At 61.7% G+C, this 111,856-nt stretch carries 105 protein-coding genes (1 of these 105 only partly in view); 54 read left to right on the top strand and 51 right to left on the bottom strand.

Annotation, left to right across the window (positions count from 1 at the left end):
- From lon to J3P86_RS17040, 5 genes are all read left to right on the top strand, one after another.
- Positions 1–1,807: the 3' portion of an endopeptidase La gene (gene lon / locus J3P86_RS17060; protein ID WP_305500081.1), read on the top strand. 590 nt of this gene lie to the left of the window's left edge; 1,807 of the gene's 2,397 nt are visible here — the last part of the coding sequence; its start codon lies off the left edge, out of view; the stop codon is at positions 1,805–1,807.
- Positions 1,808–1,955: 148 nt separating this feature from the next.
- Positions 1,956–2,228: an HU family DNA-binding protein gene (locus tag J3P86_RS17055; protein ID WP_008077714.1), complete on the top strand. Its 273-nt coding sequence runs from the start codon at positions 1,956–1,958 to the stop codon at positions 2,226–2,228.
- Between the two features lie 223 nt (positions 2,229–2,451).
- Positions 2,452–4,323, top strand: a complete 1,872-nt coding sequence (locus tag J3P86_RS17050) for a SurA N-terminal domain-containing protein (protein WP_434629948.1) — start codon at positions 2,452–2,454, stop codon at positions 4,321–4,323.
- 218 nt (positions 4,324–4,541) lie between these two features.
- Positions 4,542–5,417, top strand: coding sequence for a DUF2242 domain-containing protein (locus J3P86_RS17045; protein ID WP_434629950.1), 876 nt, complete (start codon positions 4,542–4,544; stop codon positions 5,415–5,417).
- A gap of 113 nt (positions 5,418–5,530) precedes the next feature.
- Positions 5,531–5,674 carry a hypothetical protein gene (locus J3P86_RS17040; RefSeq protein ID WP_434573193.1) on the top strand — a complete coding sequence of 48 codons (144 nt, stop codon included), beginning with the start codon at positions 5,531–5,533 and terminating at the stop codon, positions 5,672–5,674.
- Positions 5,675–5,711: 37 nt separating this feature from the next.
- Here the strand turns inward: J3P86_RS17040 and J3P86_RS17035 are convergent, their stop codons facing one another.
- Together J3P86_RS17035 and J3P86_RS17030 are read right to left on the bottom strand one after the other, a co-directional pair.
- Positions 5,712–6,746 carry an AraC family transcriptional regulator gene (locus tag J3P86_RS17035; RefSeq protein ID WP_434698488.1) on the bottom strand — a complete coding sequence of 345 codons (1,035 nt, stop codon included), beginning with the start codon at positions 6,744–6,746 and terminating at the stop codon, positions 5,712–5,714.
- A gap of 2 nt (positions 6,747–6,748) precedes the next feature.
- On the bottom strand, positions 6,749–7,879 hold the full coding sequence (locus J3P86_RS17030; RefSeq protein ID WP_434698485.1) for a carbon-nitrogen hydrolase family protein: 1,131 nt from the start codon (positions 7,877–7,879) through the stop codon (positions 6,749–6,751).
- A gap of 259 nt (positions 7,880–8,138) precedes the next feature.
- Between J3P86_RS17030 and J3P86_RS17025 the strand changes: the two genes are divergently transcribed.
- From J3P86_RS17025 to J3P86_RS17015, 3 genes are all read left to right on the top strand, one after another.
- Positions 8,139–10,178, top strand: coding sequence for an FAD-dependent oxidoreductase (locus J3P86_RS17025; RefSeq protein ID WP_434573198.1), 2,040 nt, complete (start codon positions 8,139–8,141; stop codon positions 10,176–10,178).
- Between the two features lie 136 nt (positions 10,179–10,314).
- Positions 10,315–11,223: a 1-aminocyclopropane-1-carboxylate deaminase/D-cysteine desulfhydrase gene (locus J3P86_RS17020; RefSeq protein WP_434698484.1), complete on the top strand. Its 909-nt coding sequence runs from the start codon at positions 10,315–10,317 to the stop codon at positions 11,221–11,223.
- Between the two features lie 199 nt (positions 11,224–11,422).
- Entirely contained in the window at positions 11,423–12,133 is a 711-nt protein-coding gene (locus J3P86_RS17015; protein ID WP_434698483.1) for a hypothetical protein, read from the top strand.
- Positions 12,134–12,225: 92 nt separating this feature from the next.
- On the opposite strand, the gene J3P86_RS17010 is transcribed toward J3P86_RS17015, so the two are convergent.
- Positions 12,226–13,614 carry a type VI secretion system Vgr family protein gene (locus tag J3P86_RS17010; RefSeq protein WP_434698482.1) on the bottom strand — a complete coding sequence of 463 codons (1,389 nt, stop codon included), beginning with the start codon at positions 13,612–13,614 and terminating at the stop codon, positions 12,226–12,228.
- A gap of 219 nt (positions 13,615–13,833) precedes the next feature.
- On the opposite strand from J3P86_RS17010, the gene J3P86_RS17005 reads away from it, so the two are divergent.
- Positions 13,834–14,538, top strand: a complete 705-nt coding sequence (locus J3P86_RS17005; protein WP_305500095.1) for a YebC/PmpR family DNA-binding transcriptional regulator — start codon at positions 13,834–13,836, stop codon at positions 14,536–14,538.
- Positions 14,539–14,543: 5 nt separating this feature from the next.
- Here the strand turns inward: J3P86_RS17005 and J3P86_RS17000 are convergent, their stop codons facing one another.
- From J3P86_RS17000 to J3P86_RS16965, 8 genes are all read right to left on the bottom strand, one after another.
- Positions 14,544–15,887: a leucine-rich repeat-containing protein kinase family protein gene (locus J3P86_RS17000; protein ID WP_434698481.1), complete on the bottom strand. Its 1,344-nt coding sequence runs from the start codon at positions 15,885–15,887 to the stop codon at positions 14,544–14,546.
- Positions 15,888–16,115: 228 nt separating this feature from the next.
- Positions 16,116–17,177, bottom strand: a complete 1,062-nt coding sequence (locus tag J3P86_RS16995) for an ABC transporter substrate-binding protein (RefSeq protein ID WP_434601258.1) — start codon at positions 17,175–17,177, stop codon at positions 16,116–16,118.
- Between the two features lie 18 nt (positions 17,178–17,195).
- Positions 17,196–18,311 carry an NAD(P)/FAD-dependent oxidoreductase gene (locus tag J3P86_RS16990; RefSeq protein WP_434698480.1) on the bottom strand — a complete coding sequence of 372 codons (1,116 nt, stop codon included), beginning with the start codon at positions 18,309–18,311 and terminating at the stop codon, positions 17,196–17,198.
- Positions 18,308–19,663 (bottom strand): FAD-dependent oxidoreductase, encoded by a 1,356-nt coding sequence (locus J3P86_RS16985; protein ID WP_434698479.1) that lies wholly within the window; start codon positions 19,661–19,663, stop codon positions 18,308–18,310. Before J3P86_RS16985 ends, J3P86_RS16990 begins: the two co-directional genes overlap by 4 nt.
- Before the next feature lie 148 nt (positions 19,664–19,811).
- Complete coding sequence (locus tag J3P86_RS16980; RefSeq protein ID WP_434573212.1) at positions 19,812–20,102, bottom strand: (2Fe-2S)-binding protein; 291 nt, start codon at positions 20,100–20,102, stop codon at positions 19,812–19,814.
- A 7-nt stretch (positions 20,103–20,109) separates the two neighbouring features.
- Positions 20,110–20,904 carry an ABC transporter permease gene (locus tag J3P86_RS16975; protein ID WP_434573214.1) on the bottom strand — a complete coding sequence of 265 codons (795 nt, stop codon included), beginning with the start codon at positions 20,902–20,904 and terminating at the stop codon, positions 20,110–20,112.
- Between the two features lie 6 nt (positions 20,905–20,910).
- Entirely contained in the window at positions 20,911–21,780 is an 870-nt protein-coding gene (locus J3P86_RS16970) for an ABC transporter permease (protein WP_434672380.1), read from the bottom strand.
- On the bottom strand, positions 21,777–22,802 hold the full coding sequence (locus J3P86_RS16965; protein ID WP_434698478.1) for an ABC transporter ATP-binding protein: 1,026 nt from the start codon (positions 22,800–22,802) through the stop codon (positions 21,777–21,779). Before J3P86_RS16965 ends, J3P86_RS16970 begins: the two co-directional genes overlap by 4 nt.
- 245 nt (positions 22,803–23,047) lie before the next feature.
- Here J3P86_RS16965 and J3P86_RS16960 point away from each other — a divergent pair, with 245 nt between their 5' ends.
- Positions 23,048–23,884 carry an IclR family transcriptional regulator gene (locus J3P86_RS16960; protein ID WP_434629977.1) on the top strand — a complete coding sequence of 279 codons (837 nt, stop codon included), beginning with the start codon at positions 23,048–23,050 and terminating at the stop codon, positions 23,882–23,884.
- A 152-nt stretch (positions 23,885–24,036) separates the two neighbouring features.
- On the opposite strand, the gene J3P86_RS16955 is transcribed toward J3P86_RS16960, so the two are convergent.
- Both J3P86_RS16955 and J3P86_RS16950 read right to left on the bottom strand, forming a co-directional pair.
- Positions 24,037–24,789: an anti-sigma factor family protein gene (locus J3P86_RS16955; protein WP_434629979.1), complete on the bottom strand. Its 753-nt coding sequence runs from the start codon at positions 24,787–24,789 to the stop codon at positions 24,037–24,039.
- Entirely contained in the window at positions 24,786–25,292 is a 507-nt protein-coding gene (locus J3P86_RS16950; protein WP_434629981.1) for a sigma-70 family RNA polymerase sigma factor, read from the bottom strand. Before J3P86_RS16950 ends, J3P86_RS16955 begins: the two co-directional genes overlap by 4 nt.
- A 167-nt stretch (positions 25,293–25,459) precedes the next feature.
- On the opposite strand from J3P86_RS16950, the gene J3P86_RS16945 reads away from it, so the two are divergent.
- Positions 25,460–26,542, top strand: a complete 1,083-nt coding sequence (locus tag J3P86_RS16945) for a catalase family peroxidase (RefSeq protein WP_434629983.1) — start codon at positions 25,460–25,462, stop codon at positions 26,540–26,542.
- Positions 26,539–27,075, top strand: a complete 537-nt coding sequence (locus J3P86_RS16940; protein ID WP_434573226.1) for a cytochrome b — start codon at positions 26,539–26,541, stop codon at positions 27,073–27,075. Before J3P86_RS16945 ends, J3P86_RS16940 begins: the two co-directional genes overlap by 4 nt.
- A gap of 163 nt (positions 27,076–27,238) precedes the next feature.
- Here the strand turns inward: J3P86_RS16940 and J3P86_RS16935 are convergent, their stop codons facing one another.
- Together J3P86_RS16935 and J3P86_RS16930 are read right to left on the bottom strand one after the other, a co-directional pair.
- Positions 27,239–28,390: a M14 family metallopeptidase gene (locus tag J3P86_RS16935; RefSeq protein ID WP_434629986.1), complete on the bottom strand. Its 1,152-nt coding sequence runs from the start codon at positions 28,388–28,390 to the stop codon at positions 27,239–27,241.
- A 487-nt stretch (positions 28,391–28,877) separates the two neighbouring features.
- Entirely contained in the window at positions 28,878–29,219 is a 342-nt protein-coding gene (locus tag J3P86_RS16930) for a DUF6124 family protein (protein WP_434629988.1), read from the bottom strand.
- A 129-nt stretch (positions 29,220–29,348) separates the two neighbouring features.
- Between J3P86_RS16930 and J3P86_RS16925 the strand changes: the two genes are divergently transcribed.
- The gene (locus J3P86_RS16925) at positions 29,349–29,996 is read left to right on the top strand and encodes a LexA family protein (RefSeq protein ID WP_434573230.1); all 648 of its coding nucleotides are present in this window, start codon (positions 29,349–29,351) and stop codon (positions 29,994–29,996) included.
- A 30-nt stretch (positions 29,997–30,026) separates the two neighbouring features.
- Here the strand turns inward: J3P86_RS16925 and J3P86_RS16920 are convergent, their stop codons facing one another.
- From J3P86_RS16920 to J3P86_RS16905, 4 genes are read right to left on the bottom strand one after another with little or no spacing between them, the layout of a single operon-like run.
- A complete protein-coding gene (locus J3P86_RS16920; protein ID WP_434629990.1) occupies positions 30,027–31,976 on the bottom strand; it encodes an acetyl/propionyl/methylcrotonyl-CoA carboxylase subunit alpha in 1,950 nt (649 codons plus the stop codon).
- A complete protein-coding gene (locus J3P86_RS16915; protein WP_434629992.1) occupies positions 31,973–32,791 on the bottom strand; it encodes a gamma-carboxygeranoyl-CoA hydratase in 819 nt (272 codons plus the stop codon). Before J3P86_RS16915 ends, J3P86_RS16920 begins: the two co-directional genes overlap by 4 nt.
- Positions 32,792–32,804: 13 nt before the next feature.
- Complete coding sequence (locus tag J3P86_RS16910; RefSeq protein ID WP_434698477.1) at positions 32,805–34,412, bottom strand: carboxyl transferase domain-containing protein; 1,608 nt, start codon at positions 34,410–34,412, stop codon at positions 32,805–32,807.
- Positions 34,413–34,423: 11 nt separating this feature from the next.
- Positions 34,424–35,587, bottom strand: coding sequence for an isovaleryl-CoA dehydrogenase (locus tag J3P86_RS16905; protein ID WP_434573237.1), 1,164 nt, complete (start codon positions 35,585–35,587; stop codon positions 34,424–34,426).
- Between the two features lie 201 nt (positions 35,588–35,788).
- Here J3P86_RS16905 and J3P86_RS16900 point away from each other — a divergent pair, with 201 nt between their 5' ends.
- Positions 35,789–37,498, top strand: coding sequence for an AMP-binding protein (locus J3P86_RS16900; RefSeq protein WP_434698476.1), 1,710 nt, complete (start codon positions 35,789–35,791; stop codon positions 37,496–37,498).
- A 631-nt stretch (positions 37,499–38,129) separates the two neighbouring features.
- Here the strand turns inward: J3P86_RS16900 and J3P86_RS16895 are convergent.
- From J3P86_RS16895 to J3P86_RS16885, 3 genes are all read right to left on the bottom strand, one after another.
- A complete protein-coding gene (locus J3P86_RS16895; RefSeq protein WP_434698475.1) occupies positions 38,130–39,029 on the bottom strand; it encodes a hydroxymethylglutaryl-CoA lyase in 900 nt (299 codons plus the stop codon).
- A 157-nt stretch (positions 39,030–39,186) separates the two neighbouring features.
- Positions 39,187–39,588, bottom strand: a complete 402-nt coding sequence (locus J3P86_RS16890) for a MerR family transcriptional regulator (protein WP_305500139.1) — start codon at positions 39,586–39,588, stop codon at positions 39,187–39,189.
- A 120-nt stretch (positions 39,589–39,708) separates the two neighbouring features.
- Complete coding sequence (locus J3P86_RS16885; RefSeq protein ID WP_434573242.1) at positions 39,709–40,638, bottom strand: LysR family transcriptional regulator; 930 nt, start codon at positions 40,636–40,638, stop codon at positions 39,709–39,711.
- Between the two features lie 178 nt (positions 40,639–40,816).
- Here J3P86_RS16885 and J3P86_RS16880 point away from each other — a divergent pair, with 178 nt between their 5' ends.
- Positions 40,817–42,046 carry an acyl-CoA dehydrogenase gene (locus tag J3P86_RS16880; protein WP_434698474.1) on the top strand — a complete coding sequence of 410 codons (1,230 nt, stop codon included), beginning with the start codon at positions 40,817–40,819 and terminating at the stop codon, positions 42,044–42,046.
- A 141-nt stretch (positions 42,047–42,187) separates the two neighbouring features.
- Here the strand turns inward: J3P86_RS16880 and J3P86_RS16875 are convergent, their stop codons facing one another.
- The 4 genes from J3P86_RS16875 to J3P86_RS16860 form a co-directional block, all read right to left on the bottom strand.
- Complete coding sequence (locus J3P86_RS16875; RefSeq protein WP_434601241.1) at positions 42,188–43,057, bottom strand: isocitrate lyase/PEP mutase family protein; 870 nt, start codon at positions 43,055–43,057, stop codon at positions 42,188–42,190.
- A gap of 152 nt (positions 43,058–43,209) precedes the next feature.
- On the bottom strand, positions 43,210–44,244 hold the full coding sequence (gene astA, locus J3P86_RS16870) for an arginine N-succinyltransferase (protein ID WP_434698473.1): 1,035 nt from the start codon (positions 44,242–44,244) through the stop codon (positions 43,210–43,212).
- Positions 44,245–44,305: 61 nt separating this feature from the next.
- Positions 44,306–45,322, bottom strand: coding sequence for an arginine N-succinyltransferase (locus J3P86_RS16865; RefSeq protein WP_434698472.1), 1,017 nt, complete (start codon positions 45,320–45,322; stop codon positions 44,306–44,308).
- A gap of 105 nt (positions 45,323–45,427) precedes the next feature.
- Positions 45,428–46,180 carry an N-formylglutamate amidohydrolase gene (locus J3P86_RS16860; protein ID WP_434698471.1) on the bottom strand — a complete coding sequence of 251 codons (753 nt, stop codon included), beginning with the start codon at positions 46,178–46,180 and terminating at the stop codon, positions 45,428–45,430.
- Positions 46,181–46,616: 436 nt separating this feature from the next.
- Between J3P86_RS16860 and J3P86_RS16855 the strand changes: the two genes are divergently transcribed.
- Both J3P86_RS16855 and cobF read left to right on the top strand, forming a co-directional pair.
- Positions 46,617–47,195, top strand: a complete 579-nt coding sequence (locus J3P86_RS16855; RefSeq protein ID WP_434698470.1) for a histidine phosphatase family protein — start codon at positions 46,617–46,619, stop codon at positions 47,193–47,195.
- Positions 47,192–47,947: a precorrin-6A synthase (deacetylating) gene (cobF, locus tag J3P86_RS16850; protein WP_434698469.1), complete on the top strand. Its 756-nt coding sequence runs from the start codon at positions 47,192–47,194 to the stop codon at positions 47,945–47,947. The genes J3P86_RS16855 and cobF overlap by 4 nt, the downstream gene beginning before the upstream one ends.
- Before the next feature lie 144 nt (positions 47,948–48,091).
- Here the strand turns inward: cobF and ftrA are convergent, their stop codons facing one another.
- Positions 48,092–49,051, bottom strand: a complete 960-nt coding sequence (ftrA, locus tag J3P86_RS16845) for a transcriptional regulator FtrA (protein ID WP_434630012.1) — start codon at positions 49,049–49,051, stop codon at positions 48,092–48,094.
- 103 nt (positions 49,052–49,154) lie between these two features.
- On the opposite strand from ftrA, the gene J3P86_RS16840 reads away from it, so the two are divergent.
- The 4 genes from J3P86_RS16840 (at position 49,155) to J3P86_RS16825 (ending at position 52,591) form a co-directional block, all read left to right on the top strand.
- Positions 49,155–49,589, top strand: a complete 435-nt coding sequence (locus tag J3P86_RS16840; protein ID WP_434698468.1) for a rhodanese-like domain-containing protein — start codon at positions 49,155–49,157, stop codon at positions 49,587–49,589.
- 225 nt (positions 49,590–49,814) lie between these two features.
- Complete coding sequence (locus J3P86_RS16835) at positions 49,815–50,594, top strand: ABC transporter substrate-binding protein (RefSeq protein ID WP_434698467.1); 780 nt, start codon at positions 49,815–49,817, stop codon at positions 50,592–50,594.
- Between the two features lie 103 nt (positions 50,595–50,697).
- Complete coding sequence (locus J3P86_RS16830; RefSeq protein WP_434698466.1) at positions 50,698–51,810, top strand: succinylglutamate desuccinylase/aspartoacylase family protein; 1,113 nt, start codon at positions 50,698–50,700, stop codon at positions 51,808–51,810.
- Positions 51,811–51,874: 64 nt separating this feature from the next.
- A complete protein-coding gene (locus tag J3P86_RS16825; protein WP_434698465.1) occupies positions 51,875–52,591 on the top strand; it encodes an alpha/beta hydrolase in 717 nt (238 codons plus the stop codon).
- Between the two features lie 146 nt (positions 52,592–52,737).
- On the opposite strand, the gene J3P86_RS16820 is transcribed toward J3P86_RS16825, so the two are convergent.
- Positions 52,738–53,328 carry a hypothetical protein gene (locus J3P86_RS16820; RefSeq protein ID WP_434698464.1) on the bottom strand — a complete coding sequence of 197 codons (591 nt, stop codon included), beginning with the start codon at positions 53,326–53,328 and terminating at the stop codon, positions 52,738–52,740.
- 56 nt (positions 53,329–53,384) lie between these two features.
- Entirely contained in the window at positions 53,385–54,329 is a 945-nt protein-coding gene (locus tag J3P86_RS16815) for a LysR substrate-binding domain-containing protein (protein ID WP_434698463.1), read from the bottom strand.
- Between the two features lie 133 nt (positions 54,330–54,462).
- On the opposite strand from J3P86_RS16815, the gene J3P86_RS16810 reads away from it, so the two are divergent.
- Positions 54,463–55,065 carry an NADPH-dependent F420 reductase gene (locus tag J3P86_RS16810; protein WP_434698462.1) on the top strand — a complete coding sequence of 201 codons (603 nt, stop codon included), beginning with the start codon at positions 54,463–54,465 and terminating at the stop codon, positions 55,063–55,065.
- A 14-nt stretch (positions 55,066–55,079) separates the two neighbouring features.
- Here the strand turns inward: J3P86_RS16810 and J3P86_RS16805 are convergent, their stop codons facing one another.
- Positions 55,080–56,015, bottom strand: coding sequence for a LysR family transcriptional regulator (locus tag J3P86_RS16805; protein WP_434630027.1), 936 nt, complete (start codon positions 56,013–56,015; stop codon positions 55,080–55,082).
- Between the two features lie 109 nt (positions 56,016–56,124).
- Between J3P86_RS16805 and J3P86_RS16800 the strand changes: the two genes are divergently transcribed.
- Positions 56,125–56,622 carry a DMT family transporter gene (locus J3P86_RS16800; RefSeq protein ID WP_434698461.1) on the top strand — a complete coding sequence of 166 codons (498 nt, stop codon included), beginning with the start codon at positions 56,125–56,127 and terminating at the stop codon, positions 56,620–56,622.
- A gap of 1 nt (position 56,623) precedes the next feature.
- Complete coding sequence (locus J3P86_RS16795; protein WP_305500170.1) at positions 56,624–57,076, top strand: DMT family transporter; 453 nt, start codon at positions 56,624–56,626, stop codon at positions 57,074–57,076.
- 5 nt (positions 57,077–57,081) lie between these two features.
- Here J3P86_RS16795 and J3P86_RS16790 read toward each other — a convergent pair whose 3' ends face one another.
- On the bottom strand, positions 57,082–57,360 hold the full coding sequence (locus tag J3P86_RS16790; protein WP_434698460.1) for a hypothetical protein: 279 nt from the start codon (positions 57,358–57,360) through the stop codon (positions 57,082–57,084).
- A 154-nt stretch (positions 57,361–57,514) separates the two neighbouring features.
- Between J3P86_RS16790 and selD the strand changes: the two genes are divergently transcribed.
- Together selD and mnmH are read left to right on the top strand one after the other, a co-directional pair.
- A complete protein-coding gene (selD, locus tag J3P86_RS16785; RefSeq protein WP_434656901.1) occupies positions 57,515–58,549 on the top strand; it encodes a selenide, water dikinase SelD in 1,035 nt (344 codons plus the stop codon).
- On the top strand, positions 58,549–59,652 hold the full coding sequence (mnmH, locus tag J3P86_RS16780; protein ID WP_434698459.1) for a tRNA 2-selenouridine(34) synthase MnmH: 1,104 nt from the start codon (positions 58,549–58,551) through the stop codon (positions 59,650–59,652). The genes selD and mnmH overlap by 1 nt, the downstream gene beginning before the upstream one ends.
- Positions 59,653–59,911: 259 nt before the next feature.
- Here mnmH and J3P86_RS16775 read toward each other — a convergent pair whose 3' ends face one another.
- Entirely contained in the window at positions 59,912–60,583 is a 672-nt protein-coding gene (locus J3P86_RS16775; protein ID WP_434656907.1) for a histidine phosphatase family protein, read from the bottom strand.
- Positions 60,584–60,923: 340 nt separating this feature from the next.
- Here J3P86_RS16775 and J3P86_RS16770 point away from each other — a divergent pair, with 340 nt between their 5' ends.
- The 3 genes from J3P86_RS16770 to J3P86_RS16760 all read left to right on the top strand — a co-directional run bounded on the left by J3P86_RS16770 (position 60,924) and on the right by J3P86_RS16760 (position 64,037).
- Entirely contained in the window at positions 60,924–61,622 is a 699-nt protein-coding gene (locus J3P86_RS16770) for a glutathione binding-like protein (RefSeq protein ID WP_434630036.1), read from the top strand.
- A gap of 157 nt (positions 61,623–61,779) precedes the next feature.
- Positions 61,780–62,754, top strand: a complete 975-nt coding sequence (hemB, locus tag J3P86_RS16765; protein ID WP_434656909.1) for a porphobilinogen synthase — start codon at positions 61,780–61,782, stop codon at positions 62,752–62,754.
- A 188-nt stretch (positions 62,755–62,942) separates the two neighbouring features.
- A complete protein-coding gene (locus tag J3P86_RS16760; protein ID WP_434630040.1) occupies positions 62,943–64,037 on the top strand; it encodes a DUF1615 domain-containing protein in 1,095 nt (364 codons plus the stop codon).
- Between the two features lie 85 nt (positions 64,038–64,122).
- On the opposite strand, the gene J3P86_RS16755 is transcribed toward J3P86_RS16760, so the two are convergent.
- Positions 64,123–64,557, bottom strand: coding sequence for a phage infection protein (locus J3P86_RS16755; protein WP_434630042.1), 435 nt, complete (start codon positions 64,555–64,557; stop codon positions 64,123–64,125).
- 195 nt (positions 64,558–64,752) lie between these two features.
- Here J3P86_RS16755 and J3P86_RS16750 point away from each other — a divergent pair, with 195 nt between their 5' ends.
- Complete coding sequence (locus tag J3P86_RS16750) at positions 64,753–65,382, top strand: glutathione S-transferase family protein (protein WP_434698458.1); 630 nt, start codon at positions 64,753–64,755, stop codon at positions 65,380–65,382.
- Position 65,383: 1 nt separating this feature from the next.
- Here J3P86_RS16750 and J3P86_RS16745 read toward each other — a convergent pair whose 3' ends face one another.
- The 5 genes from J3P86_RS16745 to J3P86_RS16725 all read right to left on the bottom strand — a co-directional run bounded on the left by J3P86_RS16745 (position 65,384) and on the right by J3P86_RS16725 (position 69,336).
- Positions 65,384–65,920, bottom strand: coding sequence for a PqiC family protein (locus J3P86_RS16745; RefSeq protein ID WP_434698457.1), 537 nt, complete (start codon positions 65,918–65,920; stop codon positions 65,384–65,386).
- Between the two features lie 17 nt (positions 65,921–65,937).
- A complete protein-coding gene (locus J3P86_RS16740) occupies positions 65,938–67,593 on the bottom strand; it encodes an intermembrane transport protein PqiB (protein ID WP_305500189.1) in 1,656 nt (551 codons plus the stop codon).
- The gene (locus J3P86_RS16735) at positions 67,574–68,233 is read right to left on the bottom strand and encodes a paraquat-inducible protein A (protein ID WP_434698456.1); all 660 of its coding nucleotides are present in this window, start codon (positions 68,231–68,233) and stop codon (positions 67,574–67,576) included. Before J3P86_RS16735 ends, J3P86_RS16740 begins: the two co-directional genes overlap by 20 nt.
- Entirely contained in the window at positions 68,230–68,826 is a 597-nt protein-coding gene (locus tag J3P86_RS16730; protein WP_434573292.1) for a paraquat-inducible protein A, read from the bottom strand. The genes J3P86_RS16735 and J3P86_RS16730 overlap by 4 nt, the downstream gene beginning before the upstream one ends.
- 69 nt (positions 68,827–68,895) lie before the next feature.
- A complete protein-coding gene (locus J3P86_RS16725) occupies positions 68,896–69,336 on the bottom strand; it encodes a CBS domain-containing protein (protein WP_305500192.1) in 441 nt (146 codons plus the stop codon).
- 338 nt (positions 69,337–69,674) lie between these two features.
- On the opposite strand from J3P86_RS16725, the gene J3P86_RS16720 reads away from it, so the two are divergent.
- A complete protein-coding gene (locus J3P86_RS16720; RefSeq protein WP_434698455.1) occupies positions 69,675–72,038 on the top strand; it encodes a DNA polymerase II in 2,364 nt (787 codons plus the stop codon).
- Between the two features lie 175 nt (positions 72,039–72,213).
- Here the strand turns inward: J3P86_RS16720 and J3P86_RS16715 are convergent, their stop codons facing one another.
- Positions 72,214–73,035, bottom strand: a complete 822-nt coding sequence (locus tag J3P86_RS16715) for an aldo/keto reductase (protein ID WP_434698454.1) — start codon at positions 73,033–73,035, stop codon at positions 72,214–72,216.
- Positions 73,036–73,146: 111 nt separating this feature from the next.
- Positions 73,147–74,295 carry an aldose epimerase family protein gene (locus tag J3P86_RS16710; protein ID WP_434698453.1) on the bottom strand — a complete coding sequence of 383 codons (1,149 nt, stop codon included), beginning with the start codon at positions 74,293–74,295 and terminating at the stop codon, positions 73,147–73,149.
- A 298-nt stretch (positions 74,296–74,593) separates the two neighbouring features.
- Between J3P86_RS16710 and J3P86_RS16705 the strand changes: the two genes are divergently transcribed.
- From J3P86_RS16705 to J3P86_RS16690, 4 genes are all read left to right on the top strand, one after another.
- Positions 74,594–75,343, top strand: a complete 750-nt coding sequence (locus J3P86_RS16705; protein ID WP_434573300.1) for a hypothetical protein — start codon at positions 74,594–74,596, stop codon at positions 75,341–75,343.
- Positions 75,344–75,453: 110 nt separating this feature from the next.
- Complete coding sequence (locus tag J3P86_RS16700) at positions 75,454–76,239, top strand: sulfite exporter TauE/SafE family protein (protein WP_045156451.1); 786 nt, start codon at positions 75,454–75,456, stop codon at positions 76,237–76,239.
- A 69-nt stretch (positions 76,240–76,308) separates the two neighbouring features.
- Complete coding sequence (locus tag J3P86_RS16695) at positions 76,309–77,667, top strand: erythromycin esterase family protein (protein WP_434630059.1); 1,359 nt, start codon at positions 76,309–76,311, stop codon at positions 77,665–77,667.
- Between the two features lie 135 nt (positions 77,668–77,802).
- A complete protein-coding gene (locus tag J3P86_RS16690; RefSeq protein ID WP_434630061.1) occupies positions 77,803–78,351 on the top strand; it encodes a DUF4174 domain-containing protein in 549 nt (182 codons plus the stop codon).
- A 164-nt stretch (positions 78,352–78,515) separates the two neighbouring features.
- Here the strand turns inward: J3P86_RS16690 and ampC are convergent, their stop codons facing one another.
- A complete protein-coding gene (gene ampC / locus J3P86_RS16685) occupies positions 78,516–79,664 on the bottom strand; it encodes a class C beta-lactamase (RefSeq protein WP_434630063.1) in 1,149 nt (382 codons plus the stop codon).
- A 225-nt stretch (positions 79,665–79,889) separates the two neighbouring features.
- Here ampC and J3P86_RS16680 point away from each other — a divergent pair, with 225 nt between their 5' ends.
- Together J3P86_RS16680 and J3P86_RS16675 are read left to right on the top strand one after the other, a co-directional pair.
- Positions 79,890–80,768 carry a Dyp-type peroxidase gene (locus J3P86_RS16680; RefSeq protein WP_434573307.1) on the top strand — a complete coding sequence of 293 codons (879 nt, stop codon included), beginning with the start codon at positions 79,890–79,892 and terminating at the stop codon, positions 80,766–80,768.
- Between the two features lie 98 nt (positions 80,769–80,866).
- Entirely contained in the window at positions 80,867–81,613 is a 747-nt protein-coding gene (locus J3P86_RS16675) for an SDR family oxidoreductase (protein ID WP_305500206.1), read from the top strand.
- A 113-nt stretch (positions 81,614–81,726) separates the two neighbouring features.
- Here the strand turns inward: J3P86_RS16675 and mapR are convergent, their stop codons facing one another.
- The 3 genes from mapR to J3P86_RS16660 all read right to left on the bottom strand — a co-directional run bounded on the left by mapR (position 81,727) and on the right by J3P86_RS16660 (position 85,134).
- Complete coding sequence (mapR, locus tag J3P86_RS16670; RefSeq protein ID WP_305500207.1) at positions 81,727–83,136, bottom strand: GntR family transcriptional regulator MpaR; 1,410 nt, start codon at positions 83,134–83,136, stop codon at positions 81,727–81,729.
- 153 nt (positions 83,137–83,289) lie between these two features.
- Positions 83,290–84,702 (bottom strand): cytochrome c oxidase accessory protein CcoG, encoded by a 1,413-nt coding sequence (gene ccoG, locus J3P86_RS16665; protein WP_434698452.1) that lies wholly within the window; start codon positions 84,700–84,702, stop codon positions 83,290–83,292.
- A gap of 195 nt (positions 84,703–84,897) precedes the next feature.
- A complete protein-coding gene (locus J3P86_RS16660) occupies positions 84,898–85,134 on the bottom strand; it encodes a DUF3203 family protein (protein WP_434698451.1) in 237 nt (78 codons plus the stop codon).
- 136 nt (positions 85,135–85,270) lie between these two features.
- Between J3P86_RS16660 and J3P86_RS16655 the strand changes: the two genes are divergently transcribed.
- The gene (locus tag J3P86_RS16655) at positions 85,271–85,771 is read left to right on the top strand and encodes an MgtC/SapB family protein (RefSeq protein ID WP_434573314.1); all 501 of its coding nucleotides are present in this window, start codon (positions 85,271–85,273) and stop codon (positions 85,769–85,771) included.
- A 139-nt stretch (positions 85,772–85,910) separates the two neighbouring features.
- On the opposite strand, the gene J3P86_RS16650 is transcribed toward J3P86_RS16655, so the two are convergent.
- Positions 85,911–86,075, bottom strand: coding sequence for a hypothetical protein (locus J3P86_RS16650; RefSeq protein ID WP_434630070.1), 165 nt, complete (start codon positions 86,073–86,075; stop codon positions 85,911–85,913).
- Positions 86,076–86,284: 209 nt separating this feature from the next.
- Here J3P86_RS16650 and J3P86_RS16645 point away from each other — a divergent pair, with 209 nt between their 5' ends.
- The 3 genes from J3P86_RS16645 to glgB all read left to right on the top strand — a co-directional run bounded on the left by J3P86_RS16645 (position 86,285) and on the right by glgB (position 94,081).
- Positions 86,285–88,282, top strand: coding sequence for an alpha-1,4-glucan--maltose-1-phosphate maltosyltransferase (locus J3P86_RS16645; protein ID WP_434698450.1), 1,998 nt, complete (start codon positions 86,285–86,287; stop codon positions 88,280–88,282).
- Positions 88,283–88,490: 208 nt separating this feature from the next.
- Entirely contained in the window at positions 88,491–91,835 is a 3,345-nt protein-coding gene (treS, locus tag J3P86_RS16640; RefSeq protein ID WP_434630074.1) for a maltose alpha-D-glucosyltransferase, read from the top strand.
- Positions 91,836–91,846: 11 nt separating this feature from the next.
- Complete coding sequence (gene glgB, locus J3P86_RS16635; protein ID WP_434630076.1) at positions 91,847–94,081, top strand: 1,4-alpha-glucan branching protein GlgB; 2,235 nt, start codon at positions 91,847–91,849, stop codon at positions 94,079–94,081.
- 146 nt (positions 94,082–94,227) lie between these two features.
- Here glgB and gudD read toward each other — a convergent pair whose 3' ends face one another.
- Both gudD and J3P86_RS16625 read right to left on the bottom strand, forming a co-directional pair.
- Positions 94,228–95,571 carry a glucarate dehydratase gene (gene gudD / locus J3P86_RS16630; RefSeq protein WP_434630078.1) on the bottom strand — a complete coding sequence of 448 codons (1,344 nt, stop codon included), beginning with the start codon at positions 95,569–95,571 and terminating at the stop codon, positions 94,228–94,230.
- A 30-nt stretch (positions 95,572–95,601) separates the two neighbouring features.
- Positions 95,602–96,948 (bottom strand): MFS transporter, encoded by a 1,347-nt coding sequence (locus J3P86_RS16625; protein ID WP_434630080.1) that lies wholly within the window; start codon positions 96,946–96,948, stop codon positions 95,602–95,604.
- 327 nt (positions 96,949–97,275) lie between these two features.
- On the opposite strand from J3P86_RS16625, the gene J3P86_RS16620 reads away from it, so the two are divergent.
- Positions 97,276–97,989 (top strand): FadR/GntR family transcriptional regulator, encoded by a 714-nt coding sequence (locus tag J3P86_RS16620; RefSeq protein WP_434698449.1) that lies wholly within the window; start codon positions 97,276–97,278, stop codon positions 97,987–97,989.
- A gap of 329 nt (positions 97,990–98,318) precedes the next feature.
- Here the strand turns inward: J3P86_RS16620 and J3P86_RS16615 are convergent, their stop codons facing one another.
- Genes J3P86_RS16615 through J3P86_RS16605 form a run of 3 tightly spaced genes read right to left on the bottom strand, consistent with a single transcriptional unit; the run spans position 98,319 to position 100,911 of the window.
- Positions 98,319–99,500 (bottom strand): acetyl-CoA C-acetyltransferase, encoded by a 1,182-nt coding sequence (locus tag J3P86_RS16615; RefSeq protein ID WP_434698448.1) that lies wholly within the window; start codon positions 99,498–99,500, stop codon positions 98,319–98,321.
- Between the two features lie 11 nt (positions 99,501–99,511).
- Complete coding sequence (locus tag J3P86_RS16610; RefSeq protein WP_003180355.1) at positions 99,512–100,177, bottom strand: CoA transferase subunit B; 666 nt, start codon at positions 100,175–100,177, stop codon at positions 99,512–99,514.
- Between the two features lie 35 nt (positions 100,178–100,212).
- Positions 100,213–100,911, bottom strand: a complete 699-nt coding sequence (locus J3P86_RS16605; protein WP_434573329.1) for a CoA transferase subunit A — start codon at positions 100,909–100,911, stop codon at positions 100,213–100,215.
- A gap of 167 nt (positions 100,912–101,078) precedes the next feature.
- Here J3P86_RS16605 and J3P86_RS16600 point away from each other — a divergent pair, with 167 nt between their 5' ends.
- Positions 101,079–101,981: a LysR substrate-binding domain-containing protein gene (locus J3P86_RS16600; RefSeq protein WP_434630086.1), complete on the top strand. Its 903-nt coding sequence runs from the start codon at positions 101,079–101,081 to the stop codon at positions 101,979–101,981.
- A 111-nt stretch (positions 101,982–102,092) separates the two neighbouring features.
- Here the strand turns inward: J3P86_RS16600 and J3P86_RS16595 are convergent, their stop codons facing one another.
- Complete coding sequence (locus tag J3P86_RS16595; protein ID WP_434630088.1) at positions 102,093–102,920, bottom strand: NAD-dependent protein deacetylase; 828 nt, start codon at positions 102,918–102,920, stop codon at positions 102,093–102,095.
- A 180-nt stretch (positions 102,921–103,100) separates the two neighbouring features.
- Between J3P86_RS16595 and J3P86_RS16590 the strand changes: the two genes are divergently transcribed.
- The 11 genes from J3P86_RS16590 to J3P86_RS16540 all read left to right on the top strand — a co-directional run bounded on the left by J3P86_RS16590 (position 103,101) and on the right by J3P86_RS16540 (position 111,685).
- Positions 103,101–103,610, top strand: a complete 510-nt coding sequence (locus J3P86_RS16590) for a ferritin-like domain-containing protein (RefSeq protein ID WP_305500226.1) — start codon at positions 103,101–103,103, stop codon at positions 103,608–103,610.
- 72 nt (positions 103,611–103,682) lie between these two features.
- The gene (locus tag J3P86_RS16585; RefSeq protein ID WP_434573334.1) at positions 103,683–103,952 is read left to right on the top strand and encodes a hypothetical protein; all 270 of its coding nucleotides are present in this window, start codon (positions 103,683–103,685) and stop codon (positions 103,950–103,952) included.
- Positions 103,953–103,978: 26 nt separating this feature from the next.
- Complete coding sequence (locus J3P86_RS16580; RefSeq protein ID WP_305500228.1) at positions 103,979–104,227, top strand: metallothionein; 249 nt, start codon at positions 103,979–103,981, stop codon at positions 104,225–104,227.
- Positions 104,228–104,737: 510 nt separating this feature from the next.
- Positions 104,738–105,115, top strand: a complete 378-nt coding sequence (locus tag J3P86_RS16575) for a general stress protein (RefSeq protein WP_039589227.1) — start codon at positions 104,738–104,740, stop codon at positions 105,113–105,115.
- Between the two features lie 260 nt (positions 105,116–105,375).
- The gene (locus J3P86_RS16570; RefSeq protein ID WP_434557679.1) at positions 105,376–106,257 is read left to right on the top strand and encodes a manganese catalase family protein; all 882 of its coding nucleotides are present in this window, start codon (positions 105,376–105,378) and stop codon (positions 106,255–106,257) included.
- A gap of 108 nt (positions 106,258–106,365) precedes the next feature.
- The gene (locus J3P86_RS16565) at positions 106,366–107,295 is read left to right on the top strand and encodes a ZIP family metal transporter (RefSeq protein WP_434573336.1); all 930 of its coding nucleotides are present in this window, start codon (positions 106,366–106,368) and stop codon (positions 107,293–107,295) included.
- Between the two features lie 126 nt (positions 107,296–107,421).
- Complete coding sequence (locus J3P86_RS16560) at positions 107,422–107,922, top strand: ferritin-like domain-containing protein (protein WP_434601204.1); 501 nt, start codon at positions 107,422–107,424, stop codon at positions 107,920–107,922.
- 352 nt (positions 107,923–108,274) lie between these two features.
- On the top strand, positions 108,275–108,940 hold the full coding sequence (locus tag J3P86_RS16555; protein ID WP_434630093.1) for a hypothetical protein: 666 nt from the start codon (positions 108,275–108,277) through the stop codon (positions 108,938–108,940).
- A complete protein-coding gene (locus tag J3P86_RS16550; RefSeq protein WP_434573341.1) occupies positions 108,940–109,371 on the top strand; it encodes a phage holin family protein in 432 nt (143 codons plus the stop codon). The genes J3P86_RS16555 and J3P86_RS16550 overlap by 1 nt, the downstream gene beginning before the upstream one ends.
- Complete coding sequence (locus J3P86_RS16545) at positions 109,368–110,177, top strand: DUF3618 domain-containing protein (RefSeq protein WP_434630095.1); 810 nt, start codon at positions 109,368–109,370, stop codon at positions 110,175–110,177. Before J3P86_RS16550 ends, J3P86_RS16545 begins: the two co-directional genes overlap by 4 nt.
- Before the next feature lie 101 nt (positions 110,178–110,278).
- Positions 110,279–111,685, top strand: coding sequence for a saccharopine dehydrogenase C-terminal domain-containing protein (locus J3P86_RS16540; protein WP_434630097.1), 1,407 nt, complete (start codon positions 110,279–110,281; stop codon positions 111,683–111,685).
- The last annotated feature ends 171 nt before the right edge of the window (positions 111,686–111,856 follow it).

Here is a 111,856-nt window from a genome sequence, read left to right as displayed (position 1 = left end):
CGGCGAAATCGACCTGCTGCAGGTTGAAAAACGCATTCGTGGTCGCGTCAAGAAACAGATGGAGCGCAGTCAGCGTGAGTACTATCTGAATGAGCAGATGAAGGCCATTCAGAAAGAGCTCGGCGATGGCGACGAAGGTCACAACGAAATCGAAGAGCTGAAGAAGCGCATCGATGCCGCTGGCCTGCCAAAGGATGCGCTCGCCAAGGCCCAGGCCGAGCTGAACAAGCTCAAGCAGATGTCGCCGATGTCTGCCGAAGCCACCGTGGTGCGTTCCTACATCGACTGGCTGGTCCAGGTGCCGTGGAAAGCCCAGAGCAAAGTCCGCCTGGACCTGGCGCGTGCCGAGGACATCCTCGATGCGGACCATTACGGCCTGGAAGAGGTCAAGGAACGCATCCTTGAATACCTCGCCGTGCAGAAACGCGTGAAGAAGATTCGTGGCCCGGTCCTGTGCCTGGTCGGTCCTCCGGGTGTCGGTAAGACTTCCCTGGCGGAATCGATCGCCCACGCCACCAACCGCAAATTTGTGCGAATGGCGCTTGGCGGGGTGCGTGACGAGGCGGAAATTCGTGGTCATCGCCGCACGTACATCGGTTCCATGCCAGGAAGATTGATTCAAAAGATGACGAAGGTGGGTGTACGCAATCCGCTGTTCCTTTTGGATGAAATCGACAAGATGGGCAGCGATATGCGCGGTGATCCTGCGTCTGCGTTGCTTGAGGTGCTCGATCCCGAGCAGAATCACAATTTCAACGATCACTATCTGGAAGTCGACTACGACCTCTCCGACGTGATGTTCCTGTGCACCTCCAACTCAATGAATATCCCGCCAGCGTTGCTGGACCGGATGGAGGTGATTCGTCTGCCGGGCTACACCGAAGACGAGAAAATCAACATCGCCGTCAAGTACCTTTCGCCCAAGCAGATCCAGGCCAACGGCTTGAAAAAGGGTGAGCTGGAATTTGACGAGGAGGCGATTCGCGACATCATTCGTTACTACACCCGTGAAGCCGGTGTGCGTGGTCTCGAGCGGCAGATTGCCAAGGTCTGCCGCAAGGCGGTCAAGGAGCACGCGCTGGAAAAACGCTTCGCGGTCAAGGTGACATCCGACCTGCTGGAGCACTTCCTCGGTGTGCGCAAGTTCCGCTACGGGCTCGCCGAGCAACAGGACCAGATCGGTCAGGTGACCGGCCTCGCGTGGACGCAGGTCGGCGGCGAGTTGCTGACTATTGAAGCCGCCGTGGTTCCGGGCAAGGGCCAATTGATCAAGACCGGTTCCCTCGGCGATGTCATGGTGGAGTCGATCACCGCGGCGCTGACAGTTGTGCGCAGCCGTGCGCGCAGCCTGGGCATTCCCCTGGATTTCCATGAGAAGCGGGACACGCATATCCACATGCCGGAGGGGGCTACACCCAAGGATGGACCGAGCGCCGGCGTGGGCATGTGCACCGCCCTGGTTTCTGCATTGACCGGCATTCCGGTGCGTGCGGATGTCGCCATGACCGGTGAAATCACCCTGCGTGGCCAGGTCCTGGCGATTGGCGGCCTGAAAGAAAAACTTCTGGCAGCTCACCGTGGCGGGATCAAGATCGTGATCATTCCGGAAGAGAATGTCCGTGATCTCAAGGAAATTCCCGACAACATCAAGCAGGATCTTCAGATCAAACCGGTTAAATGGATTGACGAAGTCCTGCAAATTGCGCTGCAATACGCGCCGGAGCCCTTGCCGGATGTGGCTCCGGAGATTGTCGCAAAGGAAGAAAAGCGAGAGTCTGACTCTAAGGAAAGAATTAGCACGCATTAATACGCATTTGCCTGGGGGGCTTCCTTGACAGTTTTTTAGAGCCCTTGTTATAAAGCGGCTCTTAAGTGTCTGCAGGCCATTCAGCACTCGTTTTTGCTTTCACCAAAAAAACTTAGAATCATCTCAAATAGATATAAGGGGACTTAGAGTGAACAAGTCGGAACTGATTGATGCTATCGCTGCATCCGCTGATATCCCGAAAGCTGCTGCTGGCCGTGCGCTGGACGCTGTAATCGAATCCGTCACTGGCGCTCTCAAGGCTGGCGACTCTGTTGTTCTGGTGGGTTTCGGTACTTTCTCCGTTACCGATCGTCCAGCTCGTGTTGGTCGCAACCCGCAGACTGGCAAGACGCTGCAAATCGCCGCTGCCAAAAAGCCAGGCTTCAAAGCTGGTAAAGCGCTGAAAGAAGCCGTCAACTAAGGTTTCATTGAGTTTATCCGGGTCGGGGTCATGCCTGGCTTGGCAGCGGAGCGGTAATGCAGCCGGCACAAACGGGCTGTCACGCCAGGGCTCGCGGGTTCGAGCCCGGTCCGCTCCGCCAGTTACGAGAAGGCGCATCCTCGGATGCGCCTTTCTTCTATCCGGATTCTACCCACGCTCCACGGTTGCCTAATTTTGAAGTTCAACCGTTTCTGGGGGACGCATGCTGCAGAATATCAGGGACAATTCACAAGGCTGGATTGCCAAGACCATCATCGGAATCATCGTCGCATTGATGGCGTTGACCGGTTTCGAAGCTATTTTTCAAGCCACCACCAACAGCAATGACGCGGCCAAGGTCAACGGCGAAAAAATCAGCCAGAACGAGCTGAGCCAGGCGGTCGATATGCAACGCCGTCAGCTCATGCAACAGCTGGGCAAGGATTTCGACGCCTCCCTGCTGGACGAGAAGATGCTGCGTGACTCGGCGCTCAAAGGGCTGATCGATCGCAAGCTGTTGCTGCAAGGCGCACACGATGCGAAATTCGCTTTCTCCGAAGCCGCGCTGGACCAGGTGATCCTGCAAACGCCGGAATTCCAGGTCGATGGTAAATTCAGTCCTGAGCGTTTCGACCAGGTGATTCGCCAGTTGGGTTATGGCCGACTGCAGTTCCGCGAGATGCTGGCGCAGGAAATGCTCATTGGCCAATTGCGTGCCGGTCTCGCTGGCAGCGGTTTTGTCACCGATGCCCAGGTGTTGGCATTCGCCCGCCTGGAAAAGCAGACCCGTGATTTCGCTACGCTCACCGTCAAGGCGGATCCGGCGGCCGTGAAGCTGACCGACGATGAGGTCAAGGCTTACTACGATCAGCACGCCAAGGAGTTCATGACGCCTGATCAGGTCGTCATCGACTATCTCGAGCTGAAGAAGGCTTCGTTCTTCGATCAGGTCAGCGTCAAGGATGAAGATCTGCAGGCGGCTTACCAGAAAGAGATCGCCAATCTTTCCGAACAGCGTCGTGCTGCGCACATCCTGATTGAAGTGAACGACAAGGTCACCGAAGCCCAGGCCAAGGCCAAGATCGAGGAAATCCAGGCTCGACTGGCCAAAGGCGAGTCGTTTGAGGCGCTGGCGAAGGAATTCTCCCAGGATCCGGGCTCAGCCAACAACGGCGGCGATCTCGGTTATGCCGGTCCAGGTGTCTATGATCCGGAGTTCGAAAAGGCGCTGTATGCGTTGAACAAGGATCAGGTCTCGGCACCGGTGCGAACCGATTTCGGCCTGCACCTGATCAAGCTGCTGGGTGTCGAAGCGCCTGAGGTTCCGAGTTTTGCGAGCCTGAAGGACAAGCTGACCCGCGACCTGAAGACCCAGCAAGTGGAGCAGCGGTTCGTCGAGGCGACCAAGCAACTGGAAGACGCTTCGTTCGAGGCTTCCGACCTGGCCCAGCCAGCCCAGGACCTTAAGCTGACCGTCCATACGTCGGCACCGTTCGGTCGTGAAGGCGGCGAAGGAATCGCGGCCAACCGTGCCGTGATCACCGCTGCGTTCAGCCCGGAAGTGCTGGAGGAGGGGGCCAACAGTACCGCCATCGAGCTGGATCCGGAAACCGTCGTGGTGCTGCGCGCCAAGGAGCATCGCAAGCCTCAGCAGCTTCCGCTGGAAAACGTGGCCGGGCCGATCCGCGCCCAATTGGCCAAGGAACACGCCAGCGCTGCCGCCAAGACCCAGGCCGATGAGTTGATTGCCAGCCTGCGTGATGGCAAGACGGCGCTGGACAAGCCTGTCAACGGTCAAGGCTGGAAAGTCGTCGAGGCGGCGACCCGCAGCCAGGAAGGTATCGACCCTGCGGTGCTGCAGGCGCTGTTCCGCATGTCCAAGCCTGAGTCGAAGGACAAGCCGACATTCGCCAGCGTGACCCTGCCTGACGGCGGCGTGACGGTCCTGCGCTTGAACGGCGTCAACGAAGGTGCTGCTCCGACCGAGGAAGAAAAGGCCGAATACCGTCGGTACCTGGCGTCCCGTGTCGGCCAGCAGGACTTCGCGGCTTATCGCAAGCAATTGGAAAGCGAGGCAGACATCAAGCGCTTCTGACTTGATGCGTGACCCTGAAGACCCCGGCCGAAAGGTCGGGGTCTTTTTGTATCCGTGTATTGCCAGGACGGCGATGTTCGTCGATTCATCAGGATTGCTTCTTTTTCCCGCTGGCATCCCCCCGTAGACTTGTAAGCCCTTTGAGACAAGATTACCCAAGCTGTCCGGCCGCATTCTGTTGCACAATACGCCCCGGACTGTTTTCCTCAGGATGTTCAATGTTCAGATCATTTCACATGCGCACCGTTGGGCTGGCATTGCTGCTAGTCGTCGCGACCGGTTGCTCTTCCAAGAAAGCGGCCATTTACGAGCACGAGAACTTCGATGATTCGGGCACGTTCTCGCGTACCTATCCGGTGACTGACGTGGCGACTTGTGAAGCAGGACGTCGTGCGCTGCTGAGCCAGGGGTACATCATCACCAGCAGCGATCCGAAGCTGGTCAGCGGCCACAAGAGTTTCCAGCAGACTGGCGACACGCACATGGAGATCAGTTTCAACCTGGTCTGTGCCGAAGATGGCGGTCCGGGCCACCGCGCCACGATCTTTGCCAACGCTCTACAGGACCGGTATGCCCTGAAGAAGACCAATAACTCCGCCAGCCTGGGCGTGGGTGTATTGGGGTCGGTGTCGATGCCGATTGGCTCGTCGGACGATTCGATGGTCAAGGTCGCCAGCGAAACGGTGTCCGCAGCCAAATTCTATGAGCGTTTCTTTGCGCTGGTGGAGGTGTTCCTGCCTCCCGAAGCGAAAAAAGCCGCTGGAAACGTCGACAAACCGAAAGCCGAACTGGGCATTCCAGAGCCGAAGGTGGAGCCGGCTGCCCTGGCTCCCGCCGCAACTCCAGCGCCCGCGACAGTCCCGGTACCCGAGCCGACTCCTGCTCCCGTTGCGCCGGTCGAAGAGGCTGCTCCAGCGCCTGTCGAAACCGCGCCGGCCGCTTCCGAGCCGGTCGCGCCGCCTGCCGAGCCTGCGCCAATCGCTCCCAGCGAGCCGGAGTCCTACGCACCCCCGTCGACAGAGAGCATTACTCCGCCACCGCCCAGTTCCTTGCCGGCGCCAACCGAGCCGATCCAGCCGCTTCCTGCATCCTGAGCCTGTGGTCGGGCGGTAACGCCTTGCCACACCTGCGCTGATTAAATTCCCAATGCTGTGCTACGTTTAATTCATGAAGCCTTGGCTTCATGTTTTGTTCATCAAGCAGCTTTATGCTGATTCCAAGGCCATCAGGCATCGGTTTCAACGATTATTGGGAAGGACAGGCAATGGACGATTATCAGGAAGAGCTGCTCGAATATCAGGCTTATGAACTGGACCCCCTGGAACCTGCCGAAGACGCCACGGAACTGTAGGTAGGAGACATTACAGTGCAGGCCGGGAGCCTGGTGTTCAAGTCGCTCTACGGCTACGCCGGAACTCTCCCGGCGTCTGGTTGTTCCAGCGCTTGAAAGCCCGTTGGAATGCCTCGGCCGAGGCGAACCCCAGCAGGTAAGCGATTTCGCCAAAGGCCAGCTCCGTGTCGCGGATGTACGTCATGGCGAGGTCTCGGCGAGTGTCGTTGAGGATCGCCCGGAACTGCGTACCTTCTTCCGCCAGCTTGCGGCGCAGCGTCCAGGTCGGCAGCTTCAGGCGCATCGCCACTTCTTCCAGATCCGGCTCCCGTCCGCCGTTGAGCAGCGGCCCCAGCAATTGAATGATTCGCTCGCGCAGGGTGCGAGTGCGAGTCAGCTGTTCCAGTTCCCGTTCGCATAACTGAACCAGGTGGCGCCAGGTGCTGGGGCAATGCTGTGGGTTGCGCAGGGCGAGGCTGTCCAGCCCCAGGCGCAATTGGTTCTGCTCGGCTGCGAACTGGATCGGGCCTTCGCCGAGGCTACGGTAGGCTTCGAGGTAAGTTGGCTCCTCGAATTCGATTTCGATACGTTCGGCCCGCAACACCACGTCGCAGACGCTGGACAGTTGCTGGAGCCAGCCGGCAATGATCGAATCCACGACGAAGCGGTTGTAGGCGTTATACGGGCTGATGGAATAGAACCGCAGCCACGCGCCCCGGGCGTCCTCGTGAAGACTCGATTGCCCACGGTAGTTGGAACCGTACAGCGGCTCGAAGCGGATCATGCAGCGTGCGGCCTCGCGTACGGTGGGCGCCTGGGCCGCGGTGACGCCGGCCAGCCCGGCCTGGCTCAGGCGACTGAGCTGGCCCATGCGCAGGCCCAGGGCCGGATCCTGTGTCAGTTGGATGGCGGCATGGCCCAGGCGCATGTAGCGCGGGATCGACAGGCGCGCCCCGGGCTCTGCCAGGCGCGCGGCATCGAGGCCGTATTGTTCGAGCAATGGCTGTGGGTCATGACCGTGGCTGGTCACCGCGTCTGCCAGGCTATGGACGAAACCTACGGACAGGTCACCCAGGCGCATAGGCTTTTGCATATCTAAAGCCACAAGTTCAGCAGGCGTGCGCCACGGGCTTCACCATCGGTGAATTGCTCGCCGTTGTGGCTGATGAAGCTCTGGCCAGCGCTGCCGTTGTCCCAGAACTGCCCACGCAAGAATACGCTGACGCCGCCGCGGGCCTGGCTGATCGGCAACCGGCTGGTCAACGTCAGCCGACGCCAGGCCTGCCCTTCACTCACCTCACCGGGCTTGAGGCTCACTTCGCTTGGCGTGGACAAGCCTTTGTAGCCGGCCCAAGGCTTGTTCCAGGCGTCGCGGCCGATGACAAAGGCGGGCACGGCGATCAGTTGGGCCCCTTGTTCGTCAAGTTGTCGATAATGAAGCGGATACCAACTGTCGCTGCCGATCAGCACGCCCAGGCGCCCGGCCGGCGTGTCAATGACATGGGTGACGTCCGGTCGTTCGGCCCCAAGCACGTCCTGCTGGTCAAACACCGGGTGTCGCTGGCGTTGTGGTTGGCCGATCGGCCGGCCGTCACGACCGAACACCAGGCTGCTGTTGTACAACGCGCCACCACCGATTTTCAGCTCGCCTTCGCTGACGCTGGGCTCGGGCAGTACGATGGAGCCGGCCACGAGCGTTACGCCGAACTCCTTGGCCAGCCCACCGAACAGCGCCTGGTAGTCATGGGCCATGCTGTCCGCCTTCATGCGCAGGTACGCATCGTCCAGCCGGCTGTCGCCCTGAGCGTCCGCCAATGCGCGGATAAAGGCCAGCGGATTGCTGATGGCGAGCCAGTTCATGGCCTGTTTGAAGGTAGTGGCCTGGTACACCTCGTCCTTTTCGCCGCTGACCATCAGCCAGGTGCCGATATGCTCGGGCAGGACCACGACGGTTTTTTCGTTGATGAACCCTTGGTCGCGGGCAGTCTGCAGGTACGCTGCCAGCTTGCGATGCAGGCGTTCGGGGCTCTGGTAGTCGGTGGGGAACAATTCCGGCTGGATGCCCAGCAGGTTGCCTCGGTCGGCCGGCGTGCCCCGGTCGACCGCCAGGTTGATCCGCAGGTCTGACAGGTAATGGCCCGCCGGACGGTCTGCTGTCCACAGTGCATAAGTGATCAGGACGGCCGTCAGGGCCAGTGAGAACAGCAGGTACAGAAATTTGCGCATGGGACAGTCGATGGCCGCGTACAGGTTCGTGATTTTCATCAGAAGTCACGCGGCAGGGTACGGTAAAACAACGGTTTAGCGAAAGGGCGCATGCGTGCACTTCGGGAACCGTCTGCCGGCGCGGGCTCTGTGCATTTCGATCATCAAGTTGTCAGTTACGGCCATTGAGCGCTCGCATCCCGACTCTTACGCTGTCGGTCATGACTGATGGAAGCCGCAGAGCTTCCGCATTTTTCCGTGATCGCCCGTGGAGTTATCGATGACCGCCCCTCATTACCCGCATTTGCTGGCCCCGTTGGACCTGGGTTTCACCACGTTGCGCAACCGTACCCTGATGGGATCGATGCACACCGGCCTTGAAGAAAAGCCCGGCGGCTTCGAGCGCATGGCGGCGTACTTCGCCGAGCGGGCCCGGGGTGGGGTCGGCCTGATGGTCACCGGTGGAATCGGGCCGAACGATGAAGGTGGCGTGTACTCCGGCGCGGCCAAGCTGACCACCGAGGAAGAGGCCCTCAAGCATCAGGTCGTCACGCGGGCCGTGCACGAAGCGGGGGGCAAGATCTGCATGCAGATCCTCCACGCGGGACGTTATGCCTACAGCCCCAAGCAGGTGGCGCCAAGCGCGATCCAGGCTCCGATCAACCCGTTCAAGCCCAAGGAGCTGGACGAAGAGGGCATCGAGAAACAGATCCGCGATTTTGTCACCTGTTCGGTATTGGCTCAAAAGGCCGAGTACGACGGTGTCGAAATCATGGGCTCGGAAGGCTATTTCATCAACCAGTTCCTGGCTGCGCATACCAACCACCGTACCGACCGCTGGGGTGGGAGCTACGAAAACCGCATGCGCCTGCCGGTGGAAATCGTGCGCCGCGTACGCGAAGCGGTGGGGCCGAATTTCATCATTATCTTTCGCTTGTCCATGCTCGACCTGGTTGAGGGTGGCAGCACCTGGGATGAAATCGTCCAGTTGGCCAAGGCCATCGAACAGGCCGGCGCAACTATCATCAATACCGGTATCGGTTGGCATGAGGCGCGTATTCCCACTATCGCCACCAAGGTCCCGCGGGCGGCGTTCAGTAAAGTCACCGCCAAGCTGCGCGGCTCGGTGAGTATTCCGTTGATCACCACCAACCGCATCAACACCCCTGAGGTGGCCGAGCAGATCCTCGCCGAAGGCGACGCCGACATGGTGTCCATGGCGCGGCCGTTCCTTGCGGACCCGGAGTTCGTCAACAAGGCCGCCGCTGGCCGCGCAGACGAAATCAACACCTGCATCGGCTGCAACCAGGCCTGCCTCGACCATACGTTCGGGGGCAAGCTCACCAGTTGCCTGGTGAATCCGCGGGCCTGCCATGAAACCGAACTCAATTACCTGCCCGTAACCCAGGTGAAGAAAATCGCCGTGGTGGGCGCCGGTCCTGCCGGATTGTCCGCGGCCACCGTGGCGGCCGAACGCGGTCATCAAGTGACACTGTTCGATTCGGCCAGCGAAATTGGCGGCCAGTTCAACGTCGCCAAGCGCGTTCCGGGCAAGGAGGAGTTCTTCGAAACCCTGCGTTATTTCAAACGCAAGCTGCAGACTACCCACGTCGAGTTGTGCCTCGACACCCGGGTCGATGTGGCGCAACTGGTGGCCGGCGGTTTTGACGAGATCATCCTGGCCACCGGCATCGCCCCGCGCGTACCGGCGATCCCGGGTGTCGAACATCCCAAGGTGCTGAGCTACCTGGACGTGATCCTTGAACGCAAGCCGGTGGGCCGCAGTGTCGCGGTGATCGGGGCCGGCGGGATCGGTTTCGATGTGTCGGAGTTTCTCGTTCATCAGGGGGTTGCCACCAGCCAGGACCGTGAGGCGTTCTGGAAGGAGTGGGGCATCGACACCCAGCTGCAGGCTCGCGGCGGCGTGGCTGGAATCAAGCCCGAACCTCATGCACCGGCGCGGCAGGTGTTCCTGTTGCAGCGCAAGAAGTCCAAGGTCGGCGACGGGCTGGGCAAGACGACCGGCTGGATTCATCGCACCGGCCTGAAGAACAAACAGGTGCAGATGCTCAACAGCGTCGAATACCTGAAGATCGATGACCAAGGCCTGCACATTCGCATCGGCGAAGCGGGCGAGCCACAAGTGCTGGCCGTCGACAACGTGGTTATTTGCGCCGGCCAGGATCCGTTGCGCGAGTTGCAGGAAGGCCTGGAGGCGGCGGGGCAGACTGTCCACCTCATCGGCGGCGCGGATGTGGCGGCGGAGCTGGATGCCAAACGCGCGATCAACCAGGGCTCGCGGTTGGCGGCGCAGTTGTAGCGCTCAGCCTTCCGGGAAAGGTTTGCCCTTGTGGGAGCGAGCTTGCTCCCACAAGGGATGGGGTGTATCCGGATCCTTCATACCGGCCGCCACCAAGCTGATAAGATCCCGGCACCTTCCCATCCGGTCTGCTGCAATGCTTTTGTCTGCCCTCGACTGGCATCCTCAACCGCGCCTCGAACCCCTTCACCTCGACTGGCTGGCGCGGGCCGGTATCGAGGTGGCGGTCTTGCGCCTGGACCGGATCGATCCGCTTATCAGCGGCAATAAATGGTTCAAGCTGCTTCATCATCTGCGTGCTGCCCATGCCAACGGCGCGGAGGGCGTGATGAGCCTCGGCGGCGCCTATTCCAATCATTTGCATGCGTTGGCGGCGGCGGGGCAGCGATTCGGTTTCCAGACGGTGGGGTTATTGCGCGGCCATCCCCGGGAGACGCCTACGACGCTTGATCTACAGACGTTCGGCATGACCTTGCACTGGTTGGGTTACGGCGGGTATCGAGAGCGGCATGAGCCGGGGTTCTGGGCTCCCTGGCAGGCAAAGTACCCGCATTTATGGCCGATAGCTGAAGGGGGCTCGGGGTTGCCCGGTGCGCAAGGCTGCATGTCCTGGGTAACGGCCGCCCGCAGCCAATTGGCCACGTTGGGTTGGGAGGATTATGACGGTTGGTGGCTGGCCTGCGGCACCGGGACGTCGCTGGCGGGGCTGGTTCTGGCTGAAGCGGGCGAGCATCCGGTTCATGGTGTCCTGGCGGTGCCTGAAGACCATGGGGTGCTGCAACATGTTGAAAGCATTCTGGTGGAGGCGGGGCTGGGCAATCCAGCTTATGAGTTGCTTGACGGCAGCCGTGGCGGTTTTGCCCGGGTGGATGCCGGGCTCAGCGAGTTCATCGAAACTACCAGCGCTATCGAACTGGAACCGCTGTACACGGGCAAGGCGCTGATGCTGCTCAGGGCCCGGATTGAAGCCGGGACATTTGTCGCCGGCACTCGCTTGATTTTCGTTCACACCGGCGGCTTGCAAGGTCGCCGCGGGTTCGATTAATCGACCGTCAACTATGTTCCGGCATTATACCCAGCAATGCAGGTGAGTATTGCTGGTTTGGCTGGATTCATATTTGTACGCTTTTTATCATTTGTAAGATGGAGGGGATCTATTTATTGTTGTCCGCAAGTTTGCTGGATTGGCGAACTAACGATTCAGCTTAGCCTGATCGTACTTAATTTTTAAAGGGAATTAAAATATGAATAAGTTTTGTGGCAACAACGGTTATAAAGGCATCGCGAGCAAACTGATGGCAATAGGGCCGCCGAGGCCGAGGCCGGTCAAGCCAGCGGTCAAACCGCCGGTCAAGCCACCGGTCAAACCACCGGTCAAACCACCGGTCAAACCACCGGTCAAACCACCGGTCAAACCACCGGTCAAGCCACCGGTCAAGCCACCGGTCAAGCCACCGGTCAAACCGCCAATCAAGCCGCCGGCCACCCCCCCAAAGCCGGTCAAACCCCCGGTCGCACCGCCAAAGCCGGTCAAGCCACCGGTCACACTCCCAAATAAGCCGGGCAATCGACCAGTATCCAAGCCCAAACCAAACGACGCGCCGTCAACTCCTCCACAAAATAAGCCTAAGCCCGCGCTCCCGCCGTCGCCTCCGTTGAACCCCTGGCCTGTTTTGGATCTCCTTGACGCTTCTGTCGCTATTGTAAATTTAGTCGATGCGGTCGGAAGTATTAAGAACAATGATGGAACCACTTCTTTACCCGATGGCAGTGTGGTCGATGCTGAAAAAACTTCCGTGACGCGGCCGGATGGGATTATTCAGTATGATGACGGAACAGTGGAGCATCCTGATGGAACTATTGTTTTTGCCAGTGGCGAAATTCAATATCCGGATGGCAGCGTGTTGTATCCCGACGGGGATTTGCTGGATAAAGATCACCATAAAATTAATTGATGCCTTTACATCTTTTCGCAACCTTGCCGGGCGGTACCGACGCTTCGAGTGGTCCACATCGAAGGGGGGCGGCCGCTCAATAATCCGCGCGTTCAAGCGATGGGGTCAGGGCGGTTCAGCAGCCAGTCCAGCAATAACCCCGCATCACGACAGGGCGGCGTTGAGGGGCCAACGATTGACCCGCCGAGGTCGCCGGCGCCGGAGCCCGGGAGGCTGAATATTCCTGGGCATAGCACTGGCCTGTCGGGATCGCCGTCGAGAAAAGTCACCAGCACCAGGCTGCCAGCCGGCGGCGCCTGGCAGTCATGCAAGGTCAACCGCGACAGAGGCAATGTGATGACTTCGCCCTCCGGGGTCCAAAGGCTGACGTTTACCTGGTCATGCCCATGCTGACCGTGCACATAGGCAAGATGACTGCCGGCGATGCGCGGCTTTGGGTGCTTGAGGGCTGGCCTGAACACAGTGGACCAGGGAATGGCCAGGAACCGATTGTGATAGTGTTGCGACGCAGGAGAGGAAGATGGGGCTTCGAGGATCGACGGCTGTCGCCCGCGATGCTTGATCTCGGAAATTAACCATTGATCGTTGAACGTAGATATCGGATGGCCACCGATCTGCACGATGGAGGCACTGCGCAAAGTCGGTTGGCTGCTCTGGCCGTGGATTTCCCTTTGCGTGCAGCGCAGCCGCTCGAGGGTACGGCGACCTGCCTGTTGGGCTTGCGCAACGTTGGTCCAGGCCGCCTCCAGCGTGGGGGTGAAAGGGTGGTTGGCTGCCGAGGTTTCAGAAACCCCGGCCAACGCCCGATCCCTGGCGTTGGCCGGCAACAGAGGTGGCGTCAGGTGATGGCGCTGATACAGGCGCTCAACGGCCGGTTGGCCTTCCTCCTGATGCAGGTTCAACCCGACCGGCTGATCAGGGAAACTTGTCGCCTCTTCGGCAAATACCAGCACATGGCCGGTAGGGGCGTGCTCGAAGTGATAGTGGATGCCTTCTTCCTCACACAGCCGTTGCAACAGTTCGAGGTCGCTTTCGTCGTATTGGACACAGAACGGCCGGCATGGGTAGTGCCCGTGTGGCAATTCAAACCGGTAACTGTGGGTGGGCAGTTGGTGTTCTTCCAGCAAGTGTTGCAGCACCTGGACTGCGCTGAGTCGGCCAAAGACCCGGCGTCGCGGACTCTGCTCCAGCCTCTGCAGGTAAGGCACCAGCGTCAGGCGGTAGCCTACGCATTGCCGGGAATGGGAGGTCAGGCTGACGCTGGCGATGATCCCATGCACGCCCGACTCGGCACTGAGGTGCAGGAACGCCTGTTGGCCGAGAATGATATCGAGGTCGATCGGCGGCGTCAGGCCGAGCAAGTCGAGGTCGAACCGAAAAGGTTGGTTGAGGGCTTCTCGGCCGCCAAATCTCTGGACGTGAAGCTGCAGGTTGCTTTCGGTGAGTGTGAGGCTGAAGGAATAATCCGTGTCGTTGCGCATCGCAGCTCTTATTTACTGGGAGAGGGCGCTGAGGGTACGAAACCGCTGTGCACTAACGTGTACCCGAACGGCACTTTCAGAAATTCCCTACATCAGATTGTGAAAATGTCGATCCGGCCAGCGCGATTTTTTGGTCGATCAGCCGGTTTAGGCCGTATAAACTTGGCGCCACAGCGCCGGCCGGCAGATGTCTCGGCGCGTCAGACAAGAGAGTGAGTAATGGGCGCACAGTGGAAGGTTAAACACAAAGAAGCGGCTGCCAACGCCAAAGGCAAGATTTTCGGCAAGCTGGTGAAGGAGATCACCATCGCGGCGCGTAACGGCGCCGATGTCGCTACCAATGCGCACCTGCGCCTGGTGGTTGAACAGGCGAAAAAGGCCTCGATGCCCCGCGAGACCCTGGAGCGCGCGATCAAGAAAGGCTCCGGCCAGCTCGGTGAAACCGTTCAGTATCATCGCGTGACCTACGAAGGGTTCGCGCCCCATCAGGTGCCGCTGATCGTTGAGTGTGTGACCGACAACATCAACCGTACCGTCGCCGAAATCCGTGTCGCGTTCCGCAAGGGCCAGTTGGGTGCTTCCGGTTCGGTCGCCTGGGATTTCAACCATGTCGGCATGATCGAAGCTGCGCCGGACAGCCCTGACGCCGATCCGGAAATGGCCGCCATCGAGGCCGGTGCCCAGGATTTCGAGCCGGGCGAAGACGGGGCGACGCTTTTCATCACCGAACCTGCCGACCTTGACGCCGTTCAGAAAGCGTTGCCGGAGCAGGGTTTCACCGTGTTGTCGGCCAAATTGGGCTATCAGCCGAAAAACCCGGTCAGCGGCCTGAGCGACGAGCAGATGGCCGAAGTCGAGGCGTTCCTGGAAGGCCTCGACAACCATGACGATGTGCAGGACATGTTTGTCGGCCTGGCCGGTTAAGCGACTTACCTTGTGGTGAGGGAGGCAGCTCCCTCGCCACGGTCGCCGAACAAGCCAGCTATCTCGTCAAACCCCGGCCGCGCCAGTACGTCCGGCTGACAGCAGCGCGTCTCCAGCTGTCGCAACCGCTCAAGCGTCTCATCCGCGAGCGCCGGCTCGATCCGCGCCAGCAACTCCCCCAGCAGAATCCCGAACGCCCGCACCTCGATGCGTTGCAGGGCGCGCGTTTGCGGCGTGTCAGCCGTGGCATGGAAAGACGCCGCGCCGAAGTCACCGAGCAGGCAATCGCCCTGGTCGTTGCAGAGGATATTGTGGCCGTACAGATCCCCATGGGTGATGCCCTGGCGATGCAGGTGCGCCGCCACCGACGCAACGCCTTGGGCGATGCGCAAGGCCGCCGCTGCGCTCAGCCGCAGCTCGTCGTCGTAGACGTCGCGGGTGCAGGACGCCAGGCTCGGCAGCCCGGCCAGGTTGCGGCAATCGGGTCCGATCAGGGCCATCACCAGCCCGATCTGCTGCTCGGGATGACCGCTGACCTGGCCCAATACTTCGATCAGGTTAGGATGCTTGCCGGCTGTGATGCAGGCATGCATTTCATGCAGTGGCGAGCCATCGCTGGTCATCTGGCCTTTGTACAGCTTGACCGCGACGTTTCGCGCGGGGCGGCCCGGTGCTTGCCACAGCGCTTGATGAATCACCCCCGAAGCACCTTCGCCGAGAGTGTGTTGCAATCTCAGTTGCAGCCAGTCGACAGGCGTGGCGGCATGCAGCGCGGCGGCCTCGGCCTGGGCTTCCAAGGGATTCCCGGCGTAGGCCAGCCAACTGAGGCTAGGCAGCTCCAACAACCAGGACGGCAATTCGGTCAGTTGATTGGCGGCGATGCGCAGCAATTCGAGGCGATGACACTGGGCGAGGCTCTCGGGCAGTTGCTGAAGACGATTGCCCGCCAGCATCAGCTTTTGCAGGTGCGGGCGATGGCCCAGTTCATCCGGCAACTGGCTGACGCGGTTATCGGTCAGGATCAGCCAGCGCAGCAGTGGCGGCAAAGCCTGAGCGGTCACGTGTTCGATGCGGTTGGCCTTGAAGCCGATCATGGTCAACGCGCTGCAGCGTCCCAGGCATTCGGGCAATTCAGTGAAGTGGTTGTCGGAGCAGAACAGCACGCGCAGGTGCGGCAGCCGATACAGGTCGTCGGGCAGCGTATCGAGCTGGTTGCCGCTCAGGTCGAGAATTTCGAGGGAGTCCGCCAGGTTGAAAATTTCCCGGGGAAACTCCGTCAGGCCGCACGAAAGCTTCAGTCGGGTAATGCCTGACAGCTGGCCGGTACGCAGTTGGGTGAGGGTGTGCATGGGCGGGGTCGCTGTTGATCAAGGCGGGCGTTGCGCCCGTGGCCTGACAGTTAACCAACTATCAGCCCCGGATGAAACCCTGTGGCGAGGGGATTTATCCCCGCTGGGTTGCATGGCAACCCCAAAAACCACGCGATGAATCTGGCACACCGCGTGAGAGACAGGGTTGCTTCGCAACCCAGCGGGGATAAATCCCCTCGCCACAGCTCCGCTGGATACCCTTCAGGCCTAGCGCTCGATGCTGCGATTCCACCGCGCGTTCCAGGCCGGACGTTGCTCATTGACCTGGTCCCAATCCACCGCGATCGCGGTTTCCAGGTATTGCTTCATCGCTTCCACCTGGCCACGAGTCTTGTCGGTGGTCGGGGTGTTGGGGTTGGACGGGATCTGGTCGCCTTCCTCCAGGGCAATGGCCTGGGCTTCAGGCGTCAGCAGGAACGCGGCAAGTTTCTGCGCGAGTTCGGGTTCGCTGTTGTGGGCCACCGCGCATTCCGCGACGTTGAGCACCACTGCGCCTTCCTTCGGTTGTGCATACTCGACTGGCATGCCCTTGAGTTTCAAGGCGGTCACCTGGGTCGGCGTCAGCGGGAACAGCGCGGCTTCGTCGGTTTGCAGCATTTCGGAGATTTTCGCCGAGCTGGGAATGTACTCCAGCACGTTGCGCCCGATCGTGTTCGGCCAGGCCTTGAAACCCGGTTCGACGTCGGTTTCGCTGCCGCCCTGGATCCGGTTGAACATCAGGAAACCGTGCAGGCCGAAGGTTGACGACGCCATGGACTGGAACACCACCTTGTCCTTGAACCGCGGATCGGCCAGGTCCATCCACGAGGTGGGTGTGTTCCAGCCTTTTTCCTTGAACAGCCGCGTGTTGTAAGCAAGCCCGGTGACCCCGAGGCTGACAGCTACGGCCTGGTCCTTGATCCGGCCCTTGGCCGGAATCTGCGCCAGGGGCGGGCTGTCTTCAAGCTTGTCGCACAGCCCCATGGCGATGGCGCGGTACATGATGCCATCGTCGAGGAACATCACGTGCATCTGCGGGTTGCCCTTGCTGGCCTGGACCTTGGCGAGGATGTCGGCCGAGGTGCCTGGCACGATCACCACCTTGACGTTGTTGGCTTTCTCAAAGGCCGGCAGGACCTTGTCGGCATACAGCCGCTCCATGGTGCCGCCGTTCATGCCCAGGTAAAGCGTCGGTTCGGCCAACGCCTGGGTGACCGGGAGCAGGGCGCCCAGGCAAGCGGAGCCCAGCGAGCAGAAACCGAACAGTGCACTGCGTTTGACGTTATTCATTGGCGCGACCTTCCTCTATCAAGCAACGGAGATGGAGTGAAACCGAGTGATGGAAAACGCATCCAGCGGCGTGGTTGAGGCGCCGCAGCAGATGATCTCAGTGAGCGCCTGGCCCACCGCCGGGCCGATCTGGAAACCGGCGCCGGCAAAGCCGAACGCATGCAACAGGCCGGACTGGGTACTGCTCGGGCCGATCACCGGTTGGCGATCGGGCAGGTAACCTTCGGTGCCGCTCCAGGTACGAATCGCCTGGGCGCCCTCCAGGAAAGGGTAGAGTTCGACGGCCTGGCGCAGGATCTCGATGACGGCGTTCTGGCCGGGGCGGGCGCGGGCGTCATCGAGGGCGAAACCCTGGCCGCCACCCAACACGCAATTGCCCCGGGCGACCTGGCGCGCATAAATGCCGCCGCCTTCTACGCCAGTGCTGGCGTCCATCACGACCGGCAGCGGCTCGGTGACCAGCATGGCCGGGTGCCCGGCGTGCATCGGTACGGCCTCGCCAAACTGCGCGGCGAACCGACTCGCCCAGGCCCCGGCGCAGTTCAGCAGCCACGGCGCGCGCAGCTCAAGGCCTGTCTCGGTGCGCACGACAAAGCGCTGGCCGTCGTGCGTCACCTGGCTGACCTGGCATTGTTCGTAAACCTTTGCGCCATGCCTGCGAGCCGCCTGGGCAAATGCCGGCGAGACCAGGCGCGGATTGGCGTGACCGTCGCCCGGGCACAGCGAGGCGCCGACCGCGACGTCGCCGACCCAGGGAAACCGCCTGCGCAGTTGATCGCGATCCAGCAATTGCAGATCCAGGCCGAAGCCATGACTGCTCGCGGCATAATCATGCAACGCACGCAGGTCATCGAGGCTGCGGGCCAGCTTCAGATGACCGCTACGCTGATACTCACCGTCGATGCCGATCAGTTGCGGCAATCGCGCCCAGATCTCATGCGCGCGTTGCGACAACGGCAGTTGCGACAATGGCCGCCCCTGGCGCCGTACGCCGCCGTAATTCACGCCACTGGAATGCGAACCGCAGAAGTCCCGCTCCAGCAGCGCCACGCTCCGCCCGGCCTGGCTCAGGAACAACGCCGCCGAGGCGCCGACGATACCGCCGCCGATGATCAGCGCATCCACCTCGATCATGACTCGACCTCCAGGCCAAACGGGACCGGCTTGATCGGCGCCTGTGCCCGCAGACGGCCGATTTCCTGAATGTTGCGTCCACTTTCCCGAGCGATGATTTCCGCCGCCGCGGCACCGCACATCCGCCCCTGGCAGCGGCCCATGCCGACCCGGCAATGGGCCTTGACCCGGTTGATCTCCCAGTGGCCTTCATCGACGATTTGCCGGATGTCACCGACGCTGACTTCTTCGCAGCGGCAAATCATCAGCCCATCAGCGGCGCGGTCCGCCCAGTCCTCGGGAAACGCAAAGGCGCGCTCCAGGCCTTGCCGGAAACGGCCGATGCGTTCGAGGGATTGTTCCAGCTGGGCGCAGCGTTGCGGGTCGATCTGGTAACCGAGATCTTCGAGCAATGCCAGGGCTGCCCGTTCGCCGGCCATTTCGGCGGCATCGGCGCCCATGATCCCGGCGCCATCGCCGGCCAGGTAGACCCCTGGAGAGCTGCTGCGCCCGGCGCGGTCGCGCTGCGGCAGCCACGCTCGGTTGAGCGGGTTCCAGGCAAACTCACAACCGAGCAGGTCGGCCAGTTGGGTTTCGCTGCGCAAGCCGTGGGCGAAGGCCACCGCATCGCAATCGAGCCGGTGCTGGCCTTTTCCGTTTTGCCATGACAACGACTGCACCCGGCGTTCGCCGTCGATGCGCGAAAGGCTGGCGCCTTGCTGCACGGCGATGCCGTGGGCTGTGAGCCAGGCGCGGTAATAGAGGCCTTTGGCGAGGGTGGCCGGTTGTGCGAGCAGGCCGGGCAGGGCGCGGGCCTGGGCGCTCAAGGGGGAGCTGTCGAGCACCGCGACGACATGGGCGCCGGCCTTGGCGTATTGGTACGCCACCAGATACAACAACGGCCCGCTGCCGGCGAACACCACTCGCTCGCCGATGGCGCAGCCCTGGAACTTCAGGGCGATTTGCGCCGCGCCCAGGCTGTACACCCCGGGCAGCGTCCAGCCAGGGACCGGCAGGATCCGGTCGGTGGCGCCCGTCGCGACGATCACGCTGGCATACGCCAGGCGCGCGGCGCGGCCTTCATGCAAGGTATCCAGCAGCCCGCCCTCGGCGTTCCACACCAGCGTGTCGGGGCGATAGTCGATCTGCTCGCGCAATTCATCCACGGTCTGGTGGAGGGCGCTGGCCTTGTGCGCTTCGAAGCCATAGAGCTGGTTCGGCGTGCGCGTGAAGTTGGCCGGCTGGCGCCGGTAGATCTGCCCGCCGCCGCGTGCCGCCTCGTCCAGCAGGACCGGGTACACGCCATGGGCAATCAGGGTTTGCGCAGCGCGGATGCCGGCGGGGCCGGCGCCGATGATGGCTATGGGGTTCATGGCCACCTCGCTGGCGATGCTTGGAGACCGGTGGAGTGGCTGATGCCGCCTTCGCGAGCAGGCTCGCTCCCACAATGGGGTTGTGATGATGCCGGCTCTTCTGTGGGAGCGAGCCTGCTCGCGAAGAGGCCGCGTCTGCCAAAGTCATTCATACCTTGCGCCCCGGTTCGCGGCTGATCTGCTGGCCGGCTTCGAGCAGCGTCGAGCAGGCGCGCACGCGGCGACCGTCGCCCAATCGGACCCAGCAATCCTGGCAGGCGCCCATCAGGCAGAAACCGGCCCGGGGCTCCGCACTGAAGTCGCTGCCGCGCAAGTGCTCAGCGCAGGTCAGCACGGCGGTCAGCACGGTATCGCCGAGCAGACCGCTGGCAGGCAAGCCGTCGAGCGTGAAGTCCAGGGCCGGGCGATCGCGCTCGGCCAGTCGTTTCAGCAGAGCCATGGCGCCCTCATTGTTTGCCCACCAGGACCCGATCCAGGCCATAGACCCGGTCGAGCAAAATCATCGTCAATGCAGTCAGCCCGATAACCAGCGCCGACACCGCCGCCATCATCGGGTCGATGGATTCGGTGGCGTACACATACATGCGCACCGGCAGGGTTTGCGTGGCCGGCGAGGTGACGAAGATCGACAGCGTGACTTCATCGAAGCTATTGATGAACGCCAGCAACCAGCCTCCGGCCACGCCCGGCAGAATCATCGGCAAGGTGATCTGCCGGAACAGGGTGAAGCGCCCCGCGCCCAGCGATTGCGCAGCCTGTTCGGCGCTGCGGTCCAGGCCGATGGCCGACGCCAGCACCAGGCGCAGCACATAGGGCGTGATCACCAGCACGTGGGCGAAGATCAGCCAGGTAAAACTGCCGTTCACGCCCATCAACGCAAACAGGCGCAGTAACGCGACGCCCAGCACCAGGTGCGGAATAATGATCGGCGACAGGAACAGACCATTGAAAAAATCCCGGCCAGGAAACTCCAGCCGGGTGATTGCCAGTGCCGCCGGCACCGCAATCAATGTCGCCAGCGACGCCGCGCAGAACGCCAGGACCAGGCTGTTGTAGAACGCATCGACAAAATCCGCGCGCTCGAACACGGCACGGAACCAGCGCAGGGAAAACTCCGTGGTGGGCAGGCTCAGGGTGTTTTCCGGGGTGAAGGCCACCAGGCAGACCACCACCAGTGGCGCCAGCATGAACACCACGACCAGGGCGTGAAACAACAGGGCGAAAGGACCGTTCCTGGACATGAAGAATTACCCCAATGATTTCTTGTAGCGGCCTTCGATCATGCGGTTCCACGAGAGCATGATCAGCAGGTTGAGCAGCAGCAGCGCGACGGCAATGGCCGCGCCCATGGGCCAGTTGAGTTCCGACAGGTACTGGTCGTAGATCAGCGTGGCGACCATCTTCAAGCGCCGCCCGCCGAGCAGGCCGGGTATCGCGAAGGAACTGGCGGCGAGGCCGAACACAATCAGGGTGCCAGACAGCACGCCGGGCATGATCTGCGGCAACACGACCTTGCGGATCACCGTGAACTGGCTCGCGCCCAGGGACAGCGCGGCCTGTTCGGCGGCCGGGTCAAGTTTCTGCAACGAAGTCCACACCGGAATGATCATGAACGGCAACATCACATGGACCAGGGCGATGACCACGGCAAACGGCGTGTAGAGCAGCTTCATCGGCGAGCCGCCAAGGGCCTGCAAGGTCTGGTTGACCAGGCCGTCGGCGCCGAGCAGCAGGCTCCAGCCGAAGGCCCGCACCACCACCGAGATCAACAGCGGCGTGAGGATCAGAATCAGGAAAATCGAGCGCCAAGGCGCGCCCATGCGGCTGAGAATGTAGGCCTCGGGCACGCCGATCAGCACGCAGAGCACGGTGGTCAGGGCGCTGATCCACAACGTGCGCAGGAAGATTTCATAAAAGTACGGATCGCCCAGCAGGCTGGTGTAATGCTCGAACGTGTAGGCCTCGCTGTTGATCCCCGAGCCGTAGTCGAAGACGTTGAACGACAACACCAGCGTCAACCCGAGGGGAATGACCAGCAGGCTCAGGTACAAGGCCAGGGCCGGGGCCGACATCAGGTAACCCTGGCGGCCGCGCTTGATGGCATCCATCAGCTTCATGCCGACACCTCGTCCACGCTCAGCACCCGCAGCAGCGCCGGATCCCAGTCCAGGCCGACGGCGGTGCCTTCGGTCAGGGGCGCCGAGCCGTCGTTGCGGCGCACCACGCTGAGCTCGCCCAGGTTGGTGTCGACGCCGTACAGCCACTGGCTGCCGAGGAAAAAACGGCTGGTGACAGTGCCTTGCAGCCGCCCCGCGCCGGCGGCGCACAGATCGATTTTCTCCGGGCGCAGGCTCAGGGTCAGCTCGCCTTGACCGGCGCCAAAGACTTGCACGACGCCGGCGCTGTCCCGCTGGCCCGGGAGCAGGTTGGCTTTGCCGACAAAACCGGAAATGAACTCGGTGCGCGGGTGTTCATAAAGCGTGTAGGGCGCGTCGATCTGGGTGATGCGCCCGGCCTGCATCACCACCACCCGGTCGCTGATCGACAGCGCCTCGGACTGGTCATGCGTCACCATCAACGTAGTGATGCCGACCTCGCGCTGGATGCGGCGGATCTCGAACTGCATCTCCTCGCGCAGGTTGGCGTCGAGGTTGGACAACGGTTCGTCGAGTAGCAGCACCGGCGGTTCGATCACCAGCGCCCGGGCCAAAGCCACGCGCTGGCGCTGGCCGCCGGAGAGTTCACGCGGGTAGCGCTCGGCGTGCTGGTCGAGGCGCACCAGCTTGAGTACCCGATCGACCCGTGTCTGCAATTCGGTGCTCGGCACTTTGCGCATACGCAAGCCGAAGGCAACGTTGTCCTTGACGGTCATGTGGGGGAACAGCGCGTAGCTCTGGAACACCACGCCCAGGCCCCGGCTGGCCGGCTTGGCGTGAGTGATGTCGCGACTGTCGAGGAGGATGCGCCCGCTGCTGGCTTCGACGAAGCCGGCGATCATTTGCAGGGTCGTGGTCTTGCCGCAACCTGATGGCCCCAGCAGGGAGACGAACTCGCCTTTTTCCACCGAGAGGTTGGTGGCGACCACGGCGTCGAGGTCGCCATAACGTTTGCTCAAGTTTTCAAGTTGCACGAAAGCCATGACTGCGCTCCACCTGAGATTGTTATGCGTCGCCGCGAGGCGCGCTTTTTTGTATGGGCAGATACGAAAGGATGTCGCGGGGTGCGTTGGCGCTCGAGATCAAGTCGGCTGCCGCTGTTGTTCGAATCGCCCCTGTATGGACGCAGAGTAGGACGAAGAATAGGATGGGCTCAATGGACTATTTCACTGAGACGACAACTATTTTCAGTTTCATCCGGTGAGTAAACTATCTGAAGAGAAATGACATGCCTTATTCCACTGAGCGGAATTTAGAAAAAGGTGAAGTTGGGGTCGGCTCGGTCTCACGGCTGTTCGCGGTGCTGCGCAGCCTGGGCGAGACCGTTGAAGGCGGTGAGCGCGTGACGCAACTGGCCCAGCGCATCGGCCTGTCCCAGCCGACCACGCACCGCTTGCTGCGCAACCTGATGGACGAGGGCATGGTCGAGCAGGATGCGCGCAGCAAACGCTATCGGCTCAGCCTGGACTTCTTTGCCCTGGCTGCCCGCGCCGGCAATACCGGTAACCTGCGTGAACTGGCCAGGCCCGCCATGTTGCGGCTGTCGGCGTCGCTGGGGGATTCGCTGTTTCTGCTGGCGCGTTGCGGTTTCGATGCCATCTGCCTGGATCGCAGCGAGGGGCCGTTTCCGATTCGCACCTTCACCGGTGACATCGGCGGCCGCGTGGCACTGGGCGTGGGGCAGGGCAGCCTGGCGATCCTGGCATTCCTGCCAGAGGAGGAGCGCGACACGGTGATCCATTACAACCTGCCGCGGCTCAAGGATTTTCATTTGTACGATGAAGTCTTCCTGCGCACCGAGGTCGAGAACGTGCGGACACTGGGCTACGCCGGACGCAACACGGGTGTGTTGCAAGGCATGGCCGGGGTCGCGGTGCCCATTCTCGATCGTGAAGGCCGGGCCGTCGCAGCGCTGAGCGTGGCGACCATCAGCGACCGGCTCGGGCCGGATCGCCTGCCGACGGTGGTGGAGATGCTCAAGCGCGAAGCCGCGGCGATCGGCCCGCGCATCAACCCGTTCGACCCGCTGCTGCGCAGGCCTTCGCAGGTGTTCAGGCAGGGGTGAGCAGCGCTTGCTGGCCGTCGCTACTCTCTGTGGGAGCGAGCCTGCTCGCGAAAGCGGTGTGCCAGTCGACATCACCGGGGCAGATACGCCGTCTTCGCGAGCAGGCTCGCTCCCACAGGGGGCCACAGGGGGCCCGCAGGCGGCAGTGGCGATCAGAAGTTCAGGGTTTGCTTGAGCTTCTGCGCCGCCGGCATATCACTCGGGATGACCATCGCATAGTTGTATCCCGGCCCGGACCAGTATTCGGCCTGCAATTCACCGTCGCGCCGGCTGCCACGGGGCAGCAGGTAGTTTTTCGGGCCAGGTGGACGCACGTAGAAACTGATCTTCAGGCCGCTCGGGTCCTGATAGACCACCATCGCAGCGGCGCCTTGGTCAGTACTGAGCAATCGTCCGCTGACCGGCTTGAAGCCCGCCGCCGAGAGATCCGGCAAGCGGTCGGCCTGGGTGAAGTAGCGGTCGAGCCAGCCTTGCATGCTTTGCTCGTCGCCCGTCTGGTAGTCCGCGGGCAGGACGCCCTGCTGGGCAATCAAGCGATAGGCCTGCAGCGCATCAGCCATGGGCGCTGCGGCGCTGAGCAGGGTCATCTGCCGGGCCTGCCATCCGCCGAATCCGCCGACCCCGACCGCCAGCACCAGCACCGCCGCATTGGCCAGCTGGCGTCGGGACCGGTGCCTGAGGCGTTGCCGAATGATCGCCGGATCCAGGCCAGGGTTGGGTGATTGCTGCAGGGCCGCGCTCATGGCCGCGCGCAATTGCTGGGTGTCTTGCTGCCATCCGCGGACCCGCGCGGCGACATCGGGATGGCTGTCGAGGTAGATCTGCACCTGGCGTTGGTCGTCTTCGCTGAGCTGGCGATCGACATAGGCGTGCAGGTCGCTGTCGCTGGGGGGCATGCTGATCATTTGAGTATCCGCAGGGCAGGGCGGGCGATTTCGCCTTCGCTGAGTTGACGCAACGCTTGGCGCGCACGGGACAGACGCGACATCACGGTGCCCGTCGGCACGTCCAGGATGTCGGCCACTTGCTGGTAGCTCAAGCCTTCCACCGAGACCCATAACAGCAGCGCACGTTGCTCGGTGGGCAGTTGATCGAAGGCCTGGAGTGACGATTGGGCGATGACACTGCGTTCGGCCGAAGGGTGCGCATCGTCGCGGCCGGTGAACAGTTCGAGCATCCGCGCATAACGTCGGGAGCGGCGATGGGCATCGAGGAACTGCCGGTAGAGAATCGAAAACAGCCAGGCCCGCAGGTCGCCGTCCGGGCGCTTGTCGGTCCATTTCGACAAGGCCCGTTCCAGGCATGTCTGCACCAGGTCATCGGCATTGCTGGGGTTGCGAGTCAGCGACACGGCAAAACGTCGTAGCCGTGGGATGAGCAGGCGCAACTGGTCGTCGAGTTCGTTCATGGGCGGGCAGCTTCGTTGGGCAATCGCTGGGTTGGGACTGGAAAGACGACCCGGGAACGAGATTATTCCAGCGCAGGAAAAATAAATACGCGACGTGGGAATAAACCCGTCGGGCTTTCGTCTGACGGGTCCTTTCCACAGATGGCCGTGTGCCCTGGAGTCTGCAAATGGTTGACCCTTCTTCTGAATCGAGTCGGCCGCCGTTGAGCGCTGCCAGCCTGGCGTTGCGCCTGACCGGCATCGCCGCGGTCGTCGCCGCGCTGGCCGGGGCATTCGCTTACGTGAACGGTACCCTGGACCCGCAACGACTGACGCCCAAGGCCTTGGTCAACGTGCTGGAAACCAATAACGGGGTTCATCCGGGTTTTCGGCGCAATCACTCCAAAGGTGTCTGCGTTGCGGGCTATTTTGAGAACAGCGGCGAGGCGCGAGCCTACTCCAGCGCGCAGGTGTTCAATGATGCGCGGACGCCGGTGGTGGGTCGTTTTGCACTGCCCAGCGGCAACCCCTACGCACCCGATGGCAGCGTGCCGATCCGCAGCCTGGCGTTGCGTTTTACCCAGTCCGATGGCCAGCAATGGCGCACGGGCATGAACAGCATGCCGGTTTTCCCGGTGGGGACGCCCGAGGCGTTCTTCCAGCTTCAACAGGCCCAGTCGCCGGATCCGGCCACGGGTAAACCGAATCCGGCGGCGGTGCCGGCGTTTTTTGCCGCGCATCCCGAGGCGATGCCGTTCCTGCAATGGATCAAGACCGCAAAACCCTCGGCCAGCTATGCCACCGAAACTTATAACGGGATTAACGCGTTCTATCTGGTCAACCCCTCGGGGGAGCGCCAGGCGGTGCGCTGGGCGGTAGTACCAACGAGCCAGGACGCGGCTCAGACCACGCCGCCCCAAGGCGCTGATTTCCTTGAGCAGGACCTGACGAAACGCCTGGCTGCCGGGCCACTGCGCTGGCAGCTGAACATTACCCTGGCCAATCCGGGCGACCCGGTCAACGACGCCAGCAAGGCCTGGCCCGGCGACCGCAAGGCGCTCAACGCCGGTACCCTGGTACTGGAGCGCGCCCAGGCGCAGGACAACGGGGATTGCCGCGACATCAACTATGACCCGCTGATCCTGCCCAGTGGCATCGAAGGCTCGGATGATCCGCTGCTGGCCGCCCGCTCGGCAGCCTATGCCAGTTCCTATCTGCGGCGCACCAGCGAAGTCAGCCAATTGCCCGCTACCCAGGAGTCCCGTCAATGAACGCCCCTCGACACTTCGCACCGCTGGCTCGGCTGCTGCATTGGCTGATGGCCCTGATGATCATCGCCATGCTGTTTATCGGCGCAGGCATGGTCGCCTCGGTGTCCGAGCGCCACGAATGGTTGCTCCAACTGCACAAACCTCTGGGCATCGCGATTCTGTTGCTGGTGATCGTGCGCCTGGTGGTGCGCTTCACCCGCCGTACGCCGCCGCTGCCAGCCGATCTGCCGGGGTGGCAGGTATTGGCGGCCAAGGCCTCGCATGTCTTGCTGTACGCCTTGATGCTGATCCTGCCGCTGTTGGGCTGGAGCATGATTTCGGCAGCAGGCGACCCGGTGATGCTTAGCGAATCGCTGCGGTTGCCCTCCATCCTGCCAGCGGATGCCCAGACTTTTGCGTGGCTGCGCAAGGCCCATGGCTACCTGGCCTATCTGTTGTTCCTGACCGTGCTGGTGCATTTGGCGGCGGCGCTGTTCCATGGGTGGGTGCGCCGGGATGAGGTGTTGGGCAGCATGTTGCGCGGCAAGGACTGACGCGTAACCCGTGGCGAGGGAGCTTGCTCCCGCTCGGCGGCGCAGCCGTCGTAAAACCGGCTGACGCGATATGTCTGAAAAACTGCATCAATCCATTCGGGGTGGCTACGCCACCCAGCGGGAGCAAGCTCCCTCGCCACGGGGAGCGGGGCGCCGGGGAATATCAGCGCAATTCGTCGATGATGTCCTCGACCGTGCTCAGCACGTCCTTGCCCAGTTGCATTGAGCGTCTGCCGGACCAGCCCGTGCGTGGGTTCGGGTGATCGTCGTGGTCCTTGAACGGCATTTCCAAGGTCAGGGACAGGCAATCATATTTCTGGCCAACCGCGTTGCAGGCCAAGGTCATGTTAGCCTGACCCGGTTCGTCGCGGATGTAACCATGGGCGGTCTGGAAGTCCTTGGTCTGGTGCTTGAGGTGGCTGCGAAAGCGCTCTTCGAGTCCGGCGATGCGCGGCGTATAGCCCGGGTTGCCTTCGCAACCGGCAGTGAAGACGTGGGGTATCTCTTCGTCACCGTGGACATCAAGGAACAGATCGACGCCGTACTTTTCCATCTGTTGCTGTACGAAATAGACCTCGGGGCTGATTTGCGGACTGGCGCTCTGCCAGGCCCGGTTGAGGTCCTGGCCCATCGCGTTAGTGCGCAGGTGCCCGTGGAACGCGCCATCCGGATTCATGTTCGGCACCACGTACAGATCGGCCTTGGCGAGCAAACGGTTCAGCTGGGCGTCGTCCTGATGCTGGAGACGTTCGATTACTCCTTCCATGAACCACTCGGCCATGTGCTCGCCGGGGTGCTGCTGCGCAATGATCCAGATCTTGCGTCGGCCCTCGGCACCGCTGCCTTTGCGCAGCAATTGAATATCACGGCCCTCGACGCTTTTGCCGATCGCCAGCAGTTCGGTACCGGCCTTGTGCTGCGCCTGTTCGATCAGCCAGTCGTGACGGCCGCGGCTGTAGGGTTCGAAATAGGCAAACCAGGCGTGGGGCTGTTCGGCTTCCAGATGAAAGCGCAGGGCGTCGCCCTCGAATTGCGTAGGAATACGGAACCAGTTGACATGATCGTAGGACGCTACGGCTTGGTAGCCTGTCCACGCCTTGTTGTAGGACGATTGGCTGGCGTTGAGCAGGCGGAAGGAATATTCCTGGCCGACGTGCAGGCCACTGGCCTTGAAATGAAACCATTGGAAATGCGCGCTACGGGTGTCTGGCCTGATTTTCAGCAGCGACTGCAACGGGTTGCTGATGTCCACGACGTCAATATTGCCACTGTCGAAGTTGGCGCTGATATCAAAGGAAGATTTAGCCACGGTCACGGTTCCGGTAGAGGATCTGGTGGCCGTTACTTTACACGCAGGACGGGCGAACCGGGACGATCAGCGCCATGAAAAGAAGGGGGCGCCCTCCCTGGACGCTTAAGCAGATTAGACAGTCCCTGAATGATTCTCAAGTGCTGCCTGTCGTTCATTCACTCTGTTGCAGCGCAGATGCTTTGGCGAGCGAAGTGCGTTTGCTATCATCGCCGTCATCGAATCAGCAACATCCAAAGACTTCATTAGCCTGAAGCCATAAGCCGAAAAATCGGCAAAAAAAGACCCGGCAAAAAGCCGGGTCAAAAACCGTGATTAGCCTGATGAGGAGATATTCCAGAGGTCCGACCTAAGGTCCTCTGGGCTATCGACTGATCTCGCGACCAGCTGATGCAATAATAATCATTATCATTTGCAAGTCAAATGTTTTTATTGCCTCAATTGGAAATTATTTCTCGTGGCCCGCGTTCGCGGCGTCATTCAAGCGTTGCGACTAGCGTGCCGGATAGCCGTCCAGGGTCCGGTCGAGCATGACCTTGACCAGATCGATCATATGCACCACCGAAAATGCCAGGTCACGGCTCGGGCCGTTCAATCGGCTGGCGGATTCGTGGGCGGTCGCGGCTGCACAACGTAGCAGGTCGCAAGCATGAACCAGGGCTTCCTCCCCACTGATGTTTCGGTTGACGTCGAAGAAGCGATGTTCCGCCGGGTTGTCGGCAATATCCGGTTTCAGGTAATGGTCCAGGGCGCGTTTGGCCGCCGGACAATCCTGAAGCGACAAAAATGGGTTGTTCGAGGGGGCTGCGGGCTCATCGTTGTTGGGCTTGTCCATGATGTCGAGTTTCTCCGTGCGGGTTTGGAAATCCTGATCCCAGCTTAGTACTCGGCGTAATTGTGACGATAATTTAAATACTACAACTTGTGTTTTGCTGGACGGCGTCAGCCACGTATCGTGCCGCTCATGGATAAATGGATAGAGTTGGTCAAGGCCAGGATGAAGGAGCAGCACATCACGCAAGTGGTGCTCGCAGAGCGTCTGGGGATGTCTCAGGGTGGGGTCGGCCATTGGCTGACCAAGCGCCGACAACCCAGTCTTGGAGACATGAACCGGGTGCTGCAGGAGCTGGGGCTGGAGTTCCTCGAGGTGGCAATGGTGATCCGCGAGCCGGACACTTCCACCGACGAGGGGATGGCCCTGGCGCAGAAGTACAACCCGTACTTTCGCTACCCGGTCAGTGACTGGCGCGACATCGGTCTCGTTCGCGAAGAGAATGTCGCGGACTACGGCCAGCCGCGCTATGAGCTGACGGATTACCATGCACGGGGCGACGCGTTCTGGCTGGTGGTGATGGGGGATGCGATGACGGCGCCAAGCGGCTTGAGCATTCCCGAGGGCATGTCGATCCTGGTGGATCCGGCGATCGAAGCGGTGCCCGGGAAACTGGTGATTGCCCGATTGCCAGGCAGCAGCGAAGCGACTTTCCGCAAGCTGATGGAAGAGAGCGGGCAGCGTTACCTGGTTCCGCTCAATCCGACTTATCCGAAAACCCTGTTTACCGACCAATGCCGCATCATCGGCGTGGTCGTACAGGCAACCATCAGGTTCTGACTGGATCGGCCCGGAAACCGGGCCGAATGGCTATTCTTCCAGTTCCACCAGCGCGCTGCCGTCGCTGACCATCTCTCCCTCCTGGCAATACACCGCCTTGATCACGCCAGCCTTGGGCGCGCGGATGCTGTGCTCCATTTTCATCGCCTCCAGCACCACCAGTTGCGCGCCGGCTTCCACCGCCTGGCCAGCGCTCACCAGCACCCGAACGATGCTTCCATTCATGGGGGCGACCAGGCCGCCCTGCTGGCTGTGGCTGGCCTCGGCCGCCGCCAGCGGGTCGTAGGAGTCGACTCGATACAGATCGCCCTTCCATTGCAGGTAGAGGCTGTCGTCGTGGCGAATGGCTCGATGTTCGCGGCGCACACCGTTGTGCTCGATGATCAACTGCTCGCCCCTGAGCTCGGCGCCGCGACCAGCAACATCCAGCGTCACGGCGCGGTCCTGGCCATCGCAACTCAGGTGGAGGGTGATTTCCGCTGGCAGCCCCAGGCGCAGCCCGGCGGTAGCGGCCCATGGCGAGTTGCTGTCATCGGCGCGGACACGTGGCGTCAGGCTCAAGGCGAAACCCTGGGCCGCAGCGCGCCAGAAATCGTCATCCAGTTCGCCGGGCTCCGGCAGCAATTGCGCCTGGTAGCGCGGGATGAAACCGGTGTCCAGTTCCGCCGCCGCGAAGGCGGGGTGAGCGATGATACGGCGGAGAAAACCGATGTTGGTTTTCAGCCCGCCAATGGCGAACTCGTCGAGCATGGCCAACAACCGCAAACGTGCCTGTTCACGGTTTTCCCCCCAGGCAATCAACTTGCCGAGCATCGGGTCGTAGAAGGGCGAGATCTCATCGCCTTCGTCAACACCACTGTCTACCCGGCGACCCGCGTCTTCGGCCGACTCGCGATACAGCGACAAGCGCCCCGTGGCGGGAAGAAAATCATTGGCCGGATCTTCGGCGTACAGACGTACTTCGATGGCGTGACCCAGCAGCGGCACCTGCTCCTGGGTGATCGGCAATGGCTCGCCCTGGGCGACGCGGATCTGCCAGGCCACCAGGTCGAGCCCGGTGATCGCTTCGGTCACCGGATGCTCGACCTGCAGCCGGGTATTCATTTCCATGAAGAAGAATTCGCCTCGCGAATCCAGCAGAAACTCCACCGTACCCGCGCCGACATAGCCGATCGCCTTGGCCGCCCGTACGGCGGCTTCGCCCATCGCCCGGCGCAATTCCTGGCCCAGGCCCGGCGCCGGTGCCTCCTCCACGACCTTCTGATGGCGACGCTGGATCGAGCAGTCGCGTTCGTTGAGATACAGGCAGTTGCCGTGCCGGTCGGCGAACACCTGGATTTCCACGTGGCGTGGCTTGAGCAAGTATTTTTCCACCAGCATTCGCGCATCGCCGAACGACGATTGCGCCTCGCGCTGCGCAGAGGCCAATGCCTCGGCCAGTTGGCTGACTTCCTCGACGACCTTCATGCCTTTGCCGCCGCCGCCTGCCGTGGCCTTGAGCAGCACCGGATAACCGATGCGCTCGGCGGCGGCGCGGAACGTCTCCAGATCCTGGGCTTCACCGTGATAGCCGGGTACCAGCGGCACGCCGGCGGTTTCCATCAAGGCCTTGGCGGCGGACTTGCTGCCCATGGCTTCGATGGCCGAGGCGGGTGGGCCGAGAAAGATCAACCCGGCATTTTCGATGGCCCTGGCGAACCCGGCATTCTCGGAAAGAAAACCGTAGCCTGGGTGGATAGCCTGGGCGCCACTGGCTTGCGCCGCAGCGATCAGTTTGTCGATTTGCAAATAGCTGTCGGCGGCCTTGCTGCCGCCCAGATCGACACGCACGTCGGCTTCCCGGCTATGACGCGCGTCACGATCGGTGGCGCTGTGCACCGCAACGGTGGTCAGGCCCATGGCCTTGGCTGTGCGCATGACGCGGCAGGCGATTTCGCCGCGGTTGGCGACCAACAGGGTAGTGAGGGCAGGGGCGCTCATCGACGCGGCTCCTTGTTGTTGGACTCGGCTTGCCAGCTCGGCGGCCGTTTTTGCAAGAACGCCCGCAGGCCTTCCTGGCCCTCGGGGCTGACCCGTATCCGCGCGATGGCATTTTCGGTGTAGCGCCGCAACGCCGGGGTCAACGCACCGTTGCCGACTTCGCGCAGCAGTTCCTTGCTGGCGCGCATGGCCGCCGGACTGTTGAGCAGCAGGTTGTCGATCCACTTGCCGAGCTGATCATCCAGGGCCTCGGCCGGGTAACTGTCCGCCAGCAAACCGATTTCCTTCGCCCGTTGCCCACCGAAACGTTCAGCCGTCAGGGCGTAACGCCGTGCCGCCCGTTCGCCGATGGCCTGCACCACGAATGGACTGATCACGGCCGGCGCCAGGCCGATGCGTACTTCGGACAGGCAGAACTGCGCATCATCGGCACCGATGGCCATGTCACAGGCGCTGATCAAACCCAGCGCGCCGCCGAATGCCGCGCCCTGGACAACGGCGAGTGTCGGGATCTTCAGCTTGGCCAGGTTGTACATCAGCTCCGCCAGTTCCCGAGCGTCGTCGAGGTTGGTGTGGTAATCGAGTTCGGCCGATTGCTGCATCCAGGCCAGGTCGGCGCCGGCGCTGAAGTGTTTGCCACGACCACGGATCAGCAGGAAACGCAGGGTCGGATCGCTGCCGACCTGGTCCAGGGCGAGGATCAGCTCGCGGATCATCTCGGCGTTGAACGCGTTGTTTTTCGACTCGCGGTCGAGCCACAAGGTGGCGAAGCCGCGCGGGTCCATCTGCAATTGGAGCGTGTTGTAATGATTCATGGGCGTTCCCCGGTTACATCCTGAACACGCCGAAGCGGCTCGGTTCGATGGGCGCGTTCAGCGACGCGGACAAGGCCAGGCCCAGCACATCGCGCGTCTGCGCCGGGTCAATGACGCCGTCATCCCACAGCCGCGCGCTGGAATAGTAGGGATGCCCCTGTTCTTCGTACTGGTCGAGGATCGGTTGCTTGATCTCGGCCTCCTGAACTGCGCTGAACGGCTGGCCGCTGCGTTCGGCCTGTTCGCGCTTGACCTGCACCAGCACGCCGGCCGCCTGTTCGGCGCCCATCACGCCGATCCGCGCATTCGGCCACATCCACAAAAAGCGTGGGTCATAGGCGCGGCCGCACATGCCGTAGTTACCGGCGCCGAAACTGCCGCCGATGATCACGGTGAATTTCGGCACTCGGGCGCAGGCCACCGCGGTTACCAGTTTTGCGCCATGCTTGGCGATGCCGCCGGCTTCGTATTTCTGACCGACCATGAACCCGGTGATGTTCTGCAGGAAGAGCAGCGGTATGCCGCGCTGGCAGGCCAGTTCGATGAAGTGCGCGCCTTTTTGTGCGGCCTCGGCGAACAGGATGCCGTTGTTGGCCAGGATGGCGACCGGGTAACCGTGCAAGTGGGCGAAACCGCAGACCAGGGTCGTTCCGAACAGCGCTTTGAACTCGTCGAACACCGAGCCGTCCACCAGACGTGCGATCACTTCTCGCACGTCGAATGGCTGCTTCGCGTCGGCCGAAACCACGCCATACAGCTCCTCACTCGAATACAGCGGGGCGGTGGGCGCGCGTCGCTGCACATCACCGAGCTTGCGCCAGTTGAGATTGGCCACGCTGCGGCGGGCCAGCGCCAGGGCGTGTTCATCGCTGTCGGCGTAATGGTCGGCGACACCGGAAACCTTGCAATGCACGTCGGCGCCGCCCAGGTCCTCGGCACTGACCACCTCTCCAGTCGCCGCTTTTACCAACGGCGGGCCGGCGAGGAAAATCGTTGCCTGCTGGCGGACCATGATCGCCTCGTCCGCCATCGCCGGCACGTACGCGCCGCCAGCGGTGCAGGAACCCATGACCACGGCAATCTGCGGGATGCCCTGGGCACTCATGTTGGCCTGGTTGAAGAAGATCCGGCCAAAGTGCTCACGATCGGGGAAGACTTCGTCCTGGCGCGGCAGGTTGGCACCGCCGGAATCCACCAGGTAGATGCAGGGCAGGCGGTTCTGTTGGGCGATGGTCTGGGCGCGCAGGTGTTTTTTCACCGTCAGCGGGTAATACGAACCACCTTTGACGGTCGCGTCGTTGGCGACAATCATGCATTCGACGCCTTCCACTCGACCGATCCCGGCGATCACGCCGGCGGCCGGAACGTCTTCGCCGTACACTTCGTAAGCCGCCAGCGGACTGATCTCCAGGAACGGCGAACCCGGGTCGAGCAAGCGATTGATGCGTTCCCTGGGCAGCAATTTGCCCCGTGAGGTATGCCGTTCCTGGGCCTTGGCTCCGCCGCCTTGCTGGACGTGGGCGAGCAAGGTACGCAGGGCCTCGACCTGGCCGAGCATCGCGTCGCGGTTGGCGCTGAATTCCGGTGAGCGTGGGTTGAGCTGAGTGTGCAGCGTGGCCATGGTCAGCTCCGTTAGCGGGTTTCGTTGAACAGTTCGCGGCCGATCAGCATCCGTCGGATCTCACTGGTGCCGGCGCCGATTTCATACAGCTTGGCGTCACGCAGCAGGCGCCCGGCCGGGAATTCATTGATATAGCCATTGCCGCCCAGGATCTGGATGGCATCAAGGGCCATTTGCGTCGCGCGTTCGGCGCTGTAGAGGATCACTCCGGCGGCGTCCTTGCGCGTGGTTTCGCCGCGCTCGCAGGCCTGGGCCACCGCATACAGGTAGGCGCGGCTGGCGTTGAGCTGGGTGTACATATCCGCAACCTTGCCCTGGATCAGCTGGAATTCGCCGATGCTCTGGCCGAACTGCTTGCGATCATGGATATAGGGCACGATCAGGTCCATGCAGGCCTGCATGATCCCGGTCGGGCCGCCGGACAAGACCACGCGTTCATAATCGAGGCCACTCATCAGGACCTTCACGCCACCATTGAGTACGCCGAGGATGTTTTCTTCCGGCACCTCGACGTCGTCGAAAAACAGCTCACAGGTGTTGGAGCCGCGCATGCCGAGCTTGTCGAACTTGTTGCTGCGGCTGAAGCCTTTCCAGTCGCGTTCGACGATGAACGCAGTAATGCCGTGGGCGCCTTTTTCCAGGTCGGTCTTGGCGTAGATCACATAGGTGTTGGCGTCAGGCCCGTTGGTGATCCAGGTCTTGCTGCCGTTGAGAACGTAGCGGTCGCCGCGTTTGTCGGCGCGCAGTTTCATCGAAACCACATCGGAGCCGGCGTTCGGTTCGCTCATGGCCAGGGCGCCGATGTGTTCGCCGCTGATCAGCTTGGGCAGGTATCTGGTTTTCTGCTCATGGTTGCCGTTGCGATTGATCTGGTTGACGCACAGGTTGGAGTGGGCGCCGTAGGAGAGGGCGACCGAGGCCGAGCCGCGGCTGATTTCTTCCATCGCCACCACATGGGCCAGGTAACCCAGGCCAGCGCCGCCATATTCTTCCGGGACGGTGATGCCCAGCAGGCCCATGTCGCCGAACTTGCGCCACATATCGGCGGGGAACAGATTGTCTATGTCGATCTGCGCCGCCCGAGGCGCCAACTCTGCCTTGACGAAGGATTGCACCTGGTCGCGCAACATATCGATAGTTTCGCCAAGGGCAAAATTCAGGGATGGGTAGCTCATAGGACACCTTTTGGATTTTTTGTCGGGTGCGGGGAGCGGCGGGAGCGCTCTCACCTTTACGTTAACGTAAGCGCGCGACCCATGGCTGTCAATCGCTCTTTACGTTAACGTCAACTTGGGCCAGAGTAAGGCCGCTTGAACAGCTTTCGAAGTCGTGAGATTCCACCGATACACCCACTAATAAAGACAACAGGGGGCGTCATGGATCAACCCGGTTCGCATACGCAACTCAGCTATACCCGCGGTTCCCAGGCCAAGGCCTTGCTGGCCCAAACCATCGGCGAGGCGTTTGACCAGACGGTGACCGACTGTCCTGACGGCGAAGCGCTGGTGGTTCGCCACCAATCATTGCGCTACAGCTGGCGCGAATTGGCCGCGGCGGTCGATCTGCACGCCCGGGCCATGCTCGCGCTGGGTTTGGAAACCGGCGATCGGCTGGGCATATGGGCACCCAATTGCGCGCAGTGGTGCATTACCCAATTTGCCAGCGCGAAGGTCGGCGTGATCCTCGTCAACATCAACCCGGCCTATCGGGCCTCGGAACTGGAGTACGTGCTCAAACAGTCCGGATGCCGCTGGCTGGTGTGTGCGGGGGCTTTCAAGACTTCGGATTACCACGCCATGTTGCAGGCATTGGCACCGGAACTGGCAGAGCAATCGATCGGCCAGCTGCGAAGCGAACGCTTGCCGGATCTGCGCGGCGTGATCAGCCTCGATTCCCAGCCGCCTTCAGGCTTCCTGCCCTGGTCGCAGCTGGCCGACCTCGGTGCAGCCATCTCGCCTGGGCAATTGGCCGAGCGCCAGGACAGCCTGCATTTCGAGCAGCCGGTGAATATCCAGTACACCTCCGGCACCACCGGATTTCCCAAGGGCGCGACCCTCAGTCACCAGAACATTCTCAACAACGGTTACATGGTCGGTGAAAGCCTCGGCCTGACCGCCGGCGATCGTCTGGTGATCCCGGTGCCGTTGTATCACTGCTTCGGCATGGTCATGGGTAACCTGGGATGCATGACCCACGGCAGTACCATGATCTACCCCAACGATGCCTTCGATCCGTTGCTGACGCTACGGACCGTGGCCGAAGAAAGAGCCACCGCGCTGTACGGGGTCCCCACCATGTTTATCGCCATGCTGGACCAGCCGCAGCGCGGGGATTTCGACCTGTCCAGCCTGCGCACCGGGATCATGGCCGGAGCCACCTGTCCGATCGAGGTGATGCGGCGGATCATCAGCGAGATGCACATGGCCCAAGTGCAGATTGCCTACGGCATGACGGAAACCAGCCCGGTGTCGTTGCAGACCGGTCCCACGGATGAACTGGAGTTGCGCGTCACGACCGTTGGGCGTACCCAGCCGCAGCTGGAGAGCAAGATCATCGACGGGAACGGCGAGGTTGTCCCTCGCGGCACCATCGGTGAATTGTGCACGCGCGGTTACAGCGTGATGCTCGGCTACTGGAACAACCCCAAGGGCACGGCCGAGGCGATCGATGCGCAGGGCTGGATGCACACCGGCGACCTGGCGAGCATGGATGAGCAGGGTTACGTCTGTATCGTCGGACGGAACAAGGACATGATCATCCGTGGCGGCGAGAATGTTTATCCCCGCGAACTGGAGGAGTTCTTTTTCACCCATCCCGCCGTGGCGGATGTGCAGGTGATCGGCATTCCATGCCCACGCTACGGTGAGGAGATCGTGGCCTGGATCAAACTCCATCCCGGCCACAGCGTCACCGAGGAGCAGTTGCAAGCGTGGTGCAAGGAACGCATCGCTCACTTCAAGACACCGCGTCATTTCAAATTTGTCGAGCAGTTCCCGATGACGGTTACCGGCAAGATCCAGAAATTTCGCATGCGCGAAATCAGTATCGAAGAGCTGCGCAATCACCAGGGCCAACCACAATCCTAGTGTGGGAGCGAGCCTGCTCGCGAAAGCGGTGTGTCATTCAAGCTGCCATGGTGTGACACATCGCCTTCTGAGCCCATGGAAGGAAACCAAACCCCAGACAGCACAAAGGGGAGCCGAAGCTCCCCTTTAATTTTGTCGTCGCGTGCTCTTTTTTTATTATTGAGGGGCGGCCTGTTGTTGTTTTTGGCAGCCGTGACCCTTTACCGCTGTTTTTGGCGATCCCCATCCGGGATCAAGAGCAAACGTATTTTTTTGAGCGCTGATCTGCTTTTTCGCCTTGCGATCCAACCGATTCGGGAGCTACCTGGAGGTAGTTTTATTATTCTCTGCCCGGTTGCGGGTTGCTCCTGGAAGCACCCTGAAAAGCACATCTTCTCCAAAAAAATCTGTTAGCTGCGTCTCTGCCGTGTTGTTTTTGTTATGTCAGAGTCGTTTCGTCTTGTTTTTATTGGGTTTGTCGCTTTTTTTTATTCTTGTTGTACTGGAGATATAGCAGGTGCCGTGCCAACTTTTTAAAAACCTTTTAAATCAATAGATTAGGTTTTCTGGCTGAAAACCCGGTACGACGATTCCAGACAAATTGTTTCCGTGTTACTCGTTTCGCCCCCGTTACAAGCGGGGCGGTAACACCTCACCGCGCCAGGCGCGCCTTGGCCACCCGCGAACCGGTCGAGCGACCCAGCACGTCGCAGATCTGCCGGCCCGCGGCGATGAGTGCATCCAGATTAATGCCGGTCTCGATGCCGAGGCCGTTGAGCAGGTACAGCACGTCTTCCGTGGCGACGTTACCGCTGGCGCCCTTGGCATAAGGGCAGCCGCCCAGGCCGGCGATTGAGCTGTCGAACACGGCGATACCCTCCAGCAAGCTGGCGTAGACGTTGGCCATGGCCTGGCCATAGGTGTCATGGAAATGTCCCGCCAGTTTGTCCCGGGGCACGTCCGCGCCGACTACCTCGAACATCCTGCGCGTTGCACCGGCGGTGCCGGTGCCGATGGTGTCACCGAGGGACACCTCGTAACAGCCCATGGCGTACAGCTCCCGGGCGACCCACGCGACCTGCTCGGGCTTGACCTCGCCCTCATAGGGGCAGCCCAGCACGCAGGACACGTAGCCGCGCACGCTGACGCCGCTGTGCTTCGCCGCCTCCATGATCGGTGCGAAGCGTTCCAGGCTTTCCTGGATCGAGCAATTGATGTTGCGCTGGGAAAACGCTTCGGACGCCGCGGCGAATACAGCGACCTCCCTGACCCCCGCCGCCAGTGCGTCCTCGAAACCCCGCAGGTTCGGTGCCAGGGCGCCATAGGTCACGCCAGGCTTGCGCTGGATCTGCGCAAATACCTCGGCCGAACCGGCCATCTGCGGCACCCATTTGGGCGAGACAAAACTGCCGACTTCGATGTAACCCAGGCCCGCATCGCTCAGGGCGTCAACCAGACGCACCTTGTCCGCCACGCTGATGGGTTGGGATTCATTCTGCAGGCCGTCGCGGGGGCCGACTTCGATCAAACGTACAAAGGAGGGGAGGGACATGGGGATTGACCTGTAGTGAGTTGCCAGAACATCGAGAACGATGATGAGCACCCCTGTGGGAGCGAGCCTGCTCGCGATGACGGAACGACTGGCAAAATTGATATGACTGACACACCGCCATCGCGAGCAGGCTCGCTCCCACAGGGGACGTGTCGTGTTACTGGACGACTTCCTCGCCTTTGATCGTCTGCTCCAGCGCCTGGATGCAACGTTCTTCGGCGGTGTCGAGCTCCAGCTTCATCTGTTCGATATCCAGCAACTGCTGTTCGAGCTGTTCGCGCCGTTCGGCGATTTTCGCCAGCATGCTGTGCAGTTGTTTCTGATTGCCGCTGCTGGGGTCGTAGAGTTCGATCAACTCACGGCACTCGGCGAGAGAGAAACCGATGCGCTTGCCCCGCAGGATCAGTTTCAGGCTGACCTTGTCCCGCGGCGAGTAGATACGTTCCTGACCACGGCGCTCCGGGCGCAACAGACCCTGTTCTTCATAGAAGCGGATGGCGCGGGTGGTGATATCCAGTTCGCGGGCGAGGTCGGAGATGCTGTAGGTCTGGCTGCTCATGTAAGCGCTCGAAACGAAAGGGGTTGGCGCTAAGCTAATGGCAGGTTGACGTTCACGTCAAGCAATGAGCTGTCGGCGAAACCTGTGGGAGCGAGCCTGCTCGCTCCCACATTGGACGGGCTAAACCTTATCAAGCTTCTTCTCATGCGCCGTCACCTGCTGGCACAGCTCGATCATCTGCTCGCGCATCCAGCGGTTGGCCGGGTCCTGGTCGGTGCTTTCGTGCCAGTAGAGATGGGTTTCCACCGGCGGCACATCGTTGACGGGCAACAGGAACGCATGCAGGTCGTGGCGACGGGCGAAACGTTCGGGAACGGTCATGACCATGTCGGTCTGCTGGAGTACCTGGGAAGCCATCAGATAATGCTGCGAGCGCAGGGCGATCTTGCGCTGGATGCCCATCTTGCCCAATGCCAGGTCGACATAACCGAGGCCGTTGCGGCGGCTGGAGATATGTACATGGGTCTGGGCCAGGTAATCATCCAGGCTGAGTTTTTCCTTGCCCGCCAACGGGTGGCCCTTGCGCATGGCACACACGTAGCGATCTTCCATCAGCTTGACGTGGCGCACCTGCGGATCGGTATTGAGTGGAGCATCAACCGCGAAATCCAGGCGCCCGGCGGCCAGCTCCTTGGTGGTTTCCCGACGCTTGGACAGGAAACTCTCGATGGCCACGGTCGGCGCCAGGCGGCGCAGGCGCTGGAACAGCGGCGGCAGGATCACGCCCTCGGTGAGGTCGGTCATGCTGATGCGATAGGTCTTCACGGCTTGCAGCGGGTTGAAGATCCGGCTTTCCTGCACCGACACCCGGAGCAGCGACAGGGCGTTGCGCACCGGCCCGATAATATTCTGGGCCATCGGCGTGGGCACCATGCCTTGGGCAGTACGCACGAACAGCGGGTCGTTGAACGTCTCGCGCAAACGCGCCAGGGCATTGGACACCGCCGGTTGAGTGATGCCGACGATCTGCCCGGCCCGGGTCAGGTTGGCTTCGGTGTAGATCGCATCAAAGACAATGAAAAGGTTGAGGTCGACCTTGCTCAGATTCATGGCGCTGCACTCTTGTTCTTGGGCTTGTTGTGAGGTGCCGGAAGGCGATGCGAATCAGTGAACCATATATCGGTGATGAATGTTAATACACGCTGAGAATAGGTTAGGTAAATTTTCGTAGCTGAACTAGCATCGATTTCATGACCTAAAAACAACCTCTGCCAAGAAGGTGCTGCCCATGGATTTTGCCTACTCCCCCAAGGTTCAGGAACTGCGTGAGCGCGTCACGGCGTTCATGGATGCCTATGTCTACCCGGCCGAGGCCGTGTTCGAACGGCAAGTGGCTGAAGACGACCGTTGGCAGCCGACTGCAATCATGGAGGAGCTCAAGGCCAAGGCCAAAGCCGAAGGGTTGTGGAATCTGTTCCTGCCCGAGTCCGAGTTGGGGGCCGGCCTGACCAACCTGGAATATGCACCGCTGGCGGAGATCATGGGGCGTTCGCTGCTGGGCCCGGAGCCGTTCAACTGTTCGGCGCCGGACACCGGCAACATGGAAGTGCTGGTGCGTTACGCCAACGAGGAACAAAAGCAGCGCTGGCTCGAACCGCTGCTGCGGGGCGAGATTCGTTCGGCCTTTGCCATGACCGAACCGGACGTTGCTTCGTCGGACGCCACCAACATGGCTGCCCGTGCCGAGCGTGACGGCGATCAATGGGTCATCAACGGCAAGAAATGGTGGACCTCGGGCGCCTGCGACCCACGCTGCAAGATCCTGATCTTCATGGGCCTGAGCAATCCCGACGCACCTCGTCACGCCCAGCACTCGATGATCCTGGTGCCGGTGGACACCCCCGGAGTAAAGATCGTCCGGCCGCTACCGGTGTTCGGCTATGACGATGCACCTCACGGCCACGCCGAAGTGCTGTTCGATAACGTGCGGGTGCCGTACGAAAACGTCTTGCTGGGCGAAGGACGCGGCTTTGAAATTGCCCAGGGTCGCCTCGGGCCGGGCCGGATTCACCACTGCATGCGCTCCATCGGCATGGCCGAGCGTGCCTTGGAATTGATGTGCCAGCGCGCCATCAGTCGAACCGCTTTTGGCCAGCCGCTGGCGCGCCTGGGTGGCAACATCGACAAGATCGCCGACTCGCGAATGGAAATCGACATGGCGCGCCTGCTGACCTTGAAGGCGGCGTACATGATGGACACGGTCGGCAATAAAGTGGCCAAAAGCGAAATCGCCCAGATCAAGGTCGTCGCGCCGAACGTGGCCTTGAAAGTCATTGATCGGGCGATCCAGATCCACGGCGGGGCCGGGGTCTCCAACGATTTCCCGCTGGCCTACATGTATGCCATGCAGCGCACGCTGCGCCTGGCCGATGGTCCGGATGAGGTCCATCGGGCGGCTATCGGCAAGTTCGAGATCGGCAAGTATGTGCCCAAGGAGATGTTGCGTAGCGGGCGCTGAAGCTCGTTCAGGCTGAGACTGCTATCGCGAGCAGGCTCGCTCCCACAGAGGTTCATCGGTGGACGCGTTATTGGCGCTCACCACAAGCCCCTGTGGGAGCGAGCTTGCTCGCGATGGCGGCCTCCAGGTCGATGAATCAGCTCACTCCTTGACGCTCATATACTCCTCGGCCCAGCGGATATATTCCTCGGGCTGGGTGTAGGTGTGGGTCAGTTCCGTGGCGCTGAGGTCTGATGCCTGGGTGAAGATCTGACGCTGTTCCCGCAGGCTGTCGTAGGTAGCCTTGATCGCGGCGAAATACGCGCCGTGGCCGTCAATCGTGATTCTCACGCCCAGTTCAGCCAGGCGTTTATCGTCGCGCAGCAGCGGGTTGCCATAAGTCACGAGCATCAGCGGTACGTTCAGGTTCTCGCTGATCTGCTCCAGATGCTCGAAATCCTGCACGCCTACCATGCAAATGCCGTCCGCGCCGGCGCGCTCGTATTGCCGGGTGCGACTGATGATCTCCTGGACCGGCAGAATCCCCGCGTTCGTGCGGGCGACGATGGCCATTTCCGAGTCGACCCGCGCCTCCAGAGCCGCGCGAATCTTGCCGACGCCTTCGGCCACGCTGATCAGGTCGGTGGATTTGCGGCCAAATTGTGCCGGCAGCAAGGTGTCTTCAATCGTCAGCGCCGCCACGCCGGCGCGTTCGAGCTCGATGATGGTACGCATCACGTTCAGTGCGTTGCCGTAGCCGTGGTCGGCGTCGGCGATCACCGGTAGTTGCGCGACGCGTCCGATGCGGGTGGCCTGCTCGGCAAATTCGCTGAGGGTGATCAGGGCAAAATCCGGCGCGCCCAATACTTGCAGTGACGCCACCGAGCCTCCAAGGATGCCTACCTCGAAACCCAGGTCGGCGGCAATGCGCGCCGACATCGGATCGAACACTGAAGCTGTGTGGTAGCAATTTGTGGAAGCCAGCAATTGGCGGAAATTTCGACGCAAATCTTGATGGGAAAGCCTGGACATATGAGTTCCACCAATGGAATGGAAGGGCTTGAGCAAAAGTGTCAACGCCTAAGGATGGAAAGCTATCACGCGGGACGGCCAAGGATGATGACGAATTTACAGGGACAGGCTGGTCGAAGTCGATCCCATGAGATAGGGCAGGCGCCGCGCCGCTATGCCGCCACCGCCTGGCGATCCTGTTTGAACAGCAGCACGGCGCGCACCGTGTCACCCGGTTGTACTTGCAGGCGTTTGGCGGTCAGGCGATCGACGACCAGGCCCTGGCCGTGCAGGTGCCCCCGGGCGCTGGTGACGCGGCAGTTCTCCAGGCGCCGGTTATGAATCAGCCAGCCCGGCGCCCGTTCGTCCGGGGTGCCTATGGTCAGCGTCAGCGACTGGCTGTCGCGGACGCTGCGGATGTTCGATACCGGCGCTTCGATCACCGGGCCGGCGTCAAAGATATCCACGTACCCTTTATGGGAAAAACCCTCATCGCCAAGGATCTTCAAGGCCGGTTCGGTGTTGGGGTGAGCCTTGCCGATCACGGCCTGGGCCTGCTCGGTGAGCAGGCAGGTGTACAGCGGTTGGCGGGGCATCAGCTCGGCGATGAAGGATTTGTTGCCCATGCTGGACAACTGGTCGGCGTGGCTGAAGTCCTTCTGGAAAAAGTGTCGTCCCAGGCTGTCCCAGAACGGCGAGCAACCTTGTTCATCGGCGTGGCCGCGTAATTCGGCGATCAGCTTATCGCCAAACAGCCCGGAAAACTCCGCCACGAACAGCAGGCGCGCCAGGGACAGCAGGCGCCCGTTATGGCCGCGACGGTGCTGGGGATGAAGAAACAACGAGCAGATTTCCGACTGCCCGGTCATCTCGTTACTGAGGAACAGCGTCGGAATATGCCGCTGGATGCCCAGCTCGGGCGCCGAGCTGACCGTGACCCCGAGCCGATAGTTGTACCAGGGCTCGCGCAGTCCGATTGCGCCAGTGAGAGCGCTGATACCCACTACCTGACGGTCATCGTCTTCAAGCACGAACAGATAGTCGGCGTCCGCCCGTTCGACCTGTCCGGCGAAGGTGCGCTGGGCCCAGCGTACCCGGTGCGCCAGGCGCTCCTCGTTGGCCGGCAGGCTGGTGAACCCAGGGCCGGCGCAACGGGCGAGGTCCATCAATGCGGGTAAGTCGGTCAGGGCAACCGGGCGGACTACCACGAAGCGCCTCCTTCTACAGGCCGGGCGGGACGCTGTCGCACGATGCGCAATCGATTGCAGTTCATAGGCTGACCACCCGGACCCGGTCACCGTCGGCAACTTCAAGCGCTGCCAGCATGTCAGGGGACAGGCGCACGAAGCCTTCGGCGTCAAGGTCCAGGTCGGCGATGATGGCCCGGTAACTACCCAGGCCATCATTACTCACCAGGTAGCGCCCCGTGGCGTCAACCTGCTGGCTCGGACGCACGACGGCCGAGCGACTGTGAATGATCGAGCGGATGTTCGCGACCCGGGCGTGCATCGTCGGCCCCCCGTCAAAGATGTCCACGTAGCTATTGGTTTCGAAACCCTCGCGTTCGAGAATGTCGAAGGCTTCCTGGCCGTCGGGGTGGATCCGGCCGATACAAGCCTGGGCCTGGGGCGGCAACATAGGGACATAGATCGGGTATTGCGGCATCAGGTCGGCGAGAAAGGTCCGACTCTGCAGGCCGCACAATCGTTCGGCTTCGGTGTAGGACAGGTCGAAAAAGTGCTGACCGATGGCATCCCAGAAGGGCGAATGGCCTTCCTTGCTGCTGTACCCGACGATCTCTGTGATCACCGAGTCGGCAAAGCGTTGGGGATGGGCGCCGACAAACATCAGCCGGGCGCGGGACAACAATTGCGATTGCGGCGTGTGCACGTGTGCGGCGTCGATATGAAAGCCGCGCAGCAGCGTCTGGCCATTCAGGTCCTGGCACAGCGACAGTGCCGGTACGCCATGCTGGATGTTCAACTCCCGGGACTCGCTGGAAAACGGCCGGTTGCGCAGGCTGTAGAACGGCTCGTCGCAACCGGTGGCCGCAACGATTTCCGAGCAGCCCAGCAGGCGGCTCGACACCAGGTCCTGCAGGACAAAAAAGTAATTCTGCGCACCGGGGCGTTGCACGTCGGTTTCGAACGAGGCGCATGAGCTGAGGATTCTGTCTCGCAGGCGATCCGTGTCGTCGGGAAGCGAGGTGACGCCCACCAGGCTGTCGCGGGCCAGCTGCTGCAACTGCGGCAAATCGGTTAACTGAACTGGACGTAAAGCCAGCATGGATAACACTCCTGTTTCAAAGAGCCCGCCGAGAGGTGCCGGGCCTGACGATCACTGTCGATGTCCACGCGTTGAAGCTTGTAGCAGAGATTTGACACGGTCGCGTTACAGCAGCGGCGCGAGATAGGCGCTCCAGGTCCGCACCGATTCGGAACTGCGCAACAGGTCGTTGCGTACTTCGATCAGCACCGAATCCAGGCCGCGGCCGTCGCCGTGGACTGGAACCGTCATGTCACTCAACGGGCTGACCTTATAGGGCTGATTGCCGGCGGCCCGCAGCGAATGGCGCGCCAACGCGCCGACGATGCGCTGGGCATATTCCCGGGCTTCGCCAAACAATACTCCGGCCTCAAGCGCCCGCGGCTGGCCGTAGAACACCGGGGTGAAACTGTGGATGCCGACCACTCGCACGGTCCGCTTGTCGGCCAGGCGTTGGTCGATCAAGGCGCGCAATTGATCATGGAATGGATGGAAGAGGCACCGTTGGCGATACGCGCGCGTAGCGTCATCCAAGGACTGGTTGCCAGGAATCTGGTAGATCTCGCTTTGCGCCGGAATGCTGTCGGCGACGTGAAGCGGACGGTTCAGGTCGATCAACAACCTTGAATAGTTGGCCGACAGCAAGGTGGCGCCGAGGGTTTCGGACAGCCGCTCGGCCAGGGCCAGCGCACCGATGTCCCAGGCAATATGTTCCTGAGCGGCGGTTTCATCCAGGCCCAGGTCGTTCAGTGCATCAGGAATGTAGCGGCTGGCATGTTCGCAAACCAGCAACAATGGATGCTCGGAGTCTTCACGCAGCAACCGGAAAGCAGGCTTGGTATAGAGGCCCGATTCGGCACATTCAATGGATTCACGCATAGTGCTCACAAAGTTCGGCTGGTGACAGCGCCTGGGGCAAGGCGTCGGGCGGCGCCCGGCCATACAGGGCACATATGACCTTGTGTACCGAAAGCATCATAGCCAGGCACGGATCAGTGATCGGGTCTCTGAAGAGAGGCATCCGTGCTCCTTGCCGGGATGAGTGCTGGTTTCTTTTCTAGCGCCGAAAATAGTATTTGGGCAGCAGGTGTCGCGTGTCCAGAGGTTTTTACTTTCCGTTTAAAAAGCCTCAAGGCCTGTAGAGGCCTTGTAGGGCAAGGGTTTGGTTGGAACGCCAATGTATGTCAGCTATCGCTCCCGTCTGTGTCAGACATACCGCCTTTTTGTCCGGGTTATTTGATTTCATATAAGGTGTTGTACAAGAAAATACGGGGGGGTTGCTGTGTTGAGCCGTCCGACAGCCTGAGTATCCAATGTGCAAGCCACTCGCCTTACCCTGATCTGCCATGCCCGCACCGCCGCCCAGAAAGATGCACGTTTCGGCTTGGACGAACCGCTGGACGCCGGCTGGCTGGCGACGCGTGCCGAGATCGGCCATGAATACCGGAACGTCCGCCGCCTGCTCTGCGGGCCAGAGCTGCGCACCCGCCAGACCGCGGCGCTGTTGGGCGACGATCCGCAGGTGGTCCAGGCGTTGGCCGATTGTGATTTCGGGCGTTGGCGCGGGATGTCTGTCGATGAATTGCTCAAGACGGAGCCGGAATGCCTTCAAGCCTGGCGTGACGACCCGGACGCCGCGCCCCACGGCGGCGAGTCCGTCAGCGGAATATGTCGCCGGGTCGGCGACTGGCTGACGACGCTGCAACACACTCCGGGCCACTGGCTGGCCGTTACCCATCCGTTCGTGATTCGCGCTGCCCTGCTGAACGTACTGGGTTGCCCGCTGGGCATGTTCCACCGGATCGACATCGAATCGCTTTCCGTCACTGAGTTGCGTTTCAACGGGGTATGGCGATTTCGCACCCAGGGGCCTGGCCGGGAGCCGCAAGCATGAAGAGATTGTCGGTGATAGGCATCGGTGCCGGTGATCCCGATCACCTGACGATGCAAGCGGTGAAGGCCCTGAATCAGGTCGATGTGTTTTTCCTGATGGACAAAGGGCCCGGCAAGGACGCGCTGTTGGACCTGCGTCGCGACATCTGTCGCCGCTACATCACTGATCGCACCTACCGTTTTGTCGAAGCCGGCAGTCCCGAGCGCCAGCGCGAGGATCTGGACTACACGGCCAGTGTCGAGGCACTTAACCGGGCGAAGCAGGCAACGTTCGAAAGATTGATCAATGAGCAATTGTCTGACGGGCAGCGTGGCGGTTTCCTGGTGTGGGGCGACCCATCGCTGTACGACAGCACCCTGCGCATCCTGCAGGCGATCCTTGATTCGGGGCGCTGCGTCTTCGAGTTCGATGTCGTTCCGGGGATTACCAGCGTCCAGGCCCTCGCGGCGCGACACAAGGTGCCGTTGAACAGTATCGGCGGCTCGCTGGAGATCACCACGGGCCGCAGGCTGGCGGCGGGGCGGGTTGGCGATGCCGCGAGCACGGTGGTGATGCTTGATGCCGAGGATGCGTATCGCCAGGTCAGCGATCCTGATACGCAGATCTATTGGGGCGCCTACGTGGGAATGGCGGATGAATTGCTCATTGCCGGACGGCTGGGGGACGTGGCCGACGACATTGAACGCACCCGCAAGGCGGCGCGACAGGCGAATGGGTGGATCATGGATACGTATTTGTTGCGCAAACCCTGATGGTGCGGATCAACCCGTGGCGAGGGAGCTTGCTCCCGCTCGACTGCGAAGCAGGCGCAAGACATCAGCCATCTTGTGCATCGGGGTTGCTGCGCAACCCAGCGGGAGCAAGCGCCCTCGCCACGGAGGACCTCGAAGACGTCGTCACCCTCGCCCAAACCGCTCCCGGTACACCGACGGCGCCAGCCCCACCACGTTGCGAAACGCTACCCGGAAACTTTCCACCGAACGATAGCCACACAGTTGGGCAATGTTATCGGTGTTGTCTTGCGTGCTTTCCAGCAATTCCCGCGCCCGTGCCAGGCGCTCATGTTGCAGCCAGGCCTTGGGCGAGAGGCCGCAAGCCTGGGTGAAGCGACGCAGGAAGGTCCGTTCGCTCATAGCGGCGTGACTGGCCAGGTCGCGCACTCCCAGCGGCTCGTGGAGACGTTCCCGGGCCCATTGCATGACGCCGGACAAATCGCTGCGCGGCGTGCGGCTGACCGGCGAGGGAATGAACTGCGCCTGGCCACCGGTGCGTTGGGTCGGCATGACCAGCCGGCGCGCCACGGCATTGGCGACCTGGGCGCCGAAATCCCGCGCCACCAAGTGCAGGCAGGCATCGATGCCGGCCGCGCTGCCAGCCGAGGTGATGATCTGGCCGGAGTCGACATAAAGTACATCGGGATCGACTTCGATGGTCGGGTAGCTGTCGGCGAGTTCGTCGGTGTAGCGCCAATGCGTGGTGGCGCCCAAGCCGTCGAGCAGCCCGGTGGCCGCCAGGACAAAAGCCCCCGAGCAGATCGACAACAAGCGGGCGCCACGGGCATGGGCTCGTCGCAAGGCCTGGAGCAGGGCATCGGAGGGCGGTTCGCTGCGACTGCGCCAGCCCGGCACGATAATGGTTCGCGCGCTGTCGAGCAGTTCCATGCCGCCATCGGCCAATACCTGGAAGCCGCCCATGGCGCGCATCGGGCCGTCGTCGACAGCGACGATGCGGTGTTCATACCAGGGAAAATCAAACTCGGGCCGTGCCAGCCCGAATATCTCGACGGCGACGCCGAATTCGAACGTGCACAGTCCGTCGTAGGCGAGAATCGCGACGAGGCCAGGGGTAGGCTGCATTTGGCGGAAAATTCCCACAGAGTGTCTTGTACGCCACTGTAGCGGTTGGCGGCGGGTGGATAAAGTCTCTCCAAACCCTTATCCGTCCCTGGAGTAAACCACGATGACCAGCCCTGTTCGCGAAGTGCCTGCCGCCCCGTCCGACATTGCCCTGCAGCATTTCAGCCGGCGTCTGATGTTCGAAACCGATTGTTCCGACGTACGTGCCAGCCAGGACGCCGCTGAGATCGATTTTGTCCTCGTCGATGTGCGCGGGCCGCAGGCCTACGCACGCGGGCACGTGCCCGGGGCGATCAACCTGCCGACCCGCACGCTGACCGCCGAGGCGCTTGCGGCCTATCCCCAGGCCACCCTGTTCGTGGTCTATTGTGCGGGGCCGCATTGCAACGGCGCCAACAAGGCTGCGGTGCGCCTGGCGACCCTGGGATACCCGGTCAAGGAAATGATCGGTGGCGTCATGGGTTGGCTCGACGAAGGTTTCCGCCTGACCGGTTCGGTGGAGCGCGTGGCGGAGCATGCGGTCAGCTGCGATTGTTGAACGGTGCGTCCTACTTGTGGTGAGGAAAACAGGCTCCCTCGCCACAAGGGCTGATTGCTTTCAATTTCGCAAATGCTCTGCATCTTTATAACTATTTGTCGCCTATACGCAATTCCGCTCCCGAGTGCCCCTCTAGACTCCTGCCCACTTCGGTTTTCGCTGACCGAACGCTGTTTCCGAATCTGCCCATAACGATCAAAAAAACCTGCGCACTCAGGAGCAAAAATGAAGAAGCTTGTCATGTTCGGTGCCCTGGCACTGTCCGTACTCTCCCTGTCGGCCGTGGCCGAAGACGCCAAGCCGATCCGCCTCGGGATCGAGGCCGGCTATCCGCCTTTTTCGATGAAGACGCCTGACGGCAAGCTGACCGGCTTCGATGTGGATATCGGCGACGCGCTGTGCGCGCAGATGAAGGTCAAGTGCACCTGGGTCGAGCAAGAGTTCGACGGGCTGATTCCAGCGCTGAAGGTGAGGAAGATCGACGCGGTCCTGTCGTCGATGACCATCACTGATGACCGCAAGAAAAACGTCGACTTCACCATCAAGTACTACCACACCCCGGCGCGTTTCGTGATGAAGGAAGGTACGGACGTCAAGGACCCGCTGACCGAACTCAAGGGTAAGAAAGTCGGCGTGTTGCGCGCCAGTACCCATGACCGCTTCGCGACCGAAGTGCTGGTCCCGGCGGGGATCAACCTGGTGCGCTACAGCTCCCAGCAGGAAGCCAACCTGGACATGGTCGCCGGTCGCCTCGACGCCATGCTGGCCGACTCGGTCAACCTCGACGAAGGTTTCCTGAAAACCGCCGCCGGCAAAGGCTTTGCCTTCGTCGGGCCGACCTATGAAGACGCCAGGTATTTTGGCGGCGGCGCCGGCATCGCGGTGCGCAAGGGTGACAAGGCCCTGGCGGACCAATTCAACGCCGCCATCAGCGAAATCCGCGCCAATGGCACCTACCAGAAAGTGCAGGACAAATATTTCGCTTTTGACGTCTATGGGCATTAATCGCTGAAGGAAACAGGTGGCCCGCCGCTGACCCGGCCGGCCACCTTTTTCATGGGCGATTGTTTTACCCTGAGCCTGTCGAGAACCGATATCTGGAGTGCCAATGCAACGCATCGACCATACCCTGCCGTGGAGCCACCTGGGCACGGAGCGCCGGCTCAGCGTGTTTCGTTTCGGCCATGGCCCGCGCAAGGCCTACATCCAGGCCAGCCTGCACGCCGATGAACTACCGGGCATGCGCACGGCATGGGAACTGAAACAGCGGCTCAGCGAACTTGAGTCCCGGGGCCTGCTCAAAGGCGTGATCGAACTGGTGCCGGTGGCCAATCCCATCGGCCTGGACCAGCATCTGCAGAGTGCGCACATGGGGCGTTTCGAGCTGGGCAGCGGGAAAAATTTCAACCGTTCCTTCGTCGAACTCAGCGCCCCGGTGGCGCAGCGCATCGGGGCTCGTCTGGGCGACGATCCGGCTGCCAACGTCACCTTGATCCGGCAAACCATGGCCGAGGTGCTCGACGAACTACCCGCGCCACCTTCGCAACTCGAAGCCATGCATCGGCTGTTGCTTCGCCATGCCTGCGACGCCGACATCACGCTCGACCTGCACTGCGATTTCGAGGCCACGATCCACTTGTACGCGTTGCCGCAACAATGGCCGCAGTGGCGCTCGCTGGCCGCGCGGCTGAGGGCCGGTGTGGCGTTGTTGTGCGAAGATTCCGGCGGCAGCTCGTTCGATGAGTCCTGTTCCACGCCCTGGTTGCGCCTGGCGAGGATCTTTCCGCAAGCGGCCATTCCGGCGGCCAACCTGGCGACGACGCTGGAATTGGGCAGCATGGGCGACACCCGGGTGGAGCAGGCCCGGGCGAATTGCGAGGCCATCCTCGGATTTCTCGCCGAACAGGGACTCATCGGCGGTGACTGGCCGGCCGCGCCGGCGCAATGCTGCGAGGGTTTTCCGTTCGAAGGCACCGAATACCTGTTTGCCCCGCACCATGGCGTGGTGAGCTTCCTGCGCGAAGCTGGCGAGTGGGTGGAGCGGGGCGATGCTTTGTTCGAGGTGGTCGATCCGTTGAACGACCGAGTGACCACGGTCCGCGCCGGCACCAGCGGCGTATTGTTCGCCCTGGATCGCGGGCGCTATACCCAGCCGGGCATCTGGCAGGCGAAAGTCGCCGGGCGTGAGCCGATTCGGGCGGGGAAATTGATCAACGACTGATAAGTGCTGTCTACCTCACCGCACGGTCGTCACCGTGCGGTTATCCAATGCTGGAGGAAGACCGATGTTCAAAGCGTTCGCCCTGTTTCTGCTGCTGGTGTCTGCCGGAGCGCAGGCCCAACCGTCGCTGCATACCGACTTGCCACTCAACTACCTGGCCCGCGCCGATGAACAGGCCAGGAACCGGCCGCTGGTGATTTTCCTGCACGGTTCGGGCAGCAACGAAGAAGACCTGCTGACGCTCGCCGACGAACTGCCCAAGCACTACAACTACCTTTCGGTGCGGGCACCCAAGTCGATGGAGCCGGGGCGCTACCAATGGTTTGCCAGGAAAGGCGAGGGCGCCTATGAAGGTGACACGTCAGACCTGAAGGCCAGCGGCCAGATGCTCCTGGAATTCATCGAGAAGGCTCGGGCCAAATACCCGACCGATGCGAGCAACGTCTATCTGGTGGGTTTCAGTCAAGGCGCGATGATGAGCTACGAGGTAGCCCTGAGACACCCCGAAGCCGTTGGCGGCATTGCCGCGATGGGCGGGCGAGTTCTTTCGGTGTTGCGCGCCGAACTGACGCCCGATGAATCGCGCCGGGCGCTGGCGGTGTTCATAGGCCACGGCACGGTGGACCCGATCATTCCCTACCACGACGGTACCGACGCTGACTCGTTCCTCAAGACCCTGGCCCTGGAACCGGAATTCCACGCGTATCCGGGGCTTGGTCACAATATCAGCGCGCAGGAAGTGAAGGACCTGCGGGCCTGGCTGGAGCGGCTCAACCCTTGATCCAGCCGGATCCCTGTGGGAGCGAGCCTGCTCCTGCAGTTCGATGGCGGTGAGCCTCTGTTTTCGAGCATGCCAAATTTCTCTGTGGGAGCGAGCCTGCTCGCGAATGCAGCAATGGGGTCCACCAGGCACACCGCACAGGCCCGTCACTTCCCGCTGGCGATCTGCTTGACCAATGCCTCATGACCGGCCTGGTCGCTCGCCCTGGAGATGATCTGCACCACGGCCATGCGCGTGCCGGAAGCCCCTATCAGGGTAGTGTCCAGCGTGGGCCCGCCACCTTGGGTGGCCCGGGTGTCGAGCTGGCGCAGGCCGAGGCCGGTGGTTTTCAGGGTCAGGCTTTTTTCCCCGAGGATTTTGGCATCCGGCAGGGCCTTGGTCTTCTGGACGGCGAAATCGGCGAAGGCCGTATCCAGGAAGGCTGCGTCGTTATCGTTTACATTCGCCCCGTCAACCAGGGTGTTCTCCGCCGTGATCACCACCGTTTTGCGGGAGGCATTGCTGTACATCGTACCGCTCGCCCCGGCGGTTCCCTGCGCCACGTCCCCTGCGGACAAGGGCGTCGCCGTGAAGCCCGGGGGGAGGGTGAAGCTGAACTTGCCGCCCAGCAGCGAAACCTTCTGGGCCGGTGCTTGCGCCATGGGTTTCTTGGGCTGGGCGGCAAGGGCCGGGAATGCGACCAGGCTGGTGATCGCTGCCAGTAGCAGGGCGGCGGCTGGTTTACTCAGCAATGACATTAAAACGCTCCATGGGCTGGTTGGCTTGAAACTGGAACACGAGTCGTCCTTGTCGGTCATGGGTTCGATACGTTAACACCGACGGCACTGAAGCGCCGCGCCAGCGCCTGACGTTCGAAGTGCTCGGTAATGAAGTCGACAAAGACCCGGGTCTTGGCGGGCATCAGCGTACGACTCGGGTAATAGAGCGAGATCGCGCCAAGGTCGACATACCATTGCGGCAGCAGCCGCACCAGCTCGCCGCGCTCCAGCCAGGGCAAGACATCCGGCACCGTCAACAGCGCAACGCCCAGGCCGAGCAAGGCAGATTCACGCATCGCGACCGGATCGTTGAAGGTGATCGACTCCGGCAACGACACCGCGCACTCGAGCCCGGCGCTGTTGCGCATCATCGGTTGGCGCACACGGCCGGTCAGGCTGGAGCGCAGGACGATGTTAGCGTGATTGGCGAATTGCTCCGGATGCTGGGGCTGGGCATGAACGGCCAGGTACTGCGGGCTGGCGACGGCAATCAGGTGGGCTGGCGCCAAGGTCCGGGACACCACGCCGGGGGTCAATTCGAAACCGCCTCCAATCGCCGCGTCGAAACCCTCGGCAATCAAGTCGACCCGACGATTTTCGAAATGCCATTCCGGCCGGATCAGGGGATATCGACCGAGGAAAGCAGGCATTAACGGCAAGACGTGAGCCATGCCGAAGCTGGGGGAGAGGCTGACCCGCAACACGCCGGCCGGCTCGCCACGTTCGGCGCTCACCGCGCCAATCGCAACCTGCAGGGCTTGAAGGTTGCCGCCGATGCTGGCGAGGAAATGTTCGCCGGTTTCGGTCAGGGAAAGCTTGCGGGTCGAACGCTGGAACAGGCGCACACCCAGGTTTCGCTCCAGCATCGCCACGTTGCGGCTGACGGCGGCGGGCGTCAGCGCCAGCAGCCTGGCGGCAGCGGAAAAACTGCCGGTCTCGGCACTGCGCACGAAACATTCGAGGTTGGCGAGGGTTTCCATTTGATGGGACCTGATAGTAATGCTTGAAGATAATTCAAGTCATTACCGACTAATCAGGGCGCAATGGCAAGCGCAATATGCACCTCAACGGCGGACATCACCGCACGGTTTTTCCAACCATTGAGGACATCACATGAACACCATCGGCATTATCGGCGCTGGCGCCATCGGCAGCGCATTCGCCCGGGCCCTGGCTCGCCAAGACATCAATGTGGTCATTTCCAACAGTCGCGGGCCGGAAAGCCTGACCGAGCTGGTCGCCGAACTGGGCCCGACCGTACGTGCCGGCACTGTGCAGGAAGCTGCCGCGCAACCCATGGTGCTGGTGGCCGTCAATTGGCAGAAGTTGCCGCAAGCCCTGGCAGGTTTGCCGGATTTCGCCGGGCGGATCGTGATCGACGCCAACAATGCCATCAAGGTGCCGGAATTCCAGGCGATCGATCTGCAAGGACGGGCCTCCACCGAGGTGTTCAGCGAGTGGGTGCCCGGCGCGCGGGTGGTCAAGGCATTCAACCATATGCTGGCGAAATTGCTCGAGGCTGATCCGGCGGCCGAGGGTGGCAAGCGTGTGCTGTTCCTGACCGGCGATGATCAACAGGCGCGTGTGGAAGTGGCCGGGTTGATCGAGCGGCTGGGATTCTTCGCCGTGGACCTCGGCCCGCTGAGCGCCGGAGCGCACCTGACGCAATTCCCCGGCGGCCCGTTGCCCGTGTTGAATCTGGTCAAGTTCGACTGAGCCACCCCGGGCGATCAAGGACGATCCCAGTAGGGCACTTCGCCGAAACACTCGAGGAAAAAATCGATCACCGTGCGCACTTTCACTGACAGGCGTCGGCTGCCGGGCCAGAGGATGGCGATTTGCTGGGGTTCTAGGCTGTTGGACGCTTCGTAATCGCCCAGGACCGGCACCAGCGTGCCGTTGCGCACGGCTTCGCCGATCAGCCATGACGGAAACATCACCAGGCCCAGGCCTTGTTCGGCGGCCTGGGTCAGGGTGTCGGCGTGGTTGCCGGTGATCGGCCCGCTCACGCTGTAGCGTATCCAGGCTTGACCCGGCTTGCGGAAAAACCAGCGCTGTTGCCCGGCTACGCCTTTGTAGGCCAGGCACTGATGGGCCGCCAGGTCTTCGGGTTCTTGTGGAACGCCGTGGCGGGCCAGGTAGGCGGGGCTCGCCGCGATCTGGAAACGGTGCGGCGCGATGATCCGCGCTTGCATACTGGAGTCATGCAACGAGCCGATGCGAAAGAGCAGATCGGCACCTTCCTGCAGCGGGTCGACGTAACTGTCGGTCTGCTGGATATCCAGCTGCAGCTTCGGGTAGCGCTCGCACAGTTGTCCCAGCCAGGGCGTCAGGTGGCGCTGTCCGAAGACTACCGGGGCGTTGATCCGCACGAGTCCGGCCGGTTCGCTGCGCTGTTCCTGCAAGGCTTGTTCGGCTTCCTCCAATTGCACCAGCAGCAAGCGTGCATGGTGCCCGAGCAGGCGGCCGGCTTCGGTGGGCGAAACGGCGCGGGTATGGCGATACAGCAACTGCTGGTTCAGCGCCTGCTCCATCAGTTGGATCTGCCGGGAAATCGAGGAAGGCGCCAGCCCCTCGCGCCGCGCGACTTCCGAGAAGCTGCCGAGATCGAGCACCGCGACGAACAATCGGAGTGCCTTGAAACCCAGTTCATCAAGACCGTGCATGGGAATCCGCTGTGCGTGTTACGCAAAAGAGTTGTCAGAATGCTCCCATTTATCGCACAACAGCGCCAGCCGATAATGCCCGTCGTTTCTTTTCAGGCAGGTTTATCCCATGCAATCAACATCCACCCCCTCCGCCGCAGCGGTAGCGGATGCCGCGCCACCCCGGACTTTCCTGCGCTGGCTCCTGCTACCCCTGGTGATCCTGGCGGGCATGGGGCTATCGGTGGAGGCCGGCCTGCTCGGGCCGCTTGGTGTCCAGGTCGGTCATCTGTGGGCAACGTTGAGCATCTTTGGCGTTGGCGCGGCGCTGTTGTTCCTGCTGTTGTTGCTCAGCGGTCCGCAACGAGGCCCGGCCCTGAGCGAACTGCCGCGCTGGCAATTGATCGGTGGCTTCCTGGGGCCGGTCTACGTGGTGGTACTGACCCTCGCCACCCCGCACATCGGCATTGCCATGACCATGATCGCGATTCTCTCCGGCCAGGTTGGCAAAAGCGTGCTGATCGACCATTTCGGCTGGTTCGGCGCGAGCCGCAAGCGTGTCAACCGCGAGCGCTGGCTGGCGTTGGCGTTGATTGTCGTGGCCCTTGTCCTGATTGCCCGAGGTTGATATGAGCGTGATCCTGTTATTGCTGGTGGTTGTCGCCGCCGGCGCGGTATTGAGCGTGCAGGCGGCCATCAACGGGCGTCTGGGCGAGACGGTGGGCGTACTGCGCAGCAGTCTGCTGACCTTCGCGGTCGGCACGGTGGTCACCGGGTTGTTGATCGTGTTTTTCGAGCCGGCCCATGCGGTAAGCCTGTTGGACGTGCCGAAATGGCAGCTCAGCGGCGCATTGTTTGGTGTGGTGTACATGATCGTGATGGTCGGCGCGGTGCCGAGAGTCGGCACAGCCGTGGCAACCGTCGCGGTCATCGTCGGGCAACTTGCCATGGGCATGCTGATCGACAACTTCGGCTGGCTGGGCAATCCACCTGTCGAACTGTCCGCCAGCCGCTTGTTGGCCATGGCCTGCCTGGCACTGGCGCTGGTGTTCATGTATCGCAGCAGTACGCGGCAGACCTGAACGGCTCACTCCGGTTCGACGTCCAGTTGCAGGCTGTCATCGGCCAGGCGCTCGGTACGTCGGACAATGCCGCTGATGCGCCGGCCTTCGACGCTGAACACCACGATCTGGGCTTTTGCCAGGTCTTCGGGCAGCGGTGGGCGTACATGCAGAGCGAACCATGGCGGCTCGCCGTCGTCGAGGCGCTTGACATCGAACTGGCAGTCGACGCTTTTGGTTTCGCGTCCGAACAGCGTGTCGAGGCCGTAATCGAGGTGGGTGTCCACGCGTGGGTTCAAATCCATCGGCAATCTCCCGGATGAAGGCTCGGCTAATGTTCAAGTGAGTCTGTTGGCAACGGAAAAATTCCGTCCGATGAGTGCCGACTGGTCGTGACCGGCAGTGAACGGCTGGCGTTGCTGCTAGAATCGGCCACCTTGACTTACGAGAGGTATGCCCATGAGCGAGCCGATTCGCCTGACCCAGTACAGCCACGGTGCCGGTTGCGGCTGCAAGATTTCGCCCCAGGTGCTGGAAGTGATCCTGGCCGGCAGCGGTGCGCAAAACCTTGATCCCAAGCTGTGGGTCGGGAACGCTTCCCGGGACGATGCGGCGGTCTACGCCATCGACGAGGAGCGCGGCGTGGTCTCGACCACCGATTTCTTCATGCCGATCGTCGACGATCCGTTCGACTTCGGTCGCATCGCCGCGACCAATGCCATCAGTGATATCTATGCCATGGGCGGTGATCCGCTGATGGCGATTGCGATCCTCGGCTGGCCAGTCAACGTGCTCGCCCCGGAAATCGCGCGCGAGGTGATTCGCGGTGGCCGCTCGGTGTGCGACGAGGCAGGCATCCCCCTGGCGGGCGGGCACTCGATCGATGCGCCCGAGCCGATTTTCGGTCTGGCAGTGACGGGCCTTGTGCAAAAGCGCCACATGAAACGCAACGACACCGCCACCGCGGGCTGTCGGCTGTACCTGACCAAACCCCTGGGCATCGGCATCCTCACGACGGCGGAAAAGAAAGGCAAGCTGCGCGCCGCCGATGTGGGCCTGGCCCGAGACTGGATGTGCACGCTGAACAAGCCCGGCAGCCGTTTCGGCAAGCTCGATGGCGTGACGGCAATGACCGATGTCACCGGTTTCGGCTTGCTCGGGCATTTGGTGGAAATGGCCGATGGCAGCCAACTGACCGCGCGTATCCGCTACGACGCGGTGCCGCGCCTGCCAGGCGTCGAGTACTACCTCGATCAAGGCTGCGTACCGGGCGGCACATTGCGCAACTATGACAGCTACGCCAGCAAGGTCGGTCGCGTCCAGGAGCTGCACAAGCGAGTGCTGTGCGACCCGCAGACCAGTGGCGGCCTGCTGATTGCCGTCACACCCGAAGGAGAGAGCGAGTTCCTGCGGGTCGCCGTTGAACTGGGTCTGGCGCTGGAACCGATTGGTGAATTGGTCGAGCGACAGAGCCACGCGGTCGAGGTGTCTTGATGCCCAACGACATCACCGACTACCGCGATATTTTCCTCAATGATCGCCCGATGATGGACACTCGCGCGCCGGTGGAATTTCTTAAGGGCGCGTTTCCCGGCGTGGCCAACCTGCCGTTGATGACCGACATCGAGCGGCAACGCGTCGGGACCTGCTACAAGCAGCAGGGACAGCAGGCCGCCATTGTCCTGGGGCATCAACTGGTCAGCGGCGAGACTAAGGCCCAACGTATCCAGGCCTGGGCCGAATTTGCCCAGGCCCATCCTGATGGCCTGCTGTACTGCTTTCGCGGTGGCTTGCGCTCACAGATCGTCCAGCAATGGCTCAAGGACGAGGCGGGCATCGAATACCCCCGAGTCGGCGGGGGCTACAAGGCGATGCGTACGTTCCTGTTGGGCACTATCGACCAGGCGGTCGCTCAGTGCGACCTGGTCCTGCTGGGCGGCATGACCGGCACCGGCAAGACCGAGGTGTTGACGCAGCTCGATAACGGCCTGGACCTGGAAGGTTATGCCAATCATCGCGGTTCGAGCTTCGGCAAGCGTGCGACCGGGCAGCCTTCCAATATCGATTTCGAAAACCTGCTGGCGGTGGATGTGCTGAAAAAGCGTGCCGCCGGCATCAAGCAATTCGTGCTGGAGGATGAAAGCCGCATGGTCGGCAGTTGCGCCTTGCCGTTGCCGTTGTACCAGCGCATGCAGCAGGTGCCGATGGTCTGGCTGGAAGATCGCCTGGAGCGGCGGGTCGAGCGGATCCTGCGCGACTACGTGATCAATCTCTGCGCCGAGTTTGTCGAGGTCCATGGCGACGAAGGGTTTTCGCTGTTTGGCGAACGGTTGCTGGCGAGCCTGGACAACATCCACAAACGCCTGGGTGGCGATCGCCATCGGCGATTGCTGGGCATCATGGAAGCCGCCCTGGCCGAACAGGCCGCCAGCGGCGCCGTCGACCTGCATCGCGCTTGGATCGAAGGCTTGCTGCGCGAGTACTACGACCCGATGTATGTATTCCAGCGGGAAAAGAAGGGCGGGCGCATAGAGTTTGTCGGGGAGCAGGCGGCGGTATTGGAATATCTGCGTGAACGCGCCGCTCGGGAAGGATAAAACTCAAGTCTTGAGCAAAGAACCTGTGGGAGCGGGCTTGCCCGCGAAAACATTCAGTCACATCATCATTGACTGATGCACCGCTTTCGCGAGCAGGCTCGCTCCCACATGGATCTGCGGCTGCTCACAAATTCTGCGTCCACCACCGATTTCCTGTGGGAGCGAGCCTGCTCGCGAAGAGGCCAGCATATTCAACATCTTCTTCGTCCGTGACGCCGCCATCGCGAGCAAGCTCGCTCCCACAGTAATCCTTGGCAGATTACGTCGGGCAGGTCTTCTGCCCGTTATCCAGGCCTTGCTTGTAGCTTTGGCTGGTGAGGCTGGCCTTGCCGTTGTGCCAGGTCAGGGTCAGTACATACAGGGAGTCGAAATCGCTCGATGCCCAGTCGTCGGTGATGGTCTGCCGCTTGCCCACCGCTTCACCCGCGACCTTGTTGATCAGTTCAGGCAGGTAGCCGTGGGACCAGGCCGTGTAGATCGTGGAGTTGTGGTATTTGTCCTGCATCAATTCATCAGCCAGGTCACTGGTGTCGTTGGCTGAATACTCGATGTTTACCGGCAGGCCGAGCTTGATGGCGCTGGGGCTGATTGTCATCAAGGGGCGAATGTAGCTGTAGGAATTATCCAGCTCACCCTCTTCGACGTTACGGGTCGGATTGGCCGCGAATACGTAGTCGGCTTCGCCGAATTTTTCTGGCAGCAGGGTGGCCAGGTCGATGGCGCGGTTCAGCCCCTGGCAATTGAGTTGGCCGAGGCCGCCGACCGGTTTTTCCGCGTGGCGCAGGAACACCAGCGTCTGCACGCCGTCGACGGGCTGGGCACTGCTGACGCTGGATTCCAGCGACAGCACCAGCCCACAGGTCACGAGCAGCGTCGGTAGCAGTAGCCACGGACGGCGTTTCAACTGGGCGAACTTCAGTGGGTTGATCATCGATATACGTCTTTGTCTTCTCGATTCAGGCTGACAAACCCCGGCACCGCAAAGCCTCTGGCTCCGGGTGTTTTCCCTGTCGTTATGGCCGCTTCGATTGCTCGGGGCATCTCTCAGAGTCCCCGCTGCTTCTTTGGTTCGATCCTGGGGGCGATCCTGGTTGATGTCGGGCACTGTAGCGGCGTCCCGCCAAGGGACGCAGCGAATGTTAGCGACAGGATGTTGCGGAATTAAGAAAGAGGCGCTGTCCCTCAAGAGCCAAGGCTTGTGTTCAAAGGCCCCAAAGCCTGCTCGGCTGATTTATGCTTGGGCTTTCCGACTGATCCATGGAACCCATGCCATGCCCGACCTGACCCCTTTCCCCATCACCCAGAAATGGCCCGCCCAGTTCCCTGAATGGCTCCAGCTCTATTCCCTGCCGACCCCCAACGGCGTGAAGGTGTCGATCATGCTGGAGGAGATCGGTCTGCCCTACGAGCCGCACAAGGTGGACTTTGGCAACAATGACCAACTGTCCCCCGAGTTCCTCTCGCTCAATCCCAACAACAAGATCCCGGCGATTCTTGACCCCCATGGGCCGGGAGATCGGCCGTTGGCGTTGTTCGAATCGGGAGCGATCCTGATTTATCTGGCCGACAAGAGCGGCCAGCTGCTTGCCCAGGAGTCGGCGGCGCGCTACGAGACGATCCAGTGGCTGATGTTCCAGATGGGCGGCATCGGGCCGATGTTCGGTCAGCTGGGGTTCTTCAACAAGTTCGCCGGCAAGGATTACGAGGACAAACGGCCGCGCGACCGATACGTCGAGGAAAGCAAGCGCCTGCTCAAGGTGCTGGACGGGCGTCTGGAAGGACGCGACTGGATCATGGGCGAGCGCTACACCATCGCCGATATCGCCACGTTCCCATGGGTGCGCAACCTTCTCGGTTTTTATGAGGCCGGTGATCTGGTGGGTATCCAGAACTTCCCGAACGTGACGCGGGTGCTGGAACGTTTCCTGGCGCGGCCGGCGGTGGCGCGCGGCTTGAAGATTCCGGAATGACCGGACGATTCGCTTGGGTGACTTGCATCGGCGGCGCGCTGACGTCGTGAGTGGATTATTGCCTGACCGGTAACACTCTGTTCCTGCGTCGGCGTTTGTGCCCTGCCTGGTCAGGGCATAAGCTTTGTCTCGTGTTCCATTTCGCCTCCGGAGTCCCATGTCCAGTCAGTTCCCCGCAGCCCGTCCACGCCGTCTGCGTCGCAATGCAAGCCTGCGCAACCTGTTCCAGGAAACCGAGTTGACCTTGAATGATCTGGTACTGCCGATTTTCGTCGAAGAGGAAATCGACGATTTCGTGCCGATCAAGAGCATGCCCGGCGTGGTGCGTATCCCGGAATCGAAGCTGGCCGGGGAAATCGAGCGGTATGCTCGTGCCGGTATCAAGGCGGTGATGACCTTTGGTGTGTCCCATCATCTGGACAGCGACGGCAGCGACACGTGGAGCGAGCGTGGCCTGGTTTCGCGCATGGCCGGAATCTGCAAGGACGCCGTGCCGGAAATGATCGTGATGTCCGATACCTGTTTTTGTGAGTACACCGATCATGGCCACTGCGGCGTGCTGCACGGTCACGAAGTCGATAACGACCGAACCCTGATCAACCTGGGCAAACAAGCGGTAGCGGCGGCACGCGCCGGTGCCGATGTCATCGCGCCGTCGGCGGCCATGGACGGGCAAGTCCAGGCCATTCGCAAGGCGCTCGATGACGCGGGCTTCAGCCAGACGGCGATCATGGCCTATTCCACCAAGTTCGCCTCCGCGCTCTACGGGCCGTTCCGCGAGGCCGGCGGCAGCGCCTTGAAAGGCGACCGCAAGAGCTACCAGATGAACCCGATGAATCGCCGCGAAGCCCTGCGCGAGTCGCTGCTCGACGAGCAGGAGGGCGCCGATGCACTGATGGTCAAGCCGGCCGGGGCCTATCTCGACATCATCCGCGACATCCGCGAGGCCTCGAACCTGCCATTGTCGGCCTACCAGGTCAGCGGCGAGTACGCGATGATCAAGTTCGCCGCACAGGCCGGCGCCATCGACGAAGCCCGAGTCGTGCGAGAAAGCCTCGGCGCGATCAAGCGGGCAGGGGCGGACCTGATCTTCACTTACTTCGCGATGGATCTGGCGCTGAGCGGGATCTGAGCCAGCACTACTCCTGTGGGAGCGAGCCTGCTCGCGATAGCGGTCCATCATCGAGCATTTGGGGTGATTGACACACCGCCATCGCGAGCAAGCTCGCTCCCACAAGGTTTGTGCTCGCTTTGCATCAGTAGCCTCCACAGGTTTTTGATCGTATGGTTGCTCCCGAACAAGGGAACTGATGGAGCACCATGCATTTCACTCGACTGATGATCACTCTTGCCGCATTGCTGGCCCTGGCCGGCTGCGGCAGCCGTCAGGCCCAGGAGCCTGAGCGCCAGCCTGCCGAAGTCAAGGCGCAGATCGTGCGCTTATTGCCGGCCAAGACCGCCGATCGGGAGGGCTGGGCCACGGACATCTACGTGGCCTTTGCGGCGCAGCAGATCCCGCCAACGACCCAGAACATCTGTTCGGTGCTGGCGGTGACCGAGCAGGAGTCGACCTTCCAGGCCGATCCCGCGGTGCCGGGGCTGGGCAAGATCGCCCGGCAGGAAATCGATCGCCGGGCGGCGAAGCTACGCATCCCCGGGTTTCTGGTGAGCGGCGCCCTCCAGGTGCGCTCGTCCAATGGCAAAAGCTACAGCGACCGCCTCAACGCGGCGCGCAGCGAGAAGGAACTCAGCGCAATTTTTGATGATTTCATCGGCATGGTGCCGCTCGGCAAAACCCTGTTCGATGGCTTCAACCCGGTGCATACGGGCGGGCCGATGCAGGTCAGCATCGCCTTTGCCCAGGCCAATGCGCGCGATTATCCCTACACGGCGGATGGCTCGATTCGTCGGGAAGTGTTCAGTCGTCGCGGAGGGATGTATTTCGGCATCGCGCATTTGTTGGGGTATCCCGTCAGTTATACCGAGCCGCTGTACCGTTTCGCCGATTTTAATGCTGGCTGGTATGCCAGTCGCAACGCGGCCTTCCAGCATGCGGTGAGTCGCGCTTCGGGCATTACGCTGGCCTTGGACGGTGATTTGATCCTGCCTGATTCGATCATGCCCGGCAGCACGGAGCTGGCGGTGCGCACGTTGGGCAAGTCATTGGGCATGCGCAACCCGACCATCCGCGATCAGCTGGAACTGGGCGACAGCCTGGCGTTCGAGGACAGCAAGCTCTACAAGCGGGTGTTCGAATTGGCCGAGAAGGCCGAGGGCAAGCCGCTGCCTCGGGCGGTGTTGCCGGGCATCGTGCTCAAGAGTCCGAAAATCACTCGCAAGCTGACCACTGCATGGTTTGCCAAGCGCGTGGACGAGCGGTATCAGCGGTGCATGACGCGGGCTTCGGGGCGCTGAATCTTCGGCCATGAAAAAGCCCGGCGGATGAGGCCGGGCTTCTACTGTGATGGCTTGAAGGATCTTGCAGCACGGTGATAACAATTCATGCGCGGTTCTTGGCCAAATTATCGGAGCCACCTTCGACAACGCGGCGTTCCAGCAGACGGTCAGCACCGCCTTCGGCAACACGGTTTTCGATCAGCTTGTCGGAGCCACCTTCGGCGACGCGGCGTTCCAGCAGACGGTCGGCACCGCCTTCGGCAACACGGTTTTCGATCAGCTTGTCGGAGCCACCTTCGGCAACGCGGCGTTCCAGCAGACGATCGGCTCCGCCTTCGGCAACACGGTTTTCGATCAGCTTGTCGGAGCCACCTTCGGCGACGCGGCGTTCCAGCAGACGGTCGGCACCGCCTTCGGCAACACGGTTTTCGATCAGTCGGTCAGAGCCGCCTTCGGCAACGACGGGCTGGGAAGTGGCGGCGAATACGTTGGCTGCCAGAACGGAGAAAGCGAGGCTGAGGATGATTTGGCGTTTCATGATGGTGTGCTCCGGGGTGCGTTGGTTTGTGTGGGGCCATTGTTGCGCCGGGCACCGATCGTGAGAACTTCATTGACGTGATGGTGAACATCGATGGCGGTGATAGCTCGCCGGTTTGGTGTCAGCCAGGTTGATGGAACACTGGGGCACCGGTGCGCTCTACCGACCTGAATCCCTTTTGAAGGAGGCCAGTCCATGTATCAGTTATTCGGCCACAGCCAATCCGGTTCCTCTGCCGTGGAGGTCGCCTTGGATCTTTGCGGCGTGCCTTACCGCCGGGTAGATACCTATTCGACCGAGGACAACGATGCGGCGAAGGAACTCGAAGCCCTGAATCCACAGAAGCAGGTCCCGACCCTGCAATTGCCGGACGGCTCGGTGCTCACCGAGGCGGCGGCGATCCTGATTCACTTGGGGCTGTCTTTTCCGGAATCGAAACTGCTGCCGGATGATCCGGCCCAGCGTGCGCAGGTCATACGCGGCCTGGTGTATATCGCCGCCAATTGCTACACGCCGATCGGCATCATCGATTTTCCGCAGCGCTGGCTGCCCGACGCCGACGACGCTGCTCGGGAGCGATTGGTGGCGGGCACCAAGCAACGTCTGTATCGCAACTGGGCGTTGTTTGCCGACCAGTTTCCTGCGAGCCCTTTCCTCGGCGGTGCCGAGCCCGGTGCATTGGATATCCTGGCGGCGGTGATTACCAAGTGGGTCGAAACCCGGGAAGCGATGCTCAGTGCCCGTCCCGAGTTCTACGCCCTGCTGGAGCGCATCGACCGCCATCCGCGAATCGCGCCAGTGCTTTCATTGCACTGGCCCGAATGAATCAGGGACACGCATTGCGCGAGGCGGCCTGGCGGACGAGTTCTGCAAGCTGTCGAACGTTCTGCTGATGGCCTTTCACCAGGTCGTCGATACTGCCGCCAGCCGGTGTCTGCAGGCTGCTGCGGCAGGTAACGGCCTGAGCTTCGTTGCCATGGCTACGCAAGCGCCATTGCACGTCCATGCGCGCATAGCGGCCGGGGATCGAGTCGAAGCGTTGCACCTCCACCCGCAACAGCCGCCTGGGGGCCCCGGGGTTGCTCAATTGCTCGTCCAGGCTGCTGCGTAGTTCATCCGCCAGGCTTGAGCCCCACCATTCGGTTTCCAGGATCGCCAGACCGCTGTCGCCCTGACGAATCACCATCTGGGTGCGATCCACTTGCGGCGGGACGCTGAGTTGTTCGATCTGGATATCCACCCCTGCACGCGCCTGACCAGCCGGCTGGACCGGGCTCAGGGTGTGGTAGTGGATGGGATCGCTGCGACAGGCACCGAGCAGCAGCGCCAGGGCGATCAACGAACATCTCAGCATCAGCGGCATCGGGCGTGCTCCTGTGATCATTCTTTCACCGGAAAGGTAAGGTTCTGCGCCGGAGCATCTTTCGGACGGCCACGAAGCAGCGACTCAGGGTGTCGGCTCAGGTAATCGGACAGCTCGCGCAGCGAGCGCGACATTCGGCCCAGGTCATCCAGGGTCTGGGTCAATTGTTCGCGCTGCGGCGAATCTTCCGCCAGGGTCGAGTTCGCCGACTGCAAGGTTTTGCTCACGTCCTGCAAGGTGCTTTGCACGCCCGGGAGGGTCTTGCTGTTGAATTGCGACAGGCCCTTGCGCAGCTCCACGAGGTTACCGTCCAGGTTGCTGGCAATGCTTTCCAGCGGCAGCTTGTTGATGCGCTCGACCACCGTCTGCAATTGTTCCTGCAACTGCTGGAGGCTGCCCGGGATAGTCGGGATCCGCAGGGGGCGCGCGGCGAGGTCGAACGCGACTTTCTCGGCCTTGGGGTAGAAATCCAGCGAAATGTACAACTGCCCGGTCAGCAGGTTGCCGCTGCGGGCCTGGGCGCGCAGGCCGCGTTCGACGAAGCTGCCGACCAGGCGCGCGGCGGCGGCTTCGTCTTCCGGGTCGTAGTTCAATGACTTGAGCAGTTTCTCGTGGGCCTTGCCGAGCAGTTGCGGGTAGATCACGATTCCTACGTTGACCGGGAACGTGCGCTGCTTTTCGTCGAAGTCCAGGTTCATGGAGACCACCCGGCCGATCTCGATCCCGAGGAATTCCACCGGGGCGCCGACGCGCAATCCGCGCAAGGCCTGGTCGAAGCGCAAGGCCAGGTACTGCGCCTTGCCACTGGGCGGGGCCAGGGCGCTTTGCTGGTCGGCGAACAGTTCGAAATCCTTGTCCTCGGCCGCGGGCGTGTCGTTGGGGCTGTATTCCGGGGCCCGGAATGCAATGCCGCCGACGAGCAGGGCAGACAGCGACTCGGTCTTGACCGCAAAACCGTTGGCGCCGACGTTCACGTCGACGCCACTGACGTTCCAGAACCGGGTGTTCTCGGTGACGTAGGCGTCATTTGGCGCGTTGATGAACACCTCGATATTGACGCCTTTGCCATCGGCGTCCAATGCGTAGGACACCACCTGGCCCACCGGAATCTTGCGCAAATACACCGGCGAGCCGATGTCCAGCGAACCGAGGTCCTGGGAATGCAGGGTAAAGCGTTTGCCCGGTTCGCCGTAGGTGATCGGTGGCGGAGCCTCCAGGCCGGTGAACGACTTGGCGCGCACTTTCGAATGACCGGCGTCGGCGCCGATGAAGTCCCCCGACAGCAAGGTGTCGATCCCGGAGATCCCGCCCGCGCCAATCCGCGGCCGGACCACCCAGAACACCGAGTCTTCATGAGTGAAGGTGTCGGCGGTCTTGGCGAGCTTGACCGTGGCGGTCACGTTCTTCTGATCGTCGCTCAGTTGCACGTCGGTGACCTGGCCAATGACCACATTGCGGTATTTGACCGGGGTCTTGTTGGCGGTCAGGCCTTCGCCTGTCTTGAAGGTGATGGTGATGGTCGGGCCTTCCTGCAGCCAGTTGTTGACCACCAGGGACACGCCCACCAGCACCGCGATGATCGGCACGATCCACACCAGCGACACGGTCCAGCGGCGGGTGGAGACATGGGCGCGGCCCGGTGCGGGTTGTCCGTCAGTGGCTTGTGACTTCATCCATGACCTCCTCGGATGGTTGGGTGTCCCAGATCAGCCGCGGGTCGAAACTCATGGCCGACAGCATGGTAAAGAGCACCACGAGGCCGAAGAACAGGATCCCCGGTCGCGGTTCGATGTCGCTCAGGGCCTGGAACTTGACCAGTGCCGCCACCAGGGCCACGACCAGCACGTCAAGCATCGACCAGTAGCCGATGACTTCGACCAGCCGATACAGCTTGGCGCGCTGCACCTGGGCCCAGGTACTGCGCCGTTGCACGGACACCAGCAGCAACGTCAGCACGACGAACTTGATGCCCGGCACCGCGATGCTGGCGATGAAGATGATCAGCGCGATGTCCCAGGCACCACTCTGCCAGAACTCGAGAACGCCGCTGATAATGGTGCTGTCCGCACCGTCGCCGAGCATCTGGGTGTTCATGACCGGGAGCAGGTTGGCCGGGATGTAGAACACCAGTGCCGCCAGCATGTAGGCCCAGGTGCGAGTCAGGGTATCGGGTTTGCGCCGGTGCAGGGCGGCATCGCAGCGTGGGCAGGTGTCAGGTTCGTCGGTCATGTCGCAAGCCAGGCCGCAGCTGTGGCACAGGCACAGGTTCAGATCGCTGGCGCGGGGCGGATTGCCCGGCGTTGCGGCGTTCACAGGGTGTTCCACAGGTCGCGCACATCGCGACCGGCAATGCGGATCATCAACAGACTCAAGGCCGCCAGGGCGAACAGACCGATACCGGGAAGCACATCCAGCAACCCGGCAAGCTTGATGACAGCCACCAGGGCTCCCAGCAAGCACACCTCCAGCATGCTCCACGGGCGCAGGGTTTCCAGGCTGCGCATGCACAGGTTGAACGCCGGGGCGCGCCGGTTGGAATGGGCGTAGCCCAGCACCCAGAGCAGCAGTGCCAACTGGAACGCCGGAGCGATGATGATCGCGACCGCGGCCACCAGGGCGATGAAGGTGATGGGTCCCTGGCTCAGGGCCACGACCGAATCCCACAGGGTCGCGCTGTTGCTCAGGCCCTGGAGGCGGATGCTCATCACCGGATAGACATTGGCGAAGGCCCACAGCACCGCTGCCGTGATGGTCAGGGCCAGGCGCTGTTCGATGGTCAGGCCGTTGTAGCGCTGGATCACTGCATGGCATTGCACGCACGAGGCTTTTTGATGCGGGGCGAGCGCAACCGGCTCGTACACTGCATCGCAATGTTCACAAATGATCAGTCGGTCGGTAACGGCCATGAGGATGCTCGGCGGGGCAACTCCTTCAATATAGAAGTGAGTCGAGAATGAGCAACCCGCCCGAGCCAATCATTCGCCGCGAATGTATTGCTCCAGTTGTCTGATCAGGTCCGCCTGCTCGGCAATGGCTTCCTTGACCAGGTCACCGATGGACAACAGGCCGACCAGCTTGCCGTTTTCCACCACGGGCAAATGCCGCAGGTGTTTCTCGGTCATGATGCTCAGGCAGGTCTCGACGTTCTGGTGTGGATCGATCGTGATCACGGGCGAAACCATGATGTCGCTGACTTTCGTGCCCACCGAAGAGCGTCCGTGCAGGACCATTTTGCGCGCATAGTCACGCTCGCTGATGATGCCCAGCACTTCATCGTTCTTGACCACCAGCAAGGCACCGACATTTTTCTCGGCCATGCGCATCAAGGCCTGCAAGACCATGTCATCCGGGGAAATGGTGTGCACTTGCTGGTTTTTCTCGTCTTTTATCCGGAGCAACTGCGCGACGGTTTTCATGGGAAGCCTCGGGTGTTGTTTGTGCGGGTGGTTCAAGAATCGTAGACCCAACGGCGCAGAGCAAGCGGTAAAGCGGCAGTCAGCCGTCCAAAACCGTCATGGATGGTGAAAAACCACTGATTTTATTGTGGCGCGCTGTCGTGGTGAGGGAGCTTGCTCCCGCTGGGCTGCGTAGCGGCCCTAAAAAAGCCATGACAACCCGGGGTGGCAGGCAGATACAGGGGGCCGCTGCGCGACCCAGCGGGAGCAAGCTCCCTCGCCACGACAGCAGATCCAAGCAGGTGAAGTCCTCTGGTCACAGGTAGAATGCGTAACACGCAAAATTCGAGGTTTCAGCGGTGGATCTACAGCAGGGCTTCGTCCTGACCCGGCATTGGCGCGATACCCCGGCGGGCACCGAAGTCGAGTTCTGGCTGGCGACGGATGCCGGTCCCCGGCGCGTGCGCCTGCCGGTGCAGACGTCGGTGGCGTTCGTGCCGCAGATCCAGCGTGGCCATGTCGAGGCGCTGTTGCAGGGCGAGAAGGATGTCGAGTTGCGGCCCCTGGACCTGCTGGATTTCGAGCACCGCCCGGTGCTCGGCCTGTATTGCCGGCAGCATGCGCAACTGATGCGGCTGGACACGACATTGCGGCGGGCTGGCGTGGATGTATTCGAGGCCGACGTCCGGCCGCCGGAACGCTACCTGATGGAGCGCTTCATCACCGCACCGGTCTGGTTCGGCGGCACGCCCTCAGCCGATGGCTTGCTCCTGGATGCCCAGATGAAACCCGCGCCCGACTACCGGCCACCGCTGCGGCTGGTGTCCCTGGACATCGAAACCACCGCCCAGGGCGATTTGTATTCGATTGCCCTGGAGGGCTGCGGCGAGCGCCAGGTCTATATGCTCGGGCCGCCCAATGGCGATGATCGTGAAGTGGATTTCCAGCTGGAATACTGCGAGTCCCGCGCGGCGCTGTTGAAGAAACTCAACGAGTGGTTCGCCCGCTTCGATCCCGACGCGATCATCGGCTGGAACCTGGTGCAGTTCGATCTGCGCGTGTTGCATGAACACGCCCGCCGCCTGGCCGTGCCGCTGCGTCTTGGCCGTGGCGGGGAAGAAATGCAATGGCGCGAGCACGGCGCGCGCAACAACCATTTTTTTGCCTCGGCGGCTGGCCGGTTGATCATCGATGGGATCGAGTCCTTGCGCTCGGCGACCTGGAGTTTTCCTTCGTTCAGCCTGGAAAACGTCGCCCAGACCCTGTTGGGCGAGGGCAAGTCCATCGACAACCCGTACCAGCGCATGGACGAAATCAACCGCATGTTCGCCGAGGATAAACCGGCCCTGGCTCGCTACAACCTCAAGGATTGCGAGTTGGTCACGCGCATCTTCGCCAAGACCGAGCTGCTCAAGTTCCTGCTGGAACGGGCCAGCGTCACCGGCCTGCCGGCGGATCGCAGCGGCGGCTCGGTGGCGGCGTTCACGCATCTGTACATGCCGCTGATGCATCGCCAGGGTTTCGTCGCGCCGAACCTCGGCCAGCGTCCGCCGGAGGCCAGCCCTGGCGGGTTTGTGATGGATTCCCAGCCGGGGCTCTACGAATCGGTGTTGGTGCTGGACTACAAGAGTCTGTATCCGTCGATCATCCGCACCTTTCTCATCGACCCGGTGGGCTTGATCGAAGGCCTGCGCCACCCGGACCACACCGAATCGGTGCCAGGTTTCCGCGGGGCGCGGTTCTCGCGCACCCGGCACTGCCTGCCGGCCATCGTGGCGCGGGTTGCCGACGGCCGGGAAACCGCCAAGCGCGAACACAACGCGCCGCTGTCCCAGGCACTGAAAATCATCATGAACGCGTTCTACGGCGTGCTTGGCTCCAGTGGCTGTCGTTTCTTCGATTCGCGCCTGGCGTCGTCCATCACCTTGCGCGGCCACCAGATCATGCAGCGTACCCGGCAACTGATCGAAGCGCGGGGCCATGTGGTGATCTATGGCGATACCGATTCGACCTTCGTCTGGTTACGCCGCCCCCACGGCCAGGAAGAAGCCGCGACGATCGGCCGGGAGCTGGTCGCTCACGTCAACCAATGGTGGCGTGATCACGTACGAGAAGAGTTCGAACTGGAAAGCGCGCTGGAGCTGCAATTCGAAACCCACTTCAAGCGTTTCCTGATGCCGACCATCCGCGGCGCGGAGGAGGGCAGCAAGAAGCGCTACGCCGGTTTGGTGACCCGTGCCGACGGCAGCGACGAGATCATCTACAAGGGCCTGGAGACCGTGCGCACCGACTGGTCGCCCCTGGCCCGGCAGTTCCAGCAGGAACTGTATGGACGGATCTTCCATCGCCAGCCCTATCAGGATTACGTTCGCGATTATGTCCAGCAGACCCAGGCCGGCGCGTTCGACGAACGCCTGGTCTACCGCAAGCGCTTGCGTCGTCCGCTGGACGACTACGAGCGCAACGTGCCGCCACATGTGCGGGCCGCGCGGCTGGCCGACGAGTTCAACGAGCGCCAGGGCCGGCCACGGCAATACCAGAATGGCGGCTGGATCAGCTACGTCATCACCGTCGCCGGCCCCGAGCCGCTGGAAATCCGTAGCGCGCCGATTGACTATGACCACTACGTGACGAAGCAGCTGCAGCCGGTGGCGGATGCGATCCTGCCGTTTGTGGATGATGATTTTTCAACGTTGATCGGTGGACAGATGGGGTTGTTCTGATCGACATTGTTGGCCGCAGGGATGCCCTTGTGGCGAGGGAGCTTGCTCCCGCTGGGCTGCGTAGCGGCCCTGAGTTTCTGGCGGCTGCTGCGCAACCGAGCGGGAGCAAGCTCCCTCGCCACAAGAGCGCGCCGCTGGAATAAGGGCGCGCTCATCACCACGGCGTTCGAGTGGACTAAACCATCGCCAACCGCTGCTTGCCCTGTGGCTGCGGGAACACCAGGTCCAATGCCGCCAGATCCTGAGGCTCAAGCTGCAGATTCGCCGCTTCGGCGTTCAGGCGCACGTGTTCAGCTTGCACCGCCTTGGGGATTGCAATGACATTGTCCTGGCGCAGCAGCCAGGCGAGGGCGATCTGTGCCGGCGTCGCGCGGTGGCGTTCGGCGATCTGTTGCAGGGTGTGGTCCTTGAGCAAATGCCCGCCCTGGCCGACCGGACAATAGGCCATGACCGGCATGCGCTGTTGCTGGCTCCAGGGCAGCAGGTCGAATTCGATGCCGCGTTCTTGCAGGTTGTACAACACTTGATTGGTAGCGCAGACCGGCGAGGCCAGCTCCTCCAGATCGTCGACGTCAAAGTTCGACACGCCCCAGCGGCCGATCTTGCCTTCTTCGCGCAGGCGCTCAAACGCTTCGACGGTTTCCTCCAGTGGGTACTGGCCGCGCCAATGCAGCAAATAGAGGTCGATATAATCGGTGTCGAGGCGCCGCAAGCTGCGCTCGCAGGCCAACGGAATGCCTTTGCGGCTGGCATTGTGCGGGTAGACCTTGCTCACCAGGAACACCTGGTCGCGTAGCCCGGTGATCGCTTCGCCAACGACCTGCTCGGCGCCGCCCTCGGCATACATTTCGGCCGTGTCGATCAGGCTCATGCCCAGTTCGATGCCCAGGCGCAGGGCAGCTACTTCTTTCTTGTGATGGGACGGTTCCTCACCCATCCGCCAGGTGCCCTGGCCGATTACCGGTACGGATACGCCGGCCAATTCCACAGTTCTCATGCACATCTCCTGTCGTGCTGGTCGATACAGCGTGTGGCAGCAGGATAGACCAGGCGTTCCAACCTTGATCGTTCCCGCGCATAAGGCGGGAACGATCGGTGGATGGCAGGATTACTCGGCCGAGAACTTCAGCACCATGGTCTGGGTGTAGGTCTGGCCCGGATCAAGTCGCGTGGTAGGGAAGGACGGCTGGTTCGGCGAATCGGGATAATGCTGGGTTTCCAGGGTAAACGCGCTCCAGTGCGGGTAGACCTTGCCTTGCTTGCCCTTGATCGTGCCGTCGAGGAAGTTGCTGGTGTAGAACTGCACGCCCGGCTCGCTGGTATAGAGCTGCAAGCGCCGTCCGGACTGCGGATCCTGGACCTCGGCGGCGAGTTTATTCACGTCGCCCTTGGCGTCGAGTACCCAGTTGAAATCGAAGCCGCCTTGTTTCGGTTCGGCAAATTTCAGCTGCGGATGATCAGCCTTGATATGCGTGCCAATGGGCGTGGGCTTGGTGAAATCCATCGGGGTGCCGGCTACTGGTGCCAGCTCGCCGGTGGGAATCAGCTTGGCGGTTACTGGTGTGTAGCGGGACGCGTGCAGCGTCGCGACTTGCTTGAGGATGTCGCCATTACCGGCGCCGGCCAGGTTGAAATAGCTGTGGTTGGTCAGGTTCAGCACGGTCGGTTTGTCGGTGGTGGCCTTGTAGTCGATGCGCAATTCGTTCTGGTCGTTGAGGCTGTAGGTGACGTCGGTCTTCAGGTTGCCGGGAAAGCCCATTTCATCGTCCGCCGACACATACGTCAGGGTCACGCCTACCGAGTCTTTGCCATTGCTCGGCTCGGCCTTCCAGACACGCTTGTCGAAGCCTTGCGGCCCGCCGTGCAGGGAATTGTCCTTGTCGTTCTGCGGCACCTGGTAGCGTTTGCCATCCAGCTCGAACGCACCGCCGGCCAGACGGTTGCCGAAGCGACCGATGGTCGCGCCGAAATACACGTTGCCGTTCTTCTGGTAGCCCTGCACGTCGTCGAAGCCGAGCACGATGTCGGCAGTCATGCCGTTTTTGTCCGGCACGATCAGTGACTGGAGGATCCCGCCGTAAGTGATGACGGTCGCCTCGACGCCGTGGCTGTTGCGCAGTACGTATTTTTCAACCGGTGTGCCGTCGTTGGTCTTGCCGAAGGCAACGCGTTCATTGGTCAGGCCGGCGGCCTGGGCAGAGGTGGCAATCATCAGAGAGACTCCGAGGGCCGTGAGCAGATGTCTGGATTCAAGCATGGTGTGACCTTCCTTTCCTGTTGTTTTGTTGTTGTTTTTAACGTGGTCGAGTCCGTTACCTGTCGGACAGCGATGAAGGTTTTTCTGTTCAGTAGTCTTTCTATTTAAGGGTGGAGAAGGGATTTATAGCTATAAATCGAGATTTATCAATTAAAAAGTAAGACTAATTGAGCGAGACGAGTCTTGGCCAAACGTGCACTTTCACGGCCGCTACCGCACTTTTACGGTTTTTGCCGCTCTATCCATGGCCAGGAAACGGCGATTCCCCACCGCTTCCCCATGCCCAGACCGAGATTCGATGGCCGCTGTCTTACATTCCGTGAGGGTCTTGCCACGTCGCTGCGGCTTGCTGCTGGCGAGCCTGTTGCTGATGCTCAGCGGCGGATGCAGCCATCAGCAAGGCCAGGACATGGTTACGCAGTTCAGCAATGCCAGGCCCCAGGAGTTTTTGCAGACCAGCGTTGACCGCATGGCCACGCTGTCGATGCATGACAACCTGCAGAGCCTTTACCTGCTGATGCACAAGCTCTACCTGCGCAACCCGGAAGAACTGCGCAAATCCGGCTTTCTCGATGCCCGTATCGCCGTGAAACAAGTGCGCGAGGCGATTGAACAGCAGCAACCCTTGCCGGCCCTGGGCAACAGGAAGGACCTGGCAGCGCTGAGCTACGCGATGAGTCCCGAGTTTCTCGGTGACCGGGTCGGAGCGTTCATCTATGCCATTGGCAGCATGCTGGTGACGGCTCACGGCAACCGTCTCGAGTTCTACATGACCGACACCATCGATCCGCGCTTCGTCAGCAACGCGGCGCGCAACATTGAGAAAGCCACGTGGCTGTTGGGCCAGCGGCAGAACAAGGACGGCACGCCGATGCTGTTCTCCAATGAAATCTCGGAGGAGGGCAGCAATCTGAGCTTTGCCGTGGAGTTCGGTAAGATCGTCGCGCGCCTCGACCTGCTGACCCAGATGCTGGACGAGCGCTATCGGCGAATCGGCTTGAATTATGCGCAGAGTCTGCTGTTTCTCAATTTCCTGCCTGTTCAGTAGCTGCGTCGTGCAAATGGAATAAACATAGATCACATCGATATAGGGAGTTATAAGAAAAATCGCTATGCTCGCGGCCAGATTTTTCATGCGGTCGCGCTGAGACGGGTTTGATGGATTTCGGTAATGTCGGTTTAGTCGTAGCGGGACTGGTGGTCGGTTTCATCGTCGGGATGACCGGCGTCGGCGGCGGATCGCTGATGACGCCCATCTTATTGTGGTTCGGCATCAACCCTGCGACGGCGGTGGGGACCGATCTGCTGTACGCGGCCATTACCAAATCCGGCGGCGTTCTGGTCCATGCGAAAAACCGCAATATCGACTGGGCCATCACCGGTTGGCTGACTTTGGGCAGTGTGCCGGCGGTTGGGCTGACCCTGTGGTTTCTCAGCAGCCTGAACAGTTCTCCCGACGCGATGAACGCGGTCATCAAGCAAGCCCTGGGCTTTGTGTTGTTCGCCACCGCCCTGGCAATCCTGTTCAAGAAGCGCCTGCTGCAGTTTGCCCATGACCGCGCCGGCGGTCATTACAACCCCAGTGGCTCGCGGCTCAACCTGCTGACTGTCATCACCGGCCTGGTGCTGGGCACGATGGTCGCATTGACTTCCATCGGCGCCGGCGCCCTGGGCACCGTCGCGCTGTTCATCCTTTATCCGTTCCTGGTCACCAAGCGCCTGGTCGGCACCGAAATCGCCCATGCCGTGCCGTTGACCCTGGTCGCGGGCCTTGGCCATGCAAGCATGGGCAACATGGACTGGCACATCCTCGGCTTTCTGCTGATTGGTTCGTTGCCGGGCATCTATCTGGGCAGCCACTTGTCGGGACGCATTTCCGACGAGCTCCTGCGCCCTTGCCTGGCGGTGATGTTGGCCATGATCGGTTTCAAGCTCGCGTTCTGATTTGGTCGGAGTCATGGCTGCCTCGGCATAGTCATACCTGTAAACCAGGTACTGATGAGGCCTCGATCCATGAACAGCCCAGCCAGAGATCTGCTGCAACGCCTGCGCCGTCGTCGCGCCGAACCGCGCACCGATATCGCCGACATTCTGCGCCGTCACGCCGAACCGCTGCCTGCCGAGGACAGCCCGAGCTTTGGTGAAATGTTTGATCGCTTCGCCGACGCCAAGGTCGTGCTGATCGGCGAAGCCAGCCACGGCACCCATGATTTCTACCGCACCCGCGCTGCTATTACCCGGCACCTGATCGAGCGTCACGGCTTCGGCATTGTCGCGGTCGAAGCCGACTGGCCCGATGCCGGACAGATCGACCGCTGCGTGCGCGACCTGGGGCCTTCGGCCTGGAAACAGCAGGCGTTCGCCCGGTTTCCCAGCTGGATGTGGCGCAACACCGATGTCCAGGACTTTGTACGTTGGTTGCGCCGCTACAACCTCGGCCAGCCTGACGCTCGCCGCGTGGAGTTTCGCGGCTTGGACGTCTATAGTCTGCGCCACTCCATTGACGAGGTGCTCGATTACCTCGACAAGAGCCATCCCCACCTGGCCCGTGACGCCCGCCATCGTTATGGCTGTCTGACGCCCTGGCACGACGACCCGGCGCTGTATGGCCATTTCACCGAGCGCGGCAACCTGGCGACATGCGAAGACGCCGTGGTCGAACAGCTCAACACGCTGCTCGCCGAGCGCCTTGATCCGTTGATCGAGGATGACGAGGGCTTCTTCAGCGCGGTGCAGAACGCCCGGGTCGTACGCGCCGCCGAACAGTACTACCGCGCCATGTATCGCGGCGGCAAGTCATCCTGGAACCTGCGCGACCGGCACATGTTCGACACCTTGCAAAGCCTGCTGGAGCATCGCGGGCCCGATGCGAAAGCGATCGTCTGGGCGCATAACTCTCACATCGGAAACGCCGCCGCGACACGAATGGGCTGGGAGGGTGAGTTCAACATCGGCCAGTTGTGCCGCATGGCTTATGGCCGCGACGCGGTATTGCTGGGCATGGGCACCGACCGTGGCAGCGTGGCGGCAGCCGATGACTGGGACGCGCCGATGAAAATCAAGCAGGTGGTGCCGGCGCTGGCCGGCAGTTGGGAGCGGGAGTTTTCGCTGGCGGGTGTGCGCGCATCGCTTACGGACTGGCGGACCGACCCGGACGAAGCGCTGTTGGACGTGCTGTCCGAGCCGTTGCTCGAACGCGCCATCGGGGTGATCTACCGCCCTGAAACCGAACGCCAGAGTCATTATTTCGAAGCGGTACTGGCCGAGCAGTTCGACGCCTGGCTCTGGTTCGAGCAGACCGAAGCCGTCACGCCGTTGCCCACGCCGCACACGCTGGAACGCGAGGAAGACACCTTCCCGTTTGGCCTCTGAAGCAGGTCTGCCGTGGTTGCGCTATGGGTCCGTTGGCCTAAGCTTCAGGCAGGCAATAGCGGTATCGGGCGACTCTCGCGGAACAATCGCCGCCATGTGCAATCAGTACAGCGTAATTATCAAAAGGAGAGGCGCATGCTTATTCGGTCGTTGACCTTCGCTACCTTGCTGGCCATCGCCGGCCCGTTGTTCGCCGCCGATGGCGACTCACCCCTGGTAGCGGAGGTGGGCAAGTCCCGGCCTGTGATTGTCATTGCGCCCAGCTCTGTCGATCCTGCGTGGGTCAGCCTGAAGAAAGCCTTGGACGAGCCGGCGGGCAAGCAGGGTTTTTCGGAGCGCAACATGGTGCTCTATACCGTGCTCAATACCATCGGCCAGCGTGATGGCAAGGACCTCGACCCGCAAAGCACCATGGCGTTGATCCGTTCTCTCAAGCTGGGAGCGGGAGCGCAGACCAAGATCATCCTGGTAGGCAAGGACGGGGAAAAGAAGCTTGAGCATTCCGGCGCGATCGAACTGAAGCAACTGTTCGATACCGTCGACAAGCTGCCCGAGACGGAAAAACAAGCCACGGCGCCCACCCCACCGCCAGCGCCGGAACCCGAGCCGGCCAAGGACGCCAAAGGCACCAAGCCGGGCAAGGCAACCAAGCCTGCGGCTGCGCCGAAACCGTTGGATGACTGATTCCCCTAAGCGATGAGATCCCCTTGTGGTGAGGGGATTTATCCCCGCTGGGCTGCGAAGCAGCCCCATAACATTCTACTTCATCTGTCTGACAGACCCAGTCGCAGCATTGCAGGGCCGCTTCGCGCCCCAGCGGGGATAAATCCCCTCGCCACATTGGGCTCTCATTGCTGTTCCAGAGTCATCAGGATCTGGTGCGCGGCTCTCACCCGTTCTTCAATCGGGTAGTTCTTGTTCGCCAACATCACGATCCCCAAGTCCTCTCCAGCGACGAACGCTGCGTATGCGCCGAAACCGTTAGTCGACCCTGTCTTGTTGATCCAGGCGCCGTCGGGCGCGGGGCGCGGTGGGGTGAGCAGCTCGGCCTTTTGCGGCGTCAAAGCCATCTGTGGACTGTTGCCGGCGAGCAACCCATCGAGGGTGAGCGGAGGTAGGTAGAACTCCCAGCCCAGCCCCTGGTGCATCCCTCCAATCTTGTAGAAACCTGTTTGTGTCGTAGCAATGGCTCGCTGCAGGTCCGCGTCCAGTTTCCCGGGTTGCAGATTGACCTCGACAAAGCGGATCAGGTCCGCTGAGCTGATCTTCACCCCGTAGGCTTCGGAGGCCAGCGCGCCAGGCCCGACCCGCACAGGCTTGCCATCCTTGGCGTAGCCTTGGGCGTAGGTTGCCAGTTGATTGTGTGGCACTTGTACGTAGCTGTGCTTGAGGCCCAGCCCGGGCATCAGGGTCTGTTCCATCACCTCATCAAACGGTCGACCCAGGCTGCGGGCCGCCAGGAAGCCGAACAAGCCGATGCTCGGGTTTGAATAGAGCCGCTGGGTGCCGGCCGGGTAGAGCGGTTTCCAGGATTTGTAGTAGCCGAACATCCGGTCGGGATGGTCGGCATCGTCGGGAAACTGCAACGGCAGGCCGCCCGCGCTATAGGTGGCGAGATCGAGCAGGCGGGCGTTTTCAAGGGCACTGCCACGCAATTCGGGGGCATAGCGCCCGGCGAGGTCTGACAGCTGCAGTTTGCCCTGGGCCTGGGCGTAGGCGCCGAGTGTCGCGGTAAAGGTCTTGCTGATCGAGCCGACTTCGAACAGGGTCTGCTCGGTGACGGATTTTCTGGTGTCTTTGGAGGCAACGCCATAATTGAAGAACCGGCGCTGGCCGTTGTGCGTGATCGCCACGGCCATGCCCGCGATATCCTGTTCTTTCATCAAGGGTTGGATAACGGCATTGACCGTGTCTTCAATGCGCTCCTGGGCGAAGCCCGGGGTCGTCCCGCAGGCCAGGGCAAAAGTCCCGGCGAGTATCGATTTGGCAATGTGCATCTGGACCGCTCTCGTTAGCCTTCCTTGAGGGCGGTCAATCTAGGACGTTTTCCGCTGTCGGGCAATCCGAGGCTATCGAGTAGAGGCCAGGTTCAGAATGGTCCCACAAGGATACGGGAGCATTCCTACAAAAAAGCTCGGCGGCCTGACGCGACCGGCCTCAAGCCAAACCACACAAAGCGGCGGCCGCCGGGTAAACTCGCGGCTCTTTCCAAAGGAGTTCCCATGAGTTACTACCAGCCCGGCATTCTCGCCACCCCTGTTCCGCCTCAGGCCCGTCATCTGTTTTTTGCCCTGGAATCGGTCGAGGCACTGCCGGCTGCGATCGACAAGCTGTTGCTGCAACTGGATGGCCGCGTGGTAGTCGGCTTTGGCGAGTCGCTGGTTCAGGCGCTGGGCGCCAAGGTCGAGGGCTTGCGCGCGTTCCCGGCGCTGGCGGGCGTCGGCGTGGACAACCCTTCGACCCAGCACGCGCTCTGGTGCTGGCTGCACGGCGAGGACCGGGGCGAGCTGATGCACCGCAGTCGCGCCATCGAAGCGGCATTGGCGCCGGCACTGCGTCTGGTGCAGATGAACGAAACCTTTCGACACATGACCGGCCACGACCTGACCGGCTACGAAGATGGCACCGAAAACCCTCACGACGAAGCGGCCGTGGCCGCCGCCCTGGCCCAGGGCAACGACGGGCTGCGCGGTGGCAGTTTTGCTGCGATCCAGCAATGGCAGCATGACCTGGACGGTTTCGCCGCGATGCAGCCCCATGAGCGAGACAACATCATGGGCCGGCGCCTGAGCGATAACGAAGAGCTCGAAGATGCGCCTGAGTCTGCCCACGTCAAGCGCACGGCCCAGGAAAGCTTTGCTCCGGAGGCTTTTGTCGTACGCCGTTCCATGCCCTGGATCGAAGGTGACCGCGCTGGCCTGATGTTCCTGGCGTTCGGTTTTTCCCTGGACGCCTTCGAGGCGCAATTGCGGCGCATGAGCGGTCTGGAGGACGGTATTACCGATGGCCTGTATCGCATGAGCCGGCCGATTACCGGTGGTTACTACTGGTGCCCGCCGCAGTTGGACGGGCGCCTGGACCTGCGGGCTCTCGCCCGCTAAGCAGCGTCCCGCTCCGGCAGGCTGGTCGCGTTGTGCAAATCGTCGAGTCAACGCTATCCTTGGGCCCGACGTATTTGCCTGGAAACGGGAGAGCAAGCGTGGATAAAGTCATCGTCATCACCGGTGGCGGGCGTGGGATCGGGGCGGCCACGGCGTTGTTGGCGGCCGACCTGGGCTATCGGATCTGCATCAACTACCAGTCGGATGAAAACGCCGCCCAGGATGTGCTCGCCCAGATCCGTGCCAAGGGCGCGCAGGCCATTGCGGTGCGGGCCGACGTGAGCATCGAGGACGAAGTGGTCGGCCTGTTCAACCGCGTGGACACCGAGCTGGGCCGCGTCACCGCCCTGGTGAACAACGCCGGTACGGTTGCCCACAAGTCCCGACTCGATGAAATGTCCGAGTTCCGCATGCTCAAGATCCTGAAGACCAACGTGCTCGGGCCGATGTTGTGCGCCAAGCAGGCGGTGCTGCGCATGTCGCCCCGGCATGGCGGGCAGGGCGGCAGCATCGTCAACGTTTCCTCGGTTGCCGCCCGCTTGGGCGCACCGGGTGAATATGTCGACTACGCGGCTTCCAAGGGCGCATTGGACACCTTCACCGTCGGCCTTTCCAAGGAGGTCGCTGGCGAAGGTATTCGCGTCAATGCGGTCCGCCCGGGCTACATCTACACCGATTTCCATGCCCTCAGCGGCGATCCGGAGCGGGTCAGCAAGCTGGAATCGGCGATCCCCATGGCCCGGGGCGGACGTCCGGACGAAGTGGCCGAGGCGATTATCTGGCTGCTGTCCGACAAGGCTTCGTATGCGACCGGGACGTTTGTGGAGCTGGGGGGCGGGCGCTGATCCTGGATTGCCTGTTCCGGCGCCATCGCGAGCAAGCTCGCTCCCACATTGGAATGCGATCCCCTGTGGGAGCGAGCTTGCTCGCGATGGCAATCCTAAGGGCAACACCGCACTCAGAACGACCGGATAATCCGCCCCAACGTCTCCATGGCCTTTTCCGACACATCGGTCCAGGGCCCGCCATAGTTCAGGCGAATACAGTTCCTGAAGCGCCGGGTCGCTGAAAAGATCGGCCCCGGTGCGATACTGATGCCTTGCGCCAGAGCCATCTGGAACAGTTTCAGCGAATCAATCTGCTCCGGCAGCTCCAGCCACAAGAAGTACCCACCCGCCGGCTGGCTCACCCGAGTCTGCGCCGGAAAATACCGGGCTATGGCGGCGAGCATGGCGCTTTGCTGTTCTTCCAGGGCGTAGCGCAACTTGCGCAGGTGACGGTCGTAGCCTCCATGTTGCAGGTAATCGGCGATGGCGGCCTGGGCCGGCATCGAGGCGCACAGTGAAGTCATCAGCTTGAGCCGCTCGATCTTCCGGGCGTAGCGCCCGGCGGCGACCCAGCCGATGCGGTAGCCCGGGGCCAGACTCTTGGCGAATGAGCCGCAGTGCATCACCAGGCCTTCGGTGTCGAACGCTTTCGCCGGCTTGGGAGCCTGCTGGCCGTAGTAGAGTTCGGCATAGACATCATCCTCGATCAACGGCACCTGGTAGCGACGCAACAATTCGACCAGGGCCTGTTTGCGCGCTTCGGGCATGGTCGCGCCAATCGGGTTCTGGAAGCTGGTCATGCACCAGCAGGCCTTGACCGGATGGCGCGCCAGCGTCTGTTCCAGCACATCGAGATCAATGCCGTCGCGCGGGTGGACGGGGATTTCCACCGCCTTGAGTTTCAGCCGTTCGAGCACTTGCAGGCTGGCATAGAACGCGGGCGCCTCGATTGCCACCAGGTCGCCCGGCTCGGTCACGGCTTGCAGGCACAGGTTCAATGCTTCCAGGGCGCCGTTGGTGACGAGCAGTTCCTCCATGGGGAGCATCAGCCCGCCGACCATATAGCGCAGGGCGATCTGGCGGCGCAGTTGAGGGTTGCCCGGCGACATGTCGGTGACCACTACGCGCGGATCCATGTCCCGCGTGGCGCTGGACAACGAGCGGGACAGGCGTTGCAGGGGAAACAGCGTCGGGCTGGGGAATGCCGAGCCGAACGGTACGGTCGTCGGATCCTTGATCGAGTCGAGCACCGAAAATACCAGTTCGCTGACGTCGACCTCGGTGGACTCGTGGACCTGGCTGCTGGCGACCGGCTCGCAGAACGGGCTCGGCGCGTGATGATTGACGAAGTAGCCGGAGCGCGGCCGGGCACGGATCAGACCACGTCGCTCCAGCAGGTAATAAGCCTGGAACACGGTGGACGGACTGACGCCGTAGGTCTGGCTGGCGTAGCGCACCGACGGCACCCGTTGGCCCGGCCCGAGCATGCCGGAGCGGATCAGTTCGGCGATATCGTCGGCAAATTTTTCGTAGCGTTTCATGGCAGGCCCGGTTTGGAATAACGCGTGGTTCGCGTTTTTAAATGTGGGAGCGAGCTTGCTCGCGATGAGGCCTGCACATACAACGTTGAGGTCGTCTGGCGGGCCGCCATCGCGAGCGAGCTCGCTCCCACAAAAGCAAGGCATCTTAAGGGTTCACCGATTCATCGGTGCTACAAAACGGCTTTTTGCTTCGCTGTAAACATCGGGCTTATCACTGTCGGCAACTTTGAACGTCAGTTCCTGCGAGCCTTTGTCCGGCCGTTCGTTGAGCATCGCCACCGACACCGGCACGTCGACGATTTCTCCGGGCGCCAGGCTCAACTGGGTCTTGCCTTGCAGGACGAAACCAGCGCCGTCCGCCAGCGATAATTGATACGCCTGGCGTTGCTGGGTCTTGTTGATGATCTTCAGGCTGTAGATGTTTTCGATCTGGCCCTGGCTGTTCTCACGGAACAGGCCACGGTCCTTGCTCACATCCAGCGACACCATTGGCCGCTCCACCAGTGCCAGGGCCAGCGCAGCGATCATGACCATCAATACCGCCGTGTAGCCGACCAGCCGTGGTCGCAGCAGGTGAGTCTTGCCGCCTTGCAGCTGACGTTCGGAGGTGTATTTGATCAGGCCACGGGCGTAGCCCATCTTGTCCATGATCGAATCGCAGGCGTCGATGCAGGCCGCGCAGCCGATGCACTCCATTTGCAGACCGTCGCGAATATCGATGCCGGTCGGGCAGACCTGTACGCACATCTGGCAGTCAATGCAGTCGCCCAGCCCGATGTTGGCCGGGACCGCATCGCGTTTGCGCGGGCCGCGAATTTCGCCACGGGCCACGTCGTAGGAAACGGTCAGCGTGTCCTTGTCGAACATCACGCTCTGAAATCGCGCATAAGGGCACATGTGCATGCACACGGCTTCGCGCAGCCAGCCGGCGTTGACGTAAGTGGCCCCGGTGAAAAAAACCACCCAGAACAGGCTGACGCCAGCCATTTGCAGGGTCAGCAGCTCTTCCGCCAGCGGCCGGATCGGGGTGAAGTAGCCTACGAACGTCAGGCCGGTGAGCAGGCTGATGGCCAGCCACAACGTATGTTTGGCCGAGCGTCGCAGCAGTTTGTTCACGCCCCACGGCGCGGCTTGCAGCTTGATCCGCTGATTGCGCTCACCTTCGGTGATCTTCTCGACCCACATGAAGATCCAGGTCCATGAGCTCTGAGGACAGGTGTAGCCGCACCACACGCGCCCGGCGAACACGGTAATCGCAAACAGGCCGAACGCGGCAATGATCAACAACGCCGAGAGCAGGATGAAGTCCTGGGGCCAGAAGGTCGCGCCGAAAATATGGAATTTGCTCTCGGAAAGATCCCAGAGCACTGCCTGGCGACCGTTCCAGTCCAGCCAAACCGTGCCGAAGAACAGCAGGAACAGGACGCCGGCACCGCTGATGCGCAGGGTACGAAACAAACCGCTGAAGCTACGGGTGTGGATCAGGTTGTCGGTAGTCCTGGCCCTGATTCTCGTGGGGGCGGGGTCGAAAGTCTGTATCAACTGGGCGGGGATTCTTTCGCTCATGGTCGGTCGCTCATCAGCCGCTATCTGGCCGGAGCACTATGACCATTGAACTGTTTGCATAACAGACTCAGGTAGCGGGATAAAAAACGGATCAGATACCGCGCGGCCCCGGCCCTGCGACACTTTGATGCACCCGGCGATGACCGAACAACCCCCCTCCTATGGCTAGGGAGCAAGCTCCCTCGCCACGTGGAGTCAGATCACTGAGTCGCTGTCAGTCGCCTTCAGGTTCTGCCGTCCGTCAGCCGCTCCGGCCACGGTCAGGGCATCCACTTCCGCCTCGGTCAGGTAGACCCGCCCGCCATTGAGCTCCACGGCTGACATGGCCTTGTCCGGGTCGGTAATGATCGTCAACTCGCACGCCGGTCGCTGTTCCTGGACGTTGGGGGTGTCGAAGTGGCAGGTCTGGTTGTCATCGATTCGTACAGTCATGTTGATGCTCCTTCCTTCAATGTCTGAACGTTAGGTGGCGTGCCGCCGGCAGGGTTCGTTGCGGCTGATCAGCGGTCGGTCGCACGTCTCGCATCGCTTGTGGTCCATCATTTATCGAGTGAAGAGAGGAAGGTCCATGGAATCGTGGTGGGATGAAGTATGGATAACCCTGCAAGCTGAATTCGCCGACATCACCGATACCGAGCAGATGACACGGGTGACGGTGCGCCTGGTAATGGCTGCACTGCTGGGGGGCATCCTGGGGTTCGAGCGTGAGCACAAGGGCAAGGCCGCCGGCGTGCGCACCCATATGCTGGTGGCGCTGGGCGCCGCGCTGTTCGTGTTGGTGCCGCAGATGTCCGGCTCCCAGGCCGACGCGATGAGCCGGGTGATTCAGGGCGTCGTCGCTGGCATCGGCTTCCTCGGCGCCGGCACCATCCTGAAAAACGACAATGGCGACGAAAGCCACGTAAAAGGCCTGACCACCGCCGCCGGCCTGTGGATGACCGCCGCCATCGGCGTTGCCGCCGGATTGGGCCGGGAAGCGACAGCGTTGCTCAGTACGGTGCTGGCGCTGGCGATTTTCAGTGTGATGCCGATGATTGTTCGGGCGCTGGAAAAAGATGAAAAGTTGTAACCATTCGCCGGACTGGGCATTGAATTCTGTGGGAGCGAGCCTGCTCGCGAAGGCGGAGTAATCAGCACCACCTATGCTGACTGACACACCGCTTTCGCGAGCAGGCTCGCTCCCACAGGTTTTTCACTGATCTGGCGAGTCAAACCCGCTCCGGCGGCGCCTCGCTCGGCGGATCTCCCAAAGGCGGTTGCGGGTCCAGCGGTGGGTCCTTCTCTGGAATCGGCTCGGGATCCGGACCGGGTGGCGGCAGGATTGGGTCGTCGATGTTCGGATCGGGTGTTTCGGCCGGGATGGGAATGGTCATTCGATCGGGCCTCCGGGGTGGATGTGGCTTGAGTCGTGCTTGTCTGGTTGACCATGGCCCGACGGGTTTGATTCCCCGGTGCCGGCCAGTAAATCGTGCTGAACTTTTGGTCGCCGGTCCGGTTCGGAGCTTAAGTGAGTTAAATCAGGGACCCATTGGGCCTTTACCGCCACAAGCGCGTCCATGGGGCGTAGAAGGAGCGATGCTCGATGACTGCCGAACAGCCAAATGACCTGGCGTACAACCCGCATCTGCCGTTGTCCCAGGCGTTGTTATTGCCACGTATTGCGATTGAAAACACCATGCCGGTGATCGATGGCGGGCAGTTTGCCGCCAAGGCCCTGGCGGGACAGGACGTGACGGTGACCAGCAAGGTGTTTGCCGATGGCCACGATAAGTTGGCTGTGCGGATCCGCTGGCGTGCGCTGGAAGACGATATCTGGAACAGCGAAGTGATGACCGAGCTGGGCAACAACAGCTGGCGCGGTCAATTTAACCTACCGGCCGTCGGCCGCTACGTGTTTTGCATCGAGGCCTGGTTTGATCAGTTCGCCAGCTTCCGCTATGAGCTGGAAAAAAAATTCGCCGCCGGGGTCCCCATCAGCCTGGAGCTGCAGGAGGGTCGCAATCACGTGCAACAGGCTGCCGAGCGCAGCGATGGGGAATTGAGCGAACAGCTGGCCGAGTTGCACCAGCAGCTTTCGAGTCTGTTGCCAGAAGAACAGGTCGCCCTGTTCCTTGAACCACGCAGCGCGGACCTGATGTCGCTGGCTGACCATCGGCCTTACCTGAGCATCAGTCCCGAATATCCGCTGGACGTGGAGCGTGAGCGGGCCGAGTTCGCCAGCTGGTATGAGTTGTTCCCTCGCTCGATCACCGATGATCCCAGCCGCCACGGCACGTTCAACGACGTGCATTCGCGCTTGGCGGTGATCCAGGACATGGGCTTCGACGTGCTGTACTTCCCGCCGATCCACCCGATCGGGCGCAGTTTCCGCAAAGGTCCGAACAACTCCCTGACCGCCGGCCCCGACGATCCGGGCAGCCCTTACGCCATTGGCAGCGAGGAGGGCGGGCACGAGGCGATTCACCCGCAGTTGGGCACTCGCGAGGATTTCCGCCGTCTGGTGGCCGCCGCAGCCGATCACGGCCTGGAAATCGCCCTCGACTTCGCCATCCAGTGTTCCCAGGACCACCCCTGGCTCAAGCAGCATCCGGGCTGGTTCAGCTGGCGGCCTGACGGCACGATCAAATACGCGGAGAACCCGCCGAAAAAATACCAGGACATCGTCAACGTCGATTTCTACGCCGCCGATGCGATACCGAGCCTGTGGACCGAACTGCGCGACATCGTGGTGGGCTGGGTCAACGAGGGTGTGAAGATATTCCGCGTCGACAATCCCCACACCAAGCCGTTGCCGTTCTGGCAGTGGCTGATCGCCGACGTGCGCGCGCAGTACCCAGAGGTGATGTTCCTGGCGGAAGCCTTCACCACACCGGCGATGATGGCGCGGCTGGGCAAGGTCGGTTATTCCCAGAGCTACACCTATTTTACCTGGCGCAACACCAAGGCCGAACTGGCGACCTATTTCACTGAGCTCAATGAGTCGCCTTTGCGCGAATGCTACCGGCCGAATTTCTTCGTCAATACGCCGGATATCAACCCGGCGTTCCTCCACGAGTCGGGGCGCGCCGGTTTTCTGATTCGCGCCGCGCTGGCGACCATGGGGTCGGGCCTGTGGGGCATGTATTCGGGCTTCGAGCTTTGCGAATCAGCAGCGGTGCCAGGCAAGGAGGAATACCTCGATTCGGAGAAGTATGAGATTCGGCCACGGGATTTCACCGCGCCGGGCAACATCATCGCCGAGATCGCTCAGCTCAACCGTATCCGCCGCCAGAACCCGGCGCTGCACACGCACCTGGGGCTGAAGATCTACAACGCCTGGAACGACAACATCCTGTACTTCGGCAAGCGCACGCCGGATGGCAGCAACTTCATCCTGGTGGCGGTGAGCCTCGATCCGCGCAATGTCCAGGAAGCCAATTTCGAATTGCCGTTGTGGGAGATGGGCCTGCCGGACGATGCCCAGACCCAGGGCGAGGATTTGATGAACGGCCACCGCTGGACCTGGTATGGCAAGTACCAGTTCATGCGGATCGACCCGGCATACCAGCCGTTCGGGATCTGGCGGATCAGCGTGGCGTGAGGCGCGAGAACGGCTCTCGTGGCGAGGGGATTTATCCCCGCTGGGCCAGCCCCAATGGGTCAAAACGGATACGTCCGGTTGGCCGCGCTGAAGCTTTTGGGGTCGCTTCGCAACCCAGCGGGGATAAATCCCCTCGCCACAGAGATCTTGCATCACAAAAGAAACAAGCCTGTGACCCGCGGTTCTATCGAATTTTCAGGAGTTGCAAATGGCCAAGAAACCCCGGTCTGCCACCTTTATCAATGACCCGCTCTGGTACAAGGACGCGGTCATCTATCAAGTCCACGTCAAATCCTATTTCGACTCCAACAACGACGGGATCGGCGACTTTCCCGGGCTGATCGAGAAGCTCGACTACATTGCCGACCTGGGCGTCAACACCATCTGGCTGCTGCCGTTCTATCCTTCGCCCCGGCGCGATGACGGTTATGACATTGCCGAGTACCGTGGCGTCAGCCCCGACTACGGCACCATGGCCGATGCGCGGCGCTTCATTGCCGAGGCCCACAAGCGCAACCTGCGGGTCATCACCGAGCTGGTCATCAACCACACCTCGGACCAGCATCCCTGGTTCCAGCGCGCGCGCAAGGCCAAGAAGGGCTCGAAGGCGCGTGATTTCTACGTCTGGTCGGATGACGATCACAAGTACGACGGCACGCGGATCATTTTCCTCGATACCGAGAAGTCCAACTGGACCTGGGATCCGGTGGCCGGCCAGTACTTCTGGCACCGCTTCTATTCCCACCAGCCGGACCTCAACTTCGACAACCCGCAGGTCATCAAGGCCGTGCTGTCGGTGATGCGCTACTGGCTCGACATGGGCATCGATGGCCTGCGCCTGGACGCGATTCCGTACCTGATCGAGCGCGACGGCACCAACAACGAAAATTTGCCCGAGACTCATGACGTCCTCAAGTTGATCCGCGCCGAGATCGACGCCAATTACCCCGACCGCATGCTGCTGGCCGAGGCCAATCAGTGGCCGGAAGACACCCAGCTGTATTTTGGCGATGTCGACGCTCAAGGCCTCAATGGCGACGAATGCCACATGGCGTTCCACTTCCCGTTGATGCCGCGCATGTACATGGCGCTGGCCCAGGAGGATCGTTTCCCGATCACCGACATCCTGCGCCAGACTCCGGAGATTCCAGCCAATTGCCAATGGGCGATTTTCTTGCGCAACCACGATGAGCTGACCCTGGAAATGGTCACCGACAAGGAGCGCGATTACCTATGGAATTACTACGCGGCCGATCGCCGGGCGCGGATCAACCTGGGCATTCGCCGTCGCCTGGCGCCGCTGATGGAGCGCGACCGTCGCCGCGTGGAATTGCTCAACAGTTTGCTGCTGTCGATGCCCGGTACGCCGACTTTGTACTACGGCGATGAAATCGGCATGGGCGACAACATCTACCTCGGTGACCGCGACGGCGTGCGCACGCCGATGCAGTGGTCCATCGACCGCAACGGCGGTTTCTCCCGCGCCGACCCGGCGAGTCTGGTGCTGCCGCCGATCATGGATCCACAGTACGGCTACCTCTCGGTGAACGTCGAGACCCAGGCCGGCGACCCGCACTCGCTGCTCAACTGGACCCGTCGGATGCTCGCGGTGCGCAAGCAGTCCAAGGCCTTCGGCCGGGGCACGCTGAAAATGCTGTCGCCGAGTAACCGCCGGATCCTTGCCTACACCCGTGAATACACCGGCCCGGATGGCAAGCATGAAATCATTCTCTGCGTCGCCAACGTTTCACGTAGCGCCCAGGCGGCGGAGCTGGACCTCTCGGCCTATGCCGGCATGGTCCCGGTGGAAATGCTCGGGGGTAATGCCTTCCCGCCCATCGGTCAGTTGAATTTCCTCCTGACCCTGGCGCCGTACGGCTTCTACTGGTTCGCCCTGGCGGCGGAAAACCAGATGCCGAGCTGGCATGTGGAACCTGCGCAGAGCCTGCCGGACTTCACCACGCTGGTACTGAAAAAGCGCTTGGAAGAATTGCTCGAGGCGCCGTCACGCACCACGTTGGAGCAGAGCATTCTGCCAAGCTGGCTGCAGAACCGTCGCTGGTTCGCCGGCAAGGACAGCGCTATCGAGAAAGTCGACATCGTCTATGGCGTGCGCTTCGGTGATCCGCAACGGCCTGTGCTGTTGAGCGAAATCGACGTGACCAGTGCCGGTCAGACGCTGCGCTATCAACTGCCATTCGGTCTGTTGGCCGAGGACCAGGTGGGCCCGGCGCTGCCCCAGCAACTGGCCTTGTCGCGGGTCCGCCGGGGGCGTCAGGTCGGGCTGATTACCGATGCGTTCACCCTGGAGAGCTTCGTGCGAGCCGTGATGCAAGGCATCCAGGCCAACACGGTATTGCCGTGCGCCGATGGCGAGTTGCGTTTTGAACCCACCGCAGGCCTGGCGGCGCTGAACCTTGGCGCCGAGCCGGAGGTGCGCTACCTGTCCGCCGAGCAGTCCAACAGTTCGGTGGTGGTTGGCGGCAGCCTAGTGCTCAAGCTCATCCGCAAGGTCGCGTCGGGCGTGCATCCGGAACTGGAGATGAGCGCTTACCTGACCGCTGCCGGCTTCAGCAATATTTCGCCGCTGCTGGGTTCGGTGATTCGCCGCGACGCGAGGGGCGAGGATGCGCTGCTGATGATCGCCCAGGGTTACCTGAGCAATCAGGGTGATGCGTGGGAATGGACACAGAACAACCTCGAGCGCGCCTTGCGCGACGAACTGGCGGACGCGGTGTCCGAACAGGAACAGCACTACAACGCCCTGGGCGAGCTGAAGGACTTCGCCGGCATGCTCGGCCAGCGTCTGGGGGAAATGCACAAGGTGCTTGCCCAGCCCACCGACAACCCGGACTTCGCGCCGCAGGCCACCAGCACCAAAGAGGCCCAGGCGATCGGCAAGGACGTTGTCGCCCAGGTGGAAAACGCCTTGCGTCTGCTCAAGCAGAACCAGGGGCAATTGAACCCGGCGGACCAAGCCATGGTCGCACGCTTGCTGGAACACAGGAAAACCGTGCTGGCCCATGTCCAGGAACTGGCCGGCAAGGCGGCCGGTGGCTTGCGTATCCGGGTGCATGGCGACCTTCACCTGGGGCAGGTGCTGGTGATCAAGGGCGACGCCTACCTGATCGACTTCGAGGGTGAGCCGGCGCGGCCGTTGCATGAGCGGCGTGGCAAGCACAGCCCGTACAAAGACGTCAGCGGCGTGCTGCGTTCCTTCGATTACGCGGCAGCGATGGCGGTCCAACTGCACACCGTGGACACGACGGCCGACGCCGATGCGGCGCGCAAACGGGTCGCCGACCGCTATTTGATTGAGGCCCGCCAGGCATTTGTCGAGGCGTATCGGCTGGCGGCAGCTAGTCTTGCCCATGAATGGAAGGATGCTGAAGGCGAGGACGCCGCGCTGGCGTTGTTCGGCCTGGAGAAGGCGGCCTATGAAGTGGCTTATGAAGCCGAGAATCGCCCCGCCTGGCTGCCCGTGCCGTTGCACGGTCTGTACGGGCTGTTGAGTGGGCTGCAACCCTTTTCCGATTTAGCCGGACCGATTTAGTGGAGAGAATCATGAGCGTCTCGAACAAGGAAACCCAGGGGCAGGCCAAAGAGGCATTGTTGCCGGCCCCCCGCGACATCGACGCGCTGGTGCGCGCCGAACACCAAGATCCGTTCTCGATCCTGGGCCCGCATGGCGACGGGGCGGGCGGACAATTTATCCGCGCGTACCTGCCCGGTGCGTTGAGCGTGCATGTGCTCGCCCGTGACGGCGGCGAGGAGCTGGGCGAATTGCAGGCCACCGAAACGCCGGGCCTGTTCGTCGGCCATTTCGACCGCGCACAGCCGTACCTGCTGCGCACCCGTTGGGCGGGCGGCGAGCAGGTTGCCGAAGACCCCTACAGCTTCGGCCCGCTGCTGGGGGAGATGGATCTTTACCTGTTCGCCGAAGGCAATCACCGCGACCTCAGCGCGTGCCTCGGTGCGCAACTGAAGACGGTTGATGGCGTCGACGGTGTGCGCTTCGCGGTCTGGGCGCCGAACGCGCGCCGGGTGTCGGTGGTGGGGGACTTCAACGTCTGGGACGGGCGCCGGCATCCAATGCGCATCCGTTATCCGTCCGGCGTGTGGGAGATATTCATCCCGCGGCTCGGTCCGGGTGAAGGCTACAAATACGAAATCCTTGGCGCCCACGGCATCCTGCCGCTCAAGGCCGACCCGGTGGCCCTGGCCACCCAGATGCCACCGGACACGGCATCCAAGGTCGCCGCGCCGTTGAAAATCGAATGGCAAGACGACGAGTGGATGCAAAGCCGCCGCGAGCGCCAGCTACCCGGCGCGCCGCTGTCGATCTACGAGTTGCATGCCGGTTCCTGGCAGTGCGAGATCGACGAGGCGGGGGAGGTTTCCCGGCAGTACAACTGGCATGAAATGGCCGAGCGGTTGATTCCCTACGTCAAGGACCTGGGCTTCACCCACATCGAACTGATGCCGATCATGGAACACCCGTTTGGCGGCTCGTGGGGCTATCAACCGCTGTCGCAATTTGCCCCAACCGCGCGTTTCGGTTCGCCCGATGATTTCGCCGCGTTCGTCAACGCCTGCCACCAGGCCAATATCGGCGTGATCCTCGATTGGGTGCCGGCGCATTTCCCGACCGATACCCACGGCCTGGCCCAGTTCGACGGGACCGCGCTGTATGAATACGGCAACCCGCTGGAAGGCTTCCACCAGGATTGGGACACGCTGATCTACAACCTCGGGCGCACCGAAGTCCATGGGTTCATGCTGGCCTCGGCCTTGCATTGGCTCAAGCATTTCCATGTCGACGGCCTGCGGGTGGATGCGGTGGCCTCGATGCTGTATCGCGACTATTCGCGCAAGGCCGGCGAGTGGGTACCCAACCGCCACGGCGGACGGGAGAACCTGGAAGCCATCGACTTCCTGCGCCACCTCAACGACGTGGTTGCACTGGAGACGCCCGGCGCGCTGGTGATTGCCGAGGAGTCCACGGCGTGGCCGGGTGTCAGCCAGAGCACGCAGCAGGGCGGCCTGGGTTTCGCCTACAAATGGAACATGGGCTGGATGCACGATTCGCTGCATTACATCCAGCAGGACCCGGTGTACCGCGCTCATCACCACAACGAACTGAGCTTCGGCCTGGTTTACGCCTGGTCCGAGCGTTTTGTCTTGCCGATTTCCCATGACGAAGTGGTCCACGGCAAACGCTCGCTGATCGACAAGATGCCCGGTGACCGCTGGCAGAAATTCGCCAACCTGCGCGCCTACCTGAGCTTCATGTGGGGCCATCCCGGCAAGAAACTGTTGTTCATGGGCTGCGAGTTTGGCCAATGGCGCGAGTGGAACCATGACCAGCAATTGGACTGGTACCTGCTGCAATACCCCGAGCACCGGGGCGTGCAGAAGCTGGTGAGCGACCTGAACCGGCTCTATCGCGAAGAACCGGCGCTGCATGACCAGGACGATGCGCCGCAAGGCTTCCAATGGCTGATTGGTGACGATGCGGTCAACAGTGTCTATGCATGGCTGCGCTGGAGCAAGGATGGCCGGCCGGTACTGGTGGTCGCCAACTTCACGCCGGTGCCGCGCGAGGCGTATCGGGTCGGCGTGCCGTTTGGCGGACGCTGGGTGGAATTGCTCAACAGCGACGCCGACACCTATGCCGGTTCCAACTATGGCAACGGCGGCGGTGCATCCACCGAGGCGATCCCCAGCCATGGCCAGGCGCTGTCGCTGGAACTGAACCTGCCGCCGCTGGCGGTGCTGATCCTGCGACCGGAGGGATAGGCCCGGATTCATTTGGATCACATTGATCCAATGTGGGAGCGAGCTTGCTCGCGATGGCGGTCAGTCAGTCACAAAAGTGCTGACAGACACTCCGCTGTCGCGAGCAGGCTCGCTCCCACAGTGCTGAGCTAAAAGTCCTCAGCCTCTCAGCGCACCAGGCACGGCTGCTTGTTGTTGAATGTCCAGCCCGGGATCAGATACTGCATCGCCACCGAATCATCCCGCGCCCCAAGTCCCATGCCTTTGTACAACTCATGAGCCTTGGCCAACTGGTCCATGTCCAGTTCGATCCCCAGCCCCGGTTTCTTCGGCACCTGCACGCAGCCACCGCGGATCTGCAAGGGCGCCTTGGTCAGCCGTTGGCCGTCCTGCCAGATCCAGTGAGTGTCGATGGCGGTGATGTCGCCCGGTGCGGCGGCCGCGACGTGGGTAAACATCGCCAGGGAAATATCGAAGTGATTGTTGGAGTGAGAGCCCCAGGTCAGGCCCCATTCATTGCACATTTGCGCCACCCGCACCGAACCCTGCATCGTCCAGAAATGCGGGTCCGCCAAGGGAATGTCGACCGACTGCAACGTAATCGCGTGACCCATTTCGCGCCAGTCGGTGGCAATCATGTTGGTGGCGGTCTTGAGGCCTGTGGCGCGACGGAATTCGGCCATGACTTCACGACCCGAATAACCATTCTCGGCACCGCAAGGGTCTTCGGCATAGGCCAGCACCTTGTGCTGGTCACGGCACAGGCGGATGGCCTCCTTGAGTGACCAGGCGCCGTTCGGGTCCAAGGTGATGCGCGCCTGGGGGAAACGCTCGGCCAACGCCGTCACCGCTTCGATCTCTTCATCGCCCCTGAGCACGCCGCCCTTGAGCTTGAAATCCTCGAAGCCATAGTGCGCGTGGGCCGCCTCGGCCAGACGTACCACCGCGTCAGCGTCCAGGGCTTTTTCGTGGCGTACGCGGAACCAGTCGTTTTCAGCCTGCGGTTCGCTGCGGTAGGGCAGGTCGGTCTGCTGGCGATCACCGACGTAGAACAGGTAGCCGAGCATCTTCACTTCATCGCGCTGCTGGCCTTCGCCGAGCAGGGCGGCGACCGGTACATCCAGGTGCTGGCCGAGCAGGTCGAGCAACGCAGCTTCCAGGCCGGTGACGGCGTGGATGGTGATACGCAGGTCGAAGGTCTGCAGGCCGCGACCGCCGGCGTCACGATCGGCAAAGGCCTGGCGTACGCTGTTGAGGATTTTCTGGTAGGTGCCGATCGGGCTGCCAACCACCAGTGAGCGAGCATCTTCAAGGGTCTGGCGAATGCGCTCACCGCCGGGCACTTCGCCCACGCCAGTATGCCCTGCGTTGTCCTTGAGAATCACGATGTTGCGGGTGAAAAACGGGCCATGGGCACCGCTGAGGTTGAGCAACATGCCGTCGTGGCCAGCCACGGGCACAACTTGCATGCTGGTGATGATCGGGGCTTTGCTGGTTTCTTGGGTAGTCATCGTGTACGGATCCTTGAGTTATTGTTGTGGTCAGGCGTGACTGGTAGCCGGGTCGGTGGAAGGCTTTAGGGTTTTCGGCTTGGGCGTATTGCGCGCGGCAAACACGATGATCGCGGCAATGATCGACGTGGCCGCCAGGCCATAGAGCCCGCCCTGGATCGAGCCGGTGTGCTGCTCAAGCAGGCCGAAAGTAGTCGGGGCGACGAATCCGCCGAGGTTGCCCACCGAATTGATCAGCGCGATGACACCGGCGGCGATCCGTGCGTCCAGGTAGGCCTGGGGGATCGGCCAGAACAGCGAAGAGGCGGACTTGAAACCCAGGGCCGCAAAGCAGATCGCAACGAAAGCGAAGATCGGCCCGCCGGTGGTGGACATGAACATGCCTGCCGCAGCGATCAACAGGGCAGCGGCAACCCAGGCCTGCTGGAACTTCCATTTGGCCGACAGCGAGGCGAAGGCGTACATGCCGACGATCGACAGCAGCCAGGGAATCGAATTGAACAGGCCGACCTGAAGGTCGCTGAGCTCGCCCATCTTTTTGATAATGCTCGGCAGCCAGAAGGTCGCCGCGTAGATGGTCAGTTGGATAAAGAAATAGATCAGGCAGAACAGGATGATCTGGCGGTCCTTGAGCAATTGGCCGATCGACAGTTTGATCGGCGTCGCCGCTTCACGGGCCGCCTGTTCATCGTCGATGGCCTTGACCAGCGCATCCTGCTCGTCGCGACTGAGCCACTTGGCGTCGTGAGGCTTGGAGTCCAGCCAGAACCAGACGAACACACAGAGGCAGACCGAAAACATCCCCTCGATGAAGTACATCCACTGCCAGCCGTGCATGCCCAGGCCGTTGATCTGCAAAAGCAGCCCCGACAGCGGGCCGGAGATCAGCGAAGCGATCGCCGAGCCGCTGAGGAAAATCGCGATGGCCTTGCCGCGCTCGACGCCGGGCAGCCACCGCGTGAAGTAGTAGATCACGCCGGGAAAGAAACCGGCTTCGGCCACACCCAGCAGGAAACGCAGGATGTAGAAGTGGGTTTCGTTCTGGATGAAGGCCATGCCTGCCGCCACCAGGCCCCAGGTGAGCATGATGCGGGTCAGCCAGATACGGGCGCCGATGCGTTGCAGGAGGATGTTGGACGGGACTTCGAACAGCGCGTAGCCGATGAAGAACAGGCCGGCGCCAAAACCATAGGCGGCTGCGCCGATGCCCAGGTCGTGCTCCATATGGGAACGGACGAAGCCGATGTTCACACGGTCGATGTAGTTGACGATGAACATGATGACGAACAGCGGCAGGATGTGGCGCTTGACCTTGGATATGGCCGAGGACAGCACCGGATCCGCGCCGGCATCTGCCTTGAGGCTGGATGAGTTCACTGGATTTTCTCCCACTGTTTATTTTTATGCGGGGCATCGTGCAGGTGCCGATGTTGATAGACATCATACAAGTTGATTTTTTTATCTGACAAGCAGTTTTTGAGCACGATTGGATTGAATGTGGTCATCCTTATACCGTGTTTGTTGGCTTTGATGAGGTTGTGGCCGGATTGCTCAGGCGTTGAGACAGCAAACGCCTGGTGAGCTTTCCAGGATTAAGCCAGCGTGATATTGGCTGTTGTCATACAAGTTGGCCTGCATCCGCAAACAACTCCGACGCGGCGGATGGTAGGATCGACGAGCCTGTTTTCAAGGAACCCGTGGCACATGCAGCAAGACACTCAAACGCCTCTGCGCAAGCGCACCCACAACCTGGCCCATGACCTGGTGGCGAAGTTGAGCCAGAGCATCCTGCTGGGGCAGTTGAAGCCTGGAGAGAAACTGCCGTCGGAGGGTGCTTTCGTGCGCGAGCATGGGGTCAGCCGCACGGTGGTGCGCGAGGCGATCTCCAAATTGCAGGCCTCGGGGTTGGTGGAGACTCGCCATGGCATCGGTACTTTTGTGCTGGAGCAGACGGGAGAGCAGGGGCTGAGGCTCAACGTCGATACTGCAGCGGGCGTGCGCGGGATTCTCGAATTGCGCCTGGGCCTGGAAACCCAGGCCGCGGCGCTGGCGGCCCAGCGCCGCAGTGAGGAGCAATTGCAGCAGATGCGCCAGGCGCTGGACGACTACCAGCGCTTGCTCAACAACAACGACAGCTGCGTCGAGGCTGACCGGCGTTTTCATTTGCTGATTGCTGAGGCCACGGATAACAGCTGTTTTGTCGAAATCATGCAGCACCTGGGCAGTGCGATGATCCCCCGCACCCGGGTGAACATGGCCGAACGCGGCCAGGCGGACCTGGGCAAGCTGGCGCAGTTTGCGAACCTGGAGCACGAGGCGATTTTCAACGCCATCCAGCGCCAGGACCCCGATGCCGCCCGCGCCGCCATGTGGCTGCACCTGACCAACAGCCGCGACCGGTTTGGCGCAGGGGCCTGAAGGATCAGCGTCGCCTGGTCTGTCGCCTTCGCGAGCAGGCTCGCTCCCACATGGATCTTGGGTGTTATCGAGTTCCGCAGCTGTCACAGAACCTGTGTGGGAGCGAGCCCGCTCGCGAAGAGGCCGGCACATTCAGCATCGATGCAAACTGACCCACCGCTTTCGCGAGCAGGCTCGCTCCCACATTCGATCGCAGGCGCTGCCGAATTCGGCGCCACGGGGCCGGTGCAGGCAAAAAAAAACCGGCGCAACCAAAGTTGCGCCGGTCTGCTGCCAGTGGTCACGCGGATATCGTGGGTCCGCGCAGCCACCGTTTTGCCTGTTGCCGGTTACGCCCGCTCCAGTGCGAGAGCCACGCCCTGACCGCCGCCGATGCACAGTGTCGCGAGGCCTTTCCTGGCGTCGCGCTTGATCATTTCATGCAACAGCGTCACCAGCACCCGGCAACCCGATGCCCCGATCGGATGGCCCAGGGCAATGGCGCCGCCGTTGACGTTGACCTTGTCCATGTCCCATTGCAGTTCCTTGGCGACAGCCAGGGATTGGGCGGCGAAGGCTTCGTTGGCTTCGATCAGGTCAAGTTGATCCAGCGACCAGCCGGCCTTGTCCAGGCAGCGACGGGTGGCCGAGACCGGGCCGATGCCCATGATGGCCGGGTCGACACCGGCGTTGGCGTAGGCACTGATTTTCGCCAATACCGGCAAGCCCAGCGCCTTGGCTTTTTCCGCGCTCATCAGGATCACGGCGGCGGCGCCATCGTTGAGCGAGGACGCATTGCCCGCAGTGACGCTGCCGTCTTTCTTGAAGGCCGGCTTGAGCTTGGCCAAGGATTCAGCGGTAGTACCGGCGCGGGGCTGCTCGTCAGTAGCAAAGGCCACCGGATCGCCCTTGCGCTGGGGAATCAGGATCGGCGTGATCTCATCGGCGAAACGCCCGCCTTCGATGGCGGCGACGGCTTTCTGATGGGACGCCGCGGCGAAAGCATCCTGCGCCTCGCGGCTGATGCCGTATTTGTCCACCAGGTTCTCGGCGGTGATGCCCATGTGGTAATCGTTGAACGCGTCCCACAGGCCATCGGTGATCATGCTGTCGATCATCTTCGCGTGGCCCATGCGCAAACCGGTGCGGGCCGCTGGCAACACGTACGGGGCCAGGCTCATGTTCTCCATGCCGCCGGCGATGATGACTTCGGCATCGCCGCAGCGAATCGCCTGGGCGCCCAGGTGCAGCGCCTTGAGACCCGAGCCGCAGACCTTGTTCAGAGTCAGTGCTGGCACGGCATGGGGCAGGCCGGCGAGGATCGACGCCTGGCGCGCCGGGTTCTGTCCGGAACCTGCAGTCAATACCTGGCCGAGGATCACTTCATCGACCTGCTCGCCGGAAAGACCGGTCTGTTCCAGCAAGCGACGGATCACCGCGGCGCCAAGTTCCGGCGCGGGAATGGCCGCCAGCGAGCCCTGGAAGCTGCCGATGGCGGTACGGGTAGCGGCGACAATCACGACTTCTTGCATCGAATCTCTCCTCACTGGGCAGCGAACTGCATTTCAGGTACGTGGTCCGGCACGATCAGCTTGCCGGCGGTCTTGGCGACGATTTCCTCGACGCTGACGCCTGGGGCACGTTCCTTGAGAATAAAGGCGCCGTCCTGGATTTCCAGGTAGGCGAGGTCAGTCAGTACGCGCTTGATGCAACCGGCGCCGGTCAGCGGCAGGCTGCAGCGCGGCAGCAGTTTCGACTCACCGTCCTTGGACGCATGGGTCATGGTGACGATGATGTTCTCGGCACCGGCCACCAGGTCCATCGCGCCGCCCATGCCCTTGACCAGCTTGCCGGGAATCATCCACGACGCGATGTTGCCCTCGACGTCGACTTCGAACGCGCCGAGTACGGTCAGGTCGATGTGGCCGCCACGGATCATGGCGAAGGATTCGGCCGAAGAAAAGATCGAAGCACCGATGCGCGCGGTAACCGTCTGTTTGCCGGCGTTGATCATGTCCGCATCGACTTCGGCTTCGGTGGGGAACGCGCCCATGCCGAGCAAGCCGTTTTCCGATTGCAGCATGACTTCCATGCCTTCGGGAATGTAGTTGGCTACCAGGGTCGGGATGCCGATACCGAGGTTCACGTAGTAGCCGTCCTGCATTTCGCGGGCGACGCGCTGAGCCATTTGTTCGCGGGAAAGTGCCATGGTGTTATTCCTTCATTCGGGCCGGGGGCAGGGGATCACTTACGCACGGTGCGCTGTTCGATGCGCTTTTCGAACGTGCCGCAAATGACCCGGTCGACGTAGATGCCGGGCGTATGGATGTGCGCCGGGTCCAACTCGCCGGGCTCGACGATTTCCTCGACTTCGACCACGGTGATCTTGCCCGCCGTGGCGGCCAGCGGATTGAAGTTCTGCGCGGTATGGCGATAGACCACATTACCGAAATGGTCTGCCTTCCAGCCTTTGACGATGGCAAAGTCACCGGTGATGGACTCTTCCATCAGGTACTGGCGGCCATGGAACTCACGCACTTCCTTGCCTTCGGCCACTGGCGTGCCGACGCCGGTGGCGGTGAAGAAGGCCGGGATGCCAGCGCCACCCGCACGCATTTTTTCCGCAAGGGTGCCTTGAGGGGTGAGCACGACTTCGATTTCGCCACTCAAAAGTTGCTGCTCGAACAGGGCGTTTTCCCCCACGTAGGAGGCGACTACCTTGCGGATCTGCCGGTCCTCCAGCAGCACGCCGAGGCCGAAACCGTCGACGCCGCAGTTGTTGGAAACCACGGTGAGATCGCGGGTGCCCTTGCGCTTGATCTCGGCGATCAGGTTTTCCGGGATACCGCACAGGCCGAAGCCGCCGGCAATGACAGTCATGCCGTCCTTCAAGCCCTCAAGCGCTTCCTCATAGGAGCTCACGCGTTTGTCGAAACCTGCCATAGACACCTCTTTTATTCTTGAGTGGGGTCGCAATGAAATGCAGTGTTGCGCCAAGTCATATATTTGTTAAGTTGATTTTTACGTGGGATTGATTGATAAAACTCAATAGTTGCTGCCCTTCACTTGCAGCTTGAAACTCACTGCTTGCCGCTGGGAGCGCAGCGACCATGACCCTCAAGCAAATCCGCGCCTTCCTCGCCGTGGCCCAGAGCCTGAGCTTCGCCGTCGCCGGCGAGCGGCTGCATCTGTCCCAATCGGCCCTGAGCCTGACGATCAAGGCCCTGGAAGAAGGACTCGGCGGTCGCCTGTTCAGTCGTAACACCCGTAACGTGGCGTTGACGCCCGAAGGTGAATCGCTGCTGCCATTGGCACGCCGCCTGGTGGCCGACTGGGAAAACGCCGAGGATGAAATGCGCCAGCGCTTCACCTTGCAGCGCGGCCGCGTGACGCTGGCGGCGATGCCCTCGTTTGCCGGCAACCTGCTGCCGCCGATCCTCAAGACCTTCCGCGCCCGGTTCCCGAATGTCAACGTCACGGTCAACGACGTGATCAACGAGCAGGTGCTGGAAATGGTCCGCGATCGTCACGTGGAACTGGGCGTTGCGTTCGAGCCGATGCAAAGTTCATCGCTGGCGTTCACGCCGTTGTACCTGGATCGCTTCGTCGCGGTGGTGCCGCTGGATTCGCCGCTGGCCAAGCTCGGCGAGATCCGTTGGCAAATGCTGCTGGAGCAGCCGTTCATCACCTTGCAACGACCCTCGACGGTACGGGTGATGCTCGAAGAGCATCTGCAGGCTCGCGGTATGAAATTGCCGGTCGAGTTTGAAAGTCATCAGTTGGCGACAGTCGGACGGATGGTTGCCAGCGGCCTGGGCGTGAGCGCCGTACCGGCCCTGTGTGTCGGCCAGATGCACGAGCTGGGCGCCCGCTGCATCATCCTCAGCGATCCGGTAATAGAGCGGGCCATCGGCGTGCTGACCAAGCCGGGTCATGAATTGTCGGCGGCGGCCCAGGCGATGTTCGATACGCTCAGGGATCAGGATATGGGCGCGCAGTTACCTTCGGCATAACCCAATCCCTGTGGGAGCGAGCTTGCTCGCGATAGCGGTGTGTCTGCCAACATTGATGCAACTGATCCAACGCTATCGCGAGCAAGCTCGCTCCCACAGTGGATGGCGGTGTTAGATCAGCAATGGCAACAAGGCTTCGCAAGCCACTTCAACCTTCAGATCCAACAGCTCATCGGCGCGGGTCTTGCCTCGGTTGATCGCCAGCAGCGGCTTGCCCTGATCCTTGATCGCCCGGCACAGGCGAAAGGCCGAATACGCCATCAGCGATGAACCCACCACCAGCAATCCATCCGCTTGCCCGACTGCCTCGGTGGCGCGAGTCGCGGTAGCGGCGGCGACGTTTTCACCAAAGAACACCACGTCGGGTTTCAAGCGTTCGCCATCGCAATGCGGGCAACGGGGGATTTGAAAGCGGGCCTCGAAGGCCGGGTCCAGCAAGGTATCGCCGTCGGGCGCTTGCACCGCATCGACACCGGCCAGGTACGGGTTCTGGTCCTCCATCAACAACTGGATCTGCTGCCGCTCGCTCGGCTGGCCGCAGTCCAGGCATAGCACCCGATGCAGGCTGCCGTGCAACTCGATGACATCGCGGCTCCCGGCCCGGTCATGCAAGGCGTCGACATTCTGGGTGATCAAGCCGCTGATGCGCGCCTGGCCCTGCAACGCCGCCAAGGCCTCATGGGCCTGGTTCGGCCGTGCCTGGCGCAAGCGTGGCCAGCCCAGCATCGCTCGCGCCCAGTAGCGCCGCCGCGCTTCGGGCCTGGCGAGGAACTCCTGGTACATCATCGGTTGCCTGCCCCGTCGCACGCCGTCGCTGTCCCGGTAATCGGGTATGCCGGACGGCGTGCTGATGCCCGCTCCGGTCAGCACCAGGTAGCGCCGTCCGGTCAGGTATTCGTGCAATTGTTCGACGGGGTCACGGTGAAGATCGTCGGGCATGGGTGTACTCCGCTGGCCTGGATTCCTTGAGGGTAGCATCGGCTTCGCCAAGCGCCTTTCGTCGCCCGCCGAAGGTGATTGTTCAAACTTTCCCGGCGCGCGCGACATCCACCTTATGTGCGGTATTTCAGCGCTCTCGCACTGCGGTGCGTCGATGAACACTGATTAAGGAGAAGGTAAATGGCAACCCCTAAAGAGAACCTGCTGGATTGGCTCAACGACGCTCATGCCATGGAACAGCAAGCGGAGAAAATGCTCAAGGCCCAGGCCGAGCGGCTGGAGCACTACCCCGTGCTCAAGGCGCGGATCGAACAGCACATCGAAGAGACGCTCGGCCAGCAGAAGCTGGTGGAACAATGCATCCAGCGCCTGGGCGGTAGCCCGTCGATGCTCAAGGACATGGCCGGCAAGCTGATGGCGTTCGGTCAAGCCATGGGTGGCATGGCGATGAGCGACGAAGTGGTCAAGGGCGCCATGAGTGGCTACGTCTTCGAGAACCTGGAAATTGCTTCGTACACGGTGCTGATCGAAGCGGCGAAAGTGGCCGGCGATGTGGAAACGCAAAAGGCCTGCGAGCAGATTCTGCCGCAGGAAATCGCCATGGCTGAATGGCTGCGCGATCATCTGCCGGAAATCACCCAGGCGTTCCTTGAGCGTTCGGCCAATCCGCATACCGAAGCCAAGCGCTGAGGTGCAATGCGAGGCGCGGCCCGGCACGGTTCGGCCGCGCCAAACCTGCCATCAACCGCAAAGAGGACAGGTATGAAGCAGACCACCGGTGAGGTTAGAGCCATCAATCGACAGAGTGCCAGGGTGGGCGTCTATGTGGCGGAAGAAGACGGCCATACGGTGCTTGAGCTAGGGCCCGCCAATGATGTCGACATTGGCGATGTCATTGAATGGAACAGCGGAGCGGCCCTTGGCACGCAGACTTATCGCAACCTGACCAAAGGCTGGACCGACGAAGTGTATGTAGCGAAGCACGGCGTCGCGGCGGCCAACCTTGAAGTTCAATTACTGGTGGGATCCTGACGACAGCGGCCCCCTGGAGGACAAACATGAGCGAACTGCAGTGTGGCTGCCCCGGCTGCCATTGCGAGGTAGATCCCGAGCGGGTGTTCAATCATGACGGCGAGGCCTATTGCAGCCAGGCCTGCGCGGAACAACACCCGAATGGCGAGCCATGTCCGGCGGCGGATTGTCATTGTGAACAAAGTGGCAAGGTCGGCGAGCGGGACATTACCAATAACCAACTGGATGAAGCGCTGGAGGAAACGTTCCCGGCCAGCGATCCGATTTCACCCTGAACATCGCTTTATCCGGGCATCGGCGACAGGGTGCCCGGACACCGCAAGCCGGTCAGTGCGGTGGTGCAAGACAACACCGGCAGCTCGCGAGTTTTGGCTTCCTGGAACGGCGCGCGGCCTGGGTGACGAGACCGGTGCAATGGGGTGCTGGCGCCATCCGGCCCTTGGCGGACAGCGTGGAAAGACACGCACTGTTTTTGAGGCTTTGAGTAGGCCCCTGTGGGAGCGAGCCTGCTCGCGAATGCTATTTATGATTCGATATGAATGTTGAACTTTCTACCGCTTTCGCGAGCAGGCTCGCTCCTACATTGTTTGGTATTTGCTGTTGTTAATTGGTCGCCGCTTGTGCGATAGCCGATTTCAATACATGCCAAGCGCAGCGGTATATAAATAAGACGATGACCGTTCGTCGCCGTTTGAAGCACTTTCTTCAAACCTTGAGCGGTTCAGGTTTTCCGAATAAGTACGAGCCAACGGGGTTCGCAAATAGCAACTAACGAGGTGAATGAAATGGCAAATACAGGCAATAACAACCCTGGCAATTTCGCTAACGATCGTGAGAAAGCATCGGAAGCCGGCAAGAAAGGCGGCCAGGCATCGGGTGGCAACTTCGCCAACGATCCGGAACGCGCAGCCGAGGCCGGCCGTAAGGGTGGCCATATGTCGGGTGGCAATTTTGCCAACGATCCGGAACGTGCCGCAGAGGCCGGCCGCAAAGGTGGTCAAGCCTCGGGTGGCAACTTTGCCAATGACCCTGAACGGGCTTCTGAAGCGGGCCGCAAAGGTGGCCAGGCGTCGGGTGGCAACTTTGCCAACGACCGGGAAAAAGCTTCCGAAGCCGGTAAGAAAGGCGGTGAAAACAGCCACGGTGGCGGTCGCAAATCGTAATGTCCCGTGGTCTCTGCAGGCCCCATGCCGTTGGCATGGGGTCTGTTTCGGCCACTATCGATTTAAATAGCGTCGGTCATGTCATGCCCGGCTCCGTTTGTTCACTTATATTAAGACGTGGATGAGTTTCTGTTGATTGAAACTACCATTCGTCTTCTGCCTTGAATAAAAAACAAATCTTATCCGTTTAACTTCTTCTGACTTTCATGGGCCTGCCGCCGGCAGTGTTCTCATGAGTGTCCTGATCGAGGAGTTCTACCATGTTCGTACATAACAAACGACTGCAATATACCGTGCGTGTCGCTGAGCCCAATCCAGGACTGGCCAATCTGTTGCTTGAACAGTTTGGCGGCGCCCAGGGCGAGTTGGCGGCGGCGTCGCGCTATTTCACCCAGGCCTTGTCCGAAGATGATCCGGGCCGCAAGGACCTGCTGATGGACATTGCCACCGAAGAGCTCAGCCATCTGGAGGTGATCGGTTCGATCATCGTCATGCTTAACAAGGGGGCAAAGGGCAAGATGGCTGAAGGCGTCGAGCAGGAGGGCCAGCTGTACCGGGAAATCAACGGGGCCGGCAATGACTCGCACATCACCAGCGTGCTGTATGGCGCCGGCTCGCCGTTGACCAACTCGGCCGGTGTGCCATGGACCGCCGCCTACATCGATACGATCGGCGAACCGACGGCGGACATGCGTTCGAATATCGCCGCCGAGGCCCGGGCGAAAATTGTTTACGAGCGGCTGATGAACGTCACTGACGATCCTGGTGTAAAAGAAGCCCTGGGCTTCCTGATGACCCGTGAAATCGCCCACCAGCTGTCGTTCGAAAAAGCCCTGCATTCCATCCAGCCCAACTTCCCGCAAGGCAAACTGCCAGGCATGCCGGAGTTCACCAACGTGTACTTCAACATGTCCCAGGGTGAACCTACCGTACGCGGTCCATGGAACCAGGGCGACGATTGGGAGTACGTCGAGAACCCGACGCCAGCGGTCGACGGCGGCGATGGCCTGGCCAGCGTGCAGTTGAGTGAAAAGGACGAGGCACTGTTGATGGACATGAAGGCGCGGACGATGTCCAATCCTGAAAGCAATCCCACCACGGGCGCCGACTTGGGTTCGGGGATGCAAGGTGACAAACTGTAAGAAGTTGGCGAGGGGGCCTTGCCCCCCCCGCCCGAAAATTCCGCCCGATCGTTCTGCCAATGCGCTCGGCGGTCGGGTATTGCACGGCCAAATCAACAAGGACCTTTGATGGACCAGCCCACCTCCCGGATCCGATCGCCCTGGCGTACCTGGCTTGATCCTGTGCAAAACAACCTGCTGCTGGGCGTAAGCTTCTGGCTGGGATTGGCACTGGTCGCGGTGCTGCTGCTGTATAGCGGCTACAACGCCCTGGTGGGGGCCGATCGCCAACACCTCGGCTATGCGGCATTGGGTGGGATATCCGGTTTTGCCGCTACCGCGCTGGGGGCGATGATGGCGGTGGTGCTACGCGATATCTCATCGCGGACCCAGGACATCATGCTCGGTTTCGCTGCCGGGATGATGCTCGCGGCCAGCTCGTTTTCGCTGATATTGCCGGGGATCGAGGCTGCGCAGATCATTTGCGGCAATCAGTTGCTTGCTGCCTTGGTGGTCGTTATCGGCCTGGCGCTGGGCGTCGCGCTGATGGTCGGGCTCGACCGCTTCGTGCCCCACGAACATGAGCTGAGTGGGCGCCGCGGTCCCGAGGCCAAGCGCATCAACCGGGTGTGGTTGTTCGTCCTCGCGATCACCCTGCACAACCTGCCGGAGGGCATGGCCATCGGCGTCAGCTTTGCCAATGGCGATCTCAAGGTCGGTCTGCCCCTGACCACCGCCATCGCGATCCAGGACATCCCCGAAGGCCTGGCCATTGCCATGGCGCTGCGTGTGACCGGGATCAGCACCCTGCGGGCCGCACTTATCGCGGTCGGTTCGGGATTGATGGAACCGCTGGGCGCGGTGATCGGCCTGGGCATGTCCTCGGGCGTGGCCGTGGCTTACCCCATCAGCCTCGGGCTGGCGGCGGGGGCGATGATCTTCGTGGTGTCCCATGAAGTCATTCCGGAAACCCATCGCAACGGCCACGAGACACCCGCGACCCTGGGCCTGATGATGGGCTTTGCGGTGATGATGTTCCTCGATACCGCGCTGGGTTAAAGCGCACCCGAAACCCTCTGTCCAGGCGTGCACGGATTTTCTTGAACATCCGCATTTTGCTCCGGGTCAGTGTTGATGACAGGTGAAGCGGCGCTTCACCACTTCAACCCGAAGGAGGATGCCGAGATGGCCAGAAAAACCGTGACGGACCTGTTCATTCACGAACTGTCCGATGTCTACAGCGCCGAAAAACAGATCACTCGTGCCTTGCCACGCATGGCCCGAGCCACCACCAACCCCTTGCTGGCGCAAGCCTTCAACGATCACCTTGAAGAAACTCAAGGCCAGATCGAACGCATCGACACCCTTGTCGAAGTGGCGGGTATCAAGCTCAAGCGCATGAAATGCATTGCCATGGAAGGGCTGGTGGAAGAGTCCAAGGAGCTGATCGAAGAAATCGAAAAAGGCGCAGTGCTCGATGCAGGGCTGATCGGTGCCCAGCAGAAGATCGAGCACTACGAAATCGCCAGCTACGGCACGCTGATCGCCATGGCCAAGCACTTGAACCTGGGCGACGAAGTGGTCGGTTTGTTGCTGGCGACGCTCAAGGAAGAAAAAGCCACCGACGAGAAACTTTCGAAAATCGCCGAGCAGGGCGGGAACCAGGCGGCGACGATGGAAACCTGAGGTTGAATTGACGAGTTCTTGTGGCGAGGGAGCTTGCTCCCGCTGGACTGCGCAACAGTCCCAGGTTTTTTGTTGACGCTGGAATTTTCAGGGCTGCTGCGCAACCCATCGGGAGCAAGCTCCCTCGCCACGGGTGCAGTGTTGAATCGGGCATTGGTGTTCACCCAATGCCCGATTTTTTTTAAGCGAAACCCAGCCGAACGCCCCCAACGACCGCACAGCGTCTGACAATAAAACTCGTTGGAACTACGCTCCCGCGCGTCCCGTCACTTGTTCTGAGAGGCACTTATCCAGGCAACGTTTCGGCGCTTGCCTGATGTTGAGTTTTTCATCACGGAGGCGATGGACAGACATGACTATCCCGGACAACAACACCGAGCGACAAAGCGGTAACGCAAACCAGGGACGACCTGAAGAATCCCTGAACCACATCAAGGAGGACGTTAACGAAGCCATCGGCAGCGCCCGCGAAAAGGCCGATGCGCATTTCGGCCAGTACCGCGATACCGCGGCGGACCAGATCGATGCACTGGCGCGTGGCGCGAAGTCCGCGATGTCCGAGCTTGAAGCCAACGACACCCTTGGGTTGTCGCATTATCTGGCGGACATGGCCGACAGCATGAGTGGCCTGGCCAGCAAACTGCGCAACAAGAGCGCTGAAGAGCTGCTGCACGATGGCTCTCGCCTGGCGCGGGATAACCCCGGCCTGTTCCTCGCCGGCAGTATTGCGGTGGGGTTTGGGCTGTCGCGTTTCCTCAAGGCTGGCACCTCGCCGATCACCACCGAAGTGCAAAGCCCTGCCTCCACGGAGTCGGATCCAGCCGCCGAAGGTTTCGGCGCCCAGCCCTTCGACGCGCAGCCCTTTGACCCTGTGCCTGATCCTATCGGTCCGGGGGCGGGGACCAGCAGCGGCCTCGCCACCGGCGTAACCCCGACTTCACCCAGCGTTCAGGACCATCCCAGTGATTCCGCCACCGGCTCGCTGCCGGGTTCGGCCAATACCAGAGGAGAATTGTGATGAATCGACCAGACCCGGATATCCAGCGTTCCGCCGGCGCCTCGACGCCCGAAAACGATGCCTCGGTCATGGGCTTGCTGCGGCAACTGACCCACGAAGTCCCCTCGCTCTTTACCAAGGAGCTGGCGCTGGCCAAGGCTGAATTCCAGGCGAGCCTCAACACCCTGAAGGCAGGTATCGCCGCAGTGGCCGGGGGCGCCATGGTGCTGATGGCCGGCTTCATCATCCTCCTGATGGCAGTGGTGTATGGCCTGAGCACGATGATGGCGCCGTGGCTGGCCGCGCTGATTGTCGGCGTGGTGGTGATGATCATCGGTTTTGTCATGGTCCAGTCCGGCAAGAAGCAATTCGAGCCTTCCCATTTCAAGCCTGACCGAACGCTCGATGCCATGCACAAAGACCAGGAAGCCCTGCGGAGGAAAGCCTCATGAAGGATGAATTGAAGACTGAAGCGGAGAAGAGCCCGGAGACCATCGAGCGCGAGATCGACGAACAGCGCGCCCATATCAGCCACATCGTCGATGCCTTGGGCAGCAAGTTCACGCCGGGGCAGATGCTTGATCAGGCCTTAGGCATGGTGAAAGGCAATGGCGCCGAATTTTTCGGCAACCTGGGCACGACGGTGCGCAACAATCCGGTGCCAACCGTGCTGACCACGGTCGGCTTGTGCTGGCTGATGCTCGGCCAGAACCACCCGCCCCGGGTCGGTTATCGCGTTGGCCCCGACCAGGACACCAATGGCTGGAGCGAGGGGCTGTCCGGTGGCCTGGACAGCGCCCGCGGTCATCTGCATGACACCACCAACTCCTTGCGCGAAGGGTTTCATCAGCTCAAGGACAAGGCGTCGCATCTGGCTGATGGCCTGGGGGCGAGCGCCCGTAATGCACGGCATAGCGCCACGCAGACAGGCGACCGTCTGGCCCACGGTTCCCAGGATCTGGGCGATCAGTTCAGCCGCCTGCTCAAGGAGCAACCGCTGATGATGGCGGCAGCGGGTATCGCCTTGGGCGCCATGCTCGGAGCAGCCCTACCCAGCACGTCGACCGAACAGCGGGTAATGGGCAAAACCAGCGCCGGCTTGGCCGACAAGGCCAAGCAAAAGGCCCGCGACGGCTACGAAACGGTCCGCGATACGGTGAGCAAGACCACCGAGCACCGTGACGAGCCAAGCGCTGCGCCGGCCACCGGGCATGCGCATTCCGGCGCGGATCTGTCTGGCGGCCTGGGTACCTCGTAAACGGGCAATGATACGGCGCGGGGAGACCCGCGCCGTATCTGTCGGGATTCACGGCAGCCTTGGTTATTTCCAGGCGCGGTAAACCGTCAAGGAGGCGGCACATGAACCATCAGGTTCCGTTCAGCGGCCACCTGGTCTTCATCGGCTTCGGCTCCATCGCCCGGGCCACGTTGCCATTGGTACTGGGGCAGGACCATATCGAGGTCAGGCAAATCACCGTGATCGCGCCGGTGATCGACCAGAACCTCTGGTTCAAGGATCGGGGGATCCGTTTTGTCCGCAAGGCATTGACCGAGCAAACCTTCGCGCAGACGCTGGATCGCTGGGTCAAACCCGGTGACTTCATCGTCAACCTTTCGGTGGAAGTCAGCTCTCTGGCCATTATCGAATATGCCTGCGCCAAGGGCGCCCTGTACCTGGATACCTGTGTCGAACCGTGGGCCGGCGGATATGACGATCCGCACCTGGATTTTTCCCATCGCACCAATTACGCGCTGCGTTATCAGGTCCTGAGCCTGCGCAAGAAATTGGCCGGAGGGCCGACGGCGGTGGTCGCTCACGGGGCCAATCCGGGCTTGATCACTCACTTGCTGAAGGCCGGCCTGGTGGAGCTGGCGGTGCAGTTGGAGCATCCGATACCTCAGCGCCGCGCCGGTGTCGATTGGGCCAGGTTATGCATGGAATTGGGGATCAAGGTGATTCATTTTGCCGAGCGTGATACCCAGCGTTCCCGGCAACCCAAGGAGGACGACGAGTTCGTCAACACCTGGTCAGTGGAGGGCTTCATCAGTGAAGGCAGCCAACCGGCGGAGCTGGCATGGGGCAGCCATGAGCGAACCTGGCCAGCGTCTGCCCGGCGCCATCGCTTCGGCAGTCGCAATGCGATCTACCTGGCACGCCAGAGCGCCAGCGTGCTGGTCAAGACCTGGACGCCGTTGGGCGGGCCATGCCTGGGGCTGATGATCACCCATCATGAAACCGCTTCCACAGCCGACCTGCTTACCGTGAAGGACCAGCGTCGACTGATCTATCGACCGACCCTGCATTACGCCTACCACCCCTGCAACGACGCCTTGCTCTCGGTCCACGAGCTGATCGGTCGCGGCTGGCAAACCCAAGCCCGGCAGCGCATCCTCAACGGCGAAATCGACAGCGGCGGTGCGGATGCGCTGGGGGTGTTGTTCATGGGGCATGAGCTGAATGCCTACTGGTTTGGCTCGGTGCTGAGCATTGACGAAGCTCGCGCGCTGGTGCCTTTCAACAGTGCCACCACCTTGCAGGTGGCGGCAGGCGTGCTGTCTGGCATCGTCTGGGCGGTTGAGCATCCGGATCGCGGCATCGTCGAGCCGGAACAGCTGGACCATGAGCGGGTGCTGGAAATCGCCAGGCCCTACCTCGGCACTCTGGTGGGGCAGCGCACCGACTGGACGCCGAGTGGCACTTCGCATAAACAGTCCGAGGAGGGCGCTGCGGATAGCTGGCAATTCGAACATTTCACCCGGTTTTAACTGACACGACCGCGACTCGTGGCGAGGGAGCTTGTGGCAGACCCTGTGGGAGCGAACTTGCTCGCGATAGCGGTGTGTCAGCAAAGTTGACATCGACTGATACGCCGCCATCGCGAGCAAGCTCGCTCCCACATTGACTTGTCTGACGGCCTACACTCAATCCATGGTCGA

Origin of the sequence: Pseudomonas sp. D1-1, from assembly GCF_051132225.1 — a bacterium.
GTDB lineage: Bacteria > Pseudomonadota > Gammaproteobacteria > Pseudomonadales > Pseudomonadaceae > Aquipseudomonas.
Note: the sequence above shows the minus strand (reverse complement) of the source record. Positions and strands in the feature narration are given on the sequence as shown.

Bases quoted from the DNA above. Each gene is read 5' to 3' on its own strand.
- J3P86_RS16960 (WP_434629977.1), top strand. From the start codon at position 23,048: ATGCCTTATTCCACTGAGCGGAATTTAGAAAAAGGTGAAGTTGGGGTC.
- J3P86_RS16610 (WP_003180355.1), bottom strand. From the start codon at position 100,177: ATGGCACTTTCCCGCGAACAAATGGCTCAGCGCGTCGCCCGCGAAATG.
- J3P86_RS16605 (WP_434573329.1), bottom strand. From the start codon at position 100,911: ATGGCAGGTTTCGACAAACGCGTGAGCTCCTATGAGGAAGCGCTTGAG.
- J3P86_RS16555 (WP_434630093.1), top strand. From the start codon at position 108,275: ATGACTATCCCGGACAACAACACCGAGCGACAAAGCGGTAACGCAAAC.
- J3P86_RS16985 (WP_434698479.1), bottom strand. From the start codon at position 19,663: ATGAACCCCATAGCCATCATCGGCGCCGGCCCCGCCGGCATCCGCGCT.
- J3P86_RS16560 (WP_434601204.1), top strand. From the start codon at position 107,422: ATGGCCAGAAAAACCGTGACGGACCTGTTCATTCACGAACTGTCCGAT.
- J3P86_RS16950 (WP_434629981.1), bottom strand. From the start codon at position 25,292: ATGAACGAACTCGACGACCAGTTGCGCCTGCTCATCCCACGGCTACGA.
- J3P86_RS16825 (WP_434698465.1), top strand. From the start codon at position 51,875: ATGTTCAAAGCGTTCGCCCTGTTTCTGCTGCTGGTGTCTGCCGGAGCG.
- J3P86_RS16755 (WP_434630042.1), bottom strand. From the start codon at position 64,557: ATGAAACGCCAAATCATCCTCAGCCTCGCTTTCTCCGTTCTGGCAGCC.
- mapR (WP_305500207.1), bottom strand. From the start codon at position 83,136: ATGAAACGCTACGAAAAATTTGCCGACGATATCGCCGAACTGATCCGC.
- J3P86_RS16815 (WP_434698463.1), bottom strand. From the start codon at position 54,329: ATGGAAACCCTCGCCAACCTCGAATGTTTCGTGCGCAGTGCCGAGACC.
- J3P86_RS16570 (WP_434557679.1), top strand. From the start codon at position 105,376: ATGTTCGTACATAACAAACGACTGCAATATACCGTGCGTGTCGCTGAG.
- hemB (WP_434656909.1), top strand. From the start codon at position 61,780: ATGTCCAGTCAGTTCCCCGCAGCCCGTCCACGCCGTCTGCGTCGCAAT.
- J3P86_RS16760 (WP_434630040.1), top strand. From the start codon at position 62,943: ATGCATTTCACTCGACTGATGATCACTCTTGCCGCATTGCTGGCCCTG.
- J3P86_RS16790 (WP_434698460.1), bottom strand. From the start codon at position 57,360: ATGGATTTGAACCCACGCGTGGACACCCACCTCGATTACGGCCTCGAC.
- J3P86_RS16590 (WP_305500226.1), top strand. From the start codon at position 103,101: ATGGCAACCCCTAAAGAGAACCTGCTGGATTGGCTCAACGACGCTCAT.
- J3P86_RS17030 (WP_434698485.1), bottom strand. From the start codon at position 7,879: ATGCGCAAATTTCTGTACCTGCTGTTCTCACTGGCCCTGACGGCCGTC.
- J3P86_RS16715 (WP_434698454.1), bottom strand. From the start codon at position 73,035: ATGAGAACTGTGGAATTGGCCGGCGTATCCGTACCGGTAATCGGCCAG.
- J3P86_RS16595 (WP_434630088.1), bottom strand. From the start codon at position 102,920: ATGCCCGACGATCTTCACCGTGACCCCGTCGAACAATTGCACGAATAC.
- J3P86_RS16655 (WP_434573314.1), top strand. From the start codon at position 85,271: ATGGAATCGTGGTGGGATGAAGTATGGATAACCCTGCAAGCTGAATTC.
- J3P86_RS16915 (WP_434629992.1), bottom strand. From the start codon at position 32,791: ATGAATCATTACAACACGCTCCAATTGCAGATGGACCCGCGCGGCTTC.
- J3P86_RS17040 (WP_434573193.1), top strand. From the start codon at position 5,531: ATGCTGATTCCAAGGCCATCAGGCATCGGTTTCAACGATTATTGGGAA.
- J3P86_RS16745 (WP_434698457.1), bottom strand. From the start codon at position 65,920: ATGCCGCTGATGCTGAGATGTTCGTTGATCGCCCTGGCGCTGCTGCTC.
- J3P86_RS16645 (WP_434698450.1), top strand. From the start codon at position 86,285: ATGACTGCCGAACAGCCAAATGACCTGGCGTACAACCCGCATCTGCCG.
- ampC (WP_434630063.1), bottom strand. From the start codon at position 79,664: ATGCACATTGCCAAATCGATACTCGCCGGGACTTTTGCCCTGGCCTGC.
- J3P86_RS16550 (WP_434573341.1), top strand. From the start codon at position 108,940: ATGAATCGACCAGACCCGGATATCCAGCGTTCCGCCGGCGCCTCGACG.
- J3P86_RS16695 (WP_434630059.1), top strand. From the start codon at position 76,309: ATGAACAGCCCAGCCAGAGATCTGCTGCAACGCCTGCGCCGTCGTCGC.
- J3P86_RS17000 (WP_434698481.1), bottom strand. From the start codon at position 15,887: ATGCACACCCTCACCCAACTGCGTACCGGCCAGCTGTCAGGCATTACC.
- cobF (WP_434698469.1), top strand. From the start codon at position 47,192: ATGAAGAGATTGTCGGTGATAGGCATCGGTGCCGGTGATCCCGATCAC.
- gudD (WP_434630078.1), bottom strand. From the start codon at position 95,571: ATGACTACCCAAGAAACCAGCAAAGCCCCGATCATCACCAGCATGCAA.
- J3P86_RS16580 (WP_305500228.1), top strand. From the start codon at position 103,979: ATGAGCGAACTGCAGTGTGGCTGCCCCGGCTGCCATTGCGAGGTAGAT.
- J3P86_RS16990 (WP_434698480.1), bottom strand. From the start codon at position 18,311: ATGATCGAGGTGGATGCGCTGATCATCGGCGGCGGTATCGTCGGCGCC.
- J3P86_RS16835 (WP_434698467.1), top strand. From the start codon at position 49,815: ATGAAGAAGCTTGTCATGTTCGGTGCCCTGGCACTGTCCGTACTCTCC.
- J3P86_RS16995 (WP_434601258.1), bottom strand. From the start codon at position 17,177: ATGAATAACGTCAAACGCAGTGCACTGTTCGGTTTCTGCTCGCTGGGC.
- mnmH (WP_434698459.1), top strand. From the start codon at position 58,549: ATGCCCAACGACATCACCGACTACCGCGATATTTTCCTCAATGATCGC.
- J3P86_RS16740 (WP_305500189.1), bottom strand. From the start codon at position 67,593: ATGAAGTCACAAGCCACTGACGGACAACCCGCACCGGGCCGCGCCCAT.
- J3P86_RS16650 (WP_434630070.1), bottom strand. From the start codon at position 86,075: ATGACCATTCCCATCCCGGCCGAAACACCCGATCCGAACATCGACGAC.
- J3P86_RS16730 (WP_434573292.1), bottom strand. From the start codon at position 68,826: ATGGCCGTTACCGACCGACTGATCATTTGTGAACATTGCGATGCAGTG.
- J3P86_RS16925 (WP_434573230.1), top strand. From the start codon at position 29,349: ATGGATAAATGGATAGAGTTGGTCAAGGCCAGGATGAAGGAGCAGCAC.
- J3P86_RS16750 (WP_434698458.1), top strand. From the start codon at position 64,753: ATGTATCAGTTATTCGGCCACAGCCAATCCGGTTCCTCTGCCGTGGAG.
- J3P86_RS16965 (WP_434698478.1), bottom strand. From the start codon at position 22,802: ATGGCTTTCGTGCAACTTGAAAACTTGAGCAAACGTTATGGCGACCTC.
- J3P86_RS16690 (WP_434630061.1), top strand. From the start codon at position 77,803: ATGCTTATTCGGTCGTTGACCTTCGCTACCTTGCTGGCCATCGCCGGC.
- J3P86_RS16890 (WP_305500139.1), bottom strand. From the start codon at position 39,588: ATGAGCAGCCAGACCTACAGCATCTCCGACCTCGCCCGCGAACTGGAT.
- J3P86_RS16705 (WP_434573300.1), top strand. From the start codon at position 74,594: ATGGCCGCTGTCTTACATTCCGTGAGGGTCTTGCCACGTCGCTGCGGC.
- J3P86_RS16885 (WP_434573242.1), bottom strand. From the start codon at position 40,638: ATGAATCTGAGCAAGGTCGACCTCAACCTTTTCATTGTCTTTGATGCG.
- J3P86_RS16905 (WP_434573237.1), bottom strand. From the start codon at position 35,587: ATGAGCTACCCATCCCTGAATTTTGCCCTTGGCGAAACTATCGATATG.
- J3P86_RS16795 (WP_305500170.1), top strand. From the start codon at position 56,624: ATGAGCGTGATCCTGTTATTGCTGGTGGTTGTCGCCGCCGGCGCGGTA.
- ccoG (WP_434698452.1), bottom strand. From the start codon at position 84,702: ATGAGCGAAAGAATCCCCGCCCAGTTGATACAGACTTTCGACCCCGCC.
- J3P86_RS16615 (WP_434698448.1), bottom strand. From the start codon at position 99,500: ATGCAAGAAGTCGTGATTGTCGCCGCTACCCGTACCGCCATCGGCAGC.
- J3P86_RS16540 (WP_434630097.1), top strand. From the start codon at position 110,279: ATGAACCATCAGGTTCCGTTCAGCGGCCACCTGGTCTTCATCGGCTTC.
- J3P86_RS16565 (WP_434573336.1), top strand. From the start codon at position 106,366: ATGGACCAGCCCACCTCCCGGATCCGATCGCCCTGGCGTACCTGGCTT.
- J3P86_RS16920 (WP_434629990.1), bottom strand. From the start codon at position 31,976: ATGAGCGCCCCTGCCCTCACTACCCTGTTGGTCGCCAACCGCGGCGAA.
- J3P86_RS16545 (WP_434630095.1), top strand. From the start codon at position 109,368: ATGAAGGATGAATTGAAGACTGAAGCGGAGAAGAGCCCGGAGACCATC.
- J3P86_RS16575 (WP_039589227.1), top strand. From the start codon at position 104,738: ATGGCAAATACAGGCAATAACAACCCTGGCAATTTCGCTAACGATCGT.
- J3P86_RS16860 (WP_434698471.1), bottom strand. From the start codon at position 46,180: ATGCGTGAATCCATTGAATGTGCCGAATCGGGCCTCTATACCAAGCCT.
- J3P86_RS16875 (WP_434601241.1), bottom strand. From the start codon at position 43,057: ATGTCCAGGCTTTCCCATCAAGATTTGCGTCGAAATTTCCGCCAATTG.
- J3P86_RS17005 (WP_305500095.1), top strand. From the start codon at position 13,834: ATGGGCGCACAGTGGAAGGTTAAACACAAAGAAGCGGCTGCCAACGCC.
- J3P86_RS16710 (WP_434698453.1), bottom strand. From the start codon at position 74,295: ATGCTTGAATCCAGACATCTGCTCACGGCCCTCGGAGTCTCTCTGATG.
- J3P86_RS16980 (WP_434573212.1), bottom strand. From the start codon at position 20,102: ATGGCTCTGCTGAAACGACTGGCCGAGCGCGATCGCCCGGCCCTGGAC.
- glgB (WP_434630076.1), top strand. From the start codon at position 91,847: ATGAGCGTCTCGAACAAGGAAACCCAGGGGCAGGCCAAAGAGGCATTG.
- J3P86_RS16895 (WP_434698475.1), bottom strand. From the start codon at position 39,029: ATGTCCCTCCCCTCCTTTGTACGTTTGATCGAAGTCGGCCCCCGCGAC.
- J3P86_RS17025 (WP_434573198.1), top strand. From the start codon at position 8,139: ATGACCGCCCCTCATTACCCGCATTTGCTGGCCCCGTTGGACCTGGGT.
- J3P86_RS16910 (WP_434698477.1), bottom strand. From the start codon at position 34,412: ATGGCCACGCTGCACACTCAGCTCAACCCACGCTCACCGGAATTCAGC.
- selD (WP_434656901.1), top strand. From the start codon at position 57,515: ATGAGCGAGCCGATTCGCCTGACCCAGTACAGCCACGGTGCCGGTTGC.
- J3P86_RS16810 (WP_434698462.1), top strand. From the start codon at position 54,463: ATGAACACCATCGGCATTATCGGCGCTGGCGCCATCGGCAGCGCATTC.
- J3P86_RS17050 (WP_434629948.1), top strand. From the start codon at position 2,452: ATGCTGCAGAATATCAGGGACAATTCACAAGGCTGGATTGCCAAGACC.
- J3P86_RS16930 (WP_434629988.1), bottom strand. From the start codon at position 29,219: ATGGACAAGCCCAACAACGATGAGCCCGCAGCCCCCTCGAACAACCCA.
- J3P86_RS16880 (WP_434698474.1), top strand. From the start codon at position 40,817: ATGGATTTTGCCTACTCCCCCAAGGTTCAGGAACTGCGTGAGCGCGTC.
- J3P86_RS16955 (WP_434629979.1), bottom strand. From the start codon at position 24,789: ATGATCAGCATGCCCCCCAGCGACAGCGACCTGCACGCCTATGTCGAT.
- J3P86_RS16600 (WP_434630086.1), top strand. From the start codon at position 101,079: ATGACCCTCAAGCAAATCCGCGCCTTCCTCGCCGTGGCCCAGAGCCTG.
- J3P86_RS16975 (WP_434573214.1), bottom strand. From the start codon at position 20,904: ATGTCCAGGAACGGTCCTTTCGCCCTGTTGTTTCACGCCCTGGTCGTG.
- J3P86_RS16970 (WP_434672380.1), bottom strand. From the start codon at position 21,780: ATGAAGCTGATGGATGCCATCAAGCGCGGCCGCCAGGGTTACCTGATG.
- J3P86_RS16830 (WP_434698466.1), top strand. From the start codon at position 50,698: ATGCAACGCATCGACCATACCCTGCCGTGGAGCCACCTGGGCACGGAG.
- J3P86_RS16770 (WP_434630036.1), top strand. From the start codon at position 60,924: ATGCCCGACCTGACCCCTTTCCCCATCACCCAGAAATGGCCCGCCCAG.
- J3P86_RS17020 (WP_434698484.1), top strand. From the start codon at position 10,315: ATGCTTTTGTCTGCCCTCGACTGGCATCCTCAACCGCGCCTCGAACCC.
- J3P86_RS16800 (WP_434698461.1), top strand. From the start codon at position 56,125: ATGCAATCAACATCCACCCCCTCCGCCGCAGCGGTAGCGGATGCCGCG.
- J3P86_RS17045 (WP_434629950.1), top strand. From the start codon at position 4,542: ATGTTCAGATCATTTCACATGCGCACCGTTGGGCTGGCATTGCTGCTA.
- J3P86_RS16945 (WP_434629983.1), top strand. From the start codon at position 25,460: ATGGTTGACCCTTCTTCTGAATCGAGTCGGCCGCCGTTGAGCGCTGCC.
- ftrA (WP_434630012.1), bottom strand. From the start codon at position 49,051: ATGCAGCCTACCCCTGGCCTCGTCGCGATTCTCGCCTACGACGGACTG.
- J3P86_RS16820 (WP_434698464.1), bottom strand. From the start codon at position 53,328: ATGTCATTGCTGAGTAAACCAGCCGCCGCCCTGCTACTGGCAGCGATC.
- J3P86_RS16585 (WP_434573334.1), top strand. From the start codon at position 103,683: ATGAAGCAGACCACCGGTGAGGTTAGAGCCATCAATCGACAGAGTGCC.
- J3P86_RS16900 (WP_434698476.1), top strand. From the start codon at position 35,789: ATGGATCAACCCGGTTCGCATACGCAACTCAGCTATACCCGCGGTTCC.
- J3P86_RS16775 (WP_434656907.1), bottom strand. From the start codon at position 60,583: ATGATCAACCCACTGAAGTTCGCCCAGTTGAAACGCCGTCCGTGGCTA.
- J3P86_RS16620 (WP_434698449.1), top strand. From the start codon at position 97,276: ATGCAGCAAGACACTCAAACGCCTCTGCGCAAGCGCACCCACAACCTG.
- J3P86_RS17010 (WP_434698482.1), bottom strand. From the start codon at position 13,614: ATGCGCAACGACACGGATTATTCCTTCAGCCTCACACTCACCGAAAGC.
- J3P86_RS16680 (WP_434573307.1), top strand. From the start codon at position 79,890: ATGAGTTACTACCAGCCCGGCATTCTCGCCACCCCTGTTCCGCCTCAG.
- J3P86_RS16805 (WP_434630027.1), bottom strand. From the start codon at position 56,015: ATGCACGGTCTTGATGAACTGGGTTTCAAGGCACTCCGATTGTTCGTC.
- J3P86_RS16940 (WP_434573226.1), top strand. From the start codon at position 26,539: ATGAACGCCCCTCGACACTTCGCACCGCTGGCTCGGCTGCTGCATTGG.
- J3P86_RS16660 (WP_434698451.1), bottom strand. From the start codon at position 85,134: ATGACTGTACGAATCGATGACAACCAGACCTGCCACTTCGACACCCCC.
- J3P86_RS17035 (WP_434698488.1), bottom strand. From the start codon at position 6,746: ATGCAAAAGCCTATGCGCCTGGGTGACCTGTCCGTAGGTTTCGTCCAT.
- J3P86_RS16700 (WP_045156451.1), top strand. From the start codon at position 75,454: ATGGATTTCGGTAATGTCGGTTTAGTCGTAGCGGGACTGGTGGTCGGT.
- J3P86_RS17015 (WP_434698483.1), top strand. From the start codon at position 11,423: ATGAATAAGTTTTGTGGCAACAACGGTTATAAAGGCATCGCGAGCAAA.
- J3P86_RS16725 (WP_305500192.1), bottom strand. From the start codon at position 69,336: ATGAAAACCGTCGCGCAGTTGCTCCGGATAAAAGACGAGAAAAACCAG.
- J3P86_RS16840 (WP_434698468.1), top strand. From the start codon at position 49,155: ATGACCAGCCCTGTTCGCGAAGTGCCTGCCGCCCCGTCCGACATTGCC.
- J3P86_RS16865 (WP_434698472.1), bottom strand. From the start codon at position 45,322: ATGCTGGCTTTACGTCCAGTTCAGTTAACCGATTTGCCGCAGTTGCAG.
- treS (WP_434630074.1), top strand. From the start codon at position 88,491: ATGGCCAAGAAACCCCGGTCTGCCACCTTTATCAATGACCCGCTCTGG.